The organism is Micromonospora sp. MGP-C2, from assembly GCF_057766525.1.
On record NZ_JBYMEN010000002.1, the window covers coordinates 3355269 to 3469125 of the forward strand.

The following is a 113857-nucleotide window of genomic DNA, read 5'->3' on the forward strand; positions in this document are numbered from 1 at the left end:
ACGTCCAGATCGTCTCACGGCCACCGGCCGCAGTCCCGACGGACCTCGCCCGCGCGGCTCGTCGCCACCTCGGCCACCACCCTCGCCCATGACCGTAAGTAACGTGCTGCACGTCACTCTCAGTCACTTTCTGTTCATTCGGTCACCGTCGAACCAGACAGGCGGGCCGAGCACGACGGAGATCGGATGGCCCGCCCGGAGAGCCCCATCCCGCTTCAGATCGGCACTGTCGCCCTCACGAAAGACAAGATTTTTGCAGGCCGGCGAGGTTTACGGCGGTTTTCGCTAGCAGTCGGATCCGCCTTTGACAAGGGGGCCACCCCCGGACCGTTACCCACCCGCAACCGCGTCGTTGTCGAAGGCCCATCCCCGACCTACCGTTGCCGCTTGTTGCGCAGCGTAACCCAGCGTCGGGCCTGACTGCGCAGCGTGAGGAGATGAGGAGGCTCAATGCGAGTTCGTAGACTCGCCGCCTGGACCGCCCTCCCGCTCGCGGTGACGCTGGGCCTCGCGGCCTGCGGCAGCGGCGGAGACGGCGGATCCAGCGGCAACGGCAATTCGGCGGTCAGCATCCAGATCGGCGAGCCGAAGCACCTGGTTCCCACCAACACCACCGAGACGTCCGGCTCGCAGGTGATCGCCGGCCTGTTCAGCCCGCTCGTCGACTACGACGCCCAGAACAAGCCTTACGAGGTCGCGGCCCAGTCGGTGACCTCGTCGGACAACAAGGTCTGGACGATCAAGCTCAAGGACGGCTTCACCTTCCACAACGGTGAGAAGGTCACGTCCGAGGACTACGTCAACGCCTGGAACTACGGCGCGTACGCCCCCAACGGTCAGGACAGCAACTACTTCTTCGAGAAGATCGCTGGCTACGACGACCTCCAGGGCAAGGCGCCGAAGGCCAAGGAGATGTCCGGTCTGAAGAAGGTCGACGACCTCACCTTCACCGTGACGCTCTCCGAGCCGTACATCGACTTCAAGACGGTGCTCGGCTACAACGCGTTCTACCCCATGCCGGACGCCGCGTTCTCGGCCCCGGGCGTGCTCAAGGACTCCTACGAGCAGGCGCCGATCGGGCAGGGCCCCTTCAAGATGAAGGGCACGTGGCAGCACGACAGCAAGATCGAGGTCGAGCGCTACGACGCGTACCCGGGTGAGAAGCCCAAGGTCAAGAACGTTGAGTTCCGGATCTACCAGCAGCTGACCGCGGCCTACGCGGACGTCCTGGCGGACAACCTGGACGTGCTGCCGACGATCCCGACCGAGAGCCTGAGCACCGCGCCGAGCGACCTGGGCGACCGGTACCAGACCAGCCCGATGTCGTCGTTCCAGTTCCTCGCGTTCCCGACGTTCGACAAGGACTACAGCAACCCGGACGTGCGTAAGGCCATCTCGATGGCGATCGACCGTGACGAGATCACCAAGTCGGTCTTCAAGGGCTCTCAGCAGTCGGCGCGCTCCTTCGTCTCGCCGGTCCTGCCGGGCTACCGGGAGAACACCGCGGGCACGGCCGGCGAGTTCAACCCGACCGAGGCCAAGAAGCTCTACCAGGCCGCGGGTGGTCCGTCGAAGATCGTCATCTCGTACAACGGCGACGGCGGCCACAAGGACTGGGTCGACGCCACTGTCAACCAGCTCAAGGCCAACCTGGGCGTCGACGCCGTCGGCTCGGCCGAGCCGAAGTTCGCCGACCTGCTGACCAAGGTCGAGAAGAAGACGCCGGTGGGTGCGTTCCGGATGGGTTGGGTCATGGACTACCCGACCATGGAGGACTACCTCGGCCCGCTGTACAGCACGAACGGCTCGTCGAACTACTACGGCTACAGCAACCCGGAGTTCGACAAGCTGGTCAAGGAGGGTTCCGCCGCCAAGACGCAGGACGAGGCGATCGCCAAGTACCAGCAGGCGGAGGACATCCTGGCCAAGGACATGCCGGTGATCCCGCTCCGCTTCGGCGAGAACGTGTTCGGCCACTCGTCCAAGGTCAAGAACGTGCAGATGGACCTGTTCCAGCGGGTCAACCTCGTCAAGATCGAAGCGGCCAGCTGAGCTGACCACGATGCGGGCCACCCGGGCGACGACGCCCGGGTGGCCCAAGTCGCGCCACCGGAGCCGGGCCGCAACAGCGGACCCGGCGTCGGTGGTGCCGGCTCCCCCGGGCCTGACGGCACGTCTCGGATATTTCGGGTACGACCAGAGATGCCGTCCTGCGACCCTTTCGCACATTTCCGGAGAGACTGCTAAGCATGTTCCGCTACATCTTGCGGCGCCTACTGCAGATGGTCCTGGCGTTCTTCGGGACCACCCTGATCGTCTACGCGCTGACATTCGCCGGACAGGGCGACCCGATCCAGGCGCTCGCCGGTGAGCGGCCGGTGACGCCAGCCCAACGGGCCTACCTGACCGAGAAGTACAACCTCGATCAGACGGGCGTCGGCGGCTTCTTCTACCGCTACTTCGACTACGTGAAGGACCTGCTCCAAGGCAACCTGGGCGAGTCGCTCACCGGTCGGAGCATCGGTGACATCCTCCAGCAGGCCTGGCCGGTCACCGTGCGGCTCGCGCTCATCGCCCTCGCCGTGGCGATCATCTTCGGAGTCAGCGCGGGCGTGATCGCCGGTATCCGCCGAGCCAGCATCTTCGACAACTCGACGCTGGTGCTGACCCTGCTGGTGCTGGGCATCCCGACGATCGTGCTGGCGCCGCTGGCGCAGTATTTCCTGGGCGTCAAGTGGCAGCTGTTCCCGCCCACCGCCGGCTCGGACCCGACGTTCTACGCGCTCCTGCTGCCGGGCATCGTGCTCGGCTCGCTGTCGCTGGCCACCGCGCTGCGGCTCACCAGGGCCTCGGTGGCGGAGAACCTGCGCGCGGACTACGTCCGGACCGCCCGGTCCAAGGGCCTGGTCAAGCGCCGCATCGTCATCGTCCATGTGCTGCGCAACTCACTGATCCCGGTGGTCACCTTCCTCGGTGTGGAGCTGGGCAACCTGATGAGCGGCGCGATCATCACCGAGGGCGTCTTCAACATCCCCGGCGTCGGCTTCAACCTCTTCCGCGGCATCCGCACCGAGGACGGCCCCCTCGTGGTGGGCATCGTCAGCGTGCTCGTCGTGGTCTACCTGGTCTCGAACCTGGTGGTGGACGTCCTGTACGCCGTACTCGACCCGAGGATCCGCTATGAGTGAGCGCAGCGAGGTGCCGCATGAGTGACTTCGAGACTGTGGCGGCGACCGAGAACCAGGCCGCGCGGCGTGGCCCCTCGGGCGAGCCGGGCACACCCAATCAGGTCGGCGCCGCGAACAAGCCCCGCAGCCTGGCCGGAGACGCCTGGCGGGACCTGCGCCGCAACCCGATCTTCTGGATCTCGCTGACGCTGGTCGTCATCTTCACCCTGATGGCGCTGCTCCCCGGGGTGTTCACCGCCAACAACCCGAACGACTGCCTGCTCTCCCGGCAGCACGCCGGGCCGTCCGGCGGGGCCATCTTCGGGTACGACTTCCAGGGCTGCGACACCTACTCCCGTGCGGTCTACGGCACCCGCGCCTCGCTGCTGGTCGGCGCGCTCGCCGCTCTCGGCACCGGGATCATCGCGCTGGTGATCGGCATGCTGGCCGGTTACTTCGGCCGGTGGGTCGACGCGGTGCTCTCCCGGGTGATCGACGTGGTGCTCGGCATCCCGCTGCTGCTGGCCGCGATCGTGCTGCTCAAGCGGGTCTCCAGTGACAGCCAGTGGGCACGGATCGGCGCTGTCGTCTTCGTGCTCGCCCTGCTCGGCTGGACCACCGCCGCCCGCGTGGTCCGCTCCTCGGTGATCACCGCAAAGGAGCAGGACTACGTCGCGGCGGCCCGGATGCTCGGCGCGGGCAACAGCCGGATCATGTGGCGGCACATCCTGCCGAACTCGCTGGCCCCGGTCATCGTCGTGCTGACCATCGCGCTCGGCTCGTTCATCGCGGCCGAGGCGACGCTCTCCTTCCTGGGCATCGGCCTGAAGGCGCCCACCATCTCGTGGGGCCAGGACATCGACACCGGCCGCATCCACATGCGGGAGGCGGCCACGCCGCTGATCGTCCCGTCGGCGTTCCTCGCGCTGACCGTGCTGGCGTTCATCATGCTCGGCGACGCGATCCGTGACGCCTTCGACCCGAAGCTGCGGTGACTCATGCGAGCGCGAGGAGTGAGCGAAGCGAGCCCCGCAGCCGCGAGCGAAAGGCAGGCACAGCCATGACCGTTCAACCGACGCCCGCCTCCGCCACGCCCGAGGGCGGCCACCTGCTGGAGTTGCGGGACCTGCACGTCGAGTTCCGCACCAACGAGGGCGTGGCCCGGGTGATCAACGGCGTGTCGTACCACCTGGACGCCGGCGAGACACTGGCCGTGCTCGGCGAATCCGGCTCGGGCAAGTCGGTCACCGCCCAGGCGATCATGGGCATCCTGGACACCCCGCCCGCGTTCGTCCGCTCCGGCCAGATCCTCTACCAGGGTCAGGACCTGCTCACCCGCTCCGAGGAACAGCGCCGACAGGTACGCGGCAAGGAGATCGCGATGATCTTCCAGGACGCGCTCTCGGCCCTGAACCCGGTGTTTCCGGTCGGCTGGCAGATCGGTGAGACGCTGCGTCAGCGCTCCGGCCTGTCCCGGTCCGACGCCCGACGCCGTGCCATCGAGCTGATGGACCTGGTCAAGATCCCCGGTGCCGCCAAGCGGATCGGCGACTACCCGCACCAGTTCTCCGGCGGCATGCGGCAGCGCGTCATGATCGCCATGGCGCTGGCGCTGGACCCGAAGGTGCTCATCGCCGACGAGCCCACCACGGCGCTCGACGTGACCGTCCAGGCCCAGATCATGGACCTGCTGGCCGACCTGCGTCAGGAACGCAACATGGCGATGATCCTGATCACCCACGACCTGGGCGTGGTCGCCGGTGTCGCGGACCGGATCGCGGTCATGTACGCCGGCCGGATCGTCGAGCACGCCGACGTCCGCTCGCTCTACAAGGCGCCCGCCCACCCGTACACAAAGGGTTTGTTGGAGTCGATCCCGCGCCTGGACGTCCGCGGCGAGGAACTGTCGACGATCAAGGGGTTGCCGCCGAACCTGATGCGCATCCCGTCCGGCTGCCCGTTCCACCCCCGGTGCCCGTACGTCCAGCAGGTCTGCGTGGACGTCGTGCCGCACGACCTGGTCCTCGGCGACGGCCGGACCAGCGCTTGCCACTTCGCGCAGGAGGTCCGTGATGACAGCGCCGCCCGCTAGCCCCGGCAAGGTCCGCGGCGAGACGATCCTCTCCGTCGACAACCTGGTGAAGCACTTCCCGATCACGCAGGGGGTGCTGTTCCAGCGGCAGGTCGGCGCGGTGAAGGCCGTCGACGGGGTGAGTTTCGAGCTGCGTCGGGGCGAGACGCTGGGTGTGGTCGGCGAGTCCGGCTGCGGCAAGTCCACCCTCGCCCGGCTGCTGATGCGCCTGGAGACGCCCACCTCCGGAGGCGCGACCCTGGAGGGCAAGGACCTGTTCAAGGCCTCCGGGGGTGAACTGCGCCGGGTGCGCCGCAACATGCAGATGGTCATGCAGGATCCGTACACGTCGCTGAACCCGCGGATGACCGTCGGCGACATCATCGGCGAACCGTTCGAGATCCACCCGGATGCCGCGCCCAAGGGCAGCAAGCAGAAGCGGGTCCAGGAACTGCTCGACGTGGTCGGGCTCAACCCGGAGCACATCAACCGGTACCCGCACCAGTTCTCCGGCGGTCAGCGTCAGCGCATCGGCATCGCCCGCGCGCTCGCGCTGCGACCCGAGGTGATCGTCTGCGACGAGCCGGTGTCGGCGCTGGACGTCTCCATCCAGGCCCAGGTGATCAACCTGCTGAAGCAGTTGCAGAACGAGCTGGGGCTGTCGTACATCTTCATCGCCCACGACCTGTCCGTGGTGCGGCACATCGCCGACCGGGTGGCGGTGATGTACCTCGGCCGGATCGTCGAGATCGGCACCGAGGACGAGATCTACGAGCGGGCCACCCACCCGTACACCCAGGCTCTGCTCTCGGCGGTGCCGGTGCCCGACCCGGAGGCCCGCGACCAGCGCAACATGATCCGGCTGGTCGGCGACGTGCCCAGCCCGGCCGACCCGCCGAGCGGCTGCCACTTCCGCACCCGCTGCTGGAAGGCACAGGAGATCTGCGCCGTGGAGGACCCGAAAACGGTCCCGAGAGCGGCGGACCCCCACCCGTCCGCCTGCCACTTCGCCGAACTCCGCCCCACAACCCCCACGGCCTGACCCGCTCAAGCCCCGTTGATCATGAAGTTATTGTCCCGACACGCCGACCGGCCGGGCAACAACTTCATGATCAACGGGGTCTCGCGGGGTTTCGCGACCTAGTGGAAGAAGTGGCGGGTTTTCGTCAGGTACATCGTTACGTTGGCCTTTTTGGCCGCTGCGATGACTTCTTCGTCGCGGATCGAGCCACCGGGCTGCACGATGGCGCGGACGCCGGCGTCGATGAGGATCTGCGGGCCGTCGGCGAACGGGAAGAACGCGTCCGAGGCGGCGACCGAACCCCGAGCCCGCTCGGCGCCGGCGCGGTTGACCGCGAGCTGCGCCGAGTCGACCCGGTTGACCTGACCCATGCCGACCCCGACGGTGGCGCCGTCCTTCGCGAGCAGGATCGCGTTGCTCTTCACGGCACGGACCGCCCGCCACGCGAACGCCAGGTCCCGCAGCAGCTCCTCGTCGGCGGCCTCGCCGGTCGCCAACTGCCAGGTCGCCGGGTCGTCGCCGGGGGCGTCCACCCGGTCGGCGACCTGGGCCAGCACGCCACCGGTCACCGGCCGCAACTCCACCAGCGCCGGCGTCCAGGCCGGCGCCCGCAGCAGCCGGATGTTCTTCTTGGCCTGCAACACCTCGACCGCGCCCTCGTCGAAGCCGGGCGCGACCACCACCTCGGTGAAGATCTCGGCCACCTGCCGCGCCAGCTCGACCGAGACCAGCCGGTTGACCGCGATGACGCCGCCGAACGCCGACACCGGGTCGCAGGCGTGCGCCCTGCGGTGTGCCTCGGCCACGTCCACACCCACCGCGATGCCGCACGGGTTGGCGTGCTTGATGATCGCGACGGCCGGCTGGTCGGCGAAGTCGTTCGCCGCCCGCCAGGCGGCGTCCGCGTCGACGTAGTTGTTGTAGGACATCTCCTTGCCGTGCAGCTGCTCGGCCTGGGCCAGCCCCGCCGGGGCGTCCGGGTCGGTGTAGAGCGCAGCCGGTTGGTGCGGGTTCTCGCCGTAGCGCAGCGCCGTCGACTTGCGCAGCGCCAGCCCCGCGAACTGCGGCCACCAGTCGTCGGCGGGCGCCAGCTCCTGCGCGCACCACCGGGCCACGGCCACGTCGTACTCGGCGATGTCGGCGAACGCCCGGGCGGCCAGCGCGCGCCGCTGGGCCACTGTGAAGCCCCCCTCGCCGAGCGCGCCGATCAGCGCCGGGTAACCGGCCGGGTCGGTGAGCACGGCGATCGAGGCGTGGTTCTTGGCGGCGGCCCGCACCATGGCCGGGCCACCGATGTCGATCTGCTCCACGCACTCCTCGACGTCGGCGCCGGAGGCGACGGTCGCCTGGAAGGGGTAGAGGTTGGAGACCAGCAGGTCGAACGCCGCAACCCCCAGCTCGTCGAGCTGCGCGACATGCGTGTCCTTGCGCAGGTCCGCGAGGAGACCCGCGTGCACCTTCGGGTGCAGGGTCTTCACCCGGCCGTCGAGCACCTCGGGGAACCCGGTCACCGTCTCCACCGGCGTCACCGGCACACCGGCGGCGGCGATGGTGCCCGCAGTGCTTCCGGTGGACACGATCTCCACACCGGCGGCGTGCAGGGCCTGAGCCAGCTCGACCAGCCCGGTCTTGTCGTAGACGCTGACCAGCGCCCGCCTGATCGGGCGGCGCCCGTCCTGAGTGGGACTCACGGAACCGTGACCTTCCTTCCGGTGATGGTCCAGCCTTCGCGGACCAGGCGACCGACCTGCTCGACGAGCTGGCGCCGCTCGGCTTCCTTGATGCGCTCGGTGAGCGTGTCCACGTCGTCGTCGTCGAGCACCGGCACCGCGACCTGCGCGACGATCGGCCCGGTGTCCATGCCGGCGTCGACGAAGAAGAGGGTGGCCCCGGTGAGCTTCACGCCGTAGGCGAGGGCGTCACGCGGGCCGTGGATGCCGGGAAACGCCGGCAGCAGGGTGTTGTGGGTGTTCAGGTAGCGGTCGCCGAAGGCGGCGAGGAAGTGCGGGCCGACCAGCTTGAGGAAACCCGCGGAGATGACCAGGTCCGGTTGGTGTTTCGCGACGTGCGCGGTGAGCGCCCGGTCCCAGTCCTCCCGGGTGTCGTGATCACGGACCCGCTCGACGAAGGTCGGCACCCCCGCGGCCTCGGCCCGGTCCAGGCCCGCGATGCCGTCACGGTCCGCGCCGACCGCGACGACCTGCGCACCGTACGCGGGGTCGACGGCGGCATCCAGCAGCGACTGGAGGTTGCTACCGGAGCCGGAGATGAGGACGACGATGCGGGCGACAGGCGCGGGCTCGGTCACCGGGCCACCCTATCGGGCAGGTCAGGAAGCCCTCCGGCTGGGCGGCGCGCCGATCTTTGACAGTGCCGACGTGCATCGACCCGGTACGCTGCCGCTCGCTCGGACTTGACACCTCGTCGGTCCGAACCCCCGCACCGATCGGCACACCAGCGGTGTCGCTGCACTGAGGAGCACCGCGTGTCGCCCGGTCACCACCCCCAACGGCAACCGTCGATCGGCAGCACCGTGACGATGTCGTGGTGCTGCCGCGCTGTGCATTCCGAGGACTGACAGCGATCATGGGTGGCAACAACAGCAGTAACTGACGGAACCAGTTCAAGGAGCTCTCGAATGCAACCCGGTAACCCCGGCCAGGACCCGTACGGCCAGCAGCCCAACCAGGACCCGAACGCACCCCAGCCGCCGCAGTACGGCCAGCCGCCGGCGGCCCCGTACGGCCAGCAGCCGACCTCGGGACAGCCGTACGGCCAGCCGACCTCGGGACAGCCGTACGGCCAGGACCCGTACGGCCAGCAGCAGCCCCAGTACGGCGGCGGCGGTCCGACGTACCCGAACGCCGGCTACCCGCAGGGGGGCCAGGGGCAGAACAACACCCTCGGCCTGGTGTCGATGATCCTCGGTATCGCGTCGATCCCGCTGATCTGCTGCTTCTACCTGGGCATCCCGGTCGGCATCGCGGCCGTTGTGACCGGTTACCTCGCCCGGCAGAAGGTCGCCCAGGGCCAGGCGAACAACGCCGGGCAGGCCAAGGCCGGCCTGATCTGCGGCGCGATCGGTGTCGGGTTGGGCATCATCCTGATCATCCTCGGCATCGTGGCGAACGTGGCCCTGCCCACCCAGCCCTGACAAGCTCGGATTCGACGGGGCGCTCCGGATTCGTCCGGGGCGCCCCGCGCGCGTCTACTGGGCGGGGGTGCGGGTGAGGGCCCGGGTGGCGGCGGCGCCGAGCAGTGCGCCGACCCCGATGACGACGGCGGCCACCGCACCGACCTGCCAGCCCACCGGCCCGACCTGTGCCAGCCGGCCGGCGCCCAGTGACCCGCCGGAGACCGCGGCGGCCACACCGAGCAGCACGCCGGCCACCAGCCCGGCCAGCACCGCCGGGGCCAGCACCTCGGCCCAGCGCTGCGGGGCCCGCTCCGGCCCGGCGAGTCGGGCCACCCGGCGGGCGAGCAGGCAGCCGGCCACCATTCCGGCCAGCACCGGCACCGCGAGCAGCAGGGCGCCCAAGCCGTCCACCGGGCCTCGTGGCAGACCGGCGAGCAGTGGCACGGCTGGCAGTGCGCCGACCGACACCTCGCTGGTGCGAACCGCGGTGTCGGTGCCGACCGCGAAGCCCGGCCCGAGCAGATAGCTGGCCGACCAGATCGCCGCGTTCGGCGCGTACGCGACGCTGACCAGGGTGATCCCGGCCTGCCCGGCGACCCCCGTCCGGTACGCCCCGATCATGTCCGCCGCGTCGCCGCCGCCGGTGGCCACCGCCAGGCCGGCCGCACCGGCACCCGCGCCGAGCAGCAGCAGCCCCGCCACCAGGCCGGTGCGAATGCCGTCCCGCACCGGGTTTGACAGCCGGGTGACGAGGAGCCGGGTCACGGCGGTGATGCGGGTGGCGCCGATCAGTGCGGCGAGTGTGCCGACCACCGCGAACGTGGCGCCCGCCCGGATCGGGGACACCGTCGGCCCACCGGCACCCACCAGCACTGCCGCGAGTGCGCCCAGCAGCGCGTACGCGATGCCGACCGCGCCTGCGGCGAGCAGCGCGCGGCGCGGTGAGCGGGTGTCCCGGGCGCCGATCGCGCGGCTGACGTGCACACCGGCCCGGCTGAGCCGCCAGAGCGCGAGCACGGTCAGTGCCAGCGGGGCGAGCCCGAGCGGGCCGGAGTCGGTGTGCAGCGGCACCCCGTGGCCGAGCAGCCAACCGGCCAACGCCGTGCGCAGGGTGCTGACCAGCGTCGTCGAATCCGTGCCGAGCTGGACCAGGCCGAGCACGATGGCGACCGGCAGGTAGGAGGTGAGGGCGGCCCAGCCGGCCGCCACCCCGGCGGCGACGGGCAACGGCGCGCGCCCGCGTGGCGCCCCGCCCGCGCGGGGCGCGGGCACCCGTCGGGGCCGGGCGGCACGATCGACCGGCCGGTCGTCGGCGCTCACACCGCCGGGACGGCTGGGACGGTCAGGGGTGACGGGGGACATCCGCTCTACTCTGGCACGTCGCGCGGGCGGTGGCAGTCCGTTAAGCCGCCCGAAGGGCGGCGAGTTGACCGAACCGGGGCCCAGCCCACCCGGCCCGGTCTAGCCTCGGCCAGAGGGGGCGCGAGTCGCCGCCACCCGGGTCGGGTCCGCCGGTCGCGGTCCGTCCGGCTCGCCGCCCACGACCGCCCGGAGGACGCCGTGACAACGCCATACGCGCCATCCCCGCCCCCACCGGCCCGGGGACGGGACCGGACCACGCTCTGGGGCGTGCTGGGCATCGTGCTTGGGCTGATCTGCTGCGGCATCCTGGGCATCATCTTCGGCTACCTGTCCATCCGCGACGCCCGTCGGTACGGGCAGTCACCGCTACTGGGCTACCTCGCCATCGTGTTCGGCGTGATCAACATCATCGGCGGCGCGATCCTGCGCGCCACCGGCAACTACCCGTTCTGGAACAACGACTGAGCGGGCTGCGCCACCAGCGGGAGGCGCCGGCAGCGCAGGTACGCCGAAGGGGGTCGACCGGTTGCGGTCGACCCCCTCCGGTGTTGCCTGACCGGCTCAGTTGCCGGACATGATCTCCCGCATCAGCTTCGCGGTCTCGGTCGGCGTCTTGCCGACCTTGACGCCGACAGCCTCCAGCGCCGCCTGCTTCGCCTCGGCGGTGCCGGCCGAGCCGGAGATGATCGCCCCGGCGTGACCCATGGTCTTGCCGGGAGGAGCGGTGAAGCCGGCGATGTAGCCGACCACCGGCTTGGTGACGTTGGTCTTGATGAACTCGGCGGCCCGCTCCTCGGCGTCGCCACCGATCTCACCGATCATGACGATGGCGTCGGTCTCCGGGTCGGCCTCGAACGCCGCCAGGGCGTCGATGTGGGTGGTCCCGATGATCGGGTCACCGCCGATGCCGACGCAGGTGGAGAAGCCGATGTCGCGCAGCTCGTACATCATCTGGTAGGTCAGCGTGCCGCTCTTGCTGACCAGGCCGATCCGGCCGGAGCCGGTGATGTCGGCCGGGATGATGCCGGCGTTGGACGCGCCGGGCGAGGCGATGCCGGGGCAGTTCGGCCCGATGATCCGGGTCTGCTCGCCCTTCGCCACGTTGTACGCCCAGAACGATGCGGTGTCGTGCACCGGCACGCCCTCGGTGATCACCACGGCCAGCGGGATCGCGGCGTCGATCGCCTCGACCACTGCGGCCTTGGTGAACTGCGGCGGCACGAAGATGACAGTGACGTCGGCCCCGGTCTCGGCCATCGCGTCCGCGACGGACGCGAAGACCGGCAGCTCGGTGCCGTCGAAGTCGACCTTCTGGCCCGCCTTGCGCGGGTTGACGCCGCCCACCACGTTCGTGCCGGCGGCCAGCATCCGCCGGGTGTGCTTGGAACCCTCGGAACCGGTCATCCCCTGGACGATGACCTTCGAGTCCTTGGTCAGCCAGATAGCCATGATCAGACCCCCGCAGCTGCCAGCTCGGCGGCCCGCTCGGCCGCACCGTCCATGGTGTCCACCCGCTGCACGAGCGGGTTGTTCGCGCTGTCCAGGATCGCCCGGCCAGCCTCGGCGTTGTTGCCGTCGAGACGGACGACGAGCGGCTTGCTGACCTGCTCGCCCCGCTGCTCCAGCAGCGCCAACGCCTGGATGATGCCGTTGGCGACCTCGTCACAGGCGGTGATGCCGCCGAAGACGTTGACGAAGACGCTCTTCACAGCCGGGTCGGAGAGCACGATCTCCAGCCCGTTCGCCATCACCGCGGCGCTCGCGCCACCGCCGATGTCGAGGAAGTTGGCCGGCTTGACGTTGCCGTGCCGCTCACCGGCGTACGCGACCACGTCGAGGGTCGACATGACCAGACCCGCGCCGTTGCCGATGATGCCGACCTCGCCGTCGAGCTTGACGTAGTTGAGGTCCTTGGCCTTGGCGGCCTGCTCCAGCGGGTCCACCGCGGCCTGGTCGACCAGCGCCTCGTGGTCCGGGTGCCGGAACGCCGCGTTCTCGTCCAGGCTGATCTTGGCGTCGAGCAGGAGCATCCGGCCGTCGCCGTTCTTGGCGAGCGGGTTGACCTCGACCAGGGTGGCGTCCTCGGCGACGAACGCCTGCCACAGGCCGACGGCGATCTCGACCACCTGGTCGGCGACCTCGGCCGGGAAGCCGGCGGCGGTCACGATCTCGCGGGCCTTGGCCTCGTCCACGCCCTTAACGGCGTCGATCGGGGCCTTCACGACCTTGTCGGGGGTGTCGGCGGCGACCTGCTCGATGTCCATGCCGCCGGCGACGCTGGCGATGCAGAGGAAGGTGCGGTTCGCTCGGTCGAGCAGGTACGAGAAGTAGTACTCCTCGGCCACGTCCGCGGTCACCGTGATCATGACCTTGTGGACGGTGTGACCCTTGATGTCCATGCCGAGGATGTCGGTGGCGCGGGCCACCGTCTCCTCGGCGCCCTCGGCGAGCTTGACGCCGCCGGCCTTACCTCGGCCGCCGACCTTCACCTGCGCCTTGACGACCACGCGACCGCCGAGGCGTTCGGCGATCGCACGGGCCTCTTCCGGGGTAGTGGCGACGCCGCCGGCCAGCACGGGCAAGCCGTGCCGCTCGAACAGGTCCCGCCCCTGGTACTCGTACAGGTCCACGATTGCGCGTCCCGTCCCGTCTCCGCGGCGCGCCGTCGCGCCGCCACCAGCGTTCAAAAAAACAGTTTGACGCCTGTCATCAGTTGAAACAGGCCATTGGCCGCAGCCTAGCGAGGTCGGCACCACCGGCAACCGAGCGGGTGCGCGGTGTGCGGTAATGCACAACCGGACATCAGACGCGGCCGGTTTGCGGCCACGACACGGATGGCATCAACCATCCGGGCGATGTTGTCCGGCTTGCGTAACCCGGCCGTGGGGGCGTCGTTGAGTCAGATGTCGGAGCGCTGAGAAGCGTGACGACGGGAGACGGCCGATGCCCTGTCGGTCGAGGGGTGGCGGCGGGGCATCGTGCATAGAGGGGCCGGACGTGTGAGGGGTGCGTCCGGCCCCTCCCCCGTGCCCAAATCCAGTCGCTGAGCAACGAGACTCAGGAAACCGGCTGCGCCACGTTCTGCCGGACCCACTCGACAATCGCCTGAGTGGTGGCGCCCGGCGTGAAGATCTTCGCGACGCCCAGCTTCTCCAACTCGGGAATGTCGCCGTTCGGAATGATGCCGCCGCCGAACACGACGATGTCGCGGGCGTCCCGCTCACTGAGCAGTTCCAGCACCCGCCGGAAGAGCGTCATGTGCGCGCCGGAGAGGACGGACAGGCCGACCGCGTCGGCGTCCTCCTGGATGGCGGTCTCCACGATCTGCTCGGGAGTCTGGTGCAGGCCGGTGTAGACGACCTCCATGCCCGCGTCCCGCAGAGCGCGTGCGACGACCTTCGCGCCCCGGTCATGGCCGTCCAGGCCGGGCTTGGCGACGACGACCCGAATACGAGAGCTCATCAGCGCACACCTTTCACCGGCTTCACGGGCCTTCACCTGAACGAACGGTAACCCGGCGGGCCCGGCCCAGGAAATCGGGGCCGGAAACCGGGCTCCGCCGCCGGCCCCTGCCCGGCATTGTCGTACGGGCGGACCCGAAGTGGCGGGCAGCGGACCGGGGGCCGTCCGGGGGCCCCGAGCCAGATCCGGGGACGCCCGCCAAGGCATTCCGGCACTGCCCCGAGTCAAGTCGGACGACTCCGCCGGATCGGTCACGCTCGGCGACGAACGGGCAGCATCAGGGGCACCGTTTAGCGGCGCGATGCATGACAATCATGGACGCAAACGGACAGATCGACACGCCAGTTTGGCGGTCTAGCTTGTGACTCGCCTGGCGGTTGGCTAACGTGTCCACGGTTGTCATCAGGTCCATGGACGGGTGACGACGCGGTCAGCGGACGTTCATTGGAGCTTTACGAACGCCCACCGACCGCTTCGGAACCCCGACAACGGAGGGTGTGCGTGCGCCAGCGCCTGTCGTCTGAGCCCGATCGATATCGCGGTCGTCGCCGTGTGCCCACCCCACCGCGCAGCCGTTACGCCGCTGTCGTCACCACGGCGTTCGTCGGGGCCGGCATCGTCGCCCTCGGCGCGAGTGCTCTGCCCGATGCCAAGGACGTCAGCCCGTCGGTGCTCGACGAGCTCAAGCAGGCGTCGGTCACCAGTCAGGACGCGGCGGCCCGTGCCGAGAACGCCGACCGCGCCTCGCGGGACGACGACCGCAGCGAGGACAGCGCCGAGCCCGAGGTCTGGCTGCTGCCGTTGCAGGGCTACGACTTCAACTCTCCCTACGGGATGCGCTGGGGCAAGCTGCACACCGGCGTGGACCTGGTCGCCGGCGAGGGCACTCCCTACGTGGCGATCCACGACGGGCTGGTCACCAAGGCCGGCTGGTTCGGCGGGTACGGCAACGCGGTGATCGTCCAGCACGCCGACGGCAGCGAGGCCATCTACGGCCACTCCTCCTCGGTGAGCGTGAAGGAAGGCCAGCAGATCAAGGCCGGCGACCAGCTTGGTCTGGTGGGCCAGACGGGCCACGCCTACGGCACGCACCTGCACCTGGAGATCCATGTCAAGGGCCAGCCGGTCGACCCGGTGCCGTTCCTCCAGGACCGCGGAGTGGACATCAAGCTGCAAGTCGAGGCATTCTTCAATGAGGTAGGCGCCTCCTGACGTTGCGTAACGACCGTTGACCGCCCGGATCTGTCGATCCGGGCGGTTTTTTGTTGCCCCGACCGGATGGATGTATCCCGGGTCACATCCGCGATTGTGACCGGCGACACCACGGAGCATGATCACTTTTCCGGATAGAACGCCATAGAGAGGGTCATATCTGGGCAGCCATCACTTCACGCGCCGCGCGGTCACCCGGTCCCCGCGCCCACCCCGGCTCGGTCCGACACCAGTATTTCGAGGTCAAGTGCCCCTCGACTGTGAAGGTCCGCCGTGCAGGAAGACAGCCCCGTCCAGAACGAGAACACCCCCGACGCCCCCCACACCGGGCAACCGCAGCGCGCCGGCCGGCGGAACCGCCTCATCGTGCTCAGCGCCGCCGCCCTGGTGGCCCTCGGCCTCGGTGGCGTCGCGGTCGCCACCACCGGCGGCGACCACCCGACTCCCGCAGCCGTCTCCCTCGACGCGCAGAGCCGGGCCGAAGCCGCCAGCCGGGCGGACCGCTCCGCCCGCGAGTCGAGCACACCGGTCACCCCCTCGGGCAGCCCGACACCGAGCCCGTCCGCGGCCACCGCCAGCCCGACGCCCGCGAAGACGGCCACCGCGAAGGCCAAGCCGAAGCCGAAGCCGAAGAAGACCACCAAGCCCGCACCCGCCTGGGTCAACCCGATGCCGGGCGCAGCCGTCACCTCCTGCTACGGGCAGCGCTGGGGCACTCTGCACGCAGGTATAGACCTGGCGCTGCCCTCCGGCACGCCACTCCGCGCCGCAGCCGCAGGCACCGTGACCCAGGCCGGCGACGCCTCCGACGGGTACGGCAACTCCGTCTTCATCGACCACGGCAACGGGTACCTGACCCACTACGCCCACCAGAGCCGCATCGCGGTCACCGTCGGCCAGAAGGTGAAGGCCGGCCAGGTCATCGGGTACGAGGGCGCCACCGGCGATGCCACCGGCCCACACCTGCACTTCGAGGTGCACCAGGGCATGTGGAACCAGATCGACCCGGCCCCGTTCATGCGGACCCGCGGCGTCGACCTCGGCTGCTGAGGCGACCTCCCAGCGCGGTCCGGGCGCAACAGCAGGGATGGAGGGGCCTGAGGCCCCTCCATCCCTGCTTCAGTGCAATGGTGCGGGCGCGACGGGTCAGAGCTTGTCGACCGGGGCGTGCCGCAGCACCAGCCACATGGTCTGGTCGCCGAAGTCGATCTGCGCGCGAGCACCCGGGCCGTGCCCCTCGACGGCGAGCACCCGCCCCAGCCCGTACCGCTGGTGGTTGACCCGGTCCCCGGCCGCCACCTTGGGCCCCTGCGGCAGCTCGCTGGCCGTGGTCAGCCGGCTGGCGTCCACGCCGAGCCGCTGCGCCAACTGGGCCGCCTTCGGCGTACCCCCGGTGAAGTTGCCACGCGCGCCGGGCGTGCGGTCCGCGCGGCCTCCGACGCCGCCGCCCCCGCCGGCCCACGAGGTGTACGACCCTTCGGTGCGCTCCCAGTGCACCAACTCGGTCGGCAGCTCCTCCAGGAACCGCGACGGCGGGTTGTAGGACGGCTGCCCCCAGGCCGAGCGGGTCACCGCCCGGGAGAGGTAGAGCCGCTGCCGGGCGCGGGTGATGCCGACGTACGCCAGCCGGCGCTCCTCCTCCAGCTCGCGGGTGTCGCCCAGCGAGCGCAGGTGCGGGAAGACGCCGTCCTCCAGCCCGGTCAGGAAGACCACCGGGAATTCCAGCCCCTTGGCGGTGTGCAGGGTCATCAGGGTGACCACCCCCTGGTGGTCGGGGTCGTCGGAGGGGATCTGGTCGGCGTCGGCGACCAGCGCCACCTGCTCCAGGAAACCGGCCAGGGTGGCCCGCTCCCCCTCCTCGCCCAGCGCCTCGATCCGCTCGGTGTACTCCCGGGCGACGCTGACCAGCTCCTGGAGGTTGTCCACCCGGCCGGCGTCCTGCGGGTCCAGGCTCTCCTCAAGCTCGGTGAGGTAGCCCGAGCGGGTCAGCAGTGCCTCCAACACCTCTTCCGGGGTGCCGGTCTCGGACAGCTCCCGGGCCCCGTCGAGCAGCGCCACGAAGTCGGCGATGCCGTTGGCCGCCCGGCTGGAGATGCCCGGCGCCTCCCGGGCTCGCCGTAGCGCCGCGCCGAACGAGATCCGGTCCCGGCTCGAGAGCGCCTCGACGCACGCCTCGGCGCGGTCGCCGATCCCCCGGCGGGGGGTGTTGAGCACCCGCCGCAGGCTCACCGTGTCGTCGTCGTTGACCACCGAACGCAGGTACGCCAGTGCGTCCCGGACCTCCTTACGCTCGTAGAAGCGCACCCCGCCAACCACCTTGTAGGGCAGGCCGACGCGGATGAACACCTCTTCGAACACACGGGACTGGGCGTTGGTGCGGTAGAAGACAGCGACATCGCCGGGGCGGGTCTCGTCGGCGTCGACCAGCCGGTCGATCTCCCGGGCCACCCAGTCGGCCTCGGCGTGCTCGGTGTCGGCCACGTAACCGACGATCCGCTCGCCAGCGCCGGCCTCGCTCCACAGCCGCTTCGGCTTGCGGGAGGTGTTGCGGTCGATCACCGCGTTGGCCGCGTTGAGGATGGTCTGGGTGGAGCGGTAGTTCTGCTCCAGCAGGATCGTCCGCGCGTCGGTGAAGTCGCGTTCGAACTCCAGGATGTTGCGGATCGTCGCACCGCGGAACGCGTAGATCGACTGGTCCGCGTCGCCGACGACGCACAGCTCGGCGGGCTCCAGCCCGTCGGTGCCGGACACCAGCTCCTTGATCAGCGTGTACTGGGCGTGGTTGGTGTCCTGGTATTCGTCCACGAGCACGTGCCGGAACCGCCGGCGGTAGCTCTCCGCGACGTGCGGGTGCGACTGGAGCAGGTGCACCGTGGTCATGATCAGGTCGTCGAAGTCCAGGGCGTGCGCCTCACGCAGCCGGCGCTGGTAGAGCGTGTACGCCTCGGCCAGCGCCCGCTCGTTGGGCCCGGTGGCCCGTGCGGCGAACTGCTCCGGGTCGACCAGCTCGTTCTTGAGGTTGGAGACCTGGCCGGCCAACCCCCGCGCCGGGTAGCGCTTCGGGTCGAGATCCAGCTCGCGGGTGACCAACTGCATCAGTCGCCGGGAGTCGTCCGCGTCGTAGATGGAGAAGGTCGACTTGAGGCCGGCGTGCTCGTGCTCGGCGCGCAGGATCCGGACACACGCGGAGTGGAACGTCGACACCCACATCAGGCGCGCCCGCGGACCGACGAGCGCGGCGACGCGCTCCTTCATCTCGCCGGCTGCCTTGTTGGTGAAGGTGATCGCGATGATCTCGCCGGGATGGACGTCCCGTGCGGCGAGCAGGTAGGCGATCCGGTGCGTGAGCACCCGAGTCTTGCCGGACCCGGCGCCGGCCACGATCAGCAGCGGCGAGCCGGCGTGGCTGACCGCGTCGCGCTGCGGCCCGTTGAGCCCGGCGAGCAGCTGCTGCGGATCGAGGCGGACGGCGGCGGGCCGGGACCGGTCCGGGCGGGCCGGCGCGGACTCCGGCGCAGGCGGGGACGCGGGAATGTCGAAGAGAGGATGCATCGCCCGACAAGTCTATGCCGCCAGTCGGACACTACTGTCTCTGGCGCTCGGCAGCTCGTGCCTGACCGCGTGCTCCCACCGCACTGCCCGCCAGTCGGGCAAAGATCGGCGTCTCATTGCGGAATGCTTGCGCACCCGGCGTCGACGTGGGCATACTCGACGGCGTGATCGCTGCGCGCTACTACTTTTACTACGGCACCGGGAGTCCGGCTGCCGTAGGTCGCGCCTGATCGATTCAGACCTACGAAAGCCCCGGGCTCCTGGAGTCCGGGGCTTTTTCCGTCCCGGGTTCCGGGCACCGGGCACCACAGTGCGAGAGGTACCCGATGATGACAGACGTGATGGAGCAGAGCGGCGGCCCGACCCGACCGAAGGCCGAGCAGCCCGCGGCCAACGGGAGCGAGCCGGCGGCACCCCTGTCGCCGACGGCCGAGGCCGCTGGGCCGCCAGAGGCACGGACCGGCACCGAGGAGCCGTCCGCCTCCGCTCGGATCGTGCAGATCAGAGAACGGATCGATGAGATCGACCACGCCCTGATCACGCTCTGGCAGGAGCGGGCCGCGTTGTCCCAGGAGGTCGGGGTGACCCGGATGGCCTCCGGCGGGACTCGCCTGGTGCTCTCCCGCGAACGCGAGATCCTGGAGCGCTTCCGGGTCGCGCTCGGCGCCGACGGCACCCAGTTGGCCCTGCTGCTGCTCCGCGCGGGCCGCGGCCCGCTGTGAGCCGCACCGGCCCACTGTGACTCACCCGGCCCGTGCGCCCCTCGTGACCTTCGCTGCGCCACGCGGCGCCGGCCCCGGGCCACGGACCAGACGAAACCGCCTGCCGTCGTCGTGGTGACGTCGGCAGGCGGTTCCGGTGACTCACGCCTCGTGGGTGACGACGACCTGGCGCCGCTCCGCGAAGTGGCAGGCGCTCGGGTGGTCCGTACCCTGTCGGATCTCCAGCAGCGGGACCTGCTCGGCGCAGACGTCCTGCGCCTTCCAGCAGCGGGTCCGGAACCGGCAGCCCGAGGGCGGGCTGATCGGCGACGGCACGTCACCCGTGAGCCGGATGATCGTCTTGTTGTTCCGCTGCGTCGGGTCCGGCACCGGCACCGCGGAGAGCAGTGCCTGGGTGTACGGGTGCGTCGGCCGCTCGTAGATCTCGTCCTCGGTGCCGATCTCGACGATCTTGCCGAGGTACATCACCGCGACCCGGTCCGAGAGGTGGCGAACCACCGACAGGTCGTGCGCGATGAAGACGTACGACAGCCCGAACTCGCCCTGGAGCTGCTCCAGCAGGTTCATCACCTGGGCCTGGATGGAGACGTCCAGCGCCGACACCGGCTCGTCGCAGACGATGATCTCGGGCCGCAGCGCGAGCGCGCGGGCGATGCCGATGCGCTGACGCTGACCGCCGGAGAACTGGTGCGGGTACCGGTTGATGTGCTCCGGGTTGAGCCCCACCAGGTCGAGCAGTTCGCGGACCTTGGCCCGGCGGCTGCCCTTCGGCGCCACTTCCGGGTGGATCTCGAACGGCTCACCGAGCAGGTCACCGACGGTCATCCGCGGGTTCAGCGAGGTGTACGGGTCCTGCATGACCAGCTGGATCTGCCGGCGGAGACGGCGCAGCGCGCCACCGGACAGCTTGGAGGTGTCCTGGCCCTTGTAGACCACGCTGCCGGCGGTCGGCTTCTCCAGGTTCATCAGCACCCGGGCGAGCGTCGACTTGCCGCAGCCGGACTCGCCGACCACACCGAGCGTCTCACCGGCGCGCAGACCGAACGAGACCCCGTCGACCGCCTTGACCTGGCCGACGGTCTTCTTGAACACCACACCCTGCGTGACGGGGTAGTGCTTGACCAGGTCACGGACCTCAAGGATGTTCTCAGACACGGTTCACCAGCTCCTCGGCGAAGTGGCAGGCGCTGGCCCGGGAGTGGCCGACCTGCAGCAGCGGCGGGACCTTCTCCCGGCACACCGGCTGAGCCATCGGGCAGCGCGGGTTGAACGGGCAGCCCGGCGGGATGTTCATCAGGTTCGGCGGGAGGCCCTTGATCGTGCGGAGCTGCTGCCCCTTCTCGTCCAGGCGCGGGATCGATTCGATCAGACCGATGGTGTACGGGTGCGCCGGCTTGGCGTACAGGTCGTACACGTTGGCTTCCTCGACGATCCGGCCCGCGTACATGACCGCGATCCGGTCCGCGACGTCGGCGACCACGCCGAGGTCGTGGGTGATCAGGATCATGCCCATCTGCCGCTCACGCTGAAGCTCGGCGAGCAGGTCCATGATCTGGGCCTGCACTGTCACGTCGAGGGCGGTGGTCGGCTCGTCCGCGATCAGCACCTCGGGGTCGAGCGCCAACGACATCGCGATCATCGCGCGCTGCCGCATACCGCCGGAGAACTGGTGCGGGTAGTTGTTGAACCGGCTCTTGGCGTTCGGGATCTTGACCTGGTCGAGCATGTCGATCGCGCGCTTCTTGGCCTCCGCGCGACCCATGCCCCGCCGGACCCGGAACTGCTCGGCGATCTGGAACCCGACGGTGAAGACGGGGTTCAGCGCGGAGAGCGCGTCCTGGAAGATCATCGCGATGCCCTCGCCGCGGATGCGGCGGCGCTCCTCGTCGGACATGCGGAGCATGTCCTTGCCGTGGAAGCGGACCTGGCCACCGGTGACGAAGCCGGGCGGCGTGTCGAGGATGCCCATGATGGTCTGCGCCGTGACGCTCTTGCCGGAGCCGGACTCGCCGAGCACGGCGAGGGTCTCCCCCGCGTCGACGTGGTACGTGACCCCGTTGATGACCTTTGCGACGCCGTCCCGGGTGCGGAACTCCACCCGCAGGTCGTCGACCTCGAGCAGCCGGCCGGAGGGACGTCCGGACCCGCCGGGTCCCGGCGCGGACTGCTCGGACACGAGAATGTCGGACACTGGATATCCCCTAGCGGAGTTTCGGATCGAGGGCCTCGCGGACCGCCTCACCGAGCATCACGAAGCTCAGCACTGCGGTGACGAGGAACGCGGCGGGGAAGAAGACCAGCCCTGGCGCGACTCGGAGGAAATCCTTACCGTCGCTGATCATGATGCCCCAGGACACCACCGGAGACTTCAGACCGACGCCCAGGAACGACAGGGTGGCCTCGGCGCCGATGAACGAGCCGACCATGATCGTGCCGTAGACCAGCAGCGGGGCCAGGCAGTTCGGCAGCAGGTGCTTGAGGATGATCCGGCCCGTGCCGGCGCCCAGGGCGCGGGCCGCGACGATGTAGTCGGCTTCCTTGGTGGCGAGCACCGAGGAACGCATGAGGCGCATCACGACCGGCCAGCTCAGCACGATCAGCGAGACGATCACCAGGCCCATGATCTGGGCCTTGCTGTTGCCGGAGCCCGAACCGTTGAACGTGGTCAGGATGACGATCGCGCCGAGCACGAAGGGCAGACCGAAGAAGACGTCGGCGATCCGGCTCAGCAGCCCGTCCACCCAGCCACCGCGGTAGCCGGAGATGATGCCCATGGCACCACCGACGAACAGGGTGCCGACCACGGACAGCACGGCGACGATGACGGATGCCCGCGCGCCGTAGATGACCCGGGCGTAGACGTCGCGGCCCTGCACGTCGTAGCCGAACCAGCCATTGGCGGACGGCTTGTCGAGGCTGCGGGACAGCGATCCGTTGACCGCGTCACCCGGGGCGAACAGCGCCGGGAAGGCTGCCATCAGCAGGAAGATCAGAATCAGGACGCTGGCGATCCAGAACAACGGCTTGCGGCGGAGGTCCCGCCAGGCGTCACCGAGCAGGCCACGGGGCTTTTCGTTGCTCTGCGGCTGACCTGCGGTGGCAGGGGCGGCGGAGTCGGTCGGGTGCGCGCCAGGGGTGCTGACGATTGATGCGGTACTCGGGTCACTCATAACGGATCCTCGGGTCCAGGGCGGCGTAGAGCAGGTCAACCAGCAGGTTCATCACGAGATAGACCAGCACCAGGACGACCACAATGCCCACCACGGTGGCGCTCTCCTTGGTCACGATCGCGCGGTACACCGCACGGCCGATCCCGTTGATGCCGAAGATCCCCTCGGTGACGATCGCACCGCCCATCAGGGCACCGAGGTCGGTGCCGAGCAGGGTGACCACCGGGATGAGCGAGTTACGCAGCAGGTGTACGCCCACCACCCGGCGCATCGGCAGACCCTTGGCGATCGCGGTGCGCACGTAGTCGGCGCGGCGGTTCTCCGCGATGCTCGTACGTGCAACCCGGGCGATGTAGGCCACTGACGCACTGCCCAGCACGAAGCCCGGCACGATCAGCTCGGACCACCGCATCTCGGAGGAGACGGTCGGCTTGACGATGCCCCACTGCACGCCCAGGAGCCACTGGAGCACGAAGCCGACGACGAAGACCGGCAGCGCGATCAGGAAGAGCGTGGAGACCAGGACGAGGTTGTCCAGGAAGCCGTTGCGGCGCAGACCGGTCAGCACGCCGGCGCCGAGGCCGATCACGGCCTCGATGGCGAGTGCCACCAGGGCCAGCTTCAGCGTGTTCGGGTACGCCGTGGCGATGATGTCACCGATCTCGCGCTGCGAGAACGTCTGACCGAAGTCACCCTGGAGCAGGTTCTTCATGTAGTTGGCGTACTGCACGAAGACGTTCTGGTCGAGGTGGTACTTCTCGGTCATGAAGGCGATGTACTGGTCCGGGCAGCGTCGCTCGCCGCACTTGCCGGCGAACGGATCGCCCGGAACGGCCCAGACGAGCCAGTAGATCAGGAACGTCGTACCGATGAAGACCGGCACGAGTTGGAGCAGCCGTCTCAACAGATAACGGCCCATGGGGTGGTCCTCCAGACAGGGGGCGCGTCGGACGGCCGACACGGTGGTGACAACGTGCGAGTGGAGTGTTGTAACACCCAGTCGCGGAACGGCCCCGGGTCGGGCTCACCGGATGTGGCGAGCCCGACCCGGGGTCAGACCGTTCGGATCAGAGCTCGACCGAGGTGATGTCGAGTTCGCCGACGTTGTTCAGCTCGAGCTTCTTGATCTTCTCCGAGTGGCCGGACTGCTGACCGTAGAAGTAGATCGGGATGCTCGGGACGTCCTGGTCGACCAGCTCGACGGCCTTGGAGAACGCCTCGTGCGAGGCCTCCAGGCTCGGCGCGGCGCTGGCCTGCTTCGCCAGGGCGTCGACCTCCTTGTTGCTGTACAGACCGTCGTTCGAGGAGCCACCGGTGACGTACAGCGGGTTGACCCAGTTCTCGACGTCCGGGTAGTCCTGCTGCCAGGCAGCGCGGTACGGGCCCTTCATCTGGTGGGCGTTGATGCTCTGGCGGAAGACCGCGAAGGTCGGCACGCCCTCGGCCCGAGCGTTGATGCCCAGGTTGGTCTTGATCTGCTGCGCAACGGCGTCCATCCAGTCCTTGTGGCTGGAGTCCGAGTTGTAGTAGAAGACCATCTCACCGGTGAAGCCGCCGGCCTCGGTCAGCAGCGTCTTGGCCGTGGCCGGGTCGAACTTGCAGGCGGTGCAGTTGCCCGGCTTGGCGCCCGGGGTCAGCGGGTTCGCCCAGCTGTCGGCCGGCTTACGGGTACCGAAGAAGATCTTGTCCGAGATCTCCTGCCGGTTGATCGACAGCGACACGGCACGACGCAGCTTCGGGTTCTGGAAGCGCTTGTCGTAGGTCGGGAACGCGATCAGCGCGGTCGACGGCGTGACGGTCGACAGGCCCCGGTCACCGAGGTCGGTCTTCCACTTGTCACCGGCGAGCGCCGAGGTGGGGACAACCTCCATGAAGTCGAGGTTGTTCGCCAGCAGGTCGGCGTAGGCGGCCGTCTCGTCCTGGTACAGCTTGACGTCGACGTCCTTGACCTTCATCTTGTCGCGAAGGTTGTAGTCGTCGAAGCGCGTCAGCTTGATGAGGACGTTGTCCTCCCACGACACGAACTTGACCGGGCCGTTGCCGACCGGCTTCTTGCCGAACTCTTCCGGCTTCTGGGTGAAGAAGACGTCCGGCAGCGGCATGAAGGCGCTGTAGCCGAGCTTGGTCGGGAAGACCGCGGTCGGCGCCGCCAGGGTGACCTCGAAGGTCTGCTCGTCGACGACCTTCAGGCCGGACATCTTGTCGGACTTCGGCGCCGGGGCCTTCTGGGGGCCGTCCGCGCCGTCCGGGTCCGTGGTGTAGGTGTCCTCGAAGCCCAGGATGTCGGAGAAGAAGGTGCCGTTCTGCGCGCCGTTCGGCGAGTAGGCGGCCCAGTTCCACGCGTCAACGAAGTTCTTCGACTTCACCTCGGTGCCGTCGTGGAACTTCGTGCCCTTCTTGATCTTGATCGTGAAGACCTTGGAGTCCGTGGTGTTGATGGACTCGGCCAGCGCGTTGCGCGGGGCCCCACCGTCGTTCGGGTACTCGACCAGGCCGGTGAACAGCCAGTCGATCACCTTGCCGCCGCCAGTCTCCGTGGTGTTCGACGGGACCAGCGGGTTCTCCGGCTGGACGCCGTGGACGGTGATCGCGCCGTCCTTGCTGGCGGCAGGGTCGTCGCCGCTGTCACCGCTCGAGCAACCGCTCGCGACAAGCGCGGCAGCCGCGCTGAGCGCGATTGCGCTCGTCGCCCGCTTCGAGACTCTCATTCCGAGGGGCCTCCTCTTTCTAACCAGGTTCCGTCGTGGGTTTCACGCACGTTTGGGGGGTGACACCGCCCGACCACCCCGAGGCGCGGGTCGCCGGGACCACAGGGAATTTGGGGACACCCTGATGTTCCGATCCGCCGGGCTCCCTCACCGACGAGGCGCGACACGACGCAGGAGGCACAGCCACGAATCGCCGCGAGCGGCGAGGACGTGGTCGTTGGCCGTACGGAGTGCCACACACCGATGGTGAGGTGCTGCCACTGTGACACCAACTGGCCTCTTCCGTGAAGGTGCCGTTATCAAGCCGTTAGTTGCCCGCCACGTTGCCGATACTTGAAAAATGATCATAAAACGGTCGGTGCAGGCAGCATTGAGCAGGAAATACGTTGCGCCACCGGTGAACCTGGGTTCGGCCCACGCGTACGAGGCGGGCCTCACCTCTGCCCGATGGGACGTACGTCACCATCGGTTTTTCGACCCGTCCGGATGAGGTCTACTACGGCTGCACGGGCACCATCACCGGCTGGGTGGACGAGGGCGCAAAGATCGTCTGTCTGATCCTCCGGCCCGGTGACGTGCTGTCACACGAGCCGGCGGTCCGCCGCCCAACGGGAGAGCTCGTACCGGTTGGACATCTGGAGCTTGCGCAGCACGTTCGACACGTGCGTCTCCACCGTCTTGATGGAGATGAACAGCTCCTTCGCGATCTCCTTGTACGCGTAACCCCGGGCCAGCAGCCGCAGCACCTCCCGCTCACGGTTGGTGAGCTGGTCCAGCTCGGGGTCGGCCACCGGTGCGTCCGGGCGGGCCGCGAAGGCGTCCAGCACGAAGCCGGCCAGCCGCGGGCTGAACACCGCGTCCCCGTCCGCCACCCGGCGGATCGCCGCAGCCAGCTCGCCCGGGGAGATGGTCTTGGTGACATACCCCCGGGCACCGGCGCGGATCAGCCCGATCACGTCCTCCGCCGCGTCGGAGACACTCAACGCGAGGAACTTGACCTGCGGGTGGGTGCGGCGCATCGCCTCCAGCACCGCGCGTCCGCCGCCGTCGGGCATGTGCACGTCGAGCAACACCACGTCCGGGCCGACGGCGGCGATCCGCGTGACCGCCTCGGCCACCGTGCTCGCCTCGCCCACCACCTCGACGTGGGCGCCCAGCTCCGCGCGCACCCCGGCCCGGAACATGGCGTGGTCGTCCACCAGGAACACCCGCAGCCGCTCGGGGCGGGCCTCCGCCGGGTCGAGGTGCTCGGTCGACTGCTCGGCCATGGTCATCTGTTCCTCTCCGCTGCGGACGAGTCCCGGGAGATCGGCAGGATCAACCGAACCTCGGTCCCCTCCCCCGGGCCGGACCGGATCTCGGCCCGTCCGCCGTGCCGCTTCATCCGCCCGATGATCGAGCCGCGTACGCCGTGCCGGTGGTCCTCCACGGTATCCGGATCGAAGCCCTTGCCCCGGTCCCGGACGAAGACGCTGACCTGATCCGGCTCCACCTCGGCGTAGAGCGACACGGTCTCCACGCCAGCGTGCCGGGCCGCGTTCACCAGCGCCTCCCGCGCGGCCGCGACCAGCGCCCCGACCTTCTCGTCGGTCTCCCGATCTCCCACCACGACGGTCTCCACCGTGATCGCGAAGGTGTCCTCGACCTCGGCGGCGGCCTGCTCCAGCGCGGCGGCGAAGCGCTCGCTGGGCGACGCGGTGGGCTTGTAGAGCCAGTTGCGCAGGGACCGCTCCTGCCCTCGGGCCAGCCGCTGCACCGTCTTGACGTCACCGGCGTTGCGCTGGATCAGCGCCAACGTGTGCAGCACCTGGTCGTGCACCATCGCGGCCAACTCGGCCCGCTCCTGCTCGCGGATGCGCCCCTCGCGCTCCGAGCGGAGCTGGCTGTACGTCCGCCAGAGCACCGGCGCGGCGACCACGCCGACCCCGGCCAGCCCGACCAGCGCGAAGATCACGCCGTTGATCACCGCGTCGAAGTTCTGCGCTGGCGAGTAGACCGCCGCGACGCCGATGATGCCGACCGCGACCAGCACTCCCCCGCCGATGAACCGGAGCACGAAGGCCCGCCGGTCACTCTCCTCGACGACCGCGCCCAGCCACGGCACCGGCATCGTGTCGCCCCACTGCCGCCGCCGTTCGGGCGCGGACTGGTGCCAGATGACCCCGGCGCCGACCGCGATGATGGCCACCAGCCAGCCGGCGGTGCCCGCCGCGCCGACCGAGTCGAAGACCATCACCTGGATCAACAGCACACCGAGCCCGATCCCCACGAACGGCAGGAGCTGGGCCACGTCGCGCCGGGGCGGCACCGCGGTGTCACCGGGCCGCAGCGGCACCACGGCCCAGAAGGCCGCGTAGAGCAGCAGGCCGAGCCCACTCAGCCCGAGCAGCACCATGAACGCGACGCGCACCCGCAGCACCGAGATGCCGAGATGGTCGGCGATGCCTGCGGCGACGCCGGCGGCCATCCGGTGCTCGGGTGCGCGGTAGAGGCGCGGAGGCGAAGTCACGGTGCTGATCGGAGGCTCCCTGTCACGGTGGCGGGATGGTCGAGGTCGGTGATTCGATCGTCACACGCTGCGGCGCTCACGACCACGGGGACGCCCCCGACATTCCGGCCGCCGGATCTCAGGGTGGGGTCAGGGTCGGGTCCTGAGGTCGAACGGGTGCACCGGGCAGCAGGATCGAAGCATGACCGAGGAAGCTGCCCCGCCACCCCGTCCCGGGTCGGCACAACCGGGAGGCACATCGCCGCCCACGCCGGCCGCGACGGCCGGCGGATGGACCGAGCCCGGCACGTCCGGTCCGCACCCCGGCGCCGCACCTACCGATCCGTACGGCGGCTACCCGCCGCCCACCGGCCCGGGCCCCAGCTTCGCGGCCGGCACCGGTTACGGAGCCGGCGGCGCTGCGGGCACACCACCCGGGCAGGGCGGCGGTCCCGGTCCGTCCACGCCGCCACCGCCGCTGGGCGGCACCGGCTTCACCTCGCGGTACGGGCTGGTCCGGCCACGCGAGGGACGGTATCTGGCCGGCGTCTGCGCGGCGATCGGGCGAGCCACCAACACCGATCCGGTGCTGTGGCGGGTGCTGCTCGCGGTGCTCGGGTTCTTCGGGGGCATCGGCATCCTGGTGTACGTCGCCGCCTGGCTGATCATCCCGAACGAGGGCGACACCGCGTCCCCGGTCGAGTCGATGCTCGGGCGCGGGCGTTCCAGCATGTCGCCGGTGACCGTGATCGTCCTGGGCATCCTGGTCGCGGCCAGCTTCGGCTACATCGTCACCGACGCCTTCCGTGCGGTGCTGCTCGGCGCGGCGATCCTGGTCGCCGGCGCGCTGCTGCTCAACCGGGACAGCCGCAACTCGCAGCCCGGTGCTCCGAGCGGGCCGGCGCCGTCCGCGCCGACCGGCTCCCCGCCCGGTCCCGTTCCGCCGGTGACCTGGCCAGCGCCGTCGTACGGTGTCGCGCCGTCGACCGGCCCGCTGACGACGACACCGGGGGCCGGCGGCGATCCCGCGTACGTCACCGCGACGACGGGGGGAACACCCACCATGGCGTACGACGTGCAGCCGACCGCTGGTCCGCAGCTCTCCGCCCCCACGCAGCCGGCCTCCGGCGTCGGTCCCGTGTCCGGAGTTGGTCCCGTGTCGGGGCAACCCGCCGGCACGACGGCTGTCCAGCCCGACTGGCCGACACCTTCCACCGGCTGGCCGAGCACCGCCGCCCCCAGCGTCGGCTGGCCGTCGGCACCCGTGACCGGCGCACCCGCTGCCCCGTCCGGCTATCCGACCGCCCCTCCACCGTCCGGATACCGGCCTCCGTTCGCGCCGCACGGCCCGTACGCCTCGCCGACTCCGGCCGCGCCCCCTCCGCCCAAGCCACCCAAGCCACCGAAGCGCCCCAAGGAGCGTTCGCCGCTCGGCGCGGTGACCTTCTCGTTGATCTTCCTGGTCCTCGGTGTGGTCGCCCTGCTCGACCTGCTGGACGTCTTCGCCATCAGCGCCTCGTCGTACTTCGCGGCCGCGTTGGCCACGATCGCGCTGGGGCTGCTGGTCGGCACGTGGTTCGGCCGGGCCCGCTGGCTCATCGCGCTCGGCCTGGTGACCGCGGCGGCGCTGGGCACGGCGACGGTCGCCGAGTCCTACGACCGGATCCGGGGAGTCGACGGTGCGGTGACCTGGGCGCCCACCGACTATCGCGACCTCGCCGACCGATACGAGAACAGCTTCGGTGACGCCGTGCTCGACCTGCGCGGCATCGACTTCACGAAACGGGACAGCCAGGTCACCGTCGCCATCAACTTCGGCCAGGCGACCGTTGTCGTACCGCCGAACGTCGACGTCACCACGGTGGCCGACGTCAACGCCGGCGACGCCAACATCTTCGGCAACCGGTCCGGCGGGTTGGACGGTCGCCTGCGGGAGACCACCGACGTCGGCGCGGACGGGCCCGGCGGCGGGACCCTGCGCCTCTACGTCCACGTCAATGCCGGCAATCTGGAGGTGACCCGGTGAAGGCTCACCGCACTGATCTGGTGTCTTTCGCCTTCGGGCTCGTGTTCCTGGCGCTGTCCGGCTGGTGGCTGCTCGCCCAGCTGCTCGGGCTCGCGCTCCCCGCGGTCGGCTGGTTCCTGGCCAGCGCACTCATCCTGATCGGGGTCTTCGGACTGGTCGGAGCGCTGCGCTCAGGTCGGTCGCCGCAACCGGAGGCGACCACCGAGACCGCTGCCACCGAGGCCGCCACTCCCGTCTCCGGTGCGGCCACGCCGACCGCTGGTGCCGCCGTACCGACCTCCGGCGCCCCGCTGCCGGTCTGGGAGGCCGAACGGTCCACCTGGGACGTTCCCCCCTCGGGTCCGAAACCGTGGGACGTTCCCGCCTCTGGTCCCACACCGGAGGCGCCGACCGCCGAGGTGATCCACCCCGCCTGGCTGGCTCATCCGCCGTCCGAGGAGCAGACCGCACCGGTCGCCGGCCCGCCCGACGACCGGAACGAGGAGCCGACCCTCGGGATCGACACCCGACCGACCCCGGCGGAGGGGGACGAGCCGACCCGCCCCGACCACCCGGTCGAGGCCGTCGGCGACCAGTCGGCCGACGAGCGGGACGGCCGGCGCGGGCAGGGGTGACCTTGGGCGCCTGCCGGCGTCGGCGTACTCCACCGCTACGGCGGTGCGGCTGACGCGAACGGACGCATATGCTGGCCGGTGGAGATCTCGCCTCCGCCGGCCGGCCCGTCCCGCCATGGCGGTCCCGCCGCGATTCCCGTCTCTACCCCGTCAGGAGCCCGCCCGACATGACCCAGTCCCCCGCCGTGCGTACCACCGGCCGGTCCGGTCCGGTCCGCATCGGCGAGCGAGCCGCCCGTACCCTCGTCACCGAGCTGGCCCGGATCAACGATCCCAAGGCCGCCCTGCTGGTCGGGGCGAGCCCGGAGTCCGCGGTGCTGGCCGCGGCGATCGACGCGCTGCTCCCCGGTGACCGGCTCACCGTGGTGCCCGCCGAGCCGTTCGGCGCTGCCGCGCTCCGCGAGCACATCACCGCCCAGGGTCGCTGGGTCGCCGACCGGGTGAGCGTCGTCGACTCGCTGGCCGAGGCCGAGCCCGCCGGGGTCGTCATCGCCGGCGAGGTGTTCGCCGGCACCGCCGAGGAGACCCGCAGCGGCATCGAGGGTCTGGCCAAATACCTCTCCGACGGCGCGGTGTTGAGCGTGGCGACCATCGCCATGCCGGGCCGGACCACCGGCGCGGCCACGGAGCTGGCTCGACAGGACGCCCTCTACGGCGTCGGCGCCGACCTGGTGCTGCGCAACTCGCCACCGGTGCGGGTCTACCGGCTGCGGTTCACCCCGGCCAGCCCGGCCACGGCCGACAGGTTGGCCCCCGCGCACCGCCCGTCGAGCGTGCCGCTGACCCGCGGCATGCACATCGACTCCAACGGCGTGGCCGCGGCGGGCATCGCGCTGGGCCTCGCGGCGCTGGCCCGGGTGGCGCGTCCGTCGTCCAAGCTCTGGCTGCTGCCGGCGCTGGCCGCCGGGCCGGTCGCCGCGTTCTTCCGCGACCCCGAGCGGGACGTGCCGGAAGACCCGAGCGCCGTGGTCGCCAGCGCGGACGGCAAGGTCCTGTCGGTGCAGCGACTGCACGACGAGCGTTTCGGCGACGGCGAGTGGCTCCGGGTCGCGGTCTTCCTGTCGGTGCTGGACGTGCACGTCAACCGGTCCCCGGTCGCCGGCAAGGTGGTGGACTACTTCGTCGCCGACGGCGGCTTCGTCAACGCGATGAAGCCGGACGCCGAGCACAACGTGGCGGCGTACACCGTGCTGGACACCGCTCGCGGCACGGTGGTGGTCGCGCAGCGCACCGGGCTCATCGCCCGCCGGATCGTGCAGCGCGCGCCCATCGGCGCGCTGCTGGCCAGGGGCGAGCGCTTCGGGCTGATCCGGTTCGGCTCCCGGACCGACGTCTACCTGCCGGCCGATGCCGCTGACCCGCTGGTCGGGCCGGGCGACAAGGTCGTCGGCGGTTCCACGGTCATCGCCCGCTGGCGCTGACCCACGAACGAGGAAAGGGGCGCCGCTGTCCGCGGCGCCCCTTTCTCGTTGCTGCAATCAAGCGGTACGTGGTGCTGTGCTCAGGCGGTGCGGCGTGCTGTGCTCATTTGGCGCGATGTGCTGTGCTCAGGCGGTGCGACGCTGCCGCAGCCAGAGCACCGGCCCGCTGACCAGGTAACCCACCACGATCAGCGCGAACGTGATCCGGATGTCGACCAGCGCGCCGATCACCGGAGCCAGCCAGAGCCACGGGGGCAGCTTCACCAGTCGGGCGAGCTTGGCGTACGGGAAGCTCGAAACCATCGCGAAGGCCAGCAGCGCCACCCCGGCGACCAGCACGGCCCCGGGCACCGGCAGGCCGATCGCCACGGTCAGGGCGAGCACCGCAGCCGCCATCGTGGTCGGCACGCCGCAGAAGAAGCGGCCGTCCTTCGGCGAGACGTTGAAGCGGGCCAGCCGAATAGCGGCACAGGCCGCGACCAGGGCGCACGCCACCGCCGCCGCGGCGGTGGAGACGGAGCCGGCGAGCGAGGCGTAGACCACGACCGGCGCGGCGAGACCGAACGAGCACATGTCGGCGAGCGAGTCCATCTGCGCGCCGAACGGGCTGGCCACCCCGAGTCGGCGGGCCAGTGCGCCGTCCAGACCATCGAAGCCGACGCAGGCGATCAGGCAGAGCGCGGCGATGCGCACCTCGCCCTGCATGGCCAGGAAGATGGCCAGCATGCCGAGCATCAGGCTGGCCAGCGTGCACGCGTTGACCAGGCCGAACTTCATCCGACGGGCGATGGTGCGCTCGCCGGGAAGCAGCGGGATGGTCGCGGCGGACGCCTCGTCGGCGTACGCCATCGGCGGCATCGCCGGGCTGACCGGCATCACCGCCTCGATCTCCGCCCGACCGACGTTGACAGCCGGCCGGCTGAGCCGGTCCAGGCCGTAACGACGGCGCTGCCGGTCGGCGTACCGGTGCTCGGTAGGAACCAGGTCGGTCCCGTGCAGGTCGTCGTCACGACGACCGACCCGGACCAGGAGCACCTGGCGGGCGAACGTGCTGCTGCGGCGCAACCTGCCCGCCCAGCGACGCCCTGCGGGGCGCGGACTGTCAGTAGTACGACGCCGGCGCCATGGGGCTCTCGGCACGTTTCCTCCATCACCGGATCGGCTGACCGCCGTGGGGGGCGGGTGTCCGGCTGTCTCGTGCCGGACCTTGCGTGGCCCGGCAGCCGTTTTGCGGAGTACACCATCGCATGGGGGAATATGGCTTGGCGATAGCTGCCGGCGGTACTTATATCTGGCTTAAACCGCTCGAACCGCTCGCTTGTTCCCATCCCGGGCTTCATCGCCCGTTTCCTCCACCATTCCCGCCTTTGACTGTACCGGAGGGTCACCAGTTCGGCTCACCGAGCGGCGTGCTATCGGCCACTCTGTCCGATTGCCAGCGCAGCGATATCGCTCAACGGCAGGTCAACAGCTTCGGGGCGGGTGAACCAGCCGGCCCTCGCCGTCGAGCCCCCTGCGGATTCGGTGACCACCGCATCGGTAGGTACGTCCACCAACACCCGATAGATCACCCGTACGCCGTGCCAGTCCAACGGCCGACCCTCCGGGCCGAGCGCGGCAGGGTTGTGCAGATTGTCCACCCCGAGGAGCTCCACCACCCGACCGAGCTGACCACCCTCCTCGACCAGCTCCCGGAGCAACCCGGTGGTCGGCTGCTCACCGTGATCGGTGCCCCCACCGGGCAGGTGCCACAAGCCAGCCCCCGGATAGCCGTCCGCGATCTGCGTGAGCAGGATCCGCCCGGCCGGATCGGTCACCAGCCCGTACGCCCCGAAGCGCAGCCGGCGATCGGGGTGCGGCGGCGGAAACGACTGACCCGGCCGGTGCGACCCGGGCGGCAGCGGCGTGACCGGCAGGCCGAGCATTTCGGCGGTGAACGGTGTCAGCGACAACCCCGCCGCCTCGGCCAGGGTGAGCCAAGCAACGCGATCAACCAACCCACCACCAGCCTCAGCCGCCGGCCCATCATGCTGGGCCAACTCGAAGAACAGCCGGTCGGTGTGCAGCGAGACGCCCTCCGGATAGCTGGTCACGTCTGCGACCACCGCCCGCAGTCGACCCGCCGCAACGGTCAGCCCGGTCTGCTCGGCGACGGCACGAACCACGGCACGCTCGGGATGCTCGGCGTGCGCGACAGCACCTCCCGGCAGCCGCCACACCCCGGGAAACTCACCACCCACCCCGTCCCGAACCACCAGCACCCGATCGCCATCCCACAGAACCCCATAAACCCCAACCCGCCGTAAGTACCCCATCCCCGCCCACTCCCGCCCGCCCACCAAACCCACCAAACCCGTCGATCATGAAGTTATAGCCGTCCATCTCGGCGTGTCCTGACAATAACTTCATGATCAACGGGGCGAGGCGGGCAGGAGGGGTGGTGGAGGGGTGGGACGGGGGGATCAGGTGAGCTGGGCGGCTTGAACTGCTTCGGCGGTCACCTCGGTGAGGTGGTGGGTGGGGAGAGCGCCCAGCTCCTCGCGCCCGAACCAGCGGGCCTCGCAGGTGGAGCCGCCCACGTCGGCCACGGTCAGCGGGTTGGGTTGGTCGACGACGACGCGGTAGAAGGCGCGCACCCCGTGCCAGTCGATCGGGTAGCCCTCGGGGCCGAGTGAGGCGGCGTCGCGGTGGCTGGCCACTCCGAGAAGCTCGACCAGGCGGCCGGTCTGTCCGGTCTCCTCGACCAGCTCGCGGATGAGGGCCGCTCCGGGCTGCTCGCCGTAGTCGGTGCCGCCGCCGGGCAGGTGCCAGCAGCCGGCGCCGGGGTAGCCGTCGGAGACCCGGGTGAGCAGCACCCGGCCGGCCGGGTCGGTGCAGACGGCGTACGCGGCGAAGCGCTGCGCCCGGTGCAGCCCGTCCGGGCCGGGCACCGCGTAGAACGAGGGGAACTCGGGTGCCTCGTCGGGCACCATGTCGGCCGAGGAGGCGGGCAGCCCGAGGGCGCGTGCGGTGAACGAGCGCAGGGGCAGCTCGCGCGCCTCGTCGAGCGTGTACCAGCGGGCCAGGTCGGTGGGACGCTCGCCGACCCGGTCGGCCAGTGTGCCGCCACGCACCGCCACCCGGTAGATCAACCGGTCGGTGTGGATGGTGATGCCGCGGTCTGGCAGTGCGCGCATGTCGGCGAGCACGTCGGCCAGGCCGGAGACGGCGACCGAGAGGCCGGTTTCGGCGGCGGTTTCACGGACGACAGTGTGGTTCGGATCCTCGCCGTGGTCGACCGCCCCGCCAGGCAGCGACCACGTGCCGGGGGTGCCGGAGCGCTCCGATGCGCGGACCAGCAAGACTCGGCCTCTTGAATCAGCACAAACTGCGTATGCCGCGATCCTGCGGAGCGGCTCCAGCAAGGTGGTCACGGGACCAAATTCTCCCCGCGCCTGGTTACCGGAACGGAAAAGAGTCGGATTCCTGACTGTCTGACACCGATCAGGGATCGGTCAGGGTAAGGATCCGGGCTGTCACCGAGGGCGGACCGGCCGCCAGCGCGGACAGTGGGGTCATGACATCGACCACCGCTCCCCACGCCCCGTACAAGCAGCTCCGGCGACCCACCACCGACCGCATGCTCGCGGGGGTCGCCAGCGGCGTCGGCCGCTACTTCGCCATCGATCCCACACTGGTCCGGGTGCTCTTCGCGGTCAGCGGCCTGCTCACCGGCGGGCTGGCGCTGTTCGCGTACCCGATCATGTGGTTCCTGATGCCGGAGGAGCCCACCGGCGCGCCGGCCTGGCCGCACCCGGCGGGCACCGCGCCGCAGCCCACCGCCCCGACGCCGCCCTACCCGCCGACGACCCCGTTCAACACGCCGCCGGCCGCCTGAGCGGCGGCTACTCCCACTCGATGGTGCCCGGCGGCTTGCTGGTCACGTCCAGGACCACGCGGTTCACCTCAGCCACCTCGTTGGTGATCCGGGTGGAGATCCGGGCAACCACCTCATAGGGCAGTCGTGACCAGTCAGCGGTCATGGCGTCCTCACTGGAGACGGGGCGCAGCACCACGGGGTGCCCGTAACTGCGCCCGTCTCCCTGCACACCGACGCTGCGGACGTCGGCGAGCAGCACCACCGGGAACTGCCAGACGCCCCGGTCCAGGCCGGCGGCGGTCAGCTCCTCGCGGGCGATCAGGTCGGCCTCGCGGAGCAGGTCGAGGCGCTCCTGGTTGACCGCGCCGATGATCCGGATGGCCAGGCCGGGGCCGGGGAACGGGTGCCGCCAGACCATCGCCTCGGGCAGGCCCAGCTGGAGGCCGAGCGCCCGGACCTCGTCCTTGAAGAGGGTGCGCAGCGGCTCGACCAGGGCGAACTTCAGATCCTCGGGCAGACCGCCGACGTTGTGGTGACTCTTGATGTTGGCGGTGCCGGTGCCGCCGCCAGACTCCACCACGTCGGGATAGAGGGTGCCCTGGACGAGGAACTCGACGTCGCCGTGCGAGGCGATCTCGCGGGCGGCGGCCTCGAAGACCCGGATGAACTCCCGGCCAATGATCTTGCGCTTCTGCTCCGGGTCGGTCACGTCGGCCAGAGCGCCGAGGAACCGGTCGGTGGCGTCAACCACCTTCAGCTTGATGCCGGTGGCGGCGACGTAGTCCTTCTCCACCTGCTCGGCTTCACCGGCGCGCAGCAGGCCGTGGTCGACGAAGACGCAGGTGAGCTGGTCACCGACCGCCTTGTGCACCAGCGCGGCGGCGACCGCGGAGTCCACCCCGCCGGACAGGCCGCAGATGACCTCCTTGTCGCCGACCTGGGCGCGGATCCGGGCAACCTGCTCGTCGATGATGTTCTCGGGCGTCCAGGTCGGCTCGATGCCGGCGATGTCGTACAGGAAGCGGGTCAGCATCTCCTGGCCGTGCGCGGTGTGCCCGACCTCCGGGTGGAACTGCACGCCGGCACGCCGGCCGGCCAGGTCCTCGAAGGCGGCGACCGGCGCGCCCGCCGACTCGGCGGTCACCGTGAAGCCCGCGGGGGCCTCGGTGACGGCGTCACCGTGGCTCATCCAGACGGGCAGGTCCGCCGGGAGGTCACGCAGCAGCACACCGGGTTCGAGCAGGCGGGGGCGCAGCGGCGTGCCGCCGTACTCGCGGTTGCCGGTCTTCGCGACAGTGCCGCCGAGCGCCTGGGCCATCGCCTGGAAGCCGTAGCAGATGCCGAAGACCGGCACGTCGGCGCTGAACACGCCCGCGTCGATCTGCGGTGCGTCGACTGCGTAGACGCTGGCAGGGCCACCGGAGAGGATGATCGCGGCGGGGTTCTTCGCCAGCATCTCGGCGATCGGCATCGAGTGCGGCACTATCTCGGAGTAGACCTTCGCCTCACGGACCCGGCGCGCGATGAGCTGGGCGTACTGGGCTCCGAAGTCCACCACGAGGACGGGGCGAGGCAGGCTCATGTGCGCAAATCCTACCGACAGTCACGGCCGCGCCCGGCACCGGCTCGCCCCCCGCGCCCGCCGGCCTCAGGGCCGCAGCGCGCCCGGGGCGTCCGTCGGCACCGCCGGGTGGTGCGGGGGTACGGGTGCCAGCCGGCGGTACGGGGACCCGAGCGTCGGGCGGGGGTCCTCCTCGCCCCGGTTGGGCCAGAAGGACATCGCCCGTTCCGCCTGCGCGGTGATCGTCAGCGACGGGTTCACGCCGAGGTTGGCCGAGACCGCCGCGCCGTCGACGACGTGCAGCCCGGGGTGCCCGTACACCCGGTGCCAGGGGTCGACCACCCCGTCGGCCGGGGTGGCGCCGATGGGCGCCCCGCCGAGGATGTGCGCGGTCACCGGAATGTCGAACGGCTCGGTGAGTGAGCCGCCGGGGGTGCCGCCGATCTCGTCGGCGAGCAGTCGGGCCGCGGTGTTGCCGGCCGGGATCCAGGTCGGGCTCGGGGTGCCGTGGCCCGGGCCGGTGACCAGTCGACGACCGAACAGGCCGCGCCGCCACCGGGTGGTCAGTGAGTTGTCCACCGACTGCATCACCAGGGCGATCACCGTCCGCTCCGACCAGCCGCGCACGGACAGCATCCGGGCGGCCAGCCGTGGCTGGCGCACGATGCTGCCCAGCCAGCGGCGGACCCGGTGGGGACCGCCGTCGACCAGCAGCGACTGGAGCAGCCCCATCGCGTTGGAGCCGCGCCCGTAGCGGACCGGTTCGATGTGGGTCTGCGGGTCGGGGTGGAACGAGCTGGTGATCGCCACGCCGTCGGTGAAGTCCAGCCCTTCGGCCCGGGCCTGCTGGCGTGCCACCGAGGCACCCAGGATCGCCTCGGAGTTGGTCCGGGTCAGCTCGCCCAGGCGGGGCGAGAGCCCGGGCAGCACACCGTCGTCCTTCATCGCGTGCAGCAGCCGTTGGGTGCCGAGCGCTCCGGCGGCGAACACCACCTGGTCGGCGTGGATCACCTGACGTCGGTGACGCACCCAGGCGCCGGTGCGGACGGTGTGCACCTCGTATCCGCCCTCCGCGGCGGGTTTGACGGCGGTCACCGTGGTCAGCGGGTGCACGACGGCGCCCAGCCGCTCGGCGAGCCAGAGATAGTTCTTGACCAGGGTGTTCTTCGCCCCGTGCCGGCAGCCGGTCATGCACCCTCCGCAGTGCGAGCAGCCGGTGCGCTCCGGGCCGGCGCCGCCGAAGTACGGGTCGGCGACCCGCTCGCCGGGGCGGCCGATGTGCACGCCCACCGGGGTGGCGTGGAAGGTGTGCCCCACCCCCATCCGCTCGGCCACCGCCCGCATGGCCCGGTCCGCGCCGGTGTTCACCGGGTACGTGGTGACGCCGAGCATCCGCTTCGCCTGGTCGTAGTGGCGGGCCAACTCGTCGCGCCAGTCGGTGATGTCCCGCCACTGTGGGTCCGTGTAGAAGGGCGGCAGCGGCTCGTAGAGGGTGTTCGCGTAGACCAGTGAGCCGCCGCCCACCCCGGCTCCGGACAGCACCAGCACACCACCGCCGGAGCGCTTCGCGGCCGGGCGGAGCAGGGTGATCCGCTGGATGCCGTAGCAGCCCAGTTTCGGCGCCCACAGGAACCGGCGGGCACGCCAGGACGTCTGCGGGAACTCGTCGTCGGCGAAGCGCCGACCGGCTTCCAGCACAGCGACGGAATAGCCCTTTTCGGAGAGGCGGAGCGCGGTGACGCTGCCACCGAAGCCGGACCCGATGACGACCACGTCATACCGCATGGATGCATCATTACTCGCCAGTAGCGCTCGCGCTAGCGCCCGATTTCGCGCGATCATGCTCCGGCCGACCGACCCGGCGCCTTCCGGCCGCAACCCGGAGCACCCGTCGGAGCGTTGTTCACCAGACGGGTGGAGGGAATTTTCAGATGATCCTCGGGTCGATGGCACCGCGCCGACGGTGGTTGCTGCTGGGGTTGACGGCCCTCGCCGCCGTCGCGCTGATCGCGGCCGGGGCAGTGGTGATCACCCGGCTGACCAGCGACAACAAGCCGGGCGGCGCTCCGGTGGCCGGCTCGCCGACGCCGACGCCGATTCCGACGCCCACCCCGAGCCCCAGCGGCCCACCGCCGGGCGCGGACATCACCGGCCCGCTCAACCTGCTGCTGGTCGGTGTGGACACCCGGGTCAGCGTGCCCGGATGGGAACCGCACTCGGACGCCGTGCTGGTGCTGCACGTGCCGAAGGGGTTGGGTCGGGCGTACCTCTTCTCGCTCCCCCGCGACCTGCTGGTGGACATCCCGGCGTTCCCGAAGGCCGGCTACAAGGGCGGCAAGACCAAGCTCACCCACGCGATGAGCTTCGGCAGCCGGGTGCCGGGCAAACCCAAGGAGCCGAGCACCGCCCAGGGGTACGAACTGCTGCGCAGCACTGTCGCCGGGTACACCGGGCTGCGGATCGACGCCGGTGCGGTGCTCACGTTCAACGGGTTCGACAAGCTGGTCAACGCGCTGGGCGGGGTGGACATCTACGTCGACCAGCGGGTCGAGTCGATGCACCGCCGACCGGACGGCAAATACCGGGAGAGCGTGCCGGGCGGTTACACCGGGCCGCAGCAGGTCTACGAGAAGGGCGAGCAGCACCTCAACGGCTGGCAGGCACTGGACTACGCGCGGCAGCGCTACATCACCGGCGGCGACTACGCCCGGCAGCGCCACCAGCAGCAACTGATCAAGGCGCTGACCAGCAAGATCCTGGACGAGGGCCTGGCCCGGCAACCGGAGCGGGTCGACCAGGTCGTCGCGGCCCTGGGTGACACGCTGATCTACGTGGGTGGGCGGCGGATCGTCGACATCGCGTACGCCCTCGGTGGGATGCCGGACAACAAGTTCGTGCTCGTCGGCCTGCCCGGGTCCGGTGTCGGCAAGGGCAGCGCCTACCGCGGCGAACAGCTCACCGCCGTCGGCCGGAAGTTCATCACCGAGCTCCGCGCCGGCCGCGCCGACGCCTACCTCGCCGCCAACCCCACCCTGGTCGTCAGGAACTGACCCCGCTCAGAGCCGCTTGGGCAGGGCCGGCTTCTTCGTGCCGTACAACCAGGCGTCGAAGAGCGCGTCGAGCTGCTTGCCGGAGACGCGCTCGGCGAGGGCGACGAACTCCGCAGTGGTGGCGGTGCCGTTGCGCTTCTCCGCCGCCCAGGTCTTGACGATCTCGAAGAACGCCTTGTCGCCCACTGCCACCCGCAGGGCGTGCAGGGTCATGCCGCCGCGCTGGTAGACCGACTCGCTGAACAACTCCTTGGCACCAGGCTTGCCCGGCGGCGTCTTCCACACCTGAGCGGACATCCGGGCGTACCGGTTGTCGAAGGCCTCCTTGGCCGTGTACGTCCTGGTGTGCTCGGCCCAGAGCCACTCCGCGTACGTCGCGAAGCCCTCGTTGAGCCAGATGTCCTCCCACCTGGCCAGCGCGACGCTGTCACCGAACCACTGGTGCGCCAGCTCGTGCGCGACCACCTCGGTGTTCTCGCCCTGCCGGAAGAAACCGGCGGAGTAGACCGGGCGGCTCTGCGTCTCCAGGGCGTACGAGATCCGGCTGTCGGTGACCACCACACCGCCGTACGCGTCGAACGGGTACGGCCCGAACACGCTCTCCAGGTAGTCGGCCACCTTGACGGTCTGGGCGATCGACGTGTCGGCCGCGCCCTTGGCCACGTTCGTGGCGACCGCGTTGTAGACCGGGCGGCCCTTGTGCTCGCCGGTGGTGATCCGGAACTTGCCGATCACCAGCGTGCTCAGATAGCTCGCCATCGGCGACTTCTCCGACCACTTCCAGGTGGTCCAGCCGTCCTTGCTGGCCTTGCCGCCCGGCACGCCGTTGCTGACCGCGGTCAGACCGTCGGGCACTGTGACCTCGAAGTCGTACGCCGCCTTGTCGGACGGGTGGTCGTTGACCGGGTACCAGGTGCTGGCCGACTCGGGCTGACCCAGGGCGATGGCACCGTCCGGGGTGTGCAGGAACCCGCCCTCACCGAGCGTCTCGTTCTTCAGCGGCTTCGGCACACCCTCGTAGGTGACCTCGGCGACGAACCCGTTGCCGTTGATCAGGCCGGAGGCCGGCTTGACCACCAGCTCGTTCCGCTTCCGCTCATGGGTGGCCGGCGCGCCGTCCACGGTGACCGTGGTGACCGTCAGGCCTGCCAGGTCGAGGTTGAACGTCGACAGGTCGGCCGTCGCGGTGGCCTGCACCGTGGTCGTACCGGTCAGCCGGTCCTTCGCCGGGTCGTAGCGCACCTTGACCGTGTACCGCCCGACGTCGTAGCCGCCGTTGCCGTAGGTCGGGAAGTAGGCGTCCCCGACCCCCTCGGCGCCGGCGGTGAACGTCCGCGCCGGGGTGGGCGACGCGCTCGGCGCCGACGCCGTCTCCGGGGCCGACGAGTCACATCCGGACAGTACGAGCGCCCCGGTCACCAGCAGACCGACGCCCATCCGTAGGTCGTGCCGCGTCACCCGCATCTCGAACCCTCCCCGGTACGGTCGCGGTGACGGCGTCCACCGCTCCGCGCGCACGGACGGTCCCCCGCCGTCCGCAGGCGGGAGCATATCGACCGGCCATCACGGCTCCGTCACGGCAGTGTGGGCGCTGATCCACCCACCAACCAGGCGTCGAAGAGCGGGCGAAGCTGCCGACCCGCCACCCGCTCGGCCAGCGCGACGAGGTCCGAGGTGGTCGCGTTGCCCGCCGCCCGCTCGCTGGTCCAGGTCCGCAGGAGGCGGAAGAACGTGTCGTCACCGACGGTCCGGCGCAGCGCGTGCACCGCGAGTGCCCCCCGCTTGTAGACGGCCGTGCCGAACATCGACTCCCGGCCCGGCTCGACCGACGGCTGCGACCAGTCGGTCGCCGCGTACTGGAGCTCGAAGTTGCGTTGCGCGGTCCGGCCGCCGTCGTGCTCCTCCCACAGCCACTCCGCGTAGCTGGCGAAGCCCTCGTTGAGCCAGATGTCGCTCCACCTGGTCAGCGACACGCTGTCGCCGAACCACTGGTGGGCCAGCTCGTGCGCCACCACGCTCGGGTTGGGTTGGTCGTCCGCGAAGAAGGCGGGTCCGTAGACCGGGCGGGACTGGGTCTCCAGCGCGTACCCGATCCGGTCGTCGGCGACCACGATTCCGCCGTACGAGTCGAACGGGTACGGGCCGAACCGGCTGGCCAGGAAGTCGACGATCGCCCCGGTGCGGGCCAGTGAGCTGGCCGCGCCACCGTTCGCGGGCAGGCTCGCCGCCACCGCCGTGACCATCGGTCGGCCGGCGTGCGTGCCGGTCACCACCCGGTAGTCGCCGATCACCAGGGTGCTCAGGTAACTGGCCATCGGGGCGCGCTCCGACCAGTGCCAGGTGGTCCAGCCGTCGGCGCTGCTCTTCGGGCCGGGCACACCGTTGCTCAGTGCGGCCAGGCCGTCCGGGACGGTCACCGCCAGGTCGTAGGTGGCCTTGTCCGACGGGTGGTCGTTGACCGGGAACCAGGTGGCGGCCGAGTCGGGTTGGCCAAGTGCGACAGCGCCGTCGGCGGTGTGCAGGAAACCCCCGCTGCCCAACGACCCGTCGACCACAGCCGTGGGCACACCCGCGTAGTCCACCGCCACGGTGAACTGCCGGCCGCGCGGGAGCCCGGCGCGCGGGGTCACCACCAGCTCGCCGTCGCCGCGCCGGTGGTCGGCTCGTGCGTCGGCAACGGTGACCGCGCTGACGGTCAGGCCGGCCAGGTCCAGGTTGAACCGGGACAGGTCCTGGGTGGCCGTGGCCGTGATGACGGCGCGGCCGGTCAGCCGGTCCGTCGACGGGTCGTAGCGAACGTCGAGGTCGTAGTGCGAGACGTCGTAGCCGCCGTTGCCGCGCCCCGGCACGTACGGGTCGCCCGCGTCGGCCGCACCGGGGCGGAACCCGTCGCTGTCGCCCGTACAACCGGTCGCGGCCAGTCCGACGACGCAGGTCAGCGCGGCGACGATGGCGGCCAACCGACTGCCGGCCGATCTCCGTCCGGTCCGGACCATGCACACCCCCTGCGGTACCTCCGGTCAGGACGAGCGTAGTCAGCGCCGCAGGCGACGCGGCCCGTATTGACGATCATCAGTAACTTTCGTTGAATCAAACAAAAGTCGCCATCGATCAATACTTACTTTCGACTTTGACCGGCGTTAGTGTCGATCTCCGACCACCGTCGCGAAAGGTGGAACCATGCCAGACCACACCGCACCCGACGCCACCCCCACCGGCCGACTCAGCCGTCGGTCCCTGCTCGCCGCGTCCGCCGGCGCAGCCGCCGCGATCGGCGCGGCCGGCCTACCGGTCCTCGCCACCGGCACCCCCGCGCTCGCCAAACCCAAGAGCAAGCTGCGGGTCGAGCCGCTGATCCCGGCGAAGAACCGCGGCATCATCCTCTACAGCGTCCGCGACCGGATCACCGCCGCGCCCGACGACAGTGGAGTGCCCTACGGTTTCGAGCGCGTCCTCGCCCGGCTCGCCGAGATCGGCTACAAGGAGATCGAGTTCGCCGGCTACACGCAGAGCACGGAGATCCTCGGCCGGCAGATCACCCCCACCGAGATCCGCAAGATCCTCGACGACAACGGTCTGGTGGCCAACGGCACCCACGCCTCGATCCAGCCGGCCACCTTCCAGCAGCAGCTCGACATCGCCGAGGAACTCGGCATGAAGAACATCGGCACCGGCAGCGACCCGACCAGCAGCGCGTACAAGGCCGAGTGGGACGCCGCCGCCGACATCTGGAACGAGCTGGGCCGGCAGGCACGGGCCCGGGGCATGCGGCTGTACACGCACAACCACGACGCCGCGTACAGCTTCCTGATCGACCGTGGCCCGCGCGACGCGCAGGGCCGGCAGACCCGGTCGTCCGGCATCCGCCGGCTGGAGTACTTCTTCGAGATCACCGACCCGCGGTACGTCTTCTTCGAGCTCGACATCTACTGGGCCTACGTGGCCCGCTACAAGCACCAGAAGTACGTCGACCCGGCCGGCCAGGAAGTGACCGACCTGTTCGACCCGATCCTCACCGTGGCCGACCGGACCACCCGGTTCCCGCTCTTCCACGCCAAGGACGGCGACCGGGACACCAGCGTTCCCAACGGATACCAGATGACCCCGCTGGGCGAGGGTGACCTCAACTTCCAGCAGTTCTTCCAGACCATCGGCGAGCGGAACTTCCACCACGCCAACTGGGAGATGGACACCGCCCCCGGCGATGCCGACAACAAGGGCCAGTCACTGGACTTCGCGGCGACCAGCTACCGCAACATGTCCGACCTGACCATCTACCTGGACAAGTGACTCCCGGCTGAACGCGACGAAGGCCGGCCCCGCAGCACCGCGGGGCCGGCCTTCCGGCGTCTGAGAAAAGGGTCAGCGGTCGAGGACCAGGCCGACCTTCTGGAACTCCTTCAGGTCGCGGTAACCGCACTTGGCCATCGCCCGACGCAGCCCACCGAACAGGTTGAGTTGGCCGTCGGCCTCGTCAGCCGGCCCGAAGAGCAGCTCCTCCATCGACCCGAGCGGCTCACCGGCAACCTCGAACGCGCCCCGAGGCAGCGACGGGTGACTCGCCGCCGAGTGCCACCAGGCACCACCGGCGGGGGCCTCCTCGCAGAGCGACAGCGGCTCACCGAGCATCACCGCGTCCGCACCGCAGCCGAGCGCCTTGGCGATGTCACCCGAGGTCTGGATGTCACCGTCGGCAATGAGGTGCACGTACCGGCCGCCGGTCTCGTCCAGATAGTCGCGGCGGGCCGCCGCCGCATCCGCGATCGCGGTCGCCATCGGCACCCGGATCCCCAGCACCGACTCGGTGGTCGACCACTCGTCGCCACCGATGCCCACGATGACCCCGGCCGCACCGGTACGCATCAGGTGCAGAGCGGTCTTGTAGTCCGTGCAACCGCCGACGATCACCGGCAGGTCGAGGTCGGCGATGAACTCCTTGAGGTTCAACGGCTCATCGGTGGTCGACACGTGCTCGGCCGAGACGATGGTGCCCTGGATGACCAGGATGTCCACCCCGGCGTCCAGGATCACCGGGGCCAGCGCCAGGGTGTGCTGCGGGGAGACCCGCACCGCCACGGTGCCGCCGCCGGCGCGCAGCTCACGAACCCGCTCGGCGATCAGGTCCGGGCGGATCGGCTCGGCGTACACCTCTTGGAGCTTCTTGGTGGCGCGGGCGTCCTCGTCGAGGCCGGCCAGCTCCTCCAGCACCTTGGTCGGGTTCTCGTAGCGGGTCCAGAGCCCCTCGACGTTGAGCACACCGAGGCCGCCGAGCTCACCGAGCCGCACCGCCGACGCCGGGCTCATGGTGGCGTCGGAGGGGTGGCCGACGCACGGGATACCGAACGGGTAGGCGTCGAGCTGCCAGGAGGTGGAGACGTCGTCGACGTCCCTGGTCCGGCGGCTCGGCACGATGGCGATGTCGTCCAGGTGGTAGCCGCGCTGCGCGGTCTTGCCCAGCCCGATCTCGACCACGTCACGCATGGGGGACTCCAGATGGTTGGGGGTGGTGGGTCAGCGGGTGTGGTAGTTGGGCGCCTCGACGGTCATCTGGATGTCGTGCGGGTGGCTCTCCTTCAGCCCGGCCGCGGTGATCCGGATGAGCTGGCCCCGGCGGTGCAGATCGGGGATGTTCTCCGCACCGGCGTATCCCATGGCCAGTCGCAAACCGCCGACCAGCTGGTGGGCGACCCGGGAGAGCGGCCCCCGGTAGGGCACCTGACCCTCGACGCCCTCCGGGACGAGCTTGTCGTCGCTGAGCACGTCCTGCTGGAAGTAGCGGTCCTTGCTGTACGACTTGGCCTGACCCCGGGACTGCATCGCGCCGAGCGACCCCATCCCGCGGTAGGTCTTGAACTGCTTGCCGTTGACGAAGATCAGCTCGCCGGGGCTCTCCTCGCAGCCGGCCAGCAGGCTGCCGAGCATCACCGTGTCGGCGCCGGCCACCAGGGCCTTGGCGATGTCGCCGGAGTATTGGATGCCACCGTCGCCGATGACCGGCACGCCGGCCGGCCGGGCGGCACGGGCTGCCTCCATGATCGCGGTCACCTGCGGCACACCGACACCGGCGACGATCCGGGTGGTGCAGATCGCGCCCGGACCCACGCCCACCTTGACGCCGTCGGCGCCGGCGTCGACCAGCGCCTTCGCGCCGGCGTACGTGGCCACGTTGCCGCCCATGATGTCGACAGTGACGTCGGCCTTGAGTCGGCGGACCATGTCCAGCACAGCCCGCTGGTGACCGTGCGCGGTGTCCACGATCAGCACGTCGACGCCCGCGTCGACCAGGGCACGGGCCCGCTTGTACGAGTCCTCGCCGACACCGATGGCGGCGGCGACCCGGAGGCGGCCGGCGTCGTCCTTGCTGGCGTCCGGGTACTGCTCGCTCTTGGTGAAGTCCTTCACGGTGATCAGGCCACGCAGCCGGCCCGACTCGTCGATGATCGGCAGCTTCTCGACCTTGTGTTGGCGCAGCAGCGCGAGAGCGTCGTCCTTGCTCACGCCCACCCGGGCGGTGACCAGCGGGGTGTGGGTCATGATCTCGCGGACCGGGGTGTCCGGCTCGGAGACGAAACGCATGTCGCGGTTGGTGACGATGCCAACCAGCTGGCCGTCGCCGTCCACCACGGGGACGCCGGAGATGCGGTAACGCCCGCACAGCTCGTCGACCTCGCGCAGCGTGTCGTCAGGGCTGGCGGTCACCGGGTTGGTGATCATGCCGGACTCGGAGCGCTTGACCAGGTCGACCTGGAGCGCCTGGTCCTCCATCGAAAGGTTGCGGTGCAACACGCCGATGCCGCCCTGGCGGGCCATGGCGATCGCCATCCGGGCCTCGGTGACCGTGTCCATCGCGCTGGAGAGCAGCGGAATGGACAACTCGACGTTGCGGGTGAGCTTCGTCCGGGTGTTGACCCGACTGGGCACCACGTCCGACTCGCCCGGCTGGAGCAGCACGTCGTCGAAGGTGAGGCCGAGCGGAACCACCCGGGCGGAGCCAGCCGGCAGCTCGGGCAGGTGGCCGCCCAGGTCGGCGTGCTCCACGCCGGCCGGAAGATCGGTGCTGGGCGAATTTTCCACGATTGCTCCCCTGAGCTGCTCGGATGGGCTTCAGCGAGGTGGCGCGGGCGGGCACCGGAGCGCGCCACGGTGCCGGCACGTCGCCTCATCGTACCCAGTGACCTGGGCGACCCGTCTGTGGCGGCCCGGCCCGGCGCACGGCCCGGGGGGCGGACGTCCGCGCCGCGTTGGGTCTACGGTGAAGGGGTGCACGACGAGCCCATCGACCCGTTCAATGGCGACCCGGCCGATCCCACAGCGGGTCTGGATGAGCCGGGCGATGACCCGACGCCGGATCCGCTGACCGACGTCGAGCGGCAGGACGTGCTGGAAGACCTCGCCGACCTGGAGATCTACCAGGCCCTGCTCGCCCCGATCGGGGTCCGTGGCCTGGTGATCGAATGCGAGGACTGCCGAGAGCCGCACTACTTCGACTGGGACCTGCTCCGGGGCAACCTGCGCCACCTGCTCAACTCGGGCCGCCCCCGGGTGCACGAGCCCGCGTACGACCCCGACCCGGACCACTACGTGACCTGGGACTACGCCCGGGGCTACGCCGACGGCGTGCACGACACGCTGACCGAGGGCACCGAGGACGAGCCGGGCACCCCGACCGCAACGCAGTGACGGTCGGGTGCGTGGACGCCGTTTGATGGTGGCGTGCGGCGCCTGTGCCGGTGACGGTGGCGCGGCGCGGCGTGGCGCGTGCCGGTGGAGTGCGGCGCGGCGGGTACCGGTGACCGTGGCGTGCGGCGCGTGCCGGTGACGGTGGCGTGACCTTCAGGCGACCAGCCCGGCGCGGAAGCCGGCTGCCACCGCGTGCGCCCGGTCCCGCGCCCCAAGCTTGCGGAACAACCGGCGAGCGTGCGTCTTGACCGTGTCTTCCGAGACGAACAACTCCCGGCCGATCTCCGCGTTGCTCTTACCCTCGGCCATGCCGAGCAGCACCTGAAGCTCGCGCTCGGTGAGCCCGATCGACGCCCGGGTGGGCCGGGCGTTCGCAGCGGGCCGGGCCGGATCGGTCTGATCCGCCGACGACTCGCCGGTCGCCGACTCGGCCTCGTCGTCCCCCCGCTGCACCGGCACCGACGGCATCCCCGCCGACCCGTCGCCGGGCGTTGCCGGCCAGCCGGGCTCGCCGGAGCCACGCGGCGACGGCCCGGAGCGACCAGAACCGCCTACTGCCGCGGCATCCCGGGCCGGATCGGTGATCCGCTGCCGGGAGGCCCGGCCGGGCGCTGTGAGCAGCAGGAGAGCCTTGGCCACCGCACTGGTCAGGTCGTGGTCGACGTTCTGAATGAGACCGCGGGCGCCGGCGCTGATGGTGGCCGCCGCCGCCTCGGACTCTTCGGTGCCGAGCAGCAGCACCGCAGCCTGCGGCGCGCGGGCCAGGACCCGACGAACGAAACCGGCGCTGTCCGGCCGGGTGAGGGCCGTGTCGGCCAACACCACGTCGGCCGGTCGCTCGGCCAGCCGCAGCATCACCTCAGGATCGGAGACTGCGGTACGAACAATTGCTGACAACCCCAGCCGCGCGGCAGCAGAAGCAAGGTGCTGGGCCGCGAGTGGTGTCCGAACGCACACAAGGACGGTACGCACTGTGGTCTCCTCTCCGCCAACGAGCAGACCATGACGGGGTCGGCTCGGGAGGGGGTTCCCGGCAATCCTTCGAACTTTTCCGACAGATAGGGCAAAAGCCGCAATTTGTAGGACGTTTTCGATCACACACGTGTGAGTCGGCTGCGGCCCGGGTACCGGGAGGTCCAGGCCGGGAACGGTGCGCCTGCGCGGCCCGCCGCACGGATGCCGGCCACAAGGATTCTCGCGGAGCCGCGCGGGAGGAGGGGTGCTGATGTCGAACGTACGTAGACTGCCCGGACCCATCGTCGATCTCTGGGACTGGCAACGGCTCGGTGCCTGCCGAGGGCGGGACAGCGCCCAGTTCTTCCACCCGGACGGCGAGCGTGGCTCCTCCCGACTGCGTCGCGAGTCCGCCGCCAAGTCGGTCTGTCGTGCCTGCCCGGTCCGGGCCGAGTGCGCCGCACACGCGCTGTCGGTCCGTGAGCCGTACGGCGTGTGGGGCGGCTTCAGCGAGTCGGAACGACTGCGACTGCTCGCCGTCGGCTGGGAGGACCTGGCAGACCGCCGGCACGCCCGGGTCGACGTCGCACGGCTGGAGGCCCGACTGGGTCACCCGCACAAGTCGACCGTCCCGGCCCAACGCAACGTCGCCTGACCCGACACATACCTGACGTCCGCGAAACCGCGTCCCTGGTTCGGGGGCGCGGTTTCGACGTCCCCGACCCTCGACGGCCTCGACGTCCCCGGGTCATAGGCGGCTCGACCTCCCCCGCCCGGTCTCGTGGACAGCCCCAACATCCGCATGATCGACACGGGTTCAATGATGTCGGGGTGTCCCGCCGCCTCGGACAAACCGATATTGGCAAAGCCGAGTGAATCATGCCCAGAACGGAACGGGCTGAGGCCGGCGGCGCGCCGCGTATGGGAGGTTTGTCGGTTCTGAGGGGTTGAGCCGAGCGCGCCGATGATCGCGGTACGAGGTTCGCGGCGTTTGGCTGTGACCGGTCGCACCGGTGGGTCGGAATGATGGCCGGGGCGGGGTCGTTACACACTCTGACGATCGCAGGACCACCGCCTCACCGCCCCGCCTACGGGTTGGTAGCGGGGTTGGAATGCCGACCCGGGCCGCATCGTTGAAGCCTTCCCAGCACCCGCGCTCCATCGGGTGCCACGGGATGGCCCGGCCCCCGGAATGACCCCGGGCCCCCGGTCGTTACACATGAACCCGGCGCCACAAGCCCGCGCTCGTAGGCCGCCGACCCGGCGCCCGAGCCTCCGCTCGCAGGTCGCCGACCCGGCCCCCGCAAGCCCCCGGCTTGACGGTGCCGATCTCCCCTAAGACTTTTCCCCTTTGATTTTGATGCAGCGCCGGACGAGGTGCTCACACCCTGCGCCACCGTCTCCCCCGAGCGGTGTGCGGGTGTTCCTACCCCCGAAGGAGCTACCCCCATGAACACGATCATCCGTAAGAGCATGCTGTCTGTTGCTGGTCTCGCGTTCGCCGGTGGCGTCTTCGCCGGCCCGATCGCCGCCCACGCCAACCCCGTAGATGGCAAGCCGGTCGCGGTCGCGGTGCAGTCGGCCGCCCCGAAGCCCCAGGGCGACCAGTCCCACATCACCCTCAACGACGAGCAGACCGCCAACGTCAAGGCGATCATCGCCGCCACGAAGAAGGCCGGCCTGCCCGAGCGCGCCGCGGTCATCTCCATCGCCACGAGCCTGCAGGAGTCGAAGCTGGAGAACCTGGGCCACCTCGGCGACGCCAACGACCACGACTCGCTGGGCCTGTTCCAGCAGCGCCCGACCAGTGGTTGGGGCACGCCGGAGCAGATCACCGACCCCGCCTACTCCACCACCGCGTTCCTCAAGGGCCTCAAGCAGGTCGACGGCTGGCAGGACATGGCGCTGACCGACGCCGCGCAGACCGTGCAGGTCTCCGCCTACCCCGACGCCTACGCCCAGTGGGAGCAGCAGGCCACCGACCTCGTCGCCCAGCACTGGAACAGCTGAGCCCGACACGAACACTGAACGACCCGACCGCTGGCCGGCACCCCCACCCGGGGTGCCGGCCAGCGGCATCCCGCACAACCACAAGAACACCGACAACGAGGCCCGGCAGACCTTGGACACTTTCCGTTAGCCGCTAACGGAAAGTGTCCAAGATCTACACGGTCGGGCTCACTCGGCCGGCGCGACACACCGCCCGCCGGCCTGGCCGGGCCCGGCCAGGCCCGGCCGGGCAGCACTCCGACGGCTTCCGACCGGGCGGACCGCCCGGCACTGCCGGATCAGCGGACGGTGACGGTGACCGTGTGCCAGCCGGTGGCGCCGTCCGGGACGACATCCTGCGTACGCTCGGTCTGGGTTTCGCCGGTGGCGTCCGTTGCCCGGGCCTGGAGCCGGTGCTCGCCTGGCGTGGCGTCCCAGCGCCACGACCACTGCACCCAGGTGTCCACCGACACGGCTGGGGCCAGCTCGGCCTGCTGCCACTCGCCGTCGTCGACGCGTACCTCGACCTGGCGGATGCCCCGGTGCTGTGCCCACGCCACGCCGGCGATGGTCACCGGCCCCGTGGTCAGCCGGTTACGTCCCCGGGGCGTGTCGATCCTCGACTGCGTCTTGATGGGCCCTTCGACCGACCAGCCGCGCGGCACCCAGTACGCGTCGAAGTCGGCGAACCGGGTCAGCTCCAGCTCGGTCACCCACTTGCACGCCGACACGTACCCGTAGAGGCCGGGCACCACCATCCGGACCGGGAAGCCGTGCTCGACGGGCAGAGGCTCGCCGTTCATGCCGACCGCCAGCAGCGCGTCCCGCCCGTCGCGCAGCGCGGCGGTGGGGGTGCCGCAGGTCCAGCCGTCGACCGACCGGCCGACGACCTGGTCGGCGTCCGCGTCCGGGTCGACCTCGTCGAGCAGTTCCCGCAGGGGTACGCCGAGCCAGCGGGCGTTGCCGATCAGGTCACCGCCCACCTCGTTGGAGACGCAGGCCAACGTGACGTACCGCTCGACCAGCGGCCGGGCCAGCAGGTCGGCGTAGGTGTAGGTGCGCTCGGTGCCGACCCGCCCGTGGATCCGCAGCCGCCAGCTGTCCGGGTCCACCTGGGGTACCACCAGCGCGGTGTCGATCCGGTAGAACCCGAGGTTCGAGGTGACGTACGGCGCGAGTTGCGCCAGCGAGAGGTCCGCGCCTGCGGGTACGGCCGCTGCGGGGGCGACCGGCGCGGGCAGCCGGATGGCGTCCCGAGCGGCGGACACCCCGCGTCGGCCGGCCAGCCAGCGCCCACCGAGACCTGCCGCCACGGCGGTTCCGAGCAGAACCCCACTGCTGGTGAGGAACCGCCGCCGCGACTCGGGGTCGACTTCCGCAGCCCCGGCCGCGGGTTGCCCGCCCGGAGCCACCGGCGCAGCGGGCGTCACCGGGCCAGCAGGCGACACCGGAGCGGCGGGAGTCACCGGCACCGGCAGGCCCTCGGGCGTCGGCAAGGGCGGCTCGGCCCGCGACCCCCGCTCCGGGCCCGCAGGCGGCACCGGACCGACAGGCGGTACCGACCCAGCAGGCGGCACCGACCCAGCAGGCGGCACCGACCCAGCGGGCGGCGCGATCGGCGTGGGCGGTGACCAGGGCCAGGGGTCCAGCTCGAACGGGCCGTCGATGAACAGCCAGAGCACCAGGCCGCCGAGGCCGGCGCCGACAAGCGACGGCAGCGCGTCGGCGGCGTCCGCACCGGAACGGGTCAGCGCGGCGGCCACACCGATGACGCCGAACGCGGCGATGCCGGCCAGGCCGAATGCCAGCCGTCGGACCGCCAGCACACCGAACAGCGCCGCGAACCCTCCCAGCAGCAGGCCCGTGCCGACCAGCAGCGCGATCTTGTCGGCGGTGCCGAAGAGGTCGATGGCGAGTTGCTTCAGCGACTCGGGAACGGCGTCGACGACCACCCCGCCGACCGCGACCAGCGGTGCCGACCGGGGGCCGGTCAGGACCGCCACCGGTTCGGCGATTCCGATCGCGACGGCGGCGGCGGTGATCCCAGCCAGCGCGGCGTAGCGCCGCGACGTGGTGCTCATCGGCCCAGTGTGCGCGATCATCCGGTCCACTCGCCAACAACGGCAGCGTCGGTAACAGACCCATAAGACGAGCCGGGGCACACCGTCGTGCGACGGTGTGCCCCGGAACGGGTGTCGCTACCGGGTCAGAAGCCCGGGCCGTGCTGGTGGCCGTGACCGTGGCCGTGGCCGCCGCCCGCGGACTGCTCCGCCTGCTCCGGCTTCTCGACCACGAGGCTCTCCGTGGTGAGCAGCAGACCGGCGATCGAGGCGGCGTTGGTGACCGCGTTGCGGGTCACCTTCACCGGGTCGATGATGCCGGCCTTGACGAGGTCGACGTACTCGCCCTTGGCGGCGTCGAGGCCGTTGCCCCACTCCAGGTCGGCGACCTTCTGCGTCACGACGTAGCCGTCGTGACCGGCGTTCTGGGCGATCCAGCGCAGCGGCTCGACGAGCGACTTGCGCACGACCGAGACACCGATCTTCTCGTCGCCGGTGAAGCCCAGGTCGTCGTCGAGCACCGAACGGATCTGCACCAGGGCGGCGCCGCCGCCGGGCACAGTGCCCTCCTCGACCGCAGCCTTGGTCGCCGCGATGGCGTCCTCGATGCGGTGCTTGCGCTCCTTCATCTCGACCTCGGTGGCCGCGCCAGCCTTGATGACGGCGATGCCACCGGAGAGCTTCGCCAGCCGCTCGGCCAGCTTCTCCCGGTCCCAGTCGGAGTCGGAGGCCTCGATCTCCTTGCGGATCTGGGAGACCCGGTCGGCGACGTCGGCCTTCTGGCCACCGCCGTCGACGATCGTGGTGTTCTCCTTGTCGACCACGACGCGCCGAGCGGTGCCGAGCACCTCCAGGCCGACCTGGTCGATCTTGTAGCCCAGCTCCGGGGCGACCAGCTCGGCGCCCGTGGAGATCGCGATGTCCTGGAGCATCGCCTTGCGCCGGTCACCGAAGCCCGGGGCCTTGACCGCGCAGACCTTGAGGGTCTTGCGCAGCGAGTTGACCACCAGGGTGGAGAGCGCCTGGCCGTCCACGTCCTCGGCGATGATCAGCAGGGGCTTGCTGTTCTGCAGGATCTTCTCCAGCAGCGGCAGCAGCTCTTCGATCGCCGAGATCTTCTGGGTGGTGACCAGGATGTACGCGTCCTCAAGGACGGACTCCTGGCTCTCCAGGTCGGTGACGAAGTTCGGCGAGATGAAGCCCTTGTCGAACTGGAGACCCTCGGTCACGTCCAGTTCGGTGGTGAGCATGGAGCCTTCCTCGACGGTGATGACACCGTCGCGGCCGACCCGCTCCATCGCCTCGGCGATCAGGTCGCCGATCGTGGCGTCCTGCGCGGAGATCGTCGCCACGTTCGCGATCGACTCCTTGCTGGTGACCTCGGCGGCACGGCCGAGCAGCGCCTCGGAGACCTTGGCGGCCGCCGCGTCGATGCCCCGCTTGAGGCCGGCCGGGTTGGTCCCGGCGGTCACGTTGCGCAGACCCTCGCGAACCATCGCCTGGGCCAGCACGGTCGCGGTGGTGGTCCCGTCGCCGGCGACGTCGTTGGTCTTGGTCGCCACCTCCTTGACCAGCTGCGCGCCAAGGTTCTCGTACGGGTTGGTGAGCTCGATCTCCTTGGCGATGGTCACACCATCGTTGGTGATCGTCGGCGCACCGAATTTCTTGTCCAGGACGACGTTGCGCCCGCGCGGGCCGAGGGTGACCTTGACCACGTCCGCGAGGGCGTTGACACCGTGCTCCAGCAGGTGCCGGGCGTCGTCCGAGAAGCTCAGGATCTTCGCCATTTATGTCCCTTCGAAGCGCCATTGCCCCGGCCCGGCGAGCCGGACCGGGGCAGTGGCACTGATCGGTTGCTTACTTCTCGATGACCGCGAGGACGTCGCGGGCGGAGAGCACCAGGTACTCCTCGCCGGCGTACTTGACCTCGGTGCCGCCGTACTTCGAGTAGAGGACGGTGTCGCCGACCTGCACGTCAACCGGAACCCGGTTGCCGTTGTCGTCGACGCGGCCCGGGCCGACAGCGAGGACAGTGCCCTCCTGCGGCTTCTCCTTGGCGGTGTCGGGGATCACGATGCCCGACGCCGTGGTGGTCTCAGCCTCGTTCGCCTGGACCACGATGCGGTCCTCGAGCGGCTTGATCGCAACCTTGGTCGCGGTAGTCACGGGCATACCCTCCTGGGGTACTGGTTTCGTTGCTGGCCGGCGGGGCCGACCAGCGTCAATCTGCCTCATGCCACCGGGCGGGGCCGTCGTCGCGGGTGCCGGTCCGCCTGGCGTGCGCCCCCGGGTCGTGAGACCCGGAAGCTGGCACCCTCAGGGTGAGAGTGCTAATCGCAGGTTATTCCGTGGCTAGCACTCCGTCAAGGAGAGTGCCAGCGAGTCGCGCCCCGCCAGCCCGGATTTCCGGGTCTACCCGGACAATGACCGGGTGGATCTCGATCAGCTGGCGGCGCTGCGTACCCCCGAGGGGTCGGCCGCACTCACGGCTGCGGCCGGGCTGGCCGGCGGTGATCCACTGGCCGCGGCGTCGGCCCTGCGCGCGGCCGGGGTGCCGCCGACGCTGGCCGCGGCCGCGCTCACCCAGGCTGAGCTGCGCCACCGGGCGGTCGGCAAGTTCGGCCCGGCAGCCGCTGGGATGTTCCTCACCCGCCCGGGCCTGGAGCAGGCCACCCGCCGGGTGGTCGCCGACCGGCGGGCCGCCCGGCTCCACGCGGCCGGCGTGCGCACCCTGGCCGACCTCGGATGCGGCCTCGGCGCCGACGCGCTGGCCGCCGCCCGCGCCGGCATCCGGGTGTACGGGGTGGAGGCCGACCCGGTGACCGCCGCGATGGCCGCCGCCAACGCTGAGGCGGCCGGGCTGGCCGACCTGTTCACTGTCGAGTGCGGGGATGCGACAGCGTTCGACGTCTCCCGGGTCGACGGGGTCTTCTGCGACCCGGCCCGCCGCACCACCGGCACCGGGCGACGGATCTTCGACCCGCGCGCCTACTCGCCACCGTGGGACTTCGTGACCGGGCTGGCCGAGCGGGTGCCGCGCACCGTGGTGAAGGTGGCGCCGGGCCTGGACCACGCGCTCATTCCGGCCGGGGCGGAGGCCGAGTGGGTCGGTGTCGACGGCGACCTGGTCGAGGCCGCGCTCTGGTGTGGTGACCTGGCGGAGGTGCCCCGCCGCGCCACCCTCTACCGCCAGCGGGGCGTCGAGACTCGCCGCCACCAGCTCAGCGGCTCGGGTGCCGACGAGGCTCCGGTCGGGCCGCCGCGTCGCTACCTGTACGACCCGGACCCGGCGGTGGTGCGCGCGCACCTCGTGGCCGAACTGGCCACCGAACTGGACGCCACCCTGGGCGATCCGAGCATCGCCTACCTATACGCCGACCAGCCGATCCGCACCCCGTACGCACGCTGCCTGGAGATCACCGACGTGCTGCCGTTCTCGCTCAAGCGCCTGCGGGCGCTGCTGCGGGATCGTCGGGTGGGCCGGGTGGAGATCCTCAAGCGGGGTTCCGCGCTCACCCCGGAGCAGCTTCGACGGGACCTGCGGCTGGCCGGCGACGAGGCGGCGAGCCTGGTGCTCACCCGGGTCGCCGGCGCACCGACAGTGCTGATCGGTAGGCCGGTCGACTAGCGTCGCCGGTGTGGCAGGACAGGGCACTCCGGCGACGGCACTGGTTGTCAAGCGTGGGGTGGCGCACCGCACCCATCCGTACCGGGTGGCACCGGACGCCCCGAACTACGGCGCGTTGGTGGCGGTGGCGCTCGGCGTGCCACCGGAGCGCGTGTTCAAGTCGCTGGTGACCGAGGTCGACGGCGCACTGACCGTGGCGGTCGTTCCGGTCACCGGCGAGTTGGACCTGAAGGCGCTCGCGGCGGCCGTCGGTGGCAAGCGGGCGGCGCTGGCCGACCGGGCGGTCGCCGAGCGGGCAACCGGCTACGTACGCGGTGGGATCAGCCCGCTCGGGCAGCGCAAGCGACTGCCCACAGTGCTGGACGACTCCGCGCTGGCATTCCCGACGATCTACGTCTCGGCTGGTCGGCGCGGTCTGCAACTCGAACTGGCCGCGGCGGATCTGGTGGCGCTGACCGACGCCCGCACCGCGCCGTTGCAGACCCACTGACGACCTTCGTTACGTCGACTCCCCCGTGGGATACCCGCGGAGTAACAGTCGCGTTGCTGAATTGTTATCGCTCCCAACAAACTATGCACCTGCGCGGTCTTGTGGAGCCGGTGTGACGCGAAATACGTTGCCGGACACAACAAAACAACACCTCCCCACCTCCGAAAGGACCCTGCACATGCGTAAGGGGATCCTCACCATCGCCGCCGTGGGCCTGCTCGCGACCGGCGGCTTGACCGCCTGTAGCGACGACTCCGGCACCGGCTCGACCGACTCCAAAAAGACCCCCAAGATCGGCGTGATCCTTCCGGACAGCAAGTCCTCCCCCCGCTGGGAGACGGCGGACCGCCGCTTCCTGGAGGAGGCGTTCAAGGCCGCCGGCGTCCAGTCCGACATTCAGAACGCCCAGAACGACAAGGCCGCCTTCCAGACCATCGCCGACCAGATGATCACCGGCGGCGTCACCGCCCTGATGATCGTCAACCTGGACTCCGGCACCGGCAAGGCCGTGCTCGACAAGGCCAAGTCGCAGGGCATCGCCACCATCGACTACGACCGGCTCACCCTCGGCGGCTCCGCCCAGTACTACGTCAGCTTCGACAACGAGACCGTCGGCAAGCTCCAGGGCGAGGGTCTGGCGAAGTGCCTGACCGAGAAGAACGCCAAGAACCCGGTCGTGGCATACCTGAACGGCTCCCCCACCGACAACAACGCCACCCTGTTCAAGGCCGGATACGACTCGGTGCTCAAGCCGAAGTTCGACTCCAAGGAATACACCAAGGGCCCGGACGACGCCGTGCCGGGCTGGGACGGCCCCACCGCCGCGACCATCTTCGAGCAGCAGCTCACCGCGACCAAGGGCAAGATCGACGGCGTGCTGGCCGCCAACGACACTCTCGGCAACGCCGCCATCTCGATCCTGAAGAAGAACAAGATCAACGGCAAGGTGCCGGTGACCGGGCAGGACGCCAGCGTGGAGGGCCTGCAGAACATCCTCGCCGGTGACCAGTGCATGACCGTCTACAAGGCAGTCCGGGAAGAGGCCAAGGCCGCCGCGGACCTGGCCATCGCGCTGGCCAAGGGCGAGAAGAAGGACACCGGCCAGTCGGTGAAGGACGGTGACCGCGACGTCCCCTCGGTGCTGCTCACCCCGAAGGCCATCTACAAGGACAACGTCAAGGACGTCATCGCCGACGGCTACGCGACCAAGGAGCAGGTCTGCACCGCGGCGTACGCCAAGTTCTGCGCCGAAGCCGGCATCAGCTGACCGACGCCGCAGTACCCGCCGGAACGACCACCGCCGCCCGGCACGGGAGCACCCTCCCGTGCCGGGCGGCGCCCGCCGGACGGGCCCCGACCCTCCCTTGAGAAGGAGACCCCGTGTCCGCGACCCCCCTGCTGGAACTCCGCGGGATCGACAAGAGCTTCGGTCCCGTCCAGGTGCTCCGCGACGTCGCCCTGACCGTCCACCCAGGCGAGGTGACCGCACTGGTCGGCGACAACGGCGCCGGCAAGTCGACCCTGGTGAAGTGCATCAGCGGCATCCACCCCACCGACGCCGGAGAGTTCCTGTTCAACGGTGAACCGGTGCACATCGGCAGCCCCCGCGACGCCGCCACGCTCGGCATCGAGGTCGTCTACCAGGACCTCGCGCTCTGCGACAACCTGGACATCGTGCAGAACATGTTCCTCGGTCGGGAGAGGCGCAGCGGCATCGTCCTGGACGAGCCGACCATGGAACAACTCGCCGCCGAGACCCTGGCAGGGCTCTCCATCCGCACCGTCACGTCGCTGCGCCAGCACGTGTCCAGCCTCTCCGGCGGCCAGCGCCAGACCGTGGCGATCGCCAAGGCGGTGCTGTGGAACAGCAAGCTGGTCATCCTGGACGAGCCGACCGCGGCGCTCGGCGTGGCACAGACCGCGCAGGTGCTCGAACTGGTCCGCCGCCTCGCCGACAACGGCCTGGCCGTGGTGCTCATCTCGCACAACATGAACGATGTCTTCGCCGTCTCCGACCGGATCGCCGCGCTGTACCTCGGCCAGATGGTCGCCCAGGTGAAGACCACCGACATCACCCACGCCCAGGTGGTCGAGCTGATCACCGCCGGGCGCTCGGGCGGGCTCGGCCTCGCCACCGACCCGGGCAGCAACGGCGACGGCCCGCAGGCGGCCGACTCGATCTCAGGAGGCGTCCGATGACCACCACCGCCGTGCGGAAGGACGGCCCGGCGGCCGTCACACCGACGCCGACCGTCGGGGGCCACGTCCGCAACTACCTGAGTCGGGTACGCGGTGGCGACGTCGGCGCGCTACCAGCTGTGCTCGGCCTGATCGTGCTCTGCACCGTCTTCGCGATCATGCGGCCGTCGTCGTTCCTGTCGGCCGGCAACTTCGCCAACCTCTTCACCCAGGGTGCGGCGGTCACGCTGATCGCGATGGGCCTGGTCTTCGTGCTGCTGCTCGGCGAGATCGACCTCTCCGCCGGCTTCGCCAGCGGCGTCTGCGCGGCGGTGCTGGCCAATGTGGTCACCGTGCTCGGCTATCCCTGGTGGGTCGCGGTGCTCGCCGCGGTCGCCACCGGTGTGGTCATCGGCACCACGCTCGGCCTGCTCGTCGCGAAGATCGGTGTTCCGTCCTTCGTGGTCACCCTCGCCGGCTTCCTCGCCTTCCAGGGCGTCGTGTTGCTGCTCGTGCAGGAGGGCACCAACATCTCCGTCCGCGACGAGGTGCTGGTCGCCATCGCCAACCGCAACCTCGCCCCCGCGCTGGGCTGGGCGCTGACCGCCGTCGCCGTCGTGGGCTACGCGGCGGTGCAACTGCTACGCCACCGCAACCGGGCGGCACGTGGTCTGATCACCGACCCGATCGCGGTGGTGGCGCTGCGGATCGCCGGGCTCGCCGTCATCCTCGGCACCGCGGTGTACGTGCTAAACCTGGAGCGCAGCCGCAACGTCCTCATCGTCTCGCTCAAGGGTGTGCCGATCGTGGTGCCGATCATCGCGGTGCTGCTGGTCATCTGGACCTTCGTGCTGCAGCGCACCAGCTACGGCCGGCACATCTACGCCGTGGGCGGCAACCGGGAAGCGGCCCGCCGGGCCGGCATCGGAGTCGACCGGATCCGGATCTCCGTCTTCGTGATCTGCTCGTCCATGGCCGCCATCGGTGGCATCGTGGCGGCCAGCCGGGCCAACTCGGTCGACCCGAACACCGGGGGCAGTAACGTACTGCTCTACGCGGTGGGCGCAGCGGTGATCGGCGGCACCAGCCTGTTCGGTGGCAAGGGCCGCGTCTTCGACGCCGTGCTCGGCGGCGCGGTGGTCGCGGTCATCGAGAACGGAATGGGCCTGATGGGATACACCGCGGGAGTCAAGTACGTGGTCACCGGTGTCGTACTGCTGCTCGCGGCCAGCGTCGACGCGCTCTCCCGCCGCCGCGCGGCAGCCACCGGCACCCGCTGACCGCGCGGGAGGTAGCACCAGCATGCGCCCAGGACCGAGCCAGGATGACGTCCGACGGCAGAACCTCGGGGCTCTGCTTAGGCACGTGCACGTCCACGGGGCGACCACACGCGCCGAACTGACCACCACGCTGGGCCTCAACCGCAGCACCATCGGCGCGCTCACCGCCGACCTGTCCGCGGTGGGGCTGGTCAGCGAAGGCGCGCCGAAGGAGACCGGCCGGGCCGGGCGACCGTCACTTGTCGTCCGGCCCGAGTCGGCACGGGTCTACGCGTACGCGTACTCCGTGGAGGTGGACCGGCTGCGCGCCGCCCGGGTCGGTCTGGGTGGCGCGGTCCTGGACCGCCGGGACCTGGACCGACCGCGCGGGCTGCTGGCCGCGGAGGCCGCGCCGCTGCTGGCCGGGGCGGTCAAGGAGATGCAGCAGCTGGTGCCGGCGGACGCGATCTGCGTCGGCGCCGGCGTCGCGGTGTGCGGCATGGTCCGCCGGGACGACGGCCTGGTCCGGCTCGGCCCCACCACCGGCTGGGTGGACGAACCGATCGGCTCGGCCCTCGCCGACGAGTTGGGCATCGACGTACCGGTCACGGTGGGCAACGTGGCCGACGTCGCCGCGTTCGCCGAGCACGCACGGGGTGTTGCGGCCGGTTGCGACAACGTCCTCTACCTGTACGGCGACGTCGGCGTGGGTGCCGGCATCATCGCCGGTGGACGTCGGCTGACCGGGCACGGTGGGTACGGCGGCGAGGTCGGCCACATGAAGGTGGTCCGCGACGGCCGGCCCTGTGAGTGCGGCTCCCGGGGTTGCTGGGAGACCGAGATCGGCGAGCACGGTCTGCTGCGCGCTGCCGGACGTTCCGACGCCCGGGGTCGCGACGCCCTGCTGGCCGTCTTCGACGCCGCCGACCGGGGCGACGCCCGGGCCCAGACGGCGGTCCGCCAGGCCGGCGACTGGCTCGGCTTCGGCGTCGCCAACCTGGTGAACATCTTCAACCCCGAAATGGTCATCTTCGGCGGCACCATGCGCGACCTCTACCTCGCGGCGGCGGCCCAGATCCGCAGCCGGCTCAACTCCAACGCGCTCGGAGCCTGCCTGGAGCACGTCCGGCTGCGCACGCCCAAGCTGGGCGCGGACGCCCCCCTGATCGGGGCCGCCGAGTTGGCCTTCGAACGACTCCTCGCGGACCCCCTCGACGTGGGCTGATCCGCGTACGCTGTCCGGCGTGGATGTCGAGCTGCGCGCCTCCGACGACGACCGCAACCGGGTGGTCGCCGAGCTGCACCGGCACACCGCAGCGGGCCGGCTGACCCTCGACGAGTTTTCCGACCGGGCGGGTGCAGTCTGGACGGCACGCACCCTCGGTGACCTGGCCGCGCTGACCCGCGATCTGCCGGCACTGTCCGACCCGCCCGGCGACCGCGACACCGTCGGGCACGGGCACCGCGAGCTGCTGATGCTCTTCGCCGCCGCGGCGCTCACCCTGCTGCTGCTCGGCGGCTTCCTCGCCATCACCCGCTGATCCCCGTCGCCAATCGGTGAACTGATCGCGCGATCAGTCCGTATCAGTGGGCGGACGGGCAGCCGGGAGCGTATGGCTGTCCGGTCCAGACGCGTTTCGGTCCGGACCGAGGAGGCACCACAGACATGGCACCGCTCAGATCCGCCCATCGCCGGCTGGGCACCCGGACCCACCGAGCGGCGCTGCTGCTCATCGCGATCGTCGCGGGGATCGGTGTCCTGCCCGGCGTGGCCATGGCCGCGCCCGCCGGCGGCGGGCAGCAGCTCAACGCCGCCGACATGACACTGCTCAACGGGGTACGGCTGGCCGGGCTGTGGGAGATGCCAGCCGGTCAGATGGCCGCCGAGAAGGGGCAGTCGGCCAAGGTACGGGAGATCGGCGCCGGCATCGCCAGCGAGCACCAGAAGCTCGACGAGCTCGTGGTCGAAGCAGCTAACAAGTTGGGCGCGACGATCCCCAGCGAGCCGACCGCCGAGCAGAAGGGCTGGCTGGCGGAGATGCAGAAGGCGTCCGGCGCCCGGTTCGACCAGATCTTCGTCACCCGGCTCCGGGTCGCCCACGGCAAGATCTTCCCGGTGATCGGCGCGGTCCGCGCCAGCACCCGGGACGCCACCGTCCGCAAGCTCTGCGACGACTCCAACGGCTTCGTCATGCACCACATGCAGATGCTGGAGAGCACGGGCCTGGTCCGCTGGCCGGAGCTGCCCCCTGCGGCGCTGCCCGCCCCCGGTGACGACGGCCTGTTGGCCGCCGCAGCGGCCAACGCCGGCCCGCAGGTCGGGGTCAGCAGCACAGTCGTCTGGCTGGTCTTCCTCGCCGCGCTGGGCACCGGTGGAATCGCCACCTACCGGATGCTGCGCCGCAGCTGACCGTCGGCGATGACCTCGTTGGTGGCTCGCGTCAGCGGTCGACCTGGGTGAAATCCCAGGAGTGCGGAGCGCGAGCCACCAGCAGGGCAGGCGGATCGGGCAGCGGTCGCGGGTTGCTGCGCCACTTGGAGATGACCACCACGCGGTGGTCGGTGGAGGAGAAGACCTCGCTGGAGACGTGCAGCGGGTCGTGCTCCAACTCGGGCAGAGCGGTGTCGCACACCCAGGTGATCAGGTCGGCGACGCCGTACGCCTCGGCGCGCGCCTCCCACATCCGCACGATCATGTCCGCCGCCCCCGTCACACGCTGACCGTGGTCAACGGCAGTGCCGAATCGGCAGGCAGGTCCAGTCGGCTCGGCGCGACCCCAGCGGCGACCAGGTGCGAACCGAGCGCGGCCACCATCGCACCGTTGTCGGTGCAGAGCTTCGGACGGGGCACCCGGACCCGGATGCCGTACTTCTCGGCCCGCTGCTCGGCCATCGCCCGCAGCCGCGAGTTCGCCGCCACTCCCCCGCCGATCACCAGGGTGTCGATGCCCTGAGCGCGGCAGGCGGCGAGTGCCTTGCTGGTCAGGACGTCACAGACCGCCTCCTGAAAGGACGCGGACACGTCGGCCACCGGCACCGGCTCACCGGCACGCTGACGCGCCTCGACCCACCTTGCCACCGCCGTCTTCAGGCCGGAGAACGAGAAGTCGTACCGGTGGGCGGCGAGATCCTTGGCGGCGGTCAGGCCGCGTGGGAAGGCGATCGCGGCGGCGTCGCCGGCCCGGGCCTCCCGGTCGATGGGCGGGCCGCCCGGGAACGGCAGCCCGAGCAGCCGGGCGACCTTGTCGAACGCCTCACCGGCGGCGTCGTCGATGGTGGCGCCCAGCGGGGTGACGCCCCGGGCCAGGTCGTCGACGAGCAGCAGGGACGAGTGACCGCCGGACACCAGCAGCGCGATGGCGGGTTCGGGCAGTGGGCCGTGCTCAAGGGTGTCCACCGCGACGTGGGCGGCAAGATGGTTCACGCCGTACACGGGCTTCTCGGCGGCGAGCGCGTACCCCTTGGCGGCGGCGACACCGACCAGCAGCGCACCGGCCAGACCAGGCCCGGAGGTGACCGCGATCGCGTCGATGTCGGCCAGGGTGACGCCGGCCTCGGTCAGGGCCCGGTCCATGGTGGGCACGATGGCCTCCAGGTGTGCCCGGCTGGCCACCTCGGGCACCACACCCCCGAATCGGGCGTGCTCCTCGACACTGGAGGCGAGTGCGTCGGCCAGCAGGGTGTGCCCCCGCACGATGCCGACGCCGGTCTCGTCGCAGGAGGTCTCGATACCCAGGATCAGCGGTTCGTCAGCCATGGTCGTGTGGTCCGTCCCCGGTCGGCTCGGCGTCGCGCCGCATGACCAGCGCGTCGGTGTTGCTCGGTTGGTAGTAGCCGCGCCGCACCCCGATCGGCTCGAACCCGTACGTCGCGTAGAGCCGCTGGGCGGCGGCGTTGTCCACGGCGACCTCCAACAGGGTGCTGCGGGCATCCCGCCGGGCCGCCTCGGCGAGCAGTTCCTCCAGCAGGACGCGGCCCACGCCCCGCCGCTGGGCGTCCCGGTGCACGGCGATGTTCTGCACCCACACCTCGTCTGGAGGAGCCCCGGCGAGGCCGGCGTAACCGAGCACCGCGCCATCCCCGTCGACGGCGACCCGGTAGTGGTGCCCGTTGGCCAGCTCGTTCCAGAACATGGCCGGCGACCACTGCTCGGCGCCGAAGAGGTCCGCCTCGATCGGCAGCACGTCGTCGATGTGCCACCAGCGGAACGGGACGAGCCGTACCGCTGTCATGGCAGGACCGGTTTGCGGCCGACAGCCGCCACCGCGTCGGGACGGCGCAGGTAGAGCGGGGTGAGCCGCTCGCTGGACGCACTCGCCCGGATCCGCTCGGCCGCGAGCAGCGCCAGCACGGTGGCGTCCGGGTACCTGGGCTCGACCCGCACGGGCAGGTCCAGGATCTCGGCGTACCGGTGTGCCCCGTCCCCGACCGCGATCGTCGCGCCCAACTCCCGGGCGCGCGCGGCGGCCACCGACGGCGTGGACACCTCGGGCCCGACGATCCGCTGGCCCGCACCGTCGTAGACGGCCCAGTAGAGCTCCTTGCGCCGGGCATCGCTGGCGGCCAGCACCGGCTCGCCGGACGCCGCCGGGTAGCCGATGGCGTCCAGCGAGCAGACGCCGTACGTGGGGATGCCGAGCACCTGACCCATCGTCGCGGCGGTGACCAGGCCGACCCGCAGCCCGGTGAACGGACCCGGGCCGAGCCCGGCGACGATGGCGCTCAGGTCCCGTGGGCGCGCGTGGGCGTCGGCGAGGACCGCGTCCACCTGGGGAGCGAGCAGTTCGCCGTGCGCGCGGGCATCGACCGTGCACCGGTGCGCCCGGGACACGACACCGTCCGCCGAGACCTCCACCAGCGCTGCGGTCACCGCAGGGGTCGAGCTGTCCACCACGAGTACGAGCACGGTTAGCCAGCCTAGCCGCCCCGCCACCGCCCCCCGGTCACGCCCCGCCCCGGTCACCGCCCCCAGGCCCGTCCCGCCCTACCGCGATCCTCCGGACGCCCCGCCCACCCGCACCCCGCAACCCCGCCGGGCGGCGAAGCGGCCGGGGAGCGAAGCGCCGGGTGCGACGACGCCACATTTCCTTTTGAGCGTGATGCCTGTGAGTCATCAAGATGACTCACAGGCATCACGCTCACTGGGATGAGGCCCACCGCCAGCCGCCAGGCCATCGACCGGGGCGGTCCTCGGCCCGATCAGCGGCGAGTCGTCAATATGCCGCAGAGGTATCGCCAGCATCTGACCCTGGTCCACCATGCGGGGATGCCATCCACTCGCCTTGTCACCCTTCTCGGCGCTACCGTGCGGCAGCAACGACACCTGCGCGAGCTGAGCCAACGTCAGTTGGCCGCGCTGGCCGGGGTCAGCCAGGCTGCCGTGGCCAGGATCGAACGTGGCGAGCGTGCGCCGACCATCCCGGTGCTGGAACGGATGCTCACTGCGATGGATGTGCAGCTGGCCGTCGGGGTGGAGCCGCTGGACGCGCACCTTGACGCCCGGATGGACGACCTGGCCGCTCGGCCGCTCGCCGAGCGGATCGACGAACTGGGCCTGGATCGGCTGCTGGACCGGCTCAGCGATCTCCCGCAGGTCCTCACCGGGAGCACGGCTGCCCTGTTGCAGGGTGCGCCGGTGCCGGTGGACGCGCTGGAGATCGCCGTGCGGTGGCAGGACTCGAAGGTGTTGACCCGTTGGCTGGAAAGGAACTACGGGCAGCGGTGGAACGCTCGCTTCGGCGAGTTCGGCGGTGTGTGGCTGGAGCCCGAGGAGCCGGGCGAGCACCGTTGGTCGACCCGGCACGGCGAGATCAGGGCCACGATGTGCGACGAACTGCCCGAGACGATCGAGGTGCGCCACGGCGGTCGGGGTTACCAGGTGGTGCCGCTCGTCGAATTGGAGCTGACCGCGCCGCGCGCCGGCGAGCTGTTGCGCCGCTACCGTGACCGGCAGCTGGCCAGCGGAAGCTGAGCCACCTGCCAGCCACGCCAACAGCAGGGCGGTGACCGGGAGCCGCGGGCCGCAGAGGTCAGCCGGCGGTGCGCTCCCAGTCGATGGTGGGCAGGCCGGCGTCGGCGAGCGCCTTGTTGGCCGCGCTGAACGGGCGGCTGCCGAGGAAGCCACGCGGGTTCATCGGGCTGGGGTGGCCAGCCTCCAGCACGACGTGCTGCGGGTTGGTGACCAGGGCCGCCTTCTTGCGGGCGTAGCCGCCCCAGAGCAGGAAGACCACCCGGTCCGGCGAGGCGTCAAGTGCCCGGATGGTCGCGTCGGTGAACTCCTCCCAGCCGGCGTTGGCGTGCGAGCCCGGGGTGGCCTGACGGACGGTCAGCACCGCGTTGAGCAGCAGCACGCCCTGGGCGGCCCACCCGTCGAGGTTGCCGCTGCGCGGCTTGGGAACGCCGACGTCCTCGCCCAACTCCTTGAAGACGTTGCGCAACGACGGCGGCACCGTCACTCCGTCGCGGACGCTGAAGCTCAACCCGTGTGCCTGCCCGGCGCGGTGATAGGGGTCCTGCCCGAGGATCAGCACCCGGGTGCCCTGCGGCGGGCAGAGCCGGTAGGCCGAGAACAGGTCCTCCAGGGGAGGGAAGACGGTCTGCGTCGCGTATTCCCGAGCGACGAACTCGGCCAGCGCGGCGGTGCGCGCCGCATCCAGGTGTGGGGTGAGCACGGCACGCCACTGCTCCGGCAGCAGGGCCAGCAGATCCAGGGCGGGGGCGTCGTCGGGCATCAGGAACCTCTCACACAGCGCGGGTCGGTCCCCGCACTCTAGGCATCGGGTACGACAGCGGCCGCCCTAGCCCAGGCCGGCGAGCCGACGGGCCCAGTCGCCACCGATCGGGTCCAGCTCGACGATGCGGGTGTCGTCGTCGCGGCGGTCGATCCGGACACGCAGGTGCGCGTCGACCAACTGCTCCACCAGGCCCTCACCCCACTCCACCACGGTCACCGAGTCCTCGACCGATGCGTCGAGGTCCAGGTCGTCGATCTCGGCGCGGGGGTCGGTGGCGGCGCCCAGCCGGTACGCGTCGGCGTGCACCAGGGCGACCCGGCCACCCCGGGCCGGATCGGGGCGGTGCACCCGGGCGATCACGAACGTCGGCGAGGTGATGTCGCCGAGTACACCGAGCCCGGCGCCGACACCCTGGGTGAGCGCGGTCTTGCCGGCGCCCAGCGGGCCGGTCAGCAGCACCAGGTCGCCGGCGCGCAGCAGCCCGGCCAGGCGTCGGCCGAACTCCCGGGTGTCCTCGACGGTCGGCAGCTTGACGACGTGACTCACCGTTCCTCCGGCTCTGCGAGTGATTCGAGGAACCGCGCGAGCGCGGCGTTGACCTCGTCGGCGTGCTCCAGCATCACCACGTGTCCACTGTCCTTGATCTTGACGAACTCGGCGTGCGGCAGCCGCCGGACGATCTCCTCCGAGTGGGTCACCGGAGTGATCATGTCCTTGTCGCCGACCACCACCAGCACCGGCGTCGCGGCCAACGCCGCGAGAGCCGGGAAGCGCGAGTGGGTGGCCAGGGTCCGCAGGTAGCGGGTCACCGTGTCGGCCGACGTCCGGGAGTTCATCGTCTCCACGTAGGACACCAGCGACGGGCTGGGTTTGCGGGTGCCGAAGCCGTACTTGCGGGTCAGCAGCCAGGCCACGTTCGACGTCGACTTGCGGGCCTTGTCGATCACCGGCCCGCCGTACCGGGTGGCGTTGCTGACCATGTACAGCACCGGGCCGCCGACCCGGCCGAGCAGCGCGGGCGCAACCAGCTTGGTTTCGGCGATGAGCCCGCCCGAGGTGGCCATCAGGACCGTGCCCACCACCCGGTCACCGAACAGCTCCGGGAACAACTCGGCGAACGCCATGATGGTCATGCCGCCCATCGAGTGACCGACCAGCACCAGCGGCCCGTCCGGGGCGGTGCGGTCGATCACCTGGCGCAGCGTCCGGCCGAGCACCGCGAGGTCGTACTCCCCGGTCTCCAACCGGCCGGACCGACCGTGACCGGGCTGGTCGTACGCCACGACCCGGTAGTCACCTCGGGCCGCGAGCATCTGACGCTGGAAGTGGAACGTCCCCATGTCCAGGCAGAAGCCGTGCACCAGCACCACCGTCGGATGCCCCGGCACCGGCCTGGTCGGCTCGACCACCTCGACGTGGATGTCCGTGCCGTCCGGCAGCTCCAGACGGAACGCCTCGTCGTACCGCTGCTCGCCGAACGCCTCGTGCGCGTAGCGGTCGGCCGGGTCTGCCTTGAGCCGGCGGACCAGGGTGCGCTCGGTCGCGACGCCGGCCGCCAGGCCCGCGGCCGCGACCCCGACCGCGGCCCCGAGGATCCCCGCGACCCGGCCCGCCGCGGTCCGCGGACGCGGAATGCGGTAGCTCATGGCCGCTCGCCGTCATAGATCCGAGGCACGCGTGTGCTGCCGAACCGGGTGACGATCTCGTAGTTGATCGTGCCGACCGCCTCGGCCCAGTCGTCGGCGGTCGGCTCGCCGTCGACACCACTGCCGAACAGGGTCGCCACGTCGCCGTCGGCCACCGGGTCGTCCCCGCAGTCAATCACGAACTGGTCCATGCAGACCCGTCCCGAGATCGTCCGCCGTGCGCCGGCGAGCTGGACCGGGCCGGTGTTGGACGCGTGCCGGGGAACCCCGTCGGCGTACCCGAGCGGCACCACGGCCAGGTTCGCGTCCGCCTCGGTGGTGTAGGCGTGCCCGTAGGAGACGCCGGTGCCGGCGGGCACCCGCTTCGTGAGCATCACCCGGGCGCGTGCGGTCATCGCCGGCCGCAGCCCGTACGTCTCGCCGGCCACCGGGGAGAGCCCGTAGATGGCAAGGCCGGGGCGAACCAGGTCGAAGTGGGTGTCCGGGCGGGTCAGGGTGGCGGCCGAGTTGGCGAGGTGCCGCCAACGCGGGCGCAGCCCGGCCCGCTCGACCATGGCCAGCCCTTCGTGGAAGACGGCCAGTTGGCGATCAGTGGTGGGGTGGCCGGGGCTGTCCGCGTACACGAAGTGGCTCCACACGCCGACCACCTCGACCAGGCCGTCGGCCTGCGCCTTCGCGGCAGCGTCCAGCAGCGCCGGCCAGTCGGCGACGGTCGCCCCGCCCCGCGACAGCCCGGTGTCGATCTTCAGGTGCAGGCGGGCGGGGCGCCCGGCGAGTCGGCTCGCCTCGATCATCTCGTCCAGCTGCGGCAGACTGGCCGCGCCCAGGTCCACCCCGGCGGTGACCCCCTCGTGCAGCGGCAACCCCGGCGCGAGCAGCCAGGCCAGCACCGGCACTGTCACTCCGGCCCGCCGCAGGGTGAGCGCCTCGTCGAGGGTGCAGACACCGAGCCAGTCCGCGCCGGCGTCGAGCGCGGCGCGGGCGGCCGGAAGCATGCCATGGCCGTACCCGTCGCCCTTCACCACCGCCATCAGCTCGGCGCTGGTGCCGGAGCGGAGCCTGCTCACGTTCTCGCGGATCGCGTCAAGATCGACGCGTACCTCGGCCTGCCACATACGCCCAGCCTACTTTCCGCCGTGATCACCGGGGGCGGCGACGCACGCCCCCGGACGACGACCCGGCCGGAACGGGCCGATCAGCCCAGCCGGGCGACAACCGGGCGAAGTGCGGTGACCACGTCGGGCGCGGTCACCGGCCCACCCCGGGCCGCCTCCCGGCCGGCGAGCCCGTGCAGGTACGCGGCCGAGGCGGCGGCCCGATCGGCGGGCACCCCGGCCGCCAGCAACGAGCCGAGCAGCCCGGCCAGCACGTCACCCGTGCCGCCGGTGGCCAGCGCCGGGGTGCCGGTCGGGTTGACGTACGCCCGGCCGTCCGGCGTGCCGATCACCGTGCGGTCCCCCTTGAGCAGCACCACCGCGTTCATCCAGGCGGCCAGCCGCAGTGCGGAGCCGACGCGGTCGGCGCCGGGCTCCTCCCCGCACAGCCGGGTGAACTCCCGGTCGTGCGGGGTGACCACGATCGGCGCGTCCCGCCCGCGCAGCCGGTCGGCGAGTGAGCCGTCCACCAGCAGGGTCAGCGCGTCGGCGTCGAGCACCACCGGCACCGGGGAGGCCAGCACGGCGCGCAGCTCGGCCGCCGCGTCCTCTCCGGTGCCCAGGCCGGAGCCGCAGACCCAGGCCTGCACCCGGCCCGCGTCGGCGACCCGCCCACTGGCGATCACCGAGGGGTGCTGGTGCAGCACCTCGGCCCGGGCACCGCCGGCATAGCGGACCAGGCCCGTCGGCCCGGCCAGAGCGCCGCCGACGGAGAGCACCGCCGCGCCCGGGTAGGTCGCCGAGCCGGTCGACACCCCCACCACGCCCCGGCTGTACTTCTCCGACGCCGGGCCCAGCTCCGGCCACCAGTCGACCAGGTCGGACCACTCGGTGACCCGCAGCGCCGGAGAGCCTCGCAGCCACGGACGCAGCCCGATGTCGACCAACTCCACCTGCCCGGCCAGGGCGGCTGCCGGCCCGACCACCAGTGCGGGCTTGAGCGCGCCGAACGCCACCGTCACGTCGGCGCGGACCGCTGTCGGTCGGCCGGACGCGGACAGCGGCACGTGGCCGGTGTCCACAGCGACCCCGCTCGGCACGTCCACCGCCAGGATGGTGGCGCGCTCGCCGTCGCGCCCACGCAGCTCGCCGAGGCGTTGGACCACCTCGTCCGCGCTCGCCCGCAGCCCACCGGTGCCGCCGATGCCGACGATGCCGTCCAGGACCAGGTCGACCGGGCCGGCCGGCTGCGGCACCAGCCGGCCACCGGCCGCTCGCAGGGCGGCCAGCCCGGCGGCGTGCGCACGCCCGGGGGTGAGCAGCAGGGCGGACACCTGGACTCCCCGGCGGGCCAGCCGCTCCCCCGCGTACAGGGCGTCGCCACCGTTGTCACCGGAACCGACCAGCAGCAGCACCCGGGCGCCGTAGACCCCGCCCCGCTCGGCGAGCAGCAGCGCGGCCCGGCGGGCCAGCCCGGCGGCGGCCCGCTGCATCAGCGTCCCGTCCGGCAGCGTGCCCATCAGCCCTGCCTCGGCCGCCCGTACGTCGGCCACCCGCCACACCGATCTCATGCCACCGTGTCCCATTCGTTCGCGGGTGGACCGTGTCGGCCCGCCCAGCCGACGTCACCGTTCCGCGACCACCATCGCCGACGCGATCCCCCCGTCGTGCGACAACGAGAGATGCCAGCGGTTGACCCCACGCGCGTCGGCCGCCGCCGCGACCGTGCCGGAGACGGCGAGCCAGGGACGGCCGTCCGGGTCGGGCACGATCTCGCAGTCGTGCCAGCTCAGCCCGGCCGGAGCGCCGAGCGCCTTGGCCACGGCCTCCTTGGCGGCGAAGCGGGCGGCAAGGGACTCCGGCGATCGCGGGGCACCGGCGCGCGTGTGTCGCTCGGCAGTGGTGAAGAGCCGGTCGGCGAGCAGCGGCGTCCGTGCCAGGGCCCGGGCGAACCGGTCGACCAGGACGACGTCGATGCCGACAGCGACGATCACCACTTCACCCTACCGGCGGCCGTGGCCGCAGATTAGCCGTCGGGCCCGCGGTGGGCAACGCCTGTGGACAGGCCGGGGTACGCCTCACCGCCGGCTGTCCACAGGGCACTCGACGACCTCCGGTACACGCCTAGCGTCAGCGCGTCGATCCCGATCGTCCACGGGGGGTGTGGTCATGACCGATGAGCCGTTCGTCGTCCGGCCGGAGGAGCTGCGCGCGGTCGCCGTCGTGCTCGACGACGGGGCGCACCGGCTGGCGCTGGGCCTCGCGGGGGTGCCCGGGTTGCTGGTGACGGCACCCGAGTGGCGAGCCGGCGCGGCCCTGGCCGGGGTGGAGGCAGCCGTGCACTCCTGGTTGTGCCGGGTCGGTGCTCGGGTCACGGCGGCCTCCGCCGGGGTGCGGGCCGCGGCCGAGGCGTACGAGTCGGTCGACGACCGGGCGGCCGACCGGTTCGCCACCCTGCACCGGTGAGCAGCGTCGCCTACCGACACCTGTGGGCAGCCGATCCGAGCGGGTGGCGGGCCGCCGGGACGGCCTGGGCGGGGTTGACCGGGCTGGTCGACCGACGCGTCGGTGAGCTGCGTACGGCGGACGGGCGCTTGCGGGGCGGTTGGTCGGGCGCGGCGGCCACGGCGGCGGACGCCCGGCTCGTCGGCCTGCGTGACGAGCTGACGTCGGTCGCGCCCGTGTTGATCGAGGTCGACCAGGTGCTGGCCGAGTTGGCCGGCCGGCTGGCTGTGGCGAAGGCACGGCTCACCGATGCGGTCGCCCTGGCGGACGCGGCCGGCCTGCTGGTGGACCGCTCGGGTGGGGTGCACGTCGATCCCGCCCGGGCCCGGCCGACCGAGCGGGCCGGCGTGGTTGCGGCCCGGGTGGCGGCAGACCTGCGGGACGCACTCGACGAGGCCGGTGCCGCGGACCGGGCCGCCGCCGACCGGTTGGACGAGCTGGCCCGGGCCGCCGGCACCGGCTGGGCCTCCCCGCCACCGCCGGACCGGCCGGCCCCCGGTGCGGCGCCGACCCTGGTCCGCGCCTGGTGGGCGGGTCTGACACCGGCGCAGCGACGGTGGCTGATCGGGCACGAGCCGGCGCTGGTCGGCCGATTGGACGGGGTGCCGGTGGCCGCCCGCGACCAGGCCAACCGGCTGCGGCTCGGGGTCTGGCGGGAGGAGCTGCTGGCCGAGCGGCGGCGGTTGCTGACGCGGGTGCCGCCGGGGGCGCTCGCGTCGGTCCGGCTGCGCGGGCTGGCTGAGCGGTTGGCCGGTCTGGACACGCTGGGCGGACGACTGACGGGCGGCGCGGAGCCGCGGGCATACCTGCTGGGGCTGGATACGGCCGGTGAGGGTCGGGTGGTGCTGGCGCTCGGCGACCCGGACCAGGCCGACCGGGTGCTCACCTACGTGCCGGGGATGGGTTCCGGGCTGGACGACGCCCCCGGTGAGCTGGGCAGGGCGGCGCGGGTGCTGGACCGGTGCGCCACGCTCGCCCCGACTGAACGCAGCGCGGCGGTGCTCTGGTTGGACTACGACGCCCCGGATTTCGTGACCGACGCGGCTTTCGCAGGTCTGGCACGCGATGCCGGCCCGGCGCTGCACCGCTTCCAGGAGGGGCTGCGGGCCACCCACGAGGGGCCACCGGCCCGGCAGACCGTGCTCGGGCACAGCTACGGGTCACTGGTGGTGGGCATGGCCGCCCGGGAGCACGGGCTGGCCGCCGACGCTCTGGTCTTCGTCGGTTCCCCAGGGGTCGGTGCGTCGCACGCCGCCGAGCTGGGCGTGCCCGCCCGGGAGGTCTGGGCGAGCAGCGCTCCCGACGACGTGATCCGCGGGGCCCTTCCGGTGGACGAGATGGGCCGACGTGCGCTGTCCGGCGCGGCTCCGCTGGCCGCCGCGCTGGGCTGGCCCGACCGGACCGGCCACGAGCTGTGGTTCGGTCACGACCCGTCGGATCCCGGGTTCGGCGGTCGGGTCTTCGGCAGTGGGCGAGGAGGCCACACCGGTTACTGGGACCCGGGCAATCCCGCGCTGGACGGGATGGCCCGGGTCGTGCTGGGCCAGGTCGTTGAGGGGCCTACTCGACGGTGACCGACTTGGCCAGGTTGCGGGGCTGGTCCACGTCGTGTCCACGGGCGGCGGCGATCTCGGCGGCCAGCACCTGCAACGGCACCGTGGTGACGAGCGGGGCCAGCAGCGTCGGCGTACGCGGCACGTAGATGAGGTGGTCGGCGTACCGGACGACCGCCTCGTCGCCCTCCTCCGCGATCACGATGGTCCGCGCACCGCGCGCCCGGACCTCCTGGATGTTGGAGACGACCTTGTCGTGCAGCATGCCCCGGCCGACCGGCGAGGGCACCACGCAGATGACCGGGGTGCCCTTGTCGATCAGGGCGATCGGGCCGTGCTTCAGCTCGCCGGCGGCGAAGCCCTCGGCGTGCATGTACGCCAGTTCCTTGAGCTTCAGCGCGCCCTCCAGGGCCACCGGGTAGCCGACGTGCCGGCCGATGAACAGCACTGTCGGCTCGGACTTCAGCTCCCGGGCCAGCTCACGGACGGGCTCGATCCGGTCGAGCAGCTCGCGCAGCTTGCCGGGGATCTCCTGCAACTGCGCGACCACCGCGCCCACCTCGTCGGCGAACTTGATGCCGCGCACCTGGGCCAGGTGCAGGCCGATCAGGTAGCAGGCGACGACCTGGGTGAGGAACGCCTTGGTGGAGGCGACGGCGATCTCCGGCCCGCCGTGGGTGTAGAGCACGGCGTCCGACTCACGGGGGATGGTCGAGCCGTTGGTGTTGCAGATCGCCAGCACCCGGGCCTTCTGCTCCTTGGCGTGGCGCAGCGCCATCAGGGTGTCCATCGTCTCGCCGGACTGCGAGATCACCACGATCAGCGTGGACCGGTCGAGGACCGGGTCGCGGTAGCGAAACTCGCTGGCCAGCTCCACCTCGCAGGGGATCCGGGTCCAGTGCTCGATGGCGTACTTGGCGACCATGCCGGCGTGGTACGCCGTGCCGCAGGCCACGATGAAGATCTTGTCGACGTCGCGCAGGTCCTGGTCGCTGAGGCGGACCTCGTCGAGGGCGATCTCGCCGGTCTCGGTGAGCCGGCCGAGCAGCGTGTCGGCGATGGCCTGCGGCTGCTCCTCGATCTCCTTGAGCATGAACCAGTCGTAGCCACCCTTCTCGGCGGCCGAGGAGTCCCAGTCGATGTGGAAGTCCTTGCCGGCGGCGGGCTGGCCGTCGAAGTCGGTGATCTCGATGCTGTCACCGGTGATCAGGACGATCTGGTCCTGGCCCAGCTCGACCGCTTCCCGGGTGTGCTCGATGAACGCGGCCACGTCGCTGGCCAGGTAGTTCTCACCGTCGCCGCGGCCGACGACCAGCGGCGAGTTGCGCCGGGCGCCGACGACCGCACCGGGCACGCCGGCGTCCACCGCGAGCAGGGTGAACGCGCCCTCCAGCCGCTGGCAGACCACCCGCATGCCGGCGGCGAGCAGCTGCGGGCTGTCCGGCTGGCCGGCGGCGCGCAGGTCGGCCAGCGCGGCGGCGAGCAGGTGCGCGGCGCACTCGGTGTCGGTGTCGCTGGTGAACTGGACGCCGTCGGCCTCCAGCTCGTTACGGAGCTTGGCGAAGTTTTCGATGATGCCGTTGTGGATCACCGCGACCCGGCCGTCGGGGGCGACGTGCGGGTGGGCGTTGCGGTCGGTCGGGCCGCCGTGGGTGGCCCACCGGGTGTGCCCGATGCCGGTGGTGCCGTCACCGATGCCGATCGGGCTGGCCGCGCAGGAGGTCGGGTCGTCGGCGGCCCGCTCGGACAGCACCTTCTCAAGGTTGGCCAGCTTGCCGGCCTTCTTCTCGGTCAGCAGCCGGTCGTCGCAGACGATCGCGACGCCCGCCGAGTCGTAGCCGCGGTATTCCAGCCGCCGCAGCCCGTCGAGCACGATGCTGAGTGCGGGGCGCGCGCCCGCGTATCCCACGATTCCACACATGGCCCGCAGCCTAACCCAGTTTCACTCATGATGGGTGCTCGAAAGTCGGGTTATCAATCACGGAATCTGAGCGATCGGGGGTCGGCGGGGCGCAACGGGACGAGCGTCGCAGGCCGGGGCGGGGCCGCCCGGAGGTGACGGGGGTTGCGGCGCGCCGTCGGGTACGACAGTCTCTCGGCGGGTTCGGCGCGCCCGCCCTCGGCCCGTTCGTCCCATACCCACTCCCGCCCGGAGCAGCCATGTCCGACGCGCCCCCGCCCGATCCGTCCCCCTCCTCACCATCGGACCCGGCACCCGGCGGCACGTCGGGGTCGGCACCCGAGCCGTCCCCGCTGAGCCCGGCCTCTCCGTTGCCACCGGATCCGACGGCACCGCCCTCCCCCGCTGGGCTCCCCGCGCCCGACCCACTGGCACCGGCCCAGCCGTGGGCACCGCCGGCGCCGTGGGCGCCAGCCCCGTGGACTCCGGCCGCGCCGTGGACCCCGTCGCCGCCCCCGACCCAGTGGACGCCTCAACCGCCGCCGACCCCGTGGACGCCCGGGCCACCGGCGTCGCCGTGGTCGCCGTCCCCGCCCGACCCGTCGGATCCGACTGCCGCCGGGCCGCCTCCGGCAGCAGGATGGCCCACGCCTGCCGGCGCGCCACCGCCCGCGCACTGGCCGCCGTCAGCCGGATGGCCGCCCCACGGCTATCCGCCGCCGTACACCTACCCCGGCCAGCCGCGTGCCAGCGGCAGCCCGACCACGAGCAGCGGCCGGATCGTCGCCATCGTCGTCGCAGTCTTCGTGGCACTGGTCCTGGCTGTCTGCGGTTGCCTCTGCGCGAGTGGTTTCCTGTTGGACAGACCCGGCTCGGAGCCGATCGCCGAGGAGCCGTGGGTTGTTCCCGACGACGGTTGGACCGCACCCACCACACGTGCCCCCATTCCGGAGTGACCCAGCCCCGCGCCCCCGACCCCGAGCAAGCAGCCGGTCACCCGACCGACGTCGGGGCCGGCCCCGGTGACGGTGGTCTACGAGGTCACCGGGTCGGGCGAGGCCGACATCGCGTACTTCGACGCCGAGAGCGACCTGATCCACGTCGACAGCGCGAAGCTCCCCTGGCGCACCACCATCCGGACAAACGGCCCGAGCCGGGTCAGGTTGGAGGCCGACTGGGTCGATATGGAATACCACGGTCTCCTCGAATGCACCGTCACGATCAGCGGCACCGGCACGCCGGTGGTCCTCAAGGAGCGGAGCTACGGCAGCATCTGGTGCGCGCCCGAGTGAGGCTGGGGTTCGGCCATGGTGTGGCCTTAGGCTGGCGCAGGTGACGAGCACCGATGTCGACCCGCTGGTGGCCCGGATGCGGCCGTTCGGCACGACGATCTTCGCCGAGATGTCCGCCCTCGCCGTGCGCACCGGCGCGGTCAACCTCGGGCAGGGTTTTCCGGACACCGACGGTCCGCCGGAGATGCTGGCCGCCGCCGCCGAGGCGCTGCGCGGCGGGCAGAACCAGTACCCGCCCGGCCCGGGGATTCCCGCCCTGCGCGCGGCGGTCGCGGCCCACCAGCAGCGGTTCCAGGACCTGTCGTACGACCCGGACGGCGAGATCGTCATCACCGCGGGTGCCACCGAGGCGGTCGCGGCCAGCATCCTCGCCCTCTGCGAATCGGGTGACGAGGTGGTGTGCTTCGAGCCGTACTACGACTCGTACGCTGCCTCGATCGCCCTGGCCGGCGCGGTCCGGCGACCGGTGACCCTGCGGCCCGCGGCCGACGGCCGGTACGCCTTCGACCCGGCGGCGCTGCGCGCGGCGTTCGGCCCGCGCACCCGACTGGTGCTGCTCAACTCACCGCACAACCCGACCGGCAAGGTCTTCACCCCGGCCGAGTTGGCGCTGGTCGCCGAGCTGTGTCAGGAGTTCGGCGCGTACGCGGTCACCGACGAGGTGTACGAGCACCTGGTCTTCACCGACGCGTCGAGCCCGCACGTGTCGTTGGCCGGCCTGCCCGGGATGCGGGAGCGGACGCTGCGCATCTCCTCGGCCGGCAAGACGTTCTCCTGCACGGGTTGGAAGGTCGGCTGGGCGAGCGGCCCGGCGGCGCTGGTCTCGGCGGTGCTGCGGGTGAAGCAGTTCCTCACCTTCGTCAACGCGGCACCGCTGCAACCGGCGGTGGCAGTGGCGTTGGCCCTGCCGGACGACTACTACACCGGCTTCCGCGACGGGCTCCAGCAGCGCCGTGACCAGCTCGTCGGTGGTCTCACCGACGCCGGGTTCGAGGTGCTCGACTCGGAGGGGACATACTTCGTCACCGCCGACATCACCGCGCTCGGCGGCCGGGACGGCGTGGAGTTCTGCCGTTCGCTGCCGGAGCGCTGTGGTGTGGTGGCGGTGCCGACGCAGGTCTTCTACGACGATGTGGAGGCGGGCCGGCGGCTGGTCCGGTTCGCGTTCTGCAAACGCCCCGAGGTGCTGACCGAGGCGGTCAGCCGGCTGCGCGCTCTGAGCCCGAGCCACTGACCGGTCCGCCGAGGGCTGATCCGGGGTCGCTCGACGACTGAGACGCCGGCGGTGTCGCGAGCCGGGTCAGCAGTTGGCCCCCGTCGCCGAGCAGCACCGACTCGGCGTCGTCCACGAACGACAGGTCGGCCGTCACGTGCCGGCTCGCCGCGGTGAGCAGCAACCCGACCACCGGGTCCTCGGCGGCACGCCGGAGGCCGTCCAGATTGCGCAACTCGCGCAGCAGGTGCCCGCGTTGGTTGCTGAGCACCGCGCGCACGGTGGCCGCGGATCCGGACCGGGCGGCGGCGGTGACCTTGAGGAAGAAGTCGTCCCGGAATCCCCCGCTGCGTGGGCTCGGCTCGGCCAGCCACCGTGCCAGCTCCGCGCGGCCGGCCTGGGTGATCTCGTAGACCACCCGGTCCGGCTTGATCGGCTGCGGCTGCCGTTCGGCGACGACCAGCTCGTCCCGGGAGAGCCGGTCGAGGATCTGGTAGAGGTGGCCGATGTTCAGCGGCCCCCACTGCGGGCCGACGGCGGCCTCGAACGATCCCTTGAGCTGGTAGCCGTGGCTGGGGCCACCAGCGAGCAGGGCGAGGACAGCGTGCTGGATCGCCATGTCACCTCCGGTACGGGCCTTGCATTGTCACAATGTATCGCGCAGAGTGGGAGAGAGCACACGGGGAGGCGCGACATGCTCGGCTTCATCTGGAGACAGCTGCGCGGCCGTGCGGGGCGGTCGGTGGCGCTGGTGATCGGCGTGCTGGTGGCCACCACCGGCTTCGTGGTCCTGACCGGCGCCACCACCACCTCCCGCCTGGACGTCACCGGCACTGTCGAGCGCAACACCCGGGTCGCCTACGAGATCCTGGTCCGTCCGCAGGGGACCCGCACTCCCCTCGAAGCCGAGCGTGGGCTGGTCCGCCCCAACTATCTCTCCGGGCTCTTCGGCGGCATCACCACCCAGCAGTACGAGCAGGTGAGGGCAGTCCCCGGCATCGAGGTGGCGGCACCGATCGCGATGCTCGGCTATTCCACCACCCTGCTGCCGACGCCGATCGACCTCACCGAGGCCGTCGACCGCTCGCTGGATCGCCAGGTCATCCGGGTCGACCCGACCTTCCACGCCGAACGTGGTCTCTCCAGCGCACCGGGCAAACCCCGGTACGTGTACGTGACCACGAAGCCGTTGATCTACCCCCGGATCGACTGGGGAACCGACAGTGACGCCGTACCGTACTCCGACGGGCGGTCCTATTCCTGGTCGGACACCTGCGGACCGACCCCGCGCGAGGTGCAGCCGGACGGGCGCAGCCTTCCCATCTGCGACCCGGGATACGGGCTGCTGGGCAACCCGGGCACCTACTCCGAGCGCGAGGACTGGTCCCTGCACGCCGTCCAACTGCTGCCCGACGGCCGGTTCCAAGCCGACTCCTACATCCTCGCGACCGACCGGGACGGCTCCTCCACACCCTCCGACCGGCTGGTGATGGCGTACGACCTGACCGTGCCGTTCCTCCTGGCTGCGGTCGACCCGGTGGCCGAGGAACAACTTGTCGGCCTCGACGAGGCCGTGGTCACCGGTCGGGCCGTGCGCACCGACGACACGGTCGCCGTCAACCGCCGGGGCACAGCGGACAACTATGAGGTCCCGGTCCTCGTCACCAACCGACCCTTCATCGACGAGTCGCTGGCAGCCAGGTTCACCCGACTCGCGATCAGCCCCGCCGGGGTGGAGGCGATCGACCTGGAGAAGACGTTGAGCCGCCCTGGCGGGACTCCGGCCGGGTCCGGTCGGTACGACCTCACCGCCGGGCACCAGGCGATGCTGACCGAGGAGCTGTCGCCGGGCGGGTGCTGCGTCGGTCAACTCCAGAGCGTCGTGCAGTCGAGCGACGTGCAGTACGACCGGCTGCCCGACGGCACCCTGCGGGCCCGTGCGCAGCCGCCCGGCAACCCAGAGGTGTACAGCCAGGAGAAGGCGTACAACCCACTGCCCCGGCCCTGGCTGGCCGACGACACCGGTTCCCGGTCGATACGGGCGCTGCCGCTACCCACCGGCGGAAGCACGGCCAATCGTTTCTGGCGGGCCGTCGGTGTCTTCGACCCGGGCCGGCTGGCCGGGTTCAGTGACCTCGGCCAACTGCCGCTGGAGACCTACCAGGCGCCGACGGCACAGGGTGCCGACGACCGCAGCCGGGCAGCGCTGGGCGGTCAGCCGCTAGCACCCAGCGGAAACCCCGCCGGCTACCTGTCGGCGCCGCCGCTGCTCCTCACCAACCTCGGCAGCGTCCCGAAACTCCTGGAAGGCGGCGGGGCACAGGCCAAGGCCCCGATCAGCGCGATCCGGGTACGGGTGGCCGACGTCGGCGGCTACAGCGAGCGCTCGGCCGAACGGGTCCGGCTGATCGCCGAGCAGATCGCGGCGCGCACCGGGCTGGACGTCGACATCACCCTCGGCTCGTCGCCCGCACCGCAGACCGTGGAACTGCCCGCGGGCTCGTTCGGCCGGCCGATGCTGCGGCTGACCGAGAGCTGGTCGGCACTCGGCGTGGCCTCGATCATCACCCAGGCGGTGGACCGCAAGAGCCTGGTGCTCTTCGTGCTGGTGCTGGTGGTCTGCGTGCTGTTCCTCGCCAACGCGGTCAGCGCGGCCGTCCGGGACCGACGCTCCGAGCTGGCGGTGCTCTCCTGTCTCGGCTGGCCGGTCCGCCGCATCGCGGCGCTGATCCTGGGCGAGGTCGCTCTCCTCGGTCTCATCGCGGGTCTGCTCTCACTGGCCCTCGCGGTCCCGCTCGGGATCGCGCTCGGCATCGACGTCGACTGGCGGCGGTCGGCCCTGGCCGTACCCATCGCCCTGCTGCTCTCGCTGGCCGCCGGCCTGGTGCCGGCGCTGCGGGCCGCGCGCACCCACCCGGCCGCCGCCCTCCGTCCCATCGTCGCTCCCGCCGGCTGGGTACGCCGGCCCCGCACCCTCTTCGGGTTGGCCCTGGTCAACCTGGCCCGCACCCCCGGACGCACGTTCCTCGGCGCCGGCGCGCTGGCGATCGGGGTGGCCGCGCTGACGCTGGTCAGTGCCGCCGCGTGGGCGTTCCGGGGTGCGATCGTCGGCAGTCTGCTCGGCGATGTGGTCTCGCTGAGCGTCCGCGGCGCGGACACCGTGGCCGCCGCGGCCACCGTGCTGCTCGGCGCCGCGGCGGTCGCGGACGTGCTCTACCTGAACATCCGTGACCGGGCCGCCGAGCTGGCGACCCTGCGGGCGATCGGCTGGACGGACGCCGAACTCGGCCGGCTGGTCGGCTACGAGGGGCTGGCGCTGGGGCTCGTGGGGTCGACGACCGGCGCGGCGGTCGGCCTGGCCAGCGCGGGTTGGCTGATCGGCACCATTCCGGGAGCGCTGCTCCTGGTGGCCGCGCTGGTCGCGCTGGCGGGCGCCCTGGTGAGCACTGTCGCCGCGCTGGTGCCCGCCGCCCTGTTGCCGCGTCTGCGGCCCGCCCGACTACTGGCAGAGGAGTAGCAGACCATGAACGAGCAGAGCGGCAGTGCGATCTCGGTCGAGCACCTGGCACGAGGATTCGGCAGCGGTGCGGACCGGTTGACGGCGGTCGACGACGTGTCCCTGACCATCACGGCCGGCTCGGTGGTGGCGCTGACCGGGCCGAGCGGGTCGGGAAAGTCGACGTTGCTGCACCTCATCGGTGCGATCGAGCAACCCGACGAGGGCTCCGTCGTCGTCGACGGCGTGGTGGTCAACAAGCTGCGCCGAGCCGCGCTGGCCCGTTACCGGCAGCGCGTGGGGTTCGTCTTCCAGCGCTACCACCTGCTGCCGGCGCTCACAGTGCTGGACAACGTGATCGCCCCGGTGCTGCCGCAACGCGGCCGGGCCGACCACGCGGCCCGGGCCCGGGAGCTGCTCGACGCGGTCGGTCTGACCGGGCGGGAGCGGGCCCTCCCGGCGCAGCTCTCCGGTGGCCAGCAGCAACGGGTGGCCATCGCCCGGGCACTGATGGGCGCACCGGGTCTGCTGCTGGCCGACGAGCCCACCGGCAACCTCGACTCCACCACCGGCGGGCAGATCCTCGACCTGCTGCTCGACCTTCGCGACCGGCACGGCATGACCATTCTGCTCGCCACCCACGAACAGGCCATCGCCGCCCGCTGCGACCGGTTGATCCGCCTGAACGACGGACGTGTCACCGAAGACCTCGACCTCACCGACGGCGAGGACCCGGCCGAGACGTACGAACGGGCGGCCCGGCTACGGCTGTGACGGCACAGCCGTAGCCGGGCCGGCGGTTTCAGCCGACAGGGCTGGCGGTGCGGACCAGCTCGGCGATCCGCTCGGCGACCTCACGGGCGGTCGCCTCGGTGGCCGCCTCGACCATCACCCGGACCAGCGGCTCGGTGCCCGACGGGCGCAGCAGCACCCGGCCGCTCTCACCCAGCTCCGCCTCGGCCCGCTCGACCTCGGCGCGCACGGCCGGCGCGGCGGCACCGACAGTCCGGTCGCCGACCGGCACGTTGATCAGCACCTGGGGCAGCTTGGTGACCACCGACGCCAGCTCGGCGAGGGACTGGCCGGTGGCTGCCATCCGGGCCATCAGGTGCAGGCCGGTGAGCACCCCGTCGCCGGTGGTGGCGTGGGCGGGCATCACGATGTGACCGCTCTGCTCACCGCCGAGCGCCAGCCCGGAGGCGCGCAGCTCCTCCAGCACGTACCGGTCACCGACCTTGGTCTCGATCAGCCGGATGCCCTCCGCGGACATCGCGAGCCGCAGCCCGAGGTTGCTCATCACGGTGGCCACCAGGGTGTCCTGGGTGAGCGTGCCGGCATCCCGCATGGCCAGCGCGAGGATCGCCATCACCTCGTCGCCGTCCACCTCGTCGCCGTCGGCGGTGACCGCCAGACAACGGTCGGCGTCGCCGTCGTGGGCGATGCCCAGGTGGGCGCCGTGCTCGACCACGGCCTCGCGCAGCGCCTCAATGTGGTTGGAGCCGCACTCGTCGTTGATGTTCAGGCCGTTCGGCTCGGCATGGATCGCGATGACCTCCGCGCCGGCCTCCCGGTAGGCGACGGGGGCGACCTCGGCGGCGGCACCGTTGGCGCAGTCGACCACGACCTTGATGCCTTCGAGTCGGTGCGGCACGGTGCTGACCAGGTGCTGGACGTAGTGGTCGGCACCGTCGAGAAGGTCGTGCACGCGGCCGACGCCGGAACCGACCGGGCGGTCCCAGGCGGTGGTGGCGTTCGTCTCGACGGCCGCCTCGATCTGCATCTCGATCTCGTCGGGCAACTTGTGCCCGCCGGCGGCGAAGAGCTTGATGCCGTTGTCCGGCATCGGGTTGTGCGACGCGGAGAGCATCACCCCGAGGTCGGCCTTGGTCTCTGCCGTGAGGAACGCCACCGCGGGGGTCGGCAGCACGCCGACCCGCACCACGTCGGCGCCGGCGCTGGTCAGACCGGCGACCACGGCCGCCTCCAGCATCTCGCCGCTGGCCCGGGTGTCCCGACCGACGACGGCGAGCGGCGGGTGGCTGCGGTCCGTCTCGGCGAGCGTGTGCGCGGCGGCCACAGCGAGCGCCAACGCCAACTCCGGTGTGAGATCCGCGTTTGCCCGCCCGCGTACGCCGTCCGTGCCGAACAACCGACCCATACCCGCCAACCTCCGATGAGCACTGCCAATGAGGAGAAAGCGGAACGGCCGACCCACCTCCCCCTAGCGGGGAGGCGGACCGGCCGTCCGTCAGAAGTACAACGCGCTGTTGAAGATCAGCGCTTCGAGTACTGAGGAGCCTTACGGGCCTTCTTGAGGCCGTACTTCTTGCTCTCCTTGACCCGGGCGTCCCGGGTCAGGAAGCCGGCCTTCTTCAGGGCCGGGCGGTCGTCCGGGTCGTTGATGATCAGCGCGCGTGCGATGCCCAGCCGAAGCGCGCCGGCCTGCCCGGTGGTGCCGCCGCCGTGCAGGTTGGCGATGACGTCGAACTGCTCGGGCTTCTCGGCGGTGACCAGCGGGTCCTTGATGAGCTGCTGGTGCACCTTGCTCGGGAAGTACGCCTCGAGGTCCTGGCCGTTGCAGGTGATCTTGCCGGTGCCCGGGACGATACGGACCCGGACGATGGCCTGCTTGCGGCGGCCCACGGTCTGGATCGGCCGGTCACCGCGAGGCGCGCGGGCGACGGGCACCGGCGCCTCGGTGGCCTCAGGGGCTTCCGGGGCGACCTCGGTCTCGGTGATGTCGGTCATGCTGCTTCCTTCGCCCGCGCTCACTGCGCGATCTGCTTGATCTCGAACGGCACCGGCTGCTGCGCGAGGTGCGGGTGCTCGGCACCGGCGTAGACCTTCAGCTTCTTGATCAGCTGACGGCCGAGCTTGTTGTGCGGGAGCATCCCCTTCACGGCCAGCTCGATGGCCCGCTCGGGGCGCTTGGTCAGCAGCTCCTCGTAGCCAATCTGCTTCAGACCACCCGGGTAACCGGAGTGGCGGTAAGCAACCTTGGTCTGGCGCTTGTTGCCGGTCAACGCAACCTTGCCCGCGTTCACGATGACGACAAAGTCGCCCGTGTCGACGTGCGGCGCGAAAGTCGGCTTGTGCTTACCACGCAGCAACGTGGCGGCGTGGGTGGCCAGGCGGCCCAGCACGACATCAGAGGCGTCGATGACGTGCCACTGACGCTCGATCTCACCCGGCTTCGGGCTGTACGTACGCACAGGTCTACCTTGTCTCGTCGTCGGTCTGGGGTCGCGCGCCGAGGTGACCAGATCTTGCAGGCCGGACCAGCGCGCACGAACGACCAAGCGTACCTGATGGGGCACGCCTCTGGATGTCGTACAACAGCAGGCAACGATACCCGGCGCCCCGTCCGCAGGTCAAAACGGGGGTGCGCTCGTGCGCGGCGACACGCCAGCCGTGGCCCAGCTCACACGTTGGCGAGCCGATCGGCCCTCGGCCGGAGGTAGACGACCCAGGTGACCGCGAAACACAACGCGTACCAGCCGATGAAAGCCAGGTAGGCGGCGTCGGCGTTGCCGGAGCCCAGGAACGACTGTCGGAACGAGATGTTGACCAGCACCCCGCCGGACGCCCCGACGGCACCCGCGATGCCGATCAGCGCGCCGGTCATCCGCCGCGCCCACCGCGCGGCGGCCTCCGGATCGCGGCGACCCGACGTCACGGCGTCCGCCGCGCGGGCCCGGAAGATCGCCGGGATCATCTTGTAGGTGGAGCCGTTGCCGATGCCGGAGAAGACGAACAGGGCGAGGAACCCGGCCAGGTAGAGCCCGAACGACCGCTCCCGGGCGGCATACAGCACGGTGCCCGCGCCAGCCGCCATCGCCACGAAGTTCCAGAAGGTCACCCGGGCACCGCCCAACCGGTCGGCCAGGTGCCCGCCCAGCGGGCGGATCAGCGAACCGACCAGCGGGCCGAGGAAGGTCAGCCAGGCGGCGTCGACCGGGGTGGGGAACCGCTCGGCGAACTGGAGCTGGAGCACCTGACCGAAGGCGAAACCGAACCCGATGAACGAGCCGAAGGTGCCGACGTAGAGCACCGACATGACCCAGGTGTGCGGGTCGCGGGCCGCCTCACGCAGCGCGCCCGGCTCGTTGCGCGCCCCGGGCACGGTGTCCAACCAGCGGGCCGCGGCCAGCGCGGCCAGCACGATCAGCGGCAGGTAGACCGCCGGCACCAGACGGGGGTACGCGGCACCGGCGGTGGCGAGGACCGCCAACCCGACCAGTTGCACCGCGGGTACGCCGAGGTTGCCGCCGCCGGCGTTGAGCCCGAGGGCCCGACCCTTGAGCCGCTGTGGGTAGAACAGGTTGATGTTCGCCATCGAGGAGGCGAAGTTGCCGCCACCGACGCCGGTCAGGCAGGCGAGCACCATCAGCGTGGAGTAGGACACCCCGGGTTCCAGCAGCACCGTCATCGGCACCGTGGGCACCAGCAGCAGGAGCGCGCTGATGATCGTCCAGCGCCGCCCGCCGAAGCGGGCCACCGCCAGCGTGTACGGCAGGCGCAGTACCGCGCCCAGTGCGGCCGGCACGGCGGTGAGCAGGAACTTCCCGGCCGGGTCGATGCCGTACGCGGGGCCGAGGAAGAGCACGGTGACCGACCAGAGGCTCCACACCGAGAAGCCGACGTGCTCGGCGAAGATCGAGGCCCAGAGGTTGCGCCGGGCGATGGGCGCGCCCGTCACCCGCCAGAAGTCGGGGTCCTCGGGGCGCCAGTCGTCGAGCCGGCGCGCGCGCCCGGTGGCAGCCGGCGGCCGGGTGGTGACTGCGGTGCTGGTGAGCGTGCTCACGGCGGCTCCTCCTCGTCGATGTGACGAGGAGGAACGCTAGGAACGCCCGGTTACCTGGCAGTGCCCGTCGCGGGTCGGCCCGGAAACGGGGACCGCACCACGGGCCGGCGGCGGTGGTGAGGTCGGTGCTCAGAGCTGTTGCAGGATGCGCAGCGCGCGGCCGACCCGGATCATGGTGTCGGTGTCGGCGACGTCCACGCAGTCGGTGAACCACTTCTTCATGGGCGAGGAGATGCGGTCGGGCATCACCACGTACCGGCCCATCGACACGGCGAGCGGCGAGTCGCGCAGCAGCGACTCCTCCACCACCTCGACCACGATCACGATGGGTACGTCGGTGGAGTTGTAGACGTCCGAGCTGACCACTAGGCCGAGGCGTTCCCGGGCGCCCTCGATGCGCCAGACCTCTCCCCTACGCAGCACGCGGTCGTCCGCCGGAGAGCAGGTCGTTGACCATGCCCGCCTCGCGGGCGTCGGCGAGAGCGGCGGACTCCAGGTCCAGACCGGCACGGCCCACGGCTGCGGCGTGCGCGGTGAACACCTCGCGCAGCGCCTTCTCGCGGGCGGCCTGGTCCATCCATGCGGAGAGCGACAGCCCTTCGCGCTTGGCGAACCGCCGGGCCTCCTCGATCGTCTCGTCGGTAAACGACAGAGTCACCTTGGCAGTCATGCCGCTGAGACTACCCACCGGTGTGACCGACAGTCATCCACGCGACCGCCCGCTCGCCCCCCGACGTAGAAACGCACATACCGGCGATGTTCACCGGGCCCGGCCGCCGAACACCGCGAAGCGCCACTCCTTGAAGTAGCAGTCGACGTCGACCAGGCCCGCCTCGGCGAGCCACCGGCACTGGTCGGTGACCGTCGCCGGCCGGTCGTGCCGCATCCGCTCCCGGGATGCGGCGATCTCCTCACCGGACGCGCCCAGCTCGGTGATCCGCTGCATCCACACCTCGTCGTAGCGACGGTCCAACTCCGGAGTCGGGCCGGCGACCTGCTCCGCGTTGACGAACACCCCGCCGGGCGCGAGTGCGCCGGCAGCCCTTCGGTACAGCGTCCGCTTGCCCTCGTCGTCGAGGTGGTGGATCGCCAGCGCGCTGACCACCGCGTCGTACCGGCCGGCGGGCAGCGGATCGGCCAGGTCGGCCCGGACCGTCCGATGCGGCACCGACCGGGCGTCCAACTGCTCGGTGGCGCGGGCGAGCATCGCCGGCGCCCCGTCGACCAGGGTCAGCCGGACACCGGGCACCGCGGCGGCCAGCAGCAGCGAGAGCAGGCCGGTGCCGGCGCCCAGGTCCAACACCTCCGGCGTACGACCGGCGGCGAGCGCGGCCCGCAGCGGTGGCGCGGCCACCTCGACCGCCGTGCCGTAGAAGGCGTCGAAGCAGGGCACGAGCCGCCTGCGCGCCTCATCGTAGGTGCCGGCCACCGCGTCGAAGACGTCCGTCACGCTCATCGCGCTCTCCCAATTAGTGAGACAACTTTCCCACATTATAAGCGAATGAACGACGCTGATGTCGTCAGCGATTCAGCTCCAAAGGATCCGGCTCGCACCTCCCACCGCACGCGAAGCCACAGCGGACTCCGCCGCAACGGAGCCGGAACGGCGGTGTCCGGGGTCGAGCCGCGCCGGGGCAGCGATCGCTGGCGACCATCCGTCCTCTGCCGTGCCCGCGTGCGGTGTGAGCCCCACTTGACAGGACCGAAACAGAAGAGACCCGGACCGGAAACCGCCCGGCGGCACGCTTTGCCGACATGACAGACGGTGCATGGTCGGCAACTCGACCGGGGCTGGCGCCCCGGGAGGTGGCGACGCACTGCCCGTACTGCGCCCTGCAGTGCGGCATGACGCTGCGCGAGGACGACACCGGAGTCTCGGTCCACCCCCGCCAGTTCCCCACCAACCGGGGCGGGCTCTGCCAGAAGGGTTGGACCGCCGCCGAGCTGCTCGACCACCCGGAGCGACTGACCACTCCCCTGCTGCGCGACCCGGCCACCGGTGAGCTGCGCCCGGCGAGCTGGGACGCCGCGCTCGACCGGGTCGTCACCGGCATCCGCGCGGTCCAGCAGGACGCCGGCCGTGACGCGGTCGCCGTCTTCGGTGGCGGCGGCCTGACCAACGAGAAGGCGTACGCGCTGGGAAAGTTCGCCCGGATCGGGCTGCGCACCCGGCACATCGACTACAACGGACGGTTCTGCATGTCCTCGGCGGCGGCCGCCGGGATGCGCGCCTTCGGCATCGACCGTGGGCTGCCGTTCCCGCTCGCCGACCTGGGCCGGGCCGACACCCTGCTGCTGGTCGGCGCGAACCCGGCGGAGACCATGCCGCCGCTGATGCGCTGGCTCACCGAGCAGCGCCGGGGCGGCGGCCGGCTGATCGTCGTCGACCCCCGGGTCACCGCCACGGCCCGCCAGGCCGACCTGCACCTGCAACCGCTGCCCGGCACCGATCTCGCGGTGGCCAACGCGTTGCTGCACATCGCCCTCACCGAGGGGTGGGTCGACCGGTCCTACGTGGCCGAACGCACCACCGGCTTCGAGGCGGTCCGCCGCAGCGTCGCCGCCTGGTGGCCGGCCCGCGCGGAGCAGCTCTCCGGTATTTCGGTGGCCGACCTCGAAGAGACCGCCCGCGCGTTGGGCACCGGCGGTCGGGTGATCATCCTGACCGCGCGCGGCGCCGAGCAGCACGCCAAGGGCGTCGACACGGTCACCGCGTACGTCAATCTCGCCCTCGCCCTCGGCCTGCCCGGCCGCGACGGTTCGGGGTACGGCTGCCTCACCGGCCAGGGCAACGGCCAGGGCGGGCGGGAGCACGGGCAGAAGGCCGACCAGCTCCCCGGCTACCGGCGGATCGACGACCCGGCGGCCCGGGAGCACGTGGCAGGTGTCTGGGGGGTGCCGGCCGACGAGCTGCCCGGCCCGGGTGTGCCGGCCTACCAACTGCTCGACTCGCTCGGCACACCGGACGGCCCCCGCGCGTTGCTGGTGTTCGGCTCCAACCCGGTGGTCTCCGCACCCCGGGCGTCCCGGATCGAGGGCCGGTTGCGCGATCTCGACCTGCTGGTCGTCGCCGACCTGCTGCTCTCCGAGACGGCCGCGCTGGCCGACGTGGTGCTGCCCACCGCGCAGTGGGCGGAGGAGGACGGCACCATGACCAACCTGGAGGGTCGGGTGCTGCGTCGCCGGGCGCTGCGCCCACCCCCACCGGACGTCCGGACCGACCTGGACATCATCTCCGCCCTCGCGGCGAGACTGGCCCCCGACGAGGCCGCGGCCACCGAGGCGGCAGCCCGGTTCCCGGCCGACCCGGCCGCCGTCTTCGCCGAGCTGCGCCGCGCCTCCGCCGGCGGGATCGCCGACTACGCCGGCATCAGCTGGGCCCGGATCGACGGCGACGACGGCGTCTGGTGGCCCTGCCCGACCGAGGACGGGCCGGACACTCCCCGGCTGTTCGCCGAGCGGTTCGCGACCCCGGACGGCCGGGCCCGGTTCCACCCCGTCGACCACCGGCCGGCCGCCGAGGAGGTCTGCTCCGCGTACCCGTTGCACTTCACCACCGGCCGGGTGCTGGCGCAGTACCAGTCCGGCACCCAGACCCGCCGGGTGACCGCGCTGCGGCGCGCCGCACCGGAGGCGTTCGTCGAGCTGCACCCCGACCTGGCCGCCCGGCTGGGCATCGACGACGGCGACCCGGTGCGGGTGACCTCACGCCGGGGTGAGCTGTGCGCCCCGGCGCGGCTCAGCGCCGGGATCCGACCGGACACCGTGTTCGCGCCGTTCCACTACCCGGGTGCGGGACGGGCCAACTCGGTCACCAACGACGCGGTGGACCCGATCTCCGGGATGCCCGAGTTCAAGATCTGCGCGGTACGGGTGGAGAAGGCATGACCGCCCGGGTGGTGATCGTCGGCAACGGGATGGCAGGTGCCCGCCTCGCCGGCGAGCTGCACGCCCGCGAAGGGGACCGGAAGGTCACAGTGCTCGGGGCGGAGCCGCACCGCGCGTACAACCGGATCCTGCTCTCCACCCTGCTGGCCGGCCGGATCGACGAGCCGGACGTGGAGCTGACCGAGGCCGCCGGGCACGGCATCGACCTGCGTGCCGGCGTACCGGTGGCCGCGATCGACCGGTCCGCCCGGGAGGTCCGCACCGCCGATGGCGAACGGATCGGATACGACCACCTGGTGCTGGCCACGGGCGCACGGGCGGTGGTGCCGCCACTGCCCGGCCTCGACCCGGCGGACCTGCCGGAGCGGGTCGTCCCGTTCCGGACCCTGGACGACTGCCGGCGGATCCTCGCCGCGGCTGACGGCGCGCGCAGCGCGCTGGTGCTCGGCGGCGGGTTGCTCGGCCTGGAGGCCGCACGAGGGCTGGCCAGCCGAGGGCTCGCCACCACAGTGGTGCACCCGAGGGAACACCTGATGGAACGGCAGCTAGACCCGACCGCCGGTGCGGTGCTCGCCGGCACCCTCGCCGGATTCGGCGTCACCGTGCAGCTCGCGGTGCCGGCGACCGGTGTGGCCGCCGACGCCACCGGCGTACGCCTCGACCTGGCCGACGGCCGGACGTTGCGCGCCGACCTGCTGGTGCTCTCCTGCGGCGTACGCCCGGACACCGCCCTCGCGCGGGCCGCCGGGCTGAGCGTCCGGCGCGGCGTGGTGGTGGACGACCGGCTCCGCACCGACGACCGGTCCATCTCGGCGATCGGCGACTGCGCCGAGCACGACGGTGTGCTCACCGGGCTGGTCGCACCCGCCTGGGCGCAGGCCCGGGTGCTCGCCGACGTGCTGACCGGGACGGACCCGCTCGCGCGGTACCGGCCCCAGCCGGTGGTGACCCGGCTCAAGGCCGCCGGGATCGACCTGGCCTCGATGGGTGACGCGGCCAGTGGCGGGCCGGGTGAGGAGCTGACCTTCACCGACCCGGCCCGGGGCACGTACGCCCGGCTGCGGATCCGCGACGAGCGGCTGATCGGCGCGATCCTGCTCGGCGACAACCCGGCCGTCGGCACGGTGATCCAGCTCTTCGACCGTGGTCATCCCGTGCCGGCCGACCGACGGGCGCTCCTGCTGGGCCGGGCACTCGGCACGGTCGGCGCGACTCCGGCCGCCTCACCGGCGCTGATGCCGGACGTGGCCACTGTCTGTCAGTGCAACACGGTGAGCAAGGGCGCACTCGTACGGAGCTGGCGCTCCGGGGCCCGGACTGTCGACGCGGTGGTGGCGGCGACCCGCGCCGGCACCGGATGCGGCGGGTGCCGGGACGCGGTGGGCGGCATCGTCGACTGGCTGAGCCAGGCGGAATCGGTGGAGGTGACGCGATGAGCGGCGGCGATCTGGTCGTCATCGGCAACGGCATGGTCGGGCAGCGCTTCGTCGACGCGCTGCGCGCCCGTGACCCGGAGGGTCGCTGGCGGGTGACAGTGCTGGCCGAGGAGCGGCGCCCGGCGTACGACCGGGTGCGGCTCTCGGCGTACTTCGACGGGGTGGGTGAGAGCGAACTCAACCTGTACACACCGCACGACGGGGTGCGGCTGCGTCTGGGCGAGCCGGCCACGTCCATCGACCGGGTCCGGCAGGTGGTGACCACCGGCGTCGGCGAGTACCGCTACGACGCGCTGGTGCTGGCCACCGGCTCGTACGCGTTCGTGCCACCGGTGCCTGGCGCGGAGCTGCCCGGGGTGTTCGTCTACCGGACCCTGGACGACCTGGCCGCGATCCGGGCGTACGCCTCCGGCCGGCGGGTCGGCGCGGTGATCGGTGGCGGGCTGCTCGGGTTGGAGGCGGCGAACGCGCTGCGGCTGCTCGGCCTGAGCACCGACGTGGTCGAGTTCGCGCCCCGGCTGATGCCGGTGCAGGTGGACCAGGCCGGTGGCGCGATGCTGCGGCGCTACGTCGACGAGTTGGGCGTACGGACCCACCTCGGGGTGGCGACCAGCGCGATCCGACCCGGCCCGGACGGGGCGGTCGCCGCACTGGAGTTGTCCGACGGTGGCGTGCTCGACGCGGAGCTGGTGGTGGTGGCCGCCGGTATCCGGCCCCGGGACCAGCTGGCCCGGGACGCCGAGCTGCCGCTGGGCCCGCGCGGCGGGGTGCTGGTCGACGCGACCTGCCGCAGCGCCGACGAGCGGATCTGGGCGATCGGCGAGTGCGCGGCGGTCGACGGCACCTGCCACGGCCTGGTCGCACCCGGGTACGCGACGGCCGAGGTGGTGGCCGACCGGCTGGTCGGTGGCGCGGCCACCTTCCCGGGCGCGGACACCGCCACCAAGCTCAAGCTGCTCGGCGTCGACGTGGCCTCGTTCGGCGACGCCCACGGCACCACCCCGGGCTGTCTGGACGTCACGTTCACCGACCCGGCCACCCGGGTCTACGCGAAGCTGGTGCTCTCCGACGACGCGCACACACTGCTCGGCGGGGTGCTGGTCGGTGATGCCAGCGCGTACCCGACGTTGCGGGCCAGCGTGGGCGGCCCGCTGCCGGCCGCGCCGCTGGCGTTGCTCGCCCCGGACGGCGGTGCGGCGGACGCCGGTGCGCTGCCCGCCGCCGCCCAGGTCTGCTCCTGCAACGCGGTGACCCGCGGCGACGTGGACACCGCCATCGCCGACGGCTGCGCGGACGTGCCGGCGTTGAAGGCGTGCACCAGGGCCGGCACCAGCTGCGGTTCCTGCGTGCCCATGCTCAAGCAGCTCCTGGACGCGGCCGGTGTGGCGCAGTCCAGCGCCCTCTGCGAACACTTCGACGTCAGCCGACGGGAGCTGTTCGAGATCGTCCGCGTACGCGGGATCCGCACCTTCTCCCGACTGGTCGCCGAGCACGGCCGGGGGCGCGGCTGCGACATCTGCAAGCCGGTGGTGGCGTCGATCCTCGCCTCGCTGGGCAGCGGCCACGTGCTCGACGGTGAGCAGGCGTCGTTGCAGGACACCAACGACCACTTCCTGGCCAATCTGCAACGCGACGGCAGCTACTCGGTGGTGCCCCGGATCCCGGGCGGTGAGATCACCCCGGAGAAGCTGATCGTGATCGGTGAGGTGGCCCGGGACTTCCAGCTCTACACGAAGATCACCGGTGGGCAGCGCATCGACCTGTTCGGGGCGCGGGTGGAGCAGTTGCCGCAGATCTGGCGGCGGCTGGTGGACGCCGGCTTCGAGTCCGGTCACGCGTACGGCAAGGCGCTGCGGACGGTGAAGTCCTGCGTGGGCGAGACCTGGTGCCGGTACGGCGTACAGGACTCGGTTGGGCTGGCCGTCGCGTTGGAGCTGCGCTACCGAGGGCTGCGGGCTCCACACAAGATCAAGTCAGCGGTGTCCGGCTGCGCCCGCGAATGCGCCGAGGCGCGCAGCAAGGACTTCGGCATCATCGCCACCGAGACCGGCTGGAACCTCTACGTCGGCGGCAACGGCGGCTTCCGCCCCCGGCACGCCGACCTGTTCGCCACCGACCTGTCCACGGAAACGCTGATCTCGCTGATCGACAGGTTCCTCATCTACTACATCCGCACGGCCGACCGGTTGCAACGCACGGCCGGCTGGATCGAGGCGATGGACGGCGGCCTCGACCACCTGCGCGCGGTGATCGTGGACGACTCGCTCGGGCTCTGCGCCGAACTGGACGCGGCGATGGCCCAGCACGTGTCGTCGTACTCCGACGAGTGGCGCGACGTGCTCGACGACCCGGACCGGCTCCGCCGCTACACCTCCTTCGTCAACGCGCCCGACGTGCCCGACCCGTCCATCACCTTCGCCCGGGAACGCGGCCAACCGGTGCCGGTGCGCGAGCACCCCCCGGGCGGATTCGAGCACCGTCGGCAACCGGTCACCCTGGGCCTACCGGAGGTACGGCGATGAACCTGACCACCAGGCTGAGCTGGACCGCTGTCTGCCCCCTCGACCGCCTGGAACCGGACCGAGGGGTCGCCGCCCTGGTCGACGGGGCACAGATCGCCCTCTTCCGCACCGAGGACGGGTTGTTCGCGATCGACAACCGCGATCCGGTCTCCGGGGCGTACGTGCTGTCCCGGGGCATCGTCGGCAGCCGCGGCGGAGTGCCGACGGTCGCCTCGCCGCTGCACAAGCAGGTGTACGACCTGCGCAGCGGGCACTGCCTCGACCTGCCCGGGGTGACCGTGGCACGGCACGACGCGCGTTGCCGCGACGGGCTGGTCGAGGTGCGGCTGCGACAGGAGGCTTGATGCGGGAAGAACTGGCGGGCTTCACCATCGGGGTGACCGCCGACCGGCGGCGCGACGAGTTGGCCGCGCTGCTCGAACGCCGGGGCGCCCGGGTGGTGCTCGCCCCGGCGTTGCGGATCGTGCCGCTGTCCGACGACACCGAGCTGCGCGAGGCGACCCGCGCGTGCCTCGACCAGCCGCCGGACATCCTGATGGCCAACACCGGCATCGGCATGCGCGGGTGGCTGGAGGCGGCCGAGGGTTGGGGGCTGGCCGAGCCGCTGCGTTCGGTGCTGGCCAGCTCGTACGTGGTTGCCCGTGGCCCGAAGGCACGCGGCGCGATCCGTGCGGCCGGGCTGCATGACCAGTGGTCACCGGCCTCGGAGAGCTGCGACGAGGTGGTCGACCACCTGCGCCGACGAGGTGTGGCCGGGCAGGTGATCGCCATGCAGCTGCACGGTGAGCGACAGCCCGAGTGCACCCTCGCGCTGGAGGCGGCCGGTGCCACAGTGATCGAGGTGCCCGTCTATCGCTGGGCCCCACCGAGCGACCCGGCGCCACTGCACCGGCTGATCGACCTGATCGCCGGCCGACTGGTGGACGCGGTGACCTTCACCTCGGCACCGGCGGCCGAGGCGCTGCTGCGGGCAGCGGGCGACCGCACCGACGCGCTGCTCACCGCGTTCCGCGGCGACGTGCTCGCCAGCTGCGTCGGCGCGGTGACCGCCGAGCCGCTGCTCCGGCGTGGGGTGCCGGTGAGCGCGCCGGGCCGGGCCCGGCTGGGGGCGCTGGTGCGGACGATCGTCGACGAGTTGCCCCGCAGGACCGTGACGTTCAAGGCCGGCGGGCACCTTCTCACGCTGCGCGGGCACGCCGCGGTGATCGACGGCGAGTTGCGACCGCTCGCCCCCGCCCCGATGGCCGTGTTACGCGCCCTGGCCCAGTCGCCCGGTCGGGTGCTGTCCCGCACGGCGCTGCTGCGGACGCTGCCCCGGGGCGCGGACGAGCACGCGGTGGAGATGGCGGTGGCCCGTCTACGGGCCGGTCTGCGCGCGCCCCGCGTGGTGCAGACCGTGGTGAAGCGCGGCTACCGACTCCGGGTGGACTGACGCGTCATGGCCGACCGGCGTGCGCCGGCCGGCCATGACCCGACGGCTCAGCCGACAGGCGTGGGGAAACCCCGCCCGTGCTCGGCCTCAAGGCGGAGCATGGCGTGCTCGACCACCGTCACCAGCACCTGCTTGACCGAGTCCCGGTGCCGGGCGTCGGTCATCACCAGCGGCACCTGCGGCGAGATGGCCAGCGCCTCGCGGACCTCCTCCAGCTCGTACTGGGGAGCACCGTCGAACCGGTTCAGGGCCACCACGTACGGCAGGTTGCGGTTCTCGAAGTAGTCCAGCGGGGCGAACGCGTCGGTGATCCGGCGCGTGTCCACCAGCACGGCGGCACCCACCGCACCTCGGATGATCTCGTCCCACATGAACCAGAACCGGGTCTGACCCGGTGTACCGAAGAGGTACAGGATCAGATCCTGGGCCATCGTGATACGGCCGAAGTCCATGGCGACCGTGGTGGTCTCCTTGCCCGGCACCTTGGACGGGTCGTCGATGCCGACACCCGCCGCTGTCATCAACGCCTCTGTGGTCAGCGGTGTGATCTCGGAGATCGCCCCGACCAGTGTCGTCTTACCGACGCCGAAGCCGCCCGCGACGACGATCTTCGCGGAGACGATTCCCCGGCCCGGCCGCCCCCTAGCGGGGTCATAGCCTGCGAAGTCCACTTAGCACCCTTCCAAGCAGTTCCATCCGCTCCTCGAACCCCTCGGCGGGAGCAGCAGTGTGTAACGTCAGCAGGCTCTCGGCCACCATGTCGGCGACCAACACCCGGGCGACGCCCAGCGGCATCCGGGTGTACGCGGCGATCTCCGCCAGCGACTGTGCTCGGCCCTCACAGACCGTGGCGATTCGGTGCTTGTCATGCCCGGCGAAGCGGGACTCGGCAACCTGGGTGAGCGACGCGGTCAGGACGGCCTCCAGGGCGATGTCCTGTCGAGGTTCGGTACGACCCCGGGTGACCGCGTACGGACGTACCAGCGCGCCACGCGGGTCAACGCGCCGTTGGTCCATTCCCGATCACCTCCCCGTCCACTGTAGAGCCGGCCAGTGCCGCCTTTCGTCCTGCTTCGGCGCGCGGTTCGAGCGCCGTCTTCCGGTGCTAGGAGCGCACCGCGTCACGCGGCAGCGGCACCAGCGCGGCACCCACCCGCTCGACCAGCAGGGCCATCTCGTAGCCCACCTGGCCCACGTCGCAGCTGCGCGCGGCCAGCACGGCCATCGACGATCCGTCGCTGATCGACATCAGGAAGAGATACCCGCTGTCCATCTCGATGACTGTCTGCAACACCCCGCCCGCGCTGAACATCCGGGCTGCGCCCTCGGTCAGGCTCACCACACCGGAGGTGATCGCGGCGAGCTGATCCGCCCGGTCCCCCGGCAGGTCCCGGGAGGACGCGAGCAGCAGCCCGTCGGCGGAAACCGCCACCACGTGGGCGATACCCGCCACGCTGTCGGCGAAGTTGGTGAGCAGCCAACCCATGTCCTGCATGGCAGCTGGCCTGTTCATCGGCTCTCCTTGGTCGAGGTGCTGTTCAGGTCCGTCCCGGCCGTCCGACCGCGCTGCACACCGCGGTGGTAGGCCGACAGCAGACCTCGTACTTCATCCGGGGTCCGCCGGCTGCGGTCCCGGCCGCTCTTCGGTTCGATGCCGCCCGGCACGAGCTGTTGCTGCGGCACCCGCTTCGGCAACCCGGAACGGGTGGTCCCGGCGGGAGCCGGCTCGGCCGCCCTGCTCGCGCGGGACCAGCCCTCGTCGGCCGCCGTCCGCCAGGCGCCCGGGTCCACCGAGGGCGCACTGGGCGCGGCCGGTGCCGGTCGGGCCGCCGGAGGCGGCGTGTACGACGGCGGCGCCGCGGGCGGCGCTCCGAAGCCGCCGCCGGTCGCGGTGCCATGGCCTGCGGCACCCGACGTGCTGGTGCCGTGGCCTGCGGCACCCGACGTGCTGGTGCCGTCGGTGTTGGAACTGCCCGGGGTACGGGTCGGCAGTTTCGGCCGGGCCGGCGCGGCGGGCGGCACGGACCCGGCACTCGACTGAGCGCCGTTGCCCGAGCGCAGGCCGGCGTCGGCCGGAGCCGGCGGCTCGTCGAAATTGGGTCGGGTGAAGATCGCGGTGGCGTCGTCGCCGTGCGACCGGAACCAGACCGCCTCCATCTCCCGGAAGATCGGCGCCTCGGCCGGGAAGTCCGGCCGGGTGCTGACCGGCGCGACGGGGGCCGGCGGGGCAGCGGGTGCCGGGGGCGCGGCGGGCGGTGCCACCGCGCCGAGGCCGGCGACCGGCCCGACCGGCAGACCCGGCGTCGCGCCACGCCCGTCGGCGGTGTCCGGGGTCGAGCCGCGCCGGGGCAGCGGATCGATGGTCGGGTAGGCCACTGTCGGGCTGCCCGCCGAGGCGCCCGCGCCGTTGCTGTACGCGGGCCGCGCCGGCGGGAGCGGGGCGACCGGAGCCGGAGCTGCCGAGCGGGTGCCGGCGTAGCCACCCGCCTGAACCGGAGAGTTGGTGTCCCGCGAGTCCAGCGGAGACTGCCACTGGGCGGGTGCCGGTGGGCTGCTCCGCCACTGGTCGGGCAGCGTCGCCGCCGAGGTCGTGGCACCGGCGAACTGCTCGCTGTGACCGACCGGCGTGAGCGGCGTCTGCTCCACGGCCATCGGCTGACGCGGCCGCGTGAGAGCCTGGTCGCGTCCCCGGTTGCTGGGCAGCACCACAGTGGCGGCGGGCAGCGTCACCTGGGCGACGGTGCCGCCCTCGACGTTGCGGCGCAGCTCGACCCGGATGCCGTAGCGGGAGGCGAGCCGACTCACCACGGCCAGACCCATCAGCCGGAACGCGGCGACGTCGACGCTCGGCGGGGCGGCCAACCGACGGTTGAGCGAGTCGAGCTGTTCGTCGGTGAGGCCGAGCCCGCGGTCCTCGATCTGGATCAGGACGTAGTCACGGATGCGGCGACCGTCGGCGACCACTGTGGTGTTCGGTGGCGAGAACCGGGTGGCGTTGTCGAGCAGCTCGGCGACGAGGCGTACCACGTCGTTGACAGCGTGCGCGGCCACCGAGATGTCGGTGTCGACCGTCCCGAACTCGATGCGGTTGTACAGCTCGACCTCGGACTGGGCGGCGCGCAGGACGTCCACCACCAGCGCGTTGTCGTGACGCGGTGCGGCGGAGTCGGCGCCGGCCAGGACCAGCAGGTTCTCGTCGTTGCGGCGCATTCGGGTGGCCAGGTGGTCGAGCTCGAAGAGCTGCGCGAGCCGCTTCGGGTCCTCCTCGCCGCGCTCGATCGCGTCCAGCTCGCCGATCATCCGGTCGACCAGGGTCTGACTACGACGTGCCAGGTTGAGGAACATCGCCGAGACGCTGGTACGCAGCGCAGCCTGCTCGGCGGCGACCCGTACCGCCTCGCGGTGGACGACGTTGAAGGCCAACGCCACTTGCCCGACCTCGTCGCGGGTGTTGAGCTGGATCGGGTCCCGGACCTGGCGGACGATCTCCTCCACCCCGCCGTCGCCCACGCTGCCCATGGTCTGCAGCCGCTGCACCGCGTCCGGCAGGTCGTGGTTGGCCACCGAGAGGGCGCCCTCACGCAGCCGGCGGAGCGAGTGGTTGAGCGAGCGGGCCAGCACCACGGCCAGCGACACGGCGATGATCAGGGTCAGCAGCACCAGGATCGACTCGACCACGGCCTGCCGGATGACATCCGAGCGTGCCTCGTCGGCCTGCTGGAGCAGACGGTCCTGCAGTTGGATCTCGGCCCAGCGCATCAGGTCGTTGACCGCGCCGATGGCTGCGGTGGCGTCCTGTGCGGTGACCAGCGGTCGCTGCCCGACCGAGCGGGTGATGTCGGTGGCCACCCGGTCGGCCAGGCCGACCGCGTCACCGGAGACGGTGCTGTCGACCAGGGCGCGCTGCACCGGGTCGGCGGCCAGCGAGAACGCGACCAGGGCCTCCTGCTGACCGGTCAGCGTCGCCACGAAGGAGGAGAACTGCTCCGAGTCGAGCTGACCCGCCGTCAGCGCGGTGTAGGCGACCGCCTGCTCCTCGGCGACGGAGGCCTTGGCGCGGGCGAAGGCGGAGACCGCACGCCGGCTGTCCCCCAGGCTCTCGTCGCCGGGCAACTGGGCCAGGCCGTCACCGTACGAGACCAGGTCGGTGAGGATCACGCCGTAGCGGAGAACCGCTTCGGCAACGGCCATCTGCCGGCGGTCCAGCACCTCCTGGCGGGTGCCGTCCAGGGTTGCCAGGTGGTCGTCGATGGCGACCAGCCGCTCGCGCAGGGCGGTCGGCACCTCGCCGACCCGGCCTCGCTCGGCGCGGTACTCGTCCACCTTCTGCTGCGTCTGGCGGACCCGCAGGTTGTACGCGTCGGCCGGCTGCTGCGGTGTGGCCAGGTAGGCCGCGGCGGCCATCCGCTCGGCCTGAAGGTCCTGGGTGAGGGCGCTGACGTCGATGGAGAGGGCCGTCAGCGATCGGGCCTGGGTGGCGTCGAAGGCACCCTCGCCAATGGAGATCAGGCGGACCGTCGCCAGCGCGATCACCGCCGCCACCGGGACAACCAGGATCAGGGCCAGCTTGGACCGGATCCGGGCGTCGCGCAGTCTCGGCAACCCTCGGCGGGGACGCCGAGCGCTGTCGCCGAGCGCGGGCAGGGTCGTCGGTCCGGTGCTCACGACATCGCCTCCGTCGTTTCTTCCCCGCCTGAGCCGCCGAGCCATGCCGTAAGCGGAGGGGACCACGCGCGGCACGGCCGCGATTTCATCAGAGAAGATCGGGTTTGGGAAGCCGCAGTGAGGTAGGAAACGGTCGGACGGAGCGCATCCCGTGATCCGGGCAACTGATACCTTCATTTCCGCAAGCCCCTGAACAGGGCATGTAACTCCAGAGTGGTCACGCGTGTGTGCAAAGTGAGCTTTTGCAAACATTGCGTTACCCCAGCATGTGGGATGACCGTCCCGAAAATGCTGCCGGGGTCCGCGCTTGACCACAGCGCCGGCCATTGGCAAGGTTTTGCAGGCTTCGCGCACACCGTACGGCAGAGGAGATACCGTCCTCCACTGAGGACGGATTAGCGGCGGTGACCGGGCAGCGCCCGCGCCCGCACCTGGAGGACTGAGTTGAGCCCCATCCGCTCCGCGACCATCGCGGCGCTCGCATCGGCCGTAGTGGCCACCACGCTCACCGGCTGCCAGTTTGGCGGGGCGGAGCAGGACACGAGTCCGATCGTGATCGCTGCCGACCTCGAACTCTCCGGCGCCGCCGCCCCCGTCGGGCGGGCATACCAGCGCGCACTGGAACTCAAGAGGGACCAGTTGAACTCCTCCGGAGCACTGAACAACCGGAAGATCGAGCTGAAGGTGAAGGACAACCGTTCCGACTCGGCCGAGTCACTTCGCAACATCGTCGACTTCAGCAGCGATTCCCAAGTCAGCGCCATCATCATGGGCGGCTGTAACGAATGCGCGGTCGGTGCGGTCGGCACCATCAACGAGAAGCGGATTCCCACCATTGCGCTCGCCGCTTCCGGCGCGATCGCCAGCCCGGTCGCCGAGCGGCGCTACGTGTTCAAGCTCGGCCCCAACGCCGTGGACAGCGCCGCCGCACTCACCACCGAACTGCGTCGCAACAACCTCCGCAAGGTGGGGATGCTCGTCAGCGACGACGACTACGGCCGGGAGGGCGCGACCGCACTCAGGAGCGAGCTGGACAAGGCCAAAATCACGCTGCGCGAGCAGAAGGTCAAGACCACCGACACCGACGTCAGTCAGCAGGTCCGGCAGCTGACGTCGGGCAAGCCCGACGCGCTCGTCTTCTGGACGCCGCCGGAGCAGGCGACGCTGGCGGCCACCAGCGCTTCGCAGACCACCTTCCGCGGGTCGCTGTTCTTCGACGCGGGCGCGGCCGGTGACCTCTTCCTCGGCGAGGCAGCCAGGGCCACCGAGCGGGCCACGCTGATCTTCACCCAGACCATGGTGATCGACGACGTGATCGCGACGACGCCGGCCAAGGCGGCGCGACGACAGTGGTTCCAGGACTACACGGCACGTTTCGGCGGCTACAACGGGTCGTCGTCCTTCGCCGCGGACGCCATGCAGTTGATCGCCGACGCGGAACTGCGCGCCGGCGGTGAGGTCGGCAAGGTGGACCGCGACGGCCTTCGGGACGTGCTCGAAACGTCCCAGATGGATGGCCTGTCCGGCCCGATCCGAATGACGCCGGACAACCACAGCGGCCTGATGCCGCAGGCGCTCACCACGTTGGTGGCCCGTAACGGCCGCTGGCGCCTGGCGGGGTAACGCTTCCCGGCCACCGTGCACGAAGAGGGCCGGCCTCCCGATGGGGAGGCCGGCCCTCTTCGTTGCGGGTGCTGACCGTGCGGCGGGTCAGCGGCTGCTGGTGGTTTCGCGGACCCAGGGCAGGGCGATCCGTTCGCTCAGCACGAGCGCCGAGTAGAGCAGGATGCTCACCAGCGCCACCAACATGATCGCCGCCCACGCGGTGGCGGTGTCGCCAATACCGGCGTACTGCGTGATCACATAGCCAAGGCCACTCTCGCCGGCCTGGAACTCACCGATCACCGCGCCGATCGCGGCCAGTGGCATGGCCACCTTGAGCCCGACGAAGATCTGCGGCAACGCGGCCGGGAAGCGCACCTTGCGGAACGCCTGCCAGCGGGAGGCGTTCCAGGAGCGCACCAGCTCGGCCAGGTCAGCCGGCGTGGTGGTGAGCCCGGTCGCGGTCGAGAGCACGATCGGGAAGAAGCAGAGCAGGAACACCATGGTCAGGATCGGCTTCTGACCCCAGCCGAGTGCCACCACCAACAGCGGGCCCAACGTGATCTTCGGCACCGCGTTCACCGCGACCAGCAGCGGGGTGAACATCCGCTCCACCGTGCGGGAGCTGGCCAGGGAGAGTCCGATCAGGACACCGGCCACCGCCGAGAGCGCGAAGCCGATCAGGATCTCCAGCAGGGTGTCCCAGGTGTGCTCCAGCATCTGGGCGGGCTTGTCGACGAACGCGGCGAGCACACCACCGGGCGGTGGCAGAGCCGCGGGGTGGACCAGCTCCAACCGGGCGATCAGCCACCACGCCGCCAGGGCGATCAGGAGGCCGGCCGCGGGCAGCGCCGCCCCGGCCCCGGCCCGAAGGCTGGCACCTCGACCCGCGCGCCCCGCCTCGGGGCCGGCGCCCGGGGGTGGGGATGCCGCCACCGCCGGATCCGCTGACCGGACGTCGGTCATCTTGTCCTCCTCGAAATCCTCGGCCCCCGGGGGGCCGACGAGCGACGGGGGTACGTCCCACCGGAGTCGGCGGAACGTACCCCCTGGTGACGACCGGACGATCAGGCCTTCGGCGCGAGGCTGAAGTCGATGATCTGCTCGGGGGTGATGTTCTGCTTCAGCGCGCCAGCGCCCTGCAGGATGGCGATGCTCTTGGCGACCCGACCGCTGTCCAGGGTGCCGATCGCGGTGCCGGTGTTGCCGGAGCGCACGTACGCGGCCATCAGCTCAAGCTCGGCGGCGGCGGCGACCGGGTTGGAGGCCTCTACGTTCTTCTTCAGGATCTCGCCGGCCTCCTTGGAGTTGGCCAGGCTGTACTCCAGGCCCTTGAGCAGCGCCGCGGTGAACTTCTTCACCATCTCGGGCTTCTCCTTGGCGATCTTGGAGGAGGTGATCAGCACGTTGCCGTAGAGGTCCTGCATCACGTTGCTGTACGGCAGCATGACGGCCTTCTTCTTGGCCACCGCCTCGATCGTCGGCTGACCGACGACGAACTGGCCGATGCCGTCCACCTGGCCGGTGGCCAGCGTGCTGATCAGGTTCTGCGCCTCACCGTTGACCCAGGTCACCTTTTTCTCGTCAACACCGGCGAGCCGGGCGTACGTCGGGAACAGGTTGCGGACCACGGACCCGGGGGTGTCGGCGAGCTTCTTGCCCTCCAGGTCCTTCGGGGAGGCGATGTTCTTGCCCTCGACGGTGGCGATGCCGGCCATGGTGCGCTGCTGGATCGCGGCCACCACGGTGAAGTCCTTCGCCCCGCCGTTGCCGACCTGGAGCAGACCGCCGGTGAGGTCGATCGGGCCGAAGTCGGCCTGGCCACCGACGATGGTCGAGATCACACCACCGGTGCCCTGACCGGGCTTGATCTCGACGTCGAAACCGGCGTCCTTGAAGAAGCCCTTCTCCTTTGCCACCCAGGCGTAGGAGTCACGACCGAAGTTACCGAAAGAGGTGAGGTAGGTCACCTTCTCCAGCGAACCGCCGTTGCCGCCCTTGGCGTCGTCTGACGAGTCCGACCCGCTGCTGCAGGCGGAAACGAGGGCGAGGGCAGTGGCCAGCGCGGCCGTAGCGACCGTACGGGTCAGCCTTCTCATCAGTAGCACCATGTCCTTTCCTACCGGGGCCGACAGGCCGCCGGAGGGGGTTGTCGTGACGGGCCGGCGGGAGGGGTGAAAGCCGGGCACCGCCGTCGTGAGGGGACTCTTCGCGGGCACAGCGTACGAGAAACCCACAGTTGCGACGCCAGGCATATCGGGTTGCGGAACGGAAACAACCTGACGACGACCCCGGACGGTGCGATACGTAGACACGCCCGCTAGCCTTTGTCGGATTCCTGACCGTCCACTCAGCGGAGGTGCGCCGGAGATGATCCGACTGTCCGGGGTGTCCCGTACCTTCGAGGGCCGGTCTGGCCGGGTGGAGGCGCTGCGCGGCATCGACCTCGACGTCGCCGAGGGTGAGTTCGTCGCCGTGCTCGGCCGCTCCGGCTGCGGCAAGTCCACCCTGCTGCGGCTGATCGCAGGGCTGCTGCCGCTGACCGCTGGCGAGATCACCGTGGCCGGTACGCCGATCACCCGTCCTCGCCAGGACATCGCCATGCTGTTCCAGAAGCCGGCCCTGTTGCCCTGGCGCACAGTGCTGGACAACGTCCTGCTGCCGGTGGAGATCTTCGGCTGGAGCCGCGCCAAGCACCGCGAGCGGGCCCGGCGACTGCTCGACGTGGCCGGGTTGGCCGGGTTCGAGAAGCGGCTGCCGCACGAACTCTCCGGCGGCATGCAGCAGCGGGTCTCGCTGTGCCGGTCGCTGATCGGTGAGCCCCGCGTGATGCTGATGGACGAGCCGTTCTCCGCGCTGGACGCGCTCACCCGCGAGGAACTCTCCGGCGAGCTCCAGCGGGTGCACATGGAGAACAAGCCGACCATCGTCTTCGTCACCCACTCCATCGACGAGGCGGTGCTGCTCGCCGACCGGGTGGTCGTGCTGAGCCCCCGCCCCGGCCGGATCCGCAAGGTGCTCGACGTCGACATCCCCCGGCCCCGCACCCTCGGCCGCAACGCCCACCTGGCTGATGTCGCGCGAGTCAGCGCCGACCTGCACGAGCTGTTGATGGAACGCGACGAACCGGCAACGGCCAGCACGGAAGGACGATGAGCATGCGGGTGTCGGTCTTCACCGAACCCAACCGGGGCGCCACCTACGACACCCAACTCCGGTTCGCGCGGCTGGTCGAGGCCTGCGGGTACGAAGGCTTCCTCCGAGCCGACCACTACCAGTCGATGGGCGCCGACCCGGGCCTCCCCGGCCCCACGGACGCCTGGCTGACCCTCGCCGCGCTGGCCCGGGAGACCGAGCGGATCCGGCTCGGCACCCTGGTGACGTCGGCCACCTTCCGCCTGCCCGGCCCGCTCGCGGTGATGGTCGCGCAGGTCGACCAGATGAGCGGCGGCCGGGTCGACCTGGGCATCGGCGCCGGCTGGTACGAGCGCGAGCACACCTCGTACGGCATCCCGTTCCCGCCGGTCAGCGAGCGCTTCGACCGGCTGGCCGAGCAGCTTGAGGTCATCACCGGGCTGTGGAGCACCCCGTCCGGCGAGACCTACAGCTTCACCGGCGACCACTACCGGCTCGTGGACGCGCCCGCCCTGCCCAAGCCGGTGCAGGTGCCCGGGCCCCCGATCATCGTGGGCGGTCGCGGTCCCAAGCGCACCCCCGATCTGGCCGCCCGGTACGCCGCCGAGTTCAACATGCCGTTCAAGTCCGTGGCGGACACCGCCAAGGCGTACGACCGGGTGCTTGAGGCATGCGAGCGCACCGGGCGGGCGGAGTCCGGGCGCGACCCGCTGGTGCTCTCCGCCGGGATCGTCGTGGCCATCGGCCGGACCGACGCCGAAGCCCAGCGGCGGGCCGCACCCCTGCACGAGAAGAGCGCGCTGCCGCCGGAGGACCCGGTGGTCGGCTCACCCGCGCAGCTCGCGCAGCGGATCGGCGAGTTCGCCGCAGCCGGCGCCACCCGGGTCCACCTGCGTCTGATCGACTTCAATGACCTCGACCACCTCGAACTGATCGCCGCCGAGGTGCTCCCCCAACTGGACGGAGAACGATGACCGACGTGATCGACGGGACCGAACTCGGGCCGGTGGGCCAGGAGATCGTGTACGAGAACGACCGGGTCCGGGTCTGGCACATCCGCCTGGAACCAGGCGAGCGGCAGCCGCTGCACCGGCATGACCACCCCTACCTGGTGGTGGCGATCGAGGGCGCGAAGAACGTCGTGCAGACCATCGACGGCACCCGGATCGACGCCGACGAGCCCACCGGCGGCGTGGTCTACCGGGATCCGGGCGCGGTACATATGCTCACCAATGTCGGAGACACGACTTACCTGGCTCGGCTGGTCGAACTCAAGTAGACCCGCCGAGCGCGGGCCTGCGCGTCGCGCGGCGTGCCGGTGGCGATTCGGTGTACCGGGTGCGTAACGTGCCCGACATGGCCTTTCGGACCTGGGGCAGACTGCTGCTCACGGCGCTCGGGGTGAGCGTGCTGGCCGGAGCCGGCCAGCTCGGCGTCGCGTACGGTTTCGGCATCGTCCGGCTGACCGGCGCCTTCACCGGTACGACCGTCAACCAGTGGCCGACCCAGCTCGTCTGGGTGGGCTGGTTCGCCGCGAACGCCGCCGTCGTCGGCGCCGTCCTGACCGGACGCCTCGCTCGCCGCGACGCACCGGCGGTCAGCACCGGCCGCCAGCTGGCGATCGGTGGCGCGGCGGCGCTCGGTGCCACCGTCATCGCTCCCCTCTGCATGCAGCCCGCCCGCGCCGCCGAGTTGATCTCCGTCGACCCGGTGTGGGCGGTGGGCATCTGCGCCGTACTCGGTGCGGTCATCGGGGCGGGCGCGGCGATCGCCGTTCTGCTCCGGCCCGAGCTGGGCTGGAACATGGCCGCGGTGGCCGGCGCGGTCTGGCTGCTGGCGCTGATCTCGGTCCTGCCGTCGCTCGGCACGACCGGCCCGCTGCCGACCGTGCGGCTCGGCGTCCTGGAGCCGAGCTGGCTGGCCGACGACGCCGCGCAACGGCTGTCGCTGCTCCTGCTGCCCATCGTGGCGCTGCTGGCCGGCGTGGCGACCGCCGGGCTGGCTCGCTGGCGGGGCCAGGCACCCCTGATCAGCGGGGCCACCGGGGTCGCCGGTCCGGTGCTGGTGGCATTCGCGTACCTGACCGCCGGGCCGGGTGACGCCGTGGACCGCTACCAGGCCACTCCCTATTACGGCTCGTTGATCGCGATCCTCGCCGGTGCGCTCGGCGCGGCGGCCGCAGCGCTGCTGCGCTGGCCGACTGGCGCTCGCAGCGCGGATTCGCAGGCGATCGAGCCGTCCGACATCCTGCGCCCACTGCCCCCCGGCCCGGCCCTCCCGGGCACCGCGTCGGCGAACTCGACGAACGACCCGGACACCACCGAACGCACCGACGCGGAGCCGCCCGCCGACACCAAGCCCGCCGGCGGTGTCGTCGCAGGCCCGAGGGCCGCGGCCGGCTCCGATGGCGTACGCACCGCCCCGGCCCACTGGGACTGGCCGGCGTCCACCACGGGCGGCCAGGATGGCCCGACCCCCGCCGTTGCGGCGAAACCCGCAGCCTGGCTGACCGATCCGACCGGCGAGTTCACCGCCGGAGCGCAGACGCGCCGGTCGATCCCGGACGATGTCACCTCCCCGGTCGAGAGCGAGCGCTCAGCCGCGACCAGCGTCACCAGCCCCACCGACGCCACCCCGGCCAGCGCCAAGTCCGACCGCGCCGATGCCGCCACCCCGACAGTCGGCCCTGCCAGCGCCCCGACCGACAGCGCAACAAACACGCTCACGACCGCCACGGGCGCGCCTGGTGCGGGAACGACCAGCACCGGCACGACCAGCGCCGGCACGACCGCCACCGAAGCGGCCAGCGCAAGCGCGGCCAGCCCGGGCACGACCAGCACGGACACGACCAGCAGAGGCGCGGCCGACGCCGGTATGGGTGATGCGGCGGTGCCGAGCAAGCCACGCCGGGTCCGTAAGCCGAAGGTCAGCCCGGGTGCCGCGATCTCTGACCCTGTCGATGACGCCGCGCCATCCGAGTCGGATACCGCCGACGAGGCGGCCACCGGCCGCACCAGGAAGGTCACCAGGGCGGGCAGGTCCGCCGACAGCACCGGTTCTGGCGCGGTCACCGCCGCTCCCGTTCCGAGCAAGCAGAGCCCGGGCACCGACGCCGATCCGACCACCGAAACCGCCCCGACCACCACGAGCGGCGCGACGGCAGCCGGCCCGATCGCCGTAACCGGTTCGACGACAGCCGCCCCGACCGCCGCAAGCGGTTCGACGGCGACACCGGCCGGTGCCAAGGCCGAGGCGGTCAAGCCGCCCCGCACCCGGGCCGCCACCGCCGGAACGGAAGCAGCCGACCCGACGGCGGAAGCAGCCCAGTCGTCCCGCGTCCCGGCCGAGGCGCCCGTGCCGAAGGCGGAAGCACCCCGCCCGAAGGCGGAAGCACCCCGCCCGAAGGCGGAAGCACCCCGTCCGAAGGCGGAAGTAGCCGACCCGAAGGCGGGAGCGACCAAGCCTCCCCGCGCCCCGGCCGCCGCGAGTAGCGCAGTGGCGGGGGCAGCCGACCTGCCGCGCAGCGAGGCCGCCGCAACCAGCTCGAAGGCCGACGCCGCCAACCCGCCGCGCACCCCGACCACCGCAACCAGCCCGAAGGCCAACACCGCCGACCCGGCCAGCGCATCCGCAACCGAGCGGGCGAGCGAAGCCGACGACGAGCCGGCCGCCACCGAGGACGGTCCCAGCACCGGGTTGTTCGGGAGCGCTGCCGCCGGTGACCCGGACGCCGACCGATGGACGCCAGCACCTTCGGCCTGGCCGGTCAGCGCGGCCTGGACGGTGCCGCCGCAGACCTCCGCACCGGGGCCAGCGACATCGGAGACGCCGACCGGGTCGGACAAGGCGACCGGGCCGACGCCGAGGCCCCGACACCGGGCGCCGTTGCCGGACCTGAGCCGGGCCAGCTCCTGGAACGCCTTCGACACCACCCGGCGCGCCGGACAGGCGGAGGCAGCGGACAGTTCGGCGGATCGGACGACGCCGACCAGCCCGGCCGCGACCGGCGAGACAGCCGCCCGCGTTGGAAGCCCGGGTCAGCCGGACGCACCGGTCATGCCGGGCGCGGCCGGCACGCCCTCCGACGCCGGCACCGACGAGTCGGCGAGCACCGACGCCACACCGGCCGCGTCGAAGGCGGGCAAGGTTGCCGAGCAGCCTTCCCGCCGAGGACGGCTCGGTGGCCTCTTCCGCCGCAACCGGTCCCGCGCCGACGAGGAGAGCCAGGAGGCGGCAAACAACGTGGAGCCGCTGCCTGCAAAGGACGAGGAGTTCGTCGACTGGGTCGCCGGGCTGAGCAAGCCGGTGTCGGACAACGAGCCGGAGCAGGACAACGGTCGCCGGTCGCTGCGCTCCACCGGTCGGCACCACCGCGAGTGACCCCACCCGCGGGCACGGCGGAACGCCGATCGACCTGCTACCTGCTTGATCACCCCGACCCGATCACCCGAGAGTGCGCACCGCGCCGGTTCAGGCCAGCGGCAGATACACCCGGCTGCCGCCGGAGACGAACTCCTCCGACTTGTCCTTCATGCCGCGGGCCGCGTACTCCTTCAGCTCCTGGGTGATCTTCATGGAGCAGAACTTCGGGCCGCACATCGAGCAGAAGTGCGCCGTCTTCGCGGGCTCCGCGGGCAGGGTCGCGTCGTGGTACGACCGAGCGGTCTCCGGGTCCAGCGAGAGATTGAACTGGTCTTCCCAGCGGAACTCGAAGCGTGCCTTCGACAGCGCGTCGTCCCACTCCTGCGCGCCAGGGTGGCCCTTGGCCAGGTCGGCCGCGTGCGCGGCGATCTTGTACGCGATCACGCCCGCCTTCACGTCGTCCCGGTCCGGCAGGCCGAGGTGCTCCTTCGGAGTCACGTAGCAGAGCATCGCGGTGCCGAACATGCCGATCATCGCGGCGCCGATCGCCGAGGTGATGTGGTCGTACGCCGGCGCGATGTCGGTGGTCAGCGGACCGAGCGTGTAGAAGGGCGCCTCGTGGCACCACTCCTGCTGGAGGTCCACGTTCTCCTTGATCTTGTGCATCGGCACGTGGCCAGGGCCCTCGATCATCACCTGGACGTCGTACTCCCAGGCGACAGTCGTCAGCTCGCCGAGGGTGCGCAGCTCGGCGAACTGCGCCTCGTCGTTGGCGTCCGCGATCGAGCCGGGGCGCAGCCCGTCGCCGAGGGAGAACGTCACGTCGTACTTGGCGAGCAGCGCGCACAGCTCCGCGAAGTTGGTGTAGAGGAAGTTCTCCTCGTGGTGCGCCAGGCACCAGGCCGCCATGATCGAACCGCCCCGGGAGACGATCCCGGTGACCCGGTCCACGGCCAGCGGCACGTACGGCAGCAGCACCCCGGCGTGCACCGTCATGTAGTCCACGCCCTGCTCGGCCTGCTCGACCACGGTGTCCCGAAACACCTCCCAGCTCAGCTTCACCGGGTCACCGCCGACCTTCTCCAACGCCTGGTAGATCGGCACCGTCCCGATCGGCACCGGGGAGTTCCGCACGATCGCCTCGCGGGTCTCGTGGATCCGCTTCCCGGTGGACAGATCCATCACGGTGTCCGCACCCCAACGGGTGGCCCAGGTGAGCTTCTCCACCTCCTCGGCGACCGAGGAGCTGACCGCCGAGGTGCCGATGTTGGCGTTCACCTTGACCAGGAACGCCTTACCGATGATCGCCGGCTCACACTCCGGATGGTTCACGTTGAGCGGCAGCACCGCCCGGCCGGCGGCGATCTCGGCCCGTACGAGTTCCGGGTCGACGTTCTCCCGGATCGCCACGAACTCCATCTCCGGCGTCACCACACCCGCCCGCGCGTACGCGAGTTGCGTGGGCCGGCGACCGTCCACCCCGGCGAGTGGCGTGCCCGCACCCCGTACCGGCGCCACGTCACCACGCTCGGCGATCCACGGTCCCCGCAGCGGCGGCAACCCGACCTCCGGGTCCGACCCGGGGCCGGACGTGTCGTAGAGCCGCACCGGCGGAAGATCCCCGGTCAGCCCCACCTCCGCGAACGGCACCCGGACGTCCGGTCGCGAACCCTCGACGTACACCTTGCCTCGTGCGTGCATGACAGCCTCCCTGGTGATCAAGCGGACCAGCCGAAGTGGTTCAGCGGTCCGCGCCCCGCCCCCAGCTCCCAACCCCGCGCGCCGGTCAGCGCCCGGAGCACGTACTCCTTGGCAGCACCCACCGCCGCCGGCACCGGATCACCCAGCGCGAGCCGCACGGCGATCGCCGCCGAGAACGAACACCCGGTCCCGTGGGTGTGCCGGGTCGTCACCCGGGGGGCGCGCAGCAGCGTGGTGACACCGCCGCCGTGCAGCACGTCGACCGCCTCGCCGCCGTCCAGATCACCCCCGGTGACCACGACGTGGTCGGGGCCGCCGGCCGCGAGCGCCTCGGCGGCCACGACCATCCCGGCCACGTCGTCCACCGGGCGTCCGGTGATGGCCGCGGCCTCCGCGCAGTTCGGCGTCGCCACAGTGGCGTACGGGAGCAGCCGCTCGACCGCGCCCACCACGCCGAGCCGGTGGCCGCTCGTGGCGACAAGCACCGGGTCGACGACGAGCTGGGGCAGCCGGCCGGCACGTGCGGCCTCGGCCACCACGTCGGCGACCGCCGGGGTGCCGAGCATTCCCGTCTTGACCGCCGAGACGGTGAAGTCGGCGAGCACGCTGTCCAACTGCTCGGTGACCGTGCGCGGAGGCAACGGCAGGACGGCGTCGACACCTCGGGTGTTCTGCGCGGTGACCGCCGTGATGACGCTGGTGCCGTACGCGCCCAGCGCGGCGAAGACCTTCAGGTCGGCCTGGATGCCCGCGCCGCCGCCGGAGTCTGAGCCTGCGATGGTGAGGATGGTGTGCGGGGTCATTTTCCCTGGCCTTTGGTTGCGGTTTGGGGCTGCGGCCGACCGTGCCCACTCCGGGCGGTCAGGCTTGATCCCTGCGTGGGCACGGTCGGCCGCAGCCCTGACGTGGAGACCTGGGTGACCCCGCGCCGGGTTTGGGTCAGCACAGGGGTGACCGCCTCGACATAGGCGCTGGTCAGACTCGCCGCTGTCTCGGTGGGATCTGGGGCCCGCATAATCGCGCCGAGCACCGCCACCCCGACGGCTCCCGCCTTGACGCAGGCGGTTACCTGTTCTGGGGTTTCCACTCCGCCCAGCGCCAGGACCGGCACGTTGCTGGTCCTGATCAGCTTTCGCAGGCCGGCCGGTCCCAGGGGTGGGCCGTAGCCCGGTTTTGTCTTTGTGGGCCAGACCGGGGAGACGGTCGCGTAGTGCTCGGTGGTCAGGCGGTTCAGCTCGGCTTCGTTGTGGCAGGAGCGGCCGACCAGGCTGTGGGTCGGCGGCGGGTACGGGCCGGCGGCGGGCAGGTGCACGGCGTCGCCGCCGAGCGGGTCGGGGCCGGCCACGACGAGAGTTCCGCCGACGTCGGCGACGATCGCCCGCAGCTCGACGGCGAGAGCCGCGCGCTCGGCGCGGGGCAGGTCCTTCTCCCGCAGCACCACCCAGCGCACTCCCCCGGCCACGGCTCCCGCCACGACCCGGTCGAGCCCGCTCCGCGCGACGAGCCGGTCGGTCAGCAGGACAACACCGGACGGCGCGGTCACAGGTCGGGTCTTCCCTCGTCGGGTGTGGACGGCAGCGCGTGGAAGCGTCGGGCGATCCGGCCGGCGCCTGCCGCCAGCCGGCCCGCCTCGACCGCGTACCGCATCGCGGTCGCCATCGCCACCGGGTCCTCGGCCCGGGTCACGGCGCTGGCCAGCAGCACCGCATCGCAGCCCAGCTCCATGGCCAGGGCCGCGTCAGAGGCGGTGCCGATGCCCGCGTCGAGGATCACCGGCACGTCCACCCCCTGCCGGATGAGCCGGATGTGGTGGGGGTTGCCGATGCCGAGCCCGGAGCCGATCGGGGAACCGGCCGGCATCACCGCGGCACAGCCCACGTCGGCGAGCCGGCGGGCGAGCACCGGATCGTCGCTGGTGTACGGCAGGACGGTGAAGCCGTCGGCCACCAACTCCTCGGCGGCGCGGAGCAGTTCCACCCCGTCGGGCAGCAGCGTCCGCTCGTCGCCGATCACCTCCAGCTTGACCCAGTCGGTGTC

Annotated in this window: 99 protein-coding genes and 2 pseudogenes (2 of these 101 only partly in view); 44 read left to right on the forward strand and 57 right to left on the reverse strand. The window is 71.3% G+C overall.

The window, feature by feature from the left end:
* Positions 1 to 2, reverse strand: a 2-nt sliver of a protein-coding gene (locus AC3CF1_RS15120) for a bifunctional methylenetetrahydrofolate dehydrogenase/methenyltetrahydrofolate cyclohydrolase (protein ID WP_088950132.1). The gene continues 859 nt to the left of window position 1, outside the view; a 2-nt sliver of its 861-nt coding sequence is all that appears in the window; the start codon is cut by the window's left edge — 2 of its three bases fall inside, at positions 1 to 2; its stop codon lies off the left edge, out of view.
* 448 nt (positions 3 to 450) lie between these two features.
* On the opposite strand from AC3CF1_RS15120, the gene AC3CF1_RS15125 reads away from it, so the two are divergent.
* The 5 genes from AC3CF1_RS15125 (at position 451) to AC3CF1_RS15145 (ending at position 6280) form a co-directional block, all read left to right on the forward strand.
* Entirely contained in the window at positions 451 to 2052 is a 1602-nt protein-coding gene (locus AC3CF1_RS15125; RefSeq protein ID WP_088950133.1) for a peptide ABC transporter substrate-binding protein, read from the forward strand.
* A 197-nt stretch (positions 2053 to 2249) separates the two neighbouring features.
* Complete coding sequence (locus AC3CF1_RS15130) at positions 2250 to 3188, forward strand: ABC transporter permease (RefSeq protein WP_088950134.1); 939 nt, start codon at positions 2250 to 2252, stop codon at positions 3186 to 3188.
* Positions 3189 to 3205: 17 nt separating this feature from the next.
* On the forward strand, positions 3206 to 4162 hold the full coding sequence (locus tag AC3CF1_RS15135; protein WP_088950135.1) for an ABC transporter permease: 957 nt from the start codon (positions 3206 to 3208) through the stop codon (positions 4160 to 4162).
* Between the two features lie 65 nt (positions 4163 to 4227).
* Entirely contained in the window at positions 4228 to 5259 is a 1032-nt protein-coding gene (locus tag AC3CF1_RS15140) for an ABC transporter ATP-binding protein (RefSeq protein WP_099848537.1), read from the forward strand.
* Positions 5240 to 6280 carry an ABC transporter ATP-binding protein gene (locus AC3CF1_RS15145; protein ID WP_088950137.1) on the forward strand — a complete coding sequence of 347 codons (1041 nt, stop codon included), beginning with the start codon at positions 5240 to 5242 and terminating at the stop codon, positions 6278 to 6280. Before AC3CF1_RS15140 ends, AC3CF1_RS15145 begins: the two co-directional genes overlap by 20 nt.
* Before the next feature lie 98 nt (positions 6281 to 6378).
* Here the strand turns inward: AC3CF1_RS15145 and purH are convergent, their stop codons facing one another.
* Positions 6379 to 7950 (reverse strand): bifunctional phosphoribosylaminoimidazolecarboxamide formyltransferase/IMP cyclohydrolase, encoded by a 1572-nt coding sequence (gene purH, locus AC3CF1_RS15150; RefSeq protein ID WP_488450699.1) that lies wholly within the window; start codon positions 7948 to 7950, stop codon positions 6379 to 6381.
* A complete protein-coding gene (gene purN, locus AC3CF1_RS15155; RefSeq protein WP_088950139.1) occupies positions 7947 to 8567 on the reverse strand; it encodes a phosphoribosylglycinamide formyltransferase in 621 nt (206 codons plus the stop codon). The genes purH and purN overlap by 4 nt, the downstream gene beginning before the upstream one ends.
* Before the next feature lie 330 nt (positions 8568 to 8897).
* Between purN and AC3CF1_RS15160 the strand changes: the two genes are divergently transcribed.
* Positions 8898 to 9413 carry a DUF4190 domain-containing protein gene (locus tag AC3CF1_RS15160; protein ID WP_354982489.1) on the forward strand — a complete coding sequence of 172 codons (516 nt, stop codon included), beginning with the start codon at positions 8898 to 8900 and terminating at the stop codon, positions 9411 to 9413.
* Between the two features lie 54 nt (positions 9414 to 9467).
* Here AC3CF1_RS15160 and AC3CF1_RS15165 read toward each other — a convergent pair whose 3' ends face one another.
* On the reverse strand, positions 9468 to 10757 hold the full coding sequence (locus AC3CF1_RS15165; RefSeq protein WP_488450700.1) for a cell division protein PerM: 1290 nt from the start codon (positions 10755 to 10757) through the stop codon (positions 9468 to 9470).
* Between the two features lie 198 nt (positions 10758 to 10955).
* Here AC3CF1_RS15165 and AC3CF1_RS15170 point away from each other — a divergent pair, with 198 nt between their 5' ends.
* Positions 10956 to 11222: a hypothetical protein gene (locus AC3CF1_RS15170; RefSeq protein WP_088950142.1), complete on the forward strand. Its 267-nt coding sequence runs from the start codon at positions 10956 to 10958 to the stop codon at positions 11220 to 11222.
* A 96-nt stretch (positions 11223 to 11318) separates the two neighbouring features.
* Here AC3CF1_RS15170 and sucD read toward each other — a convergent pair whose 3' ends face one another.
* From sucD to icmB, 3 genes are all read right to left on the reverse strand, one after another.
* Entirely contained in the window at positions 11319 to 12206 is an 888-nt protein-coding gene (gene sucD / locus AC3CF1_RS15175; protein WP_088950143.1) for a succinate--CoA ligase subunit alpha, read from the reverse strand.
* A gap of 2 nt (positions 12207 to 12208) precedes the next feature.
* Positions 12209 to 13387: an ADP-forming succinate--CoA ligase subunit beta gene (gene sucC, locus AC3CF1_RS15180; RefSeq protein WP_088950144.1), complete on the reverse strand. Its 1179-nt coding sequence runs from the start codon at positions 13385 to 13387 to the stop codon at positions 12209 to 12211.
* 427 nt (positions 13388 to 13814) lie between these two features.
* Positions 13815 to 14219, reverse strand: coding sequence for a coenzyme B12-dependent isobutyryl CoA mutase small subunit (icmB, locus tag AC3CF1_RS15185; RefSeq protein ID WP_088950145.1), 405 nt, complete (start codon positions 14217 to 14219; stop codon positions 13815 to 13817).
* A gap of 501 nt (positions 14220 to 14720) precedes the next feature.
* Here icmB and AC3CF1_RS15190 point away from each other — a divergent pair.
* Both AC3CF1_RS15190 and AC3CF1_RS15195 read left to right on the forward strand, forming a co-directional pair.
* Positions 14721 to 15431: a M23 family metallopeptidase gene (locus tag AC3CF1_RS15190; protein ID WP_488450701.1), complete on the forward strand. Its 711-nt coding sequence runs from the start codon at positions 14721 to 14723 to the stop codon at positions 15429 to 15431.
* A 273-nt stretch (positions 15432 to 15704) separates the two neighbouring features.
* Positions 15705 to 16481, forward strand: coding sequence for a M23 family metallopeptidase (locus AC3CF1_RS15195; RefSeq protein ID WP_488450702.1), 777 nt, complete (start codon positions 15705 to 15707; stop codon positions 16479 to 16481).
* Positions 16482 to 16577: 96 nt separating this feature from the next.
* Here the strand turns inward: AC3CF1_RS15195 and pcrA are convergent, their stop codons facing one another.
* Positions 16578 to 18983: a DNA helicase PcrA gene (pcrA, locus tag AC3CF1_RS15200; protein ID WP_488450703.1), complete on the reverse strand. Its 2406-nt coding sequence runs from the start codon at positions 18981 to 18983 to the stop codon at positions 16578 to 16580.
* A 326-nt stretch (positions 18984 to 19309) separates the two neighbouring features.
* Between pcrA and AC3CF1_RS15205 the strand changes: the two genes are divergently transcribed.
* The gene (locus AC3CF1_RS15205; protein WP_172862108.1) at positions 19310 to 19705 is read left to right on the forward strand and encodes a chorismate mutase; all 396 of its coding nucleotides are present in this window, start codon (positions 19310 to 19312) and stop codon (positions 19703 to 19705) included.
* A gap of 141 nt (positions 19706 to 19846) precedes the next feature.
* Here the strand turns inward: AC3CF1_RS15205 and AC3CF1_RS15210 are convergent, their stop codons facing one another.
* The 7 genes from AC3CF1_RS15210 to AC3CF1_RS15240 all read right to left on the reverse strand — a co-directional run bounded on the left by AC3CF1_RS15210 (position 19847) and on the right by AC3CF1_RS15240 (position 28092).
* Complete coding sequence (locus tag AC3CF1_RS15210) at positions 19847 to 20860, reverse strand: ABC transporter ATP-binding protein (RefSeq protein ID WP_354982495.1); 1014 nt, start codon at positions 20858 to 20860, stop codon at positions 19847 to 19849.
* On the reverse strand, positions 20853 to 21896 hold the full coding sequence (locus tag AC3CF1_RS15215; protein ID WP_435794490.1) for an ABC transporter ATP-binding protein: 1044 nt from the start codon (positions 21894 to 21896) through the stop codon (positions 20853 to 20855). The genes AC3CF1_RS15210 and AC3CF1_RS15215 overlap by 8 nt, the downstream gene beginning before the upstream one ends.
* Before the next feature lie 10 nt (positions 21897 to 21906).
* Positions 21907 to 22875 (reverse strand): ABC transporter permease, encoded by a 969-nt coding sequence (locus AC3CF1_RS15220; protein ID WP_328533477.1) that lies wholly within the window; start codon positions 22873 to 22875, stop codon positions 21907 to 21909.
* Entirely contained in the window at positions 22868 to 23794 is a 927-nt protein-coding gene (locus AC3CF1_RS15225) for an ABC transporter permease (RefSeq protein ID WP_088950152.1), read from the reverse strand. Before AC3CF1_RS15225 ends, AC3CF1_RS15220 begins: the two co-directional genes overlap by 8 nt.
* 148 nt (positions 23795 to 23942) lie before the next feature.
* Entirely contained in the window at positions 23943 to 25583 is a 1641-nt protein-coding gene (locus AC3CF1_RS15230) for a peptide ABC transporter substrate-binding protein (protein ID WP_355160000.1), read from the reverse strand.
* A gap of 581 nt (positions 25584 to 26164) precedes the next feature.
* Positions 26165 to 26851, reverse strand: a complete 687-nt coding sequence (locus AC3CF1_RS15235; protein ID WP_354982513.1) for a response regulator — start codon at positions 26849 to 26851, stop codon at positions 26165 to 26167.
* A gap of 2 nt (positions 26852 to 26853) precedes the next feature.
* On the reverse strand, positions 26854 to 28092 hold the full coding sequence (locus AC3CF1_RS15240) for an ATP-binding protein (RefSeq protein WP_141911113.1): 1239 nt from the start codon (positions 28090 to 28092) through the stop codon (positions 26854 to 26856).
* A gap of 181 nt (positions 28093 to 28273) precedes the next feature.
* Here AC3CF1_RS15240 and AC3CF1_RS15245 point away from each other — a divergent pair, with 181 nt between their 5' ends.
* The 3 genes and pseudogenes from AC3CF1_RS15245 (at position 28274) to AC3CF1_RS15255 (ending at position 32132) form a co-directional block, all read left to right on the forward strand.
* Complete coding sequence (locus tag AC3CF1_RS15245) at positions 28274 to 30097, forward strand: PspC domain-containing protein (RefSeq protein WP_354982497.1); 1824 nt, start codon at positions 28274 to 28276, stop codon at positions 30095 to 30097.
* A pseudogene (locus tag AC3CF1_RS15250) lies at positions 30094 to 30339 on the forward strand (hypothetical protein); the annotation flags it as partial. The gene AC3CF1_RS15245 and the pseudogene AC3CF1_RS15250, both read left to right, overlap by 4 nt.
* 539 nt (positions 30340 to 30878) lie before the next feature.
* Complete coding sequence (locus tag AC3CF1_RS15255) at positions 30879 to 32132, forward strand: phosphatidylserine decarboxylase (RefSeq protein ID WP_210795178.1); 1254 nt, start codon at positions 30879 to 30881, stop codon at positions 32130 to 32132.
* Between the two features lie 126 nt (positions 32133 to 32258).
* On the opposite strand, the gene AC3CF1_RS15260 is transcribed toward AC3CF1_RS15255, so the two are convergent.
* The 3 genes from AC3CF1_RS15260 to AC3CF1_RS15270 all read right to left on the reverse strand — a co-directional run bounded on the left by AC3CF1_RS15260 (position 32259) and on the right by AC3CF1_RS15270 (position 35545).
* Positions 32259 to 33197, reverse strand: coding sequence for a CDP-alcohol phosphatidyltransferase family protein (locus AC3CF1_RS15260; RefSeq protein WP_354982498.1), 939 nt, complete (start codon positions 33195 to 33197; stop codon positions 32259 to 32261).
* A 347-nt stretch (positions 33198 to 33544) separates the two neighbouring features.
* Positions 33545 to 34447, reverse strand: coding sequence for an NUDIX hydrolase (locus AC3CF1_RS15265; protein WP_355160002.1), 903 nt, complete (start codon positions 34445 to 34447; stop codon positions 33545 to 33547).
* 147 nt (positions 34448 to 34594) lie between these two features.
* The gene (locus AC3CF1_RS15270; protein WP_355160003.1) at positions 34595 to 35545 is read right to left on the reverse strand and encodes an NUDIX hydrolase; all 951 of its coding nucleotides are present in this window, start codon (positions 35543 to 35545) and stop codon (positions 34595 to 34597) included.
* A 143-nt stretch (positions 35546 to 35688) separates the two neighbouring features.
* On the opposite strand from AC3CF1_RS15270, the gene AC3CF1_RS15275 reads away from it, so the two are divergent.
* On the forward strand, positions 35689 to 36009 hold the full coding sequence (locus AC3CF1_RS15275; RefSeq protein ID WP_488450704.1) for a PspC domain-containing protein: 321 nt from the start codon (positions 35689 to 35691) through the stop codon (positions 36007 to 36009).
* 7 nt (positions 36010 to 36016) lie between these two features.
* On the opposite strand, the gene guaA is transcribed toward AC3CF1_RS15275, so the two are convergent.
* Together guaA and AC3CF1_RS15285 are read right to left on the reverse strand one after the other, a co-directional pair.
* Positions 36017 to 37573 carry a glutamine-hydrolyzing GMP synthase gene (gene guaA / locus AC3CF1_RS15280; RefSeq protein ID WP_099848573.1) on the reverse strand — a complete coding sequence of 519 codons (1557 nt, stop codon included), beginning with the start codon at positions 37571 to 37573 and terminating at the stop codon, positions 36017 to 36019.
* A 66-nt stretch (positions 37574 to 37639) separates the two neighbouring features.
* Positions 37640 to 39337 (reverse strand): FAD-dependent oxidoreductase, encoded by a 1698-nt coding sequence (locus tag AC3CF1_RS15285; protein ID WP_099848575.1) that lies wholly within the window; start codon positions 39335 to 39337, stop codon positions 37640 to 37642.
* Between the two features lie 161 nt (positions 39338 to 39498).
* On the opposite strand from AC3CF1_RS15285, the gene AC3CF1_RS15290 reads away from it, so the two are divergent.
* Complete coding sequence (locus tag AC3CF1_RS15290; RefSeq protein ID WP_488450705.1) at positions 39499 to 40602, forward strand: LCP family protein; 1104 nt, start codon at positions 39499 to 39501, stop codon at positions 40600 to 40602.
* Positions 40603 to 40608: 6 nt separating this feature from the next.
* On the opposite strand, the gene AC3CF1_RS15295 is transcribed toward AC3CF1_RS15290, so the two are convergent.
* The gene (locus AC3CF1_RS15295; protein ID WP_488450706.1) at positions 40609 to 42066 is read right to left on the reverse strand and encodes a M1 family metallopeptidase; all 1458 of its coding nucleotides are present in this window, start codon (positions 42064 to 42066) and stop codon (positions 40609 to 40611) included.
* A gap of 110 nt (positions 42067 to 42176) precedes the next feature.
* Positions 42177 to 43598 (reverse strand): M1 family metallopeptidase, encoded by a 1422-nt coding sequence (locus AC3CF1_RS15300; RefSeq protein WP_488450707.1) that lies wholly within the window; start codon positions 43596 to 43598, stop codon positions 42177 to 42179.
* A 184-nt stretch (positions 43599 to 43782) separates the two neighbouring features.
* Between AC3CF1_RS15300 and AC3CF1_RS15305 the strand changes: the two genes are divergently transcribed.
* Positions 43783 to 44892 (forward strand): sugar phosphate isomerase/epimerase family protein, encoded by a 1110-nt coding sequence (locus AC3CF1_RS15305; protein WP_488450708.1) that lies wholly within the window; start codon positions 43783 to 43785, stop codon positions 44890 to 44892.
* A 72-nt stretch (positions 44893 to 44964) separates the two neighbouring features.
* Here AC3CF1_RS15305 and AC3CF1_RS15310 read toward each other — a convergent pair whose 3' ends face one another.
* Together AC3CF1_RS15310 and guaB are read right to left on the reverse strand one after the other, a co-directional pair.
* Positions 44965 to 46083, reverse strand: coding sequence for a GuaB3 family IMP dehydrogenase-related protein (locus AC3CF1_RS15310; protein WP_088950166.1), 1119 nt, complete (start codon positions 46081 to 46083; stop codon positions 44965 to 44967).
* A gap of 30 nt (positions 46084 to 46113) precedes the next feature.
* Positions 46114 to 47676, reverse strand: coding sequence for an IMP dehydrogenase (gene guaB, locus AC3CF1_RS15315; RefSeq protein WP_488450709.1), 1563 nt, complete (start codon positions 47674 to 47676; stop codon positions 46114 to 46116).
* 186 nt (positions 47677 to 47862) lie between these two features.
* Here guaB and AC3CF1_RS15320 point away from each other — a divergent pair, with 186 nt between their 5' ends.
* Entirely contained in the window at positions 47863 to 48282 is a 420-nt protein-coding gene (locus AC3CF1_RS15320; RefSeq protein WP_088950168.1) for a DUF5319 domain-containing protein, read from the forward strand.
* 153 nt (positions 48283 to 48435) lie between these two features.
* Here the strand turns inward: AC3CF1_RS15320 and AC3CF1_RS15325 are convergent, their stop codons facing one another.
* Positions 48436 to 49254 carry a helix-turn-helix transcriptional regulator gene (locus AC3CF1_RS15325; protein ID WP_099848589.1) on the reverse strand — a complete coding sequence of 273 codons (819 nt, stop codon included), beginning with the start codon at positions 49252 to 49254 and terminating at the stop codon, positions 48436 to 48438.
* Positions 49255 to 49507: 253 nt separating this feature from the next.
* On the opposite strand from AC3CF1_RS15325, the gene AC3CF1_RS15330 reads away from it, so the two are divergent.
* Together AC3CF1_RS15330 and AC3CF1_RS15335 are read left to right on the forward strand one after the other, a co-directional pair.
* A complete protein-coding gene (locus AC3CF1_RS15330; RefSeq protein ID WP_088952018.1) occupies positions 49508 to 49891 on the forward strand; it encodes a WhiB family transcriptional regulator in 384 nt (127 codons plus the stop codon).
* Positions 49892 to 50685: 794 nt separating this feature from the next.
* Entirely contained in the window at positions 50686 to 51246 is a 561-nt protein-coding gene (locus tag AC3CF1_RS15335) for a hypothetical protein (protein ID WP_406083175.1), read from the forward strand.
* Positions 51247 to 51524: 278 nt separating this feature from the next.
* Here the strand turns inward: AC3CF1_RS15335 and AC3CF1_RS15340 are convergent, their stop codons facing one another.
* The 3 genes from AC3CF1_RS15340 to groES all read right to left on the reverse strand — a co-directional run bounded on the left by AC3CF1_RS15340 (position 51525) and on the right by groES (position 55457).
* On the reverse strand, positions 51525 to 53306 hold the full coding sequence (locus AC3CF1_RS15340) for a molybdopterin-dependent oxidoreductase (RefSeq protein WP_354982506.1): 1782 nt from the start codon (positions 53304 to 53306) through the stop codon (positions 51525 to 51527).
* A 125-nt stretch (positions 53307 to 53431) separates the two neighbouring features.
* The gene (gene groL / locus AC3CF1_RS15345) at positions 53432 to 55072 is read right to left on the reverse strand and encodes a chaperonin GroEL (protein ID WP_088950171.1); all 1641 of its coding nucleotides are present in this window, start codon (positions 55070 to 55072) and stop codon (positions 53432 to 53434) included.
* Positions 55073 to 55142: 70 nt separating this feature from the next.
* The gene (gene groES / locus AC3CF1_RS15350; RefSeq protein ID WP_030330046.1) at positions 55143 to 55457 is read right to left on the reverse strand and encodes a co-chaperone GroES; all 315 of its coding nucleotides are present in this window, start codon (positions 55455 to 55457) and stop codon (positions 55143 to 55145) included.
* A 259-nt stretch (positions 55458 to 55716) separates the two neighbouring features.
* Here groES and AC3CF1_RS15355 point away from each other — a divergent pair, with 259 nt between their 5' ends.
* From AC3CF1_RS15355 to AC3CF1_RS15390, 8 genes are all read left to right on the forward strand, one after another.
* On the forward strand, positions 55717 to 56913 hold the full coding sequence (locus tag AC3CF1_RS15355) for a THUMP-like domain-containing protein (protein WP_488450710.1): 1197 nt from the start codon (positions 55717 to 55719) through the stop codon (positions 56911 to 56913).
* Between the two features lie 10 nt (positions 56914 to 56923).
* The gene (gene ybaK / locus AC3CF1_RS15360; protein ID WP_088950173.1) at positions 56924 to 57403 is read left to right on the forward strand and encodes a Cys-tRNA(Pro) deacylase; all 480 of its coding nucleotides are present in this window, start codon (positions 56924 to 56926) and stop codon (positions 57401 to 57403) included.
* Positions 57404 to 57581: 178 nt separating this feature from the next.
* Positions 57582 to 58670: a sugar ABC transporter substrate-binding protein gene (locus tag AC3CF1_RS15365; protein WP_354982909.1), complete on the forward strand. Its 1089-nt coding sequence runs from the start codon at positions 57582 to 57584 to the stop codon at positions 58668 to 58670.
* 113 nt (positions 58671 to 58783) lie between these two features.
* A complete protein-coding gene (locus AC3CF1_RS15370; protein WP_088950175.1) occupies positions 58784 to 59602 on the forward strand; it encodes an ATP-binding cassette domain-containing protein in 819 nt (272 codons plus the stop codon).
* Positions 59599 to 60861 (forward strand): sugar ABC transporter permease, encoded by a 1263-nt coding sequence (locus AC3CF1_RS15375; RefSeq protein ID WP_354824014.1) that lies wholly within the window; start codon positions 59599 to 59601, stop codon positions 60859 to 60861. Before AC3CF1_RS15370 ends, AC3CF1_RS15375 begins: the two co-directional genes overlap by 4 nt.
* 22 nt (positions 60862 to 60883) lie before the next feature.
* Positions 60884 to 62065 (forward strand): ROK family protein, encoded by a 1182-nt coding sequence (locus AC3CF1_RS15380; RefSeq protein WP_396687143.1) that lies wholly within the window; start codon positions 60884 to 60886, stop codon positions 62063 to 62065.
* Positions 62066 to 62084: 19 nt separating this feature from the next.
* A complete protein-coding gene (locus AC3CF1_RS15385; protein ID WP_088950178.1) occupies positions 62085 to 62381 on the forward strand; it encodes a DUF1707 SHOCT-like domain-containing protein in 297 nt (98 codons plus the stop codon).
* Positions 62382 to 62506: 125 nt separating this feature from the next.
* On the forward strand, positions 62507 to 63250 hold the full coding sequence (locus AC3CF1_RS15390) for a DUF4142 domain-containing protein (protein WP_354982907.1): 744 nt from the start codon (positions 62507 to 62509) through the stop codon (positions 63248 to 63250).
* A 31-nt stretch (positions 63251 to 63281) separates the two neighbouring features.
* On the opposite strand, the gene AC3CF1_RS15395 is transcribed toward AC3CF1_RS15390, so the two are convergent.
* Genes AC3CF1_RS15395 through tsaB form a run of 4 tightly spaced genes read right to left on the reverse strand, consistent with a single transcriptional unit; the run spans position 63282 to position 65746 of the window.
* On the reverse strand, positions 63282 to 63536 hold the full coding sequence (locus AC3CF1_RS15395) for a hypothetical protein (RefSeq protein WP_053660576.1): 255 nt from the start codon (positions 63534 to 63536) through the stop codon (positions 63282 to 63284).
* A 14-nt stretch (positions 63537 to 63550) separates the two neighbouring features.
* The gene (tsaD, locus tag AC3CF1_RS15400) at positions 63551 to 64597 is read right to left on the reverse strand and encodes a tRNA (adenosine(37)-N6)-threonylcarbamoyltransferase complex transferase subunit TsaD (RefSeq protein WP_088950181.1); all 1047 of its coding nucleotides are present in this window, start codon (positions 64595 to 64597) and stop codon (positions 63551 to 63553) included.
* The gene (gene rimI / locus AC3CF1_RS15405; RefSeq protein WP_488450711.1) at positions 64590 to 65072 is read right to left on the reverse strand and encodes a ribosomal protein S18-alanine N-acetyltransferase; all 483 of its coding nucleotides are present in this window, start codon (positions 65070 to 65072) and stop codon (positions 64590 to 64592) included. Before rimI ends, tsaD begins: the two co-directional genes overlap by 8 nt.
* The gene (gene tsaB / locus AC3CF1_RS15410) at positions 65069 to 65746 is read right to left on the reverse strand and encodes a tRNA (adenosine(37)-N6)-threonylcarbamoyltransferase complex dimerization subunit type 1 TsaB (RefSeq protein ID WP_488450712.1); all 678 of its coding nucleotides are present in this window, start codon (positions 65744 to 65746) and stop codon (positions 65069 to 65071) included. The genes rimI and tsaB overlap by 4 nt, the downstream gene beginning before the upstream one ends.
* A gap of 360 nt (positions 65747 to 66106) precedes the next feature.
* Between tsaB and AC3CF1_RS15415 the strand changes: the two genes are divergently transcribed.
* The gene (locus AC3CF1_RS15415) at positions 66107 to 66811 is read left to right on the forward strand and encodes a helix-turn-helix domain-containing protein (RefSeq protein ID WP_354982904.1); all 705 of its coding nucleotides are present in this window, start codon (positions 66107 to 66109) and stop codon (positions 66809 to 66811) included.
* Positions 66812 to 66869: 58 nt separating this feature from the next.
* Here the strand turns inward: AC3CF1_RS15415 and AC3CF1_RS15420 are convergent, their stop codons facing one another.
* The 6 genes from AC3CF1_RS15420 to AC3CF1_RS15445 form a co-directional block, all read right to left on the reverse strand.
* Complete coding sequence (locus AC3CF1_RS15420) at positions 66870 to 67571, reverse strand: uracil-DNA glycosylase (RefSeq protein WP_141911135.1); 702 nt, start codon at positions 67569 to 67571, stop codon at positions 66870 to 66872.
* Positions 67572 to 67637: 66 nt separating this feature from the next.
* Positions 67638 to 68120 carry a tRNA (adenosine(37)-N6)-threonylcarbamoyltransferase complex ATPase subunit type 1 TsaE gene (tsaE, locus tag AC3CF1_RS15425; RefSeq protein ID WP_141911136.1) on the reverse strand — a complete coding sequence of 161 codons (483 nt, stop codon included), beginning with the start codon at positions 68118 to 68120 and terminating at the stop codon, positions 67638 to 67640.
* Positions 68117 to 69220, reverse strand: coding sequence for an alpha/beta fold hydrolase (locus AC3CF1_RS15430; RefSeq protein ID WP_088950187.1), 1104 nt, complete (start codon positions 69218 to 69220; stop codon positions 68117 to 68119). The genes tsaE and AC3CF1_RS15430 overlap by 4 nt, the downstream gene beginning before the upstream one ends.
* Positions 69217 to 70335, reverse strand: coding sequence for an alanine racemase (gene alr / locus AC3CF1_RS15435; RefSeq protein WP_354982902.1), 1119 nt, complete (start codon positions 70333 to 70335; stop codon positions 69217 to 69219). The genes AC3CF1_RS15430 and alr overlap by 4 nt, the downstream gene beginning before the upstream one ends.
* A gap of 80 nt (positions 70336 to 70415) precedes the next feature.
* Positions 70416 to 71885, reverse strand: coding sequence for an NAD(P)H-hydrate dehydratase (locus AC3CF1_RS15440; RefSeq protein WP_354982901.1), 1470 nt, complete (start codon positions 71883 to 71885; stop codon positions 70416 to 70418).
* Positions 71886 to 71939: 54 nt separating this feature from the next.
* A complete protein-coding gene (locus AC3CF1_RS15445; RefSeq protein ID WP_141911139.1) occupies positions 71940 to 72308 on the reverse strand; it encodes a holo-ACP synthase in 369 nt (122 codons plus the stop codon).
* Between the two features lie 175 nt (positions 72309 to 72483).
* Between AC3CF1_RS15445 and AC3CF1_RS15450 the strand changes: the two genes are divergently transcribed.
* Positions 72484 to 72780 (forward strand): hypothetical protein, encoded by a 297-nt coding sequence (locus AC3CF1_RS15450; protein WP_354982900.1) that lies wholly within the window; start codon positions 72484 to 72486, stop codon positions 72778 to 72780.
* A complete protein-coding gene (locus tag AC3CF1_RS15455; protein ID WP_488450713.1) occupies positions 72777 to 74393 on the forward strand; it encodes an alpha/beta hydrolase in 1617 nt (538 codons plus the stop codon). The genes AC3CF1_RS15450 and AC3CF1_RS15455 overlap by 4 nt, the downstream gene beginning before the upstream one ends.
* On the opposite strand, the gene glmS is transcribed toward AC3CF1_RS15455, so the two are convergent.
* On the reverse strand, positions 74380 to 76293 hold the full coding sequence (glmS, locus tag AC3CF1_RS15460) for a glutamine--fructose-6-phosphate transaminase (isomerizing) (RefSeq protein WP_088950192.1): 1914 nt from the start codon (positions 76291 to 76293) through the stop codon (positions 74380 to 74382). The genes AC3CF1_RS15455 and glmS overlap by 14 nt on opposite strands.
* Before the next feature lie 1001 nt (positions 76294 to 77294).
* Between glmS and AC3CF1_RS15465 the strand changes: the two genes are divergently transcribed.
* Together AC3CF1_RS15465 and AC3CF1_RS15470 are read left to right on the forward strand one after the other, a co-directional pair.
* Positions 77295 to 77564 (forward strand): MmpS family transport accessory protein, encoded by a 270-nt coding sequence (locus tag AC3CF1_RS15465; RefSeq protein WP_488450714.1) that lies wholly within the window; start codon positions 77295 to 77297, stop codon positions 77562 to 77564.
* Between the two features lie 40 nt (positions 77565 to 77604).
* The gene (locus AC3CF1_RS15470; protein ID WP_354982898.1) at positions 77605 to 78798 is read left to right on the forward strand and encodes a pyridoxal phosphate-dependent aminotransferase; all 1194 of its coding nucleotides are present in this window, start codon (positions 77605 to 77607) and stop codon (positions 78796 to 78798) included.
* Here the strand turns inward: AC3CF1_RS15470 and AC3CF1_RS15475 are convergent.
* Positions 78764 to 79396: a PadR family transcriptional regulator gene (locus AC3CF1_RS15475; protein ID WP_141911144.1), complete on the reverse strand. Its 633-nt coding sequence runs from the start codon at positions 79394 to 79396 to the stop codon at positions 78764 to 78766. The two genes, AC3CF1_RS15470 and AC3CF1_RS15475, sit on opposite strands and share 35 nt — an antisense overlap.
* 75 nt (positions 79397 to 79471) lie before the next feature.
* On the opposite strand from AC3CF1_RS15475, the gene AC3CF1_RS15480 reads away from it, so the two are divergent.
* Together AC3CF1_RS15480 and AC3CF1_RS15485 are read left to right on the forward strand one after the other, a co-directional pair.
* Positions 79472 to 82294 carry an FtsX-like permease family protein gene (locus tag AC3CF1_RS15480; RefSeq protein ID WP_488450715.1) on the forward strand — a complete coding sequence of 941 codons (2823 nt, stop codon included), beginning with the start codon at positions 79472 to 79474 and terminating at the stop codon, positions 82292 to 82294.
* A gap of 6 nt (positions 82295 to 82300) precedes the next feature.
* Positions 82301 to 83047, forward strand: a complete 747-nt coding sequence (locus AC3CF1_RS15485; RefSeq protein ID WP_488450716.1) for an ABC transporter ATP-binding protein — start codon at positions 82301 to 82303, stop codon at positions 83045 to 83047.
* A 28-nt stretch (positions 83048 to 83075) separates the two neighbouring features.
* On the opposite strand, the gene glmM is transcribed toward AC3CF1_RS15485, so the two are convergent.
* From glmM to AC3CF1_RS15520, 7 genes are all read right to left on the reverse strand, one after another.
* Positions 83076 to 84431 (reverse strand): phosphoglucosamine mutase, encoded by a 1356-nt coding sequence (glmM, locus tag AC3CF1_RS15490; RefSeq protein ID WP_488450717.1) that lies wholly within the window; start codon positions 84429 to 84431, stop codon positions 83076 to 83078.
* Between the two features lie 116 nt (positions 84432 to 84547).
* A complete protein-coding gene (gene rpsI, locus AC3CF1_RS15495) occupies positions 84548 to 85021 on the reverse strand; it encodes a 30S ribosomal protein S9 (RefSeq protein ID WP_488450718.1) in 474 nt (157 codons plus the stop codon).
* A gap of 20 nt (positions 85022 to 85041) precedes the next feature.
* A complete protein-coding gene (rplM, locus tag AC3CF1_RS15500) occupies positions 85042 to 85485 on the reverse strand; it encodes a 50S ribosomal protein L13 (protein ID WP_030489638.1) in 444 nt (147 codons plus the stop codon).
* A gap of 209 nt (positions 85486 to 85694) precedes the next feature.
* Positions 85695 to 87077, reverse strand: coding sequence for a nitrate/nitrite transporter (locus AC3CF1_RS15505; protein WP_488450719.1), 1383 nt, complete (start codon positions 87075 to 87077; stop codon positions 85695 to 85697).
* Positions 87078 to 87206: 129 nt separating this feature from the next.
* Positions 87207 to 87500, reverse strand: a complete 294-nt coding sequence (locus tag AC3CF1_RS15510; RefSeq protein ID WP_088950198.1) for a hypothetical protein — start codon at positions 87498 to 87500, stop codon at positions 87207 to 87209.
* Entirely contained in the window at positions 87490 to 87747 is a 258-nt protein-coding gene (locus tag AC3CF1_RS15515) for a DUF6364 family protein (protein ID WP_141911149.1), read from the reverse strand. Before AC3CF1_RS15515 ends, AC3CF1_RS15510 begins: the two co-directional genes overlap by 11 nt.
* 90 nt (positions 87748 to 87837) lie before the next feature.
* Positions 87838 to 88533 carry a class I SAM-dependent methyltransferase gene (locus tag AC3CF1_RS15520; RefSeq protein ID WP_354982893.1) on the reverse strand — a complete coding sequence of 232 codons (696 nt, stop codon included), beginning with the start codon at positions 88531 to 88533 and terminating at the stop codon, positions 87838 to 87840.
* Between the two features lie 299 nt (positions 88534 to 88832).
* On the opposite strand from AC3CF1_RS15520, the gene AC3CF1_RS15525 reads away from it, so the two are divergent.
* The 5 genes from AC3CF1_RS15525 to AC3CF1_RS15545 are packed head-to-tail and all read left to right on the forward strand — an operon-like array spanning position 88833 to position 96355.
* Positions 88833 to 90965: a molybdopterin oxidoreductase family protein gene (locus tag AC3CF1_RS15525; RefSeq protein WP_488450720.1), complete on the forward strand. Its 2133-nt coding sequence runs from the start codon at positions 88833 to 88835 to the stop codon at positions 90963 to 90965.
* Entirely contained in the window at positions 90962 to 92401 is a 1440-nt protein-coding gene (locus tag AC3CF1_RS15530) for an FAD-dependent oxidoreductase (RefSeq protein WP_488450721.1), read from the forward strand. The genes AC3CF1_RS15525 and AC3CF1_RS15530 overlap by 4 nt, the downstream gene beginning before the upstream one ends.
* Complete coding sequence (nirB, locus tag AC3CF1_RS15535; protein ID WP_488450722.1) at positions 92398 to 94923, forward strand: nitrite reductase large subunit NirB; 2526 nt, start codon at positions 92398 to 92400, stop codon at positions 94921 to 94923. Before AC3CF1_RS15530 ends, nirB begins: the two co-directional genes overlap by 4 nt.
* A complete protein-coding gene (gene nirD, locus AC3CF1_RS15540) occupies positions 94920 to 95267 on the forward strand; it encodes a nitrite reductase small subunit NirD (RefSeq protein WP_488450723.1) in 348 nt (115 codons plus the stop codon). The genes nirB and nirD overlap by 4 nt, the downstream gene beginning before the upstream one ends.
* Positions 95267 to 96355, forward strand: coding sequence for a uroporphyrinogen-III synthase (locus AC3CF1_RS15545; RefSeq protein WP_088950205.1), 1089 nt, complete (start codon positions 95267 to 95269; stop codon positions 96353 to 96355). The genes nirD and AC3CF1_RS15545 overlap by 1 nt, the downstream gene beginning before the upstream one ends.
* 47 nt (positions 96356 to 96402) lie before the next feature.
* Here the strand turns inward: AC3CF1_RS15545 and AC3CF1_RS15550 are convergent, their stop codons facing one another.
* The 4 genes from AC3CF1_RS15550 to AC3CF1_RS15565 all read right to left on the reverse strand — a co-directional run bounded on the left by AC3CF1_RS15550 (position 96403) and on the right by AC3CF1_RS15565 (position 101020).
* Positions 96403 to 97026, reverse strand: a complete 624-nt coding sequence (locus AC3CF1_RS15550; protein ID WP_088950206.1) for a GTP-binding protein — start codon at positions 97024 to 97026, stop codon at positions 96403 to 96405.
* A complete protein-coding gene (locus tag AC3CF1_RS15555; RefSeq protein WP_088950207.1) occupies positions 97007 to 97372 on the reverse strand; it encodes a DUF742 domain-containing protein in 366 nt (121 codons plus the stop codon). Before AC3CF1_RS15555 ends, AC3CF1_RS15550 begins: the two co-directional genes overlap by 20 nt.
* 88 nt (positions 97373 to 97460) lie before the next feature.
* Positions 97461 to 97868 carry a roadblock/LC7 domain-containing protein gene (locus tag AC3CF1_RS15560; protein WP_007465177.1) on the reverse strand — a complete coding sequence of 136 codons (408 nt, stop codon included), beginning with the start codon at positions 97866 to 97868 and terminating at the stop codon, positions 97461 to 97463.
* Positions 97865 to 101020, reverse strand: a complete 3156-nt coding sequence (locus AC3CF1_RS15565; RefSeq protein ID WP_488450724.1) for a sensor histidine kinase — start codon at positions 101018 to 101020, stop codon at positions 97865 to 97867. Before AC3CF1_RS15565 ends, AC3CF1_RS15560 begins: the two co-directional genes overlap by 4 nt.
* A gap of 444 nt (positions 101021 to 101464) precedes the next feature.
* Here AC3CF1_RS15565 and AC3CF1_RS15570 point away from each other — a divergent pair, with 444 nt between their 5' ends.
* Positions 101465 to 102643, forward strand: a complete 1179-nt coding sequence (locus tag AC3CF1_RS15570; RefSeq protein ID WP_488450725.1) for an ABC transporter substrate-binding protein — start codon at positions 101465 to 101467, stop codon at positions 102641 to 102643.
* An 87-nt stretch (positions 102644 to 102730) separates the two neighbouring features.
* On the opposite strand, the gene AC3CF1_RS15575 is transcribed toward AC3CF1_RS15570, so the two are convergent.
* The gene (locus AC3CF1_RS15575; protein WP_354982886.1) at positions 102731 to 103588 is read right to left on the reverse strand and encodes an ABC transporter permease; all 858 of its coding nucleotides are present in this window, start codon (positions 103586 to 103588) and stop codon (positions 102731 to 102733) included.
* Between the two features lie 101 nt (positions 103589 to 103689).
* Positions 103690 to 104721, reverse strand: a complete 1032-nt coding sequence (locus tag AC3CF1_RS15580; RefSeq protein ID WP_488450726.1) for an ABC transporter substrate-binding protein — start codon at positions 104719 to 104721, stop codon at positions 103690 to 103692.
* Between the two features lie 271 nt (positions 104722 to 104992).
* Between AC3CF1_RS15580 and AC3CF1_RS15585 the strand changes: the two genes are divergently transcribed.
* From AC3CF1_RS15585 to AC3CF1_RS15600, 4 genes are all read left to right on the forward strand, one after another.
* Positions 104993 to 105778: an ABC transporter ATP-binding protein gene (locus AC3CF1_RS15585; RefSeq protein WP_358008540.1), complete on the forward strand. Its 786-nt coding sequence runs from the start codon at positions 104993 to 104995 to the stop codon at positions 105776 to 105778.
* A gap of 2 nt (positions 105779 to 105780) precedes the next feature.
* Positions 105781 to 106731, forward strand: coding sequence for an LLM class F420-dependent oxidoreductase (locus tag AC3CF1_RS15590; protein WP_488452085.1), 951 nt, complete (start codon positions 105781 to 105783; stop codon positions 106729 to 106731).
* Positions 106728 to 107036: a cupin domain-containing protein gene (locus AC3CF1_RS15595; protein ID WP_007465195.1), complete on the forward strand. Its 309-nt coding sequence runs from the start codon at positions 106728 to 106730 to the stop codon at positions 107034 to 107036. Before AC3CF1_RS15590 ends, AC3CF1_RS15595 begins: the two co-directional genes overlap by 4 nt.
* A gap of 77 nt (positions 107037 to 107113) precedes the next feature.
* Entirely contained in the window at positions 107114 to 110137 is a 3024-nt protein-coding gene (locus AC3CF1_RS15600) for a hypothetical protein (RefSeq protein ID WP_488450727.1), read from the forward strand.
* Between the two features lie 90 nt (positions 110138 to 110227).
* On the opposite strand, the gene thiC is transcribed toward AC3CF1_RS15600, so the two are convergent.
* The 4 genes and pseudogenes from thiC to AC3CF1_RS15620 all read right to left on the reverse strand — a co-directional run.
* Positions 110228 to 111820, reverse strand: coding sequence for a phosphomethylpyrimidine synthase ThiC (gene thiC, locus AC3CF1_RS15605; RefSeq protein ID WP_488450728.1), 1593 nt, complete (start codon positions 111818 to 111820; stop codon positions 110228 to 110230).
* A gap of 17 nt (positions 111821 to 111837) precedes the next feature.
* Entirely contained in the window at positions 111838 to 112623 is a 786-nt protein-coding gene (gene thiD, locus AC3CF1_RS15610; RefSeq protein ID WP_328848924.1) for a bifunctional hydroxymethylpyrimidine kinase/phosphomethylpyrimidine kinase, read from the reverse strand.
* Positions 112624 to 112784: 161 nt separating this feature from the next.
* A pseudogene (locus AC3CF1_RS15615) lies at positions 112785 to 113363 on the reverse strand (thiamine phosphate synthase); the annotation flags it as partial.
* Positions 113360 to 113857, reverse strand: partial view of a thiazole synthase gene (locus AC3CF1_RS15620; protein ID WP_088950216.1) — the 3' portion only. 282 nt of this gene lie beyond the right edge of the window; the window shows 498 of its 780 coding nt (coding positions 283–780); its start codon lies beyond the right edge, outside the window; it ends in the stop codon at positions 113360 to 113362. The gene AC3CF1_RS15620 and the pseudogene AC3CF1_RS15615, both read right to left, overlap by 4 nt.

Excerpts from the sequence above, each read along its gene's own strand:
- AC3CF1_RS15545 (WP_088950205.1), top strand. The coding sequence starts at position 95,267 with ATGCGGGAAGAACTGGCGGGCTTCACCATCGGGGTGACCGCCGACCGG.
- AC3CF1_RS15520 (WP_354982893.1), bottom strand. The coding sequence starts at position 88,533 with ATGAGCGTGACGGACGTCTTCGACGCGGTGGCCGGCACCTACGATGAG.
- AC3CF1_RS15375 (WP_354824014.1), top strand. The coding sequence starts at position 59,599 with ATGACCACCACCGCCGTGCGGAAGGACGGCCCGGCGGCCGTCACACCG.
- AC3CF1_RS15530 (WP_488450721.1), top strand. The coding sequence starts at position 90,962 with ATGACCGCCCGGGTGGTGATCGTCGGCAACGGGATGGCAGGTGCCCGC.
- AC3CF1_RS15255 (WP_210795178.1), top strand. The coding sequence starts at position 30,879 with ATGACCCAGTCCCCCGCCGTGCGTACCACCGGCCGGTCCGGTCCGGTC.
- guaA (WP_099848573.1), bottom strand. The coding sequence starts at position 37,573 with ATGAGCCTGCCTCGCCCCGTCCTCGTGGTGGACTTCGGAGCCCAGTAC.
- AC3CF1_RS15300 (WP_488450707.1), bottom strand. The coding sequence starts at position 43,598 with ATGGTCCGGACCGGACGGAGATCGGCCGGCAGTCGGTTGGCCGCCATC.
- AC3CF1_RS15580 (WP_488450726.1), bottom strand. The coding sequence starts at position 104,721 with ATGAGAAGGCTGACCCGTACGGTCGCTACGGCCGCGCTGGCCACTGCC.
- AC3CF1_RS15130 (WP_088950134.1), top strand. The coding sequence starts at position 2,250 with ATGTTCCGCTACATCTTGCGGCGCCTACTGCAGATGGTCCTGGCGTTC.
- AC3CF1_RS15165 (WP_488450700.1), bottom strand. The coding sequence starts at position 10,757 with ATGTCCCCCGTCACCCCTGACCGTCCCAGCCGTCCCGGCGGTGTGAGC.
- AC3CF1_RS15475 (WP_141911144.1), bottom strand. The coding sequence starts at position 79,396 with ATGGCGATCCAGCACGCTGTCCTCGCCCTGCTCGCTGGTGGCCCCAGC.
- AC3CF1_RS15220 (WP_328533477.1), bottom strand. The coding sequence starts at position 22,875 with ATGAGTGACCCGAGTACCGCATCAATCGTCAGCACCCCTGGCGCGCAC.
- AC3CF1_RS15515 (WP_141911149.1), bottom strand. The coding sequence starts at position 87,747 with ATGACTGCCAAGGTGACTCTGTCGTTTACCGACGAGACGATCGAGGAG.
- AC3CF1_RS15590 (WP_488452085.1), top strand. The coding sequence starts at position 105,781 with ATGCGGGTGTCGGTCTTCACCGAACCCAACCGGGGCGCCACCTACGAC.
- AC3CF1_RS15285 (WP_099848575.1), bottom strand. The coding sequence starts at position 39,337 with ATGCGGTATGACGTGGTCGTCATCGGGTCCGGCTTCGGTGGCAGCGTC.
- tsaD (WP_088950181.1), bottom strand. The coding sequence starts at position 64,597 with ATGGCTGACGAACCGCTGATCCTGGGTATCGAGACCTCCTGCGACGAG.
- nirD (WP_488450723.1), top strand. The coding sequence starts at position 94,920 with ATGAACCTGACCACCAGGCTGAGCTGGACCGCTGTCTGCCCCCTCGAC.
- AC3CF1_RS15485 (WP_488450716.1), top strand. The coding sequence starts at position 82,301 with ATGAACGAGCAGAGCGGCAGTGCGATCTCGGTCGAGCACCTGGCACGA.
- AC3CF1_RS15440 (WP_354982901.1), bottom strand. The coding sequence starts at position 71,885 with ATGAGATCGGTGTGGCGGGTGGCCGACGTACGGGCGGCCGAGGCAGGG.
- AC3CF1_RS15525 (WP_488450720.1), top strand. The coding sequence starts at position 88,833 with ATGACAGACGGTGCATGGTCGGCAACTCGACCGGGGCTGGCGCCCCGG.
- AC3CF1_RS15420 (WP_141911135.1), bottom strand. The coding sequence starts at position 67,571 with ATGCCCGACGACGCCCCCGCCCTGGATCTGCTGGCCCTGCTGCCGGAG.
- thiD (WP_328848924.1), bottom strand. The coding sequence starts at position 112,623 with ATGACCCCGCACACCATCCTCACCATCGCAGGCTCAGACTCCGGCGGC.
- AC3CF1_RS15335 (WP_406083175.1), top strand. The coding sequence starts at position 50,686 with ATGAACACGATCATCCGTAAGAGCATGCTGTCTGTTGCTGGTCTCGCG.
- thiC (WP_488450728.1), bottom strand. The coding sequence starts at position 111,820 with ATGCACGCACGAGGCAAGGTGTACGTCGAGGGTTCGCGACCGGACGTC.
- AC3CF1_RS15230 (WP_355160000.1), bottom strand. The coding sequence starts at position 25,583 with ATGAGAGTCTCGAAGCGGGCGACGAGCGCAATCGCGCTCAGCGCGGCT.
- AC3CF1_RS15135 (WP_088950135.1), top strand. The coding sequence starts at position 3,206 with ATGAGTGACTTCGAGACTGTGGCGGCGACCGAGAACCAGGCCGCGCGG.
- AC3CF1_RS15585 (WP_358008540.1), top strand. The coding sequence starts at position 104,993 with ATGATCCGACTGTCCGGGGTGTCCCGTACCTTCGAGGGCCGGTCTGGC.
- AC3CF1_RS15450 (WP_354982900.1), top strand. The coding sequence starts at position 72,484 with ATGACCGATGAGCCGTTCGTCGTCCGGCCGGAGGAGCTGCGCGCGGTC.
- AC3CF1_RS15265 (WP_355160002.1), bottom strand. The coding sequence starts at position 34,447 with ATGGGGTACTTACGGCGGGTTGGGGTTTATGGGGTTCTGTGGGATGGC.
- AC3CF1_RS15390 (WP_354982907.1), top strand. The coding sequence starts at position 62,507 with ATGGCACCGCTCAGATCCGCCCATCGCCGGCTGGGCACCCGGACCCAC.
- nirB (WP_488450722.1), top strand. The coding sequence starts at position 92,398 with ATGAGCGGCGGCGATCTGGTCGTCATCGGCAACGGCATGGTCGGGCAG.
- glmM (WP_488450717.1), bottom strand. The coding sequence starts at position 84,431 with ATGGGTCGGTTGTTCGGCACGGACGGCGTACGCGGGCGGGCAAACGCG.
- AC3CF1_RS15290 (WP_488450705.1), top strand. The coding sequence starts at position 39,499 with ATGGCACCGCGCCGACGGTGGTTGCTGCTGGGGTTGACGGCCCTCGCC.
- AC3CF1_RS15575 (WP_354982886.1), bottom strand. The coding sequence starts at position 103,588 with ATGACCGACGTCCGGTCAGCGGATCCGGCGGTGGCGGCATCCCCACCC.
- groL (WP_088950171.1), bottom strand. The coding sequence starts at position 55,072 with ATGGCGAAGATCCTGAGCTTCTCGGACGACGCCCGGCACCTGCTGGAG.
- AC3CF1_RS15295 (WP_488450706.1), bottom strand. The coding sequence starts at position 42,066 with ATGCGGGTGACGCGGCACGACCTACGGATGGGCGTCGGTCTGCTGGTG.
- AC3CF1_RS15140 (WP_099848537.1), top strand. The coding sequence starts at position 4,228 with ATGACCGTTCAACCGACGCCCGCCTCCGCCACGCCCGAGGGCGGCCAC.
- AC3CF1_RS15365 (WP_354982909.1), top strand. The coding sequence starts at position 57,582 with ATGCGTAAGGGGATCCTCACCATCGCCGCCGTGGGCCTGCTCGCGACC.
- sucD (WP_088950143.1), bottom strand. The coding sequence starts at position 12,206 with ATGGCTATCTGGCTGACCAAGGACTCGAAGGTCATCGTCCAGGGGATG.
- AC3CF1_RS15125 (WP_088950133.1), top strand. The coding sequence starts at position 451 with ATGCGAGTTCGTAGACTCGCCGCCTGGACCGCCCTCCCGCTCGCGGTG.
- AC3CF1_RS15145 (WP_088950137.1), top strand. The coding sequence starts at position 5,240 with ATGACAGCGCCGCCCGCTAGCCCCGGCAAGGTCCGCGGCGAGACGATC.
- AC3CF1_RS15560 (WP_007465177.1), bottom strand. The coding sequence starts at position 97,868 with ATGAACAGGCCAGCTGCCATGCAGGACATGGGTTGGCTGCTCACCAAC.
- icmB (WP_088950145.1), bottom strand. The coding sequence starts at position 14,219 with ATGAGCTCTCGTATTCGGGTCGTCGTCGCCAAGCCCGGCCTGGACGGC.
- rimI (WP_488450711.1), bottom strand. The coding sequence starts at position 65,072 with ATGACAGCGGTACGGCTCGTCCCGTTCCGCTGGTGGCACATCGACGAC.
- pcrA (WP_488450703.1), bottom strand. The coding sequence starts at position 18,983 with ATGCATCCTCTCTTCGACATTCCCGCGTCCCCGCCTGCGCCGGAGTCC.
- AC3CF1_RS15245 (WP_354982497.1), top strand. The coding sequence starts at position 28,274 with ATGACCGAGGAAGCTGCCCCGCCACCCCGTCCCGGGTCGGCACAACCG.
- AC3CF1_RS15600 (WP_488450727.1), top strand. The coding sequence starts at position 107,114 with ATGGCCTTTCGGACCTGGGGCAGACTGCTGCTCACGGCGCTCGGGGTG.
- AC3CF1_RS15395 (WP_053660576.1), bottom strand. The coding sequence starts at position 63,536 with ATGATCGTGCGGATGTGGGAGGCGCGCGCCGAGGCGTACGGCGTCGCC.
- AC3CF1_RS15340 (WP_354982506.1), bottom strand. The coding sequence starts at position 53,306 with ATGAGCACCACGTCGCGGCGCTACGCCGCGCTGGCTGGGATCACCGCC.
- AC3CF1_RS15330 (WP_088952018.1), top strand. The coding sequence starts at position 49,508 with ATGTCGAACGTACGTAGACTGCCCGGACCCATCGTCGATCTCTGGGAC.
- glmS (WP_088950192.1), bottom strand. The coding sequence starts at position 76,293 with ATGTGTGGAATCGTGGGATACGCGGGCGCGCGCCCCGCACTCAGCATC.
- alr (WP_354982902.1), bottom strand. The coding sequence starts at position 70,335 with ATGTGGCAGGCCGAGGTACGCGTCGATCTTGACGCGATCCGCGAGAAC.
- AC3CF1_RS15595 (WP_007465195.1), top strand. The coding sequence starts at position 106,728 with ATGACCGACGTGATCGACGGGACCGAACTCGGGCCGGTGGGCCAGGAG.
- AC3CF1_RS15310 (WP_088950166.1), bottom strand. The coding sequence starts at position 46,083 with ATGCGTGACGTGGTCGAGATCGGGCTGGGCAAGACCGCGCAGCGCGGC.
- AC3CF1_RS15275 (WP_488450704.1), top strand. The coding sequence starts at position 35,689 with ATGACATCGACCACCGCTCCCCACGCCCCGTACAAGCAGCTCCGGCGA.
- AC3CF1_RS15480 (WP_488450715.1), top strand. The coding sequence starts at position 79,472 with ATGCTCGGCTTCATCTGGAGACAGCTGCGCGGCCGTGCGGGGCGGTCG.
- AC3CF1_RS15415 (WP_354982904.1), top strand. The coding sequence starts at position 66,107 with ATGCCATCCACTCGCCTTGTCACCCTTCTCGGCGCTACCGTGCGGCAG.
- AC3CF1_RS15305 (WP_488450708.1), top strand. The coding sequence starts at position 43,783 with ATGCCAGACCACACCGCACCCGACGCCACCCCCACCGGCCGACTCAGC.
- AC3CF1_RS15235 (WP_354982513.1), bottom strand. The coding sequence starts at position 26,851 with ATGGCCGAGCAGTCGACCGAGCACCTCGACCCGGCGGAGGCCCGCCCC.
- rpsI (WP_488450718.1), bottom strand. The coding sequence starts at position 85,021 with ATGACCGACATCACCGAGACCGAGGTCGCCCCGGAAGCCCCTGAGGCC.
- AC3CF1_RS15225 (WP_088950152.1), bottom strand. The coding sequence starts at position 23,794 with ATGGGCCGTTATCTGTTGAGACGGCTGCTCCAACTCGTGCCGGTCTTC.
- AC3CF1_RS15380 (WP_396687143.1), top strand. The coding sequence starts at position 60,884 with ATGCGCCCAGGACCGAGCCAGGATGACGTCCGACGGCAGAACCTCGGG.
- groES (WP_030330046.1), bottom strand. The coding sequence starts at position 55,457 with ATGCCCGTGACTACCGCGACCAAGGTTGCGATCAAGCCGCTCGAGGAC.
- AC3CF1_RS15555 (WP_088950207.1), bottom strand. The coding sequence starts at position 97,372 with ATGGACCAACGGCGCGTTGACCCGCGTGGCGCGCTGGTACGTCCGTAC.
- AC3CF1_RS15205 (WP_172862108.1), top strand. The coding sequence starts at position 19,310 with ATGATGACAGACGTGATGGAGCAGAGCGGCGGCCCGACCCGACCGAAG.
- AC3CF1_RS15430 (WP_088950187.1), bottom strand. The coding sequence starts at position 69,220 with ATGAGCTACCGCATTCCGCGTCCGCGGACCGCGGCGGGCCGGGTCGCG.
- AC3CF1_RS15160 (WP_354982489.1), top strand. The coding sequence starts at position 8,898 with ATGCAACCCGGTAACCCCGGCCAGGACCCGTACGGCCAGCAGCCCAAC.